112 protein-coding genes, 2 tRNA genes and 1 riboswitch (2 of these 115 running past the window's edge) are annotated in these 112,953 nt (G+C 73.9%); of the genes, 36 read left to right on the plus strand and 78 right to left on the minus strand.

Annotated features, from left to right (window positions below; genetic code table 11):
* The 5 genes in view from LN037_RS06230 to LN037_RS06250 are tightly spaced (at most 53 nt apart) and all read right to left on the minus strand, a layout consistent with a single transcriptional unit that may run on beyond the window.
* On the minus strand, positions 1 to 201 hold the 5' portion of the coding sequence (locus LN037_RS06230) for an AMP-binding protein (RefSeq protein ID WP_230750861.1). It extends 1,293 nt beyond the left edge of the window; only the first 201 of its 1,494 coding nucleotides appear in the window; it begins with the start codon at positions 199 to 201; its stop codon lies off the left edge, out of view.
* A complete protein-coding gene (locus tag LN037_RS06235) occupies positions 201 to 1,391 on the minus strand; it encodes an acyl-CoA dehydrogenase family protein (protein WP_230750863.1) in 1,191 nt (396 codons plus the stop codon). Before LN037_RS06235 ends, LN037_RS06230 begins: the two co-directional genes overlap by 1 nt.
* A gap of 53 nt (positions 1,392 to 1,444) precedes the next feature.
* Positions 1,445 to 2,284, minus strand: coding sequence for a 3-hydroxyacyl-CoA dehydrogenase family protein (locus tag LN037_RS06240; protein WP_230750865.1), 840 nt, complete (start codon positions 2,282 to 2,284; stop codon positions 1,445 to 1,447).
* Positions 2,281 to 3,267, minus strand: a complete 987-nt coding sequence (locus LN037_RS06245; RefSeq protein ID WP_230750867.1) for an alpha/beta hydrolase — start codon at positions 3,265 to 3,267, stop codon at positions 2,281 to 2,283. Before LN037_RS06245 ends, LN037_RS06240 begins: the two co-directional genes overlap by 4 nt.
* Positions 3,264 to 4,034: a nuclear transport factor 2 family protein gene (locus LN037_RS06250; protein WP_230750869.1), complete on the minus strand. Its 771-nt coding sequence runs from the start codon at positions 4,032 to 4,034 to the stop codon at positions 3,264 to 3,266. The genes LN037_RS06245 and LN037_RS06250 overlap by 4 nt, the downstream gene beginning before the upstream one ends.
* Before the next feature lie 64 nt (positions 4,035 to 4,098).
* Here LN037_RS06250 and LN037_RS06255 point away from each other — a divergent pair, with 64 nt between their 5' ends.
* Together LN037_RS06255 and LN037_RS06260 are read left to right on the plus strand one after the other, a co-directional pair.
* On the plus strand, positions 4,099 to 4,866 hold the full coding sequence (locus tag LN037_RS06255) for a crotonase/enoyl-CoA hydratase family protein (protein ID WP_230750871.1): 768 nt from the start codon (positions 4,099 to 4,101) through the stop codon (positions 4,864 to 4,866).
* A gap of 63 nt (positions 4,867 to 4,929) precedes the next feature.
* The gene (locus LN037_RS06260; protein WP_230750873.1) at positions 4,930 to 6,543 is read left to right on the plus strand and encodes a flavin-containing monooxygenase; all 1,614 of its coding nucleotides are present in this window, start codon (positions 4,930 to 4,932) and stop codon (positions 6,541 to 6,543) included.
* On the opposite strand, the gene LN037_RS06265 is transcribed toward LN037_RS06260, so the two are convergent.
* The 4 genes from LN037_RS06265 to LN037_RS06280 form a co-directional block, all read right to left on the minus strand.
* On the minus strand, positions 6,492 to 7,673 hold the full coding sequence (locus LN037_RS06265; RefSeq protein WP_230750875.1) for an MFS transporter: 1,182 nt from the start codon (positions 7,671 to 7,673) through the stop codon (positions 6,492 to 6,494). The two genes, LN037_RS06260 and LN037_RS06265, sit on opposite strands and share 52 nt — an antisense overlap.
* A gap of 98 nt (positions 7,674 to 7,771) precedes the next feature.
* Complete coding sequence (locus LN037_RS06270) at positions 7,772 to 8,236, minus strand: SRPBCC family protein (protein ID WP_230750877.1); 465 nt, start codon at positions 8,234 to 8,236, stop codon at positions 7,772 to 7,774.
* Between the two features lie 79 nt (positions 8,237 to 8,315).
* A complete protein-coding gene (locus LN037_RS06275) occupies positions 8,316 to 9,083 on the minus strand; it encodes an SDR family oxidoreductase (RefSeq protein WP_230750879.1) in 768 nt (255 codons plus the stop codon).
* 38 nt (positions 9,084 to 9,121) lie between these two features.
* Positions 9,122 to 10,276 (minus strand): amidohydrolase family protein, encoded by a 1,155-nt coding sequence (locus LN037_RS06280; RefSeq protein WP_230750881.1) that lies wholly within the window; start codon positions 10,274 to 10,276, stop codon positions 9,122 to 9,124.
* A 132-nt stretch (positions 10,277 to 10,408) separates the two neighbouring features.
* Between LN037_RS06280 and LN037_RS06285 the strand changes: the two genes are divergently transcribed.
* Complete coding sequence (locus LN037_RS06285) at positions 10,409 to 12,529, plus strand: MFS transporter (RefSeq protein ID WP_308286114.1); 2,121 nt, start codon at positions 10,409 to 10,411, stop codon at positions 12,527 to 12,529.
* 203 nt (positions 12,530 to 12,732) lie between these two features.
* Here LN037_RS06285 and LN037_RS06295 read toward each other — a convergent pair whose 3' ends face one another.
* The gene (locus LN037_RS06295; RefSeq protein WP_230750883.1) at positions 12,733 to 14,100 is read right to left on the minus strand and encodes an LLM class flavin-dependent oxidoreductase; all 1,368 of its coding nucleotides are present in this window, start codon (positions 14,098 to 14,100) and stop codon (positions 12,733 to 12,735) included.
* A gap of 126 nt (positions 14,101 to 14,226) precedes the next feature.
* Here LN037_RS06295 and LN037_RS34015 point away from each other — a divergent pair, with 126 nt between their 5' ends.
* Positions 14,227 to 14,325 (plus strand): putative leader peptide, encoded by a 99-nt coding sequence (locus tag LN037_RS34015; protein ID WP_372460393.1) that lies wholly within the window; start codon positions 14,227 to 14,229, stop codon positions 14,323 to 14,325.
* A 77-nt stretch (positions 14,326 to 14,402) separates the two neighbouring features.
* Positions 14,403 to 15,329, plus strand: coding sequence for a TauD/TfdA dioxygenase family protein (locus LN037_RS06300; protein ID WP_230750885.1), 927 nt, complete (start codon positions 14,403 to 14,405; stop codon positions 15,327 to 15,329).
* Here LN037_RS06300 and LN037_RS06305 read toward each other — a convergent pair.
* From LN037_RS06305 to LN037_RS06330, 6 genes are all read right to left on the minus strand, one after another.
* Positions 15,305 to 16,663 (minus strand): aminotransferase class V-fold PLP-dependent enzyme, encoded by a 1,359-nt coding sequence (locus LN037_RS06305; RefSeq protein ID WP_230750887.1) that lies wholly within the window; start codon positions 16,661 to 16,663, stop codon positions 15,305 to 15,307. The two genes, LN037_RS06300 and LN037_RS06305, sit on opposite strands and share 25 nt — an antisense overlap.
* Positions 16,664 to 16,798: 135 nt before the next feature.
* Positions 16,799 to 17,119 carry a hypothetical protein gene (locus LN037_RS06310; RefSeq protein ID WP_230750890.1) on the minus strand — a complete coding sequence of 107 codons (321 nt, stop codon included), beginning with the start codon at positions 17,117 to 17,119 and terminating at the stop codon, positions 16,799 to 16,801.
* A gap of 26 nt (positions 17,120 to 17,145) precedes the next feature.
* Positions 17,146 to 18,414, minus strand: coding sequence for a YeeE/YedE family protein (locus LN037_RS06315; RefSeq protein WP_230750892.1), 1,269 nt, complete (start codon positions 18,412 to 18,414; stop codon positions 17,146 to 17,148).
* A 19-nt stretch (positions 18,415 to 18,433) separates the two neighbouring features.
* Positions 18,434 to 20,392: a hypothetical protein gene (locus LN037_RS06320; RefSeq protein ID WP_230750893.1), complete on the minus strand. Its 1,959-nt coding sequence runs from the start codon at positions 20,390 to 20,392 to the stop codon at positions 18,434 to 18,436.
* 79 nt (positions 20,393 to 20,471) lie between these two features.
* Positions 20,472 to 22,217, minus strand: a complete 1,746-nt coding sequence (locus tag LN037_RS06325; protein ID WP_230751129.1) for a selenium-binding family protein — start codon at positions 22,215 to 22,217, stop codon at positions 20,472 to 20,474.
* A 110-nt stretch (positions 22,218 to 22,327) separates the two neighbouring features.
* Positions 22,328 to 22,705 carry a hypothetical protein gene (locus LN037_RS06330; protein ID WP_230750895.1) on the minus strand — a complete coding sequence of 126 codons (378 nt, stop codon included), beginning with the start codon at positions 22,703 to 22,705 and terminating at the stop codon, positions 22,328 to 22,330.
* Between the two features lie 697 nt (positions 22,706 to 23,402).
* Between LN037_RS06330 and LN037_RS06335 the strand changes: the two genes are divergently transcribed.
* Together LN037_RS06335 and LN037_RS06340 are read left to right on the plus strand one after the other, a co-directional pair.
* A complete protein-coding gene (locus LN037_RS06335) occupies positions 23,403 to 24,080 on the plus strand; it encodes a LuxR C-terminal-related transcriptional regulator (protein WP_372460396.1) in 678 nt (225 codons plus the stop codon).
* A 96-nt stretch (positions 24,081 to 24,176) separates the two neighbouring features.
* Positions 24,177 to 24,965 (plus strand): enoyl-CoA hydratase-related protein, encoded by a 789-nt coding sequence (locus LN037_RS06340; RefSeq protein ID WP_230750898.1) that lies wholly within the window; start codon positions 24,177 to 24,179, stop codon positions 24,963 to 24,965.
* A 118-nt stretch (positions 24,966 to 25,083) separates the two neighbouring features.
* Here LN037_RS06340 and LN037_RS06345 read toward each other — a convergent pair whose 3' ends face one another.
* A complete protein-coding gene (locus tag LN037_RS06345) occupies positions 25,084 to 25,287 on the minus strand; it encodes a hypothetical protein (RefSeq protein ID WP_230750900.1) in 204 nt (67 codons plus the stop codon).
* 87 nt (positions 25,288 to 25,374) lie between these two features.
* Here LN037_RS06345 and LN037_RS06350 point away from each other — a divergent pair, with 87 nt between their 5' ends.
* Both LN037_RS06350 and LN037_RS06355 read left to right on the plus strand, forming a co-directional pair.
* Positions 25,375 to 26,340, plus strand: coding sequence for a quinone oxidoreductase family protein (locus LN037_RS06350; protein WP_230750901.1), 966 nt, complete (start codon positions 25,375 to 25,377; stop codon positions 26,338 to 26,340).
* Positions 26,341 to 26,539: 199 nt separating this feature from the next.
* On the plus strand, positions 26,540 to 27,352 hold the full coding sequence (locus LN037_RS06355) for a SigB/SigF/SigG family RNA polymerase sigma factor (protein WP_230750903.1): 813 nt from the start codon (positions 26,540 to 26,542) through the stop codon (positions 27,350 to 27,352).
* Here LN037_RS06355 and LN037_RS06360 read toward each other — a convergent pair.
* The 3 genes from LN037_RS06360 to lepA all read right to left on the minus strand — a co-directional run bounded on the left by LN037_RS06360 (position 27,319) and on the right by lepA (position 33,268).
* Entirely contained in the window at positions 27,319 to 29,253 is a 1,935-nt protein-coding gene (locus tag LN037_RS06360) for an FAD/NAD(P)-binding protein (RefSeq protein ID WP_230750905.1), read from the minus strand. The genes LN037_RS06355 and LN037_RS06360 overlap by 34 nt on opposite strands.
* Positions 29,254 to 29,425: 172 nt before the next feature.
* Positions 29,426 to 31,240: a DEAD/DEAH box helicase gene (locus LN037_RS06365; RefSeq protein WP_230750907.1), complete on the minus strand. Its 1,815-nt coding sequence runs from the start codon at positions 31,238 to 31,240 to the stop codon at positions 29,426 to 29,428.
* 162 nt (positions 31,241 to 31,402) lie between these two features.
* On the minus strand, positions 31,403 to 33,268 hold the full coding sequence (gene lepA, locus LN037_RS06370) for a translation elongation factor 4 (RefSeq protein WP_230751130.1): 1,866 nt from the start codon (positions 33,266 to 33,268) through the stop codon (positions 31,403 to 31,405).
* Positions 33,269 to 33,495: 227 nt separating this feature from the next.
* On the opposite strand from lepA, the gene rpsT reads away from it, so the two are divergent.
* Positions 33,496 to 33,789: a 30S ribosomal protein S20 gene (gene rpsT, locus LN037_RS06375; RefSeq protein ID WP_230750909.1), complete on the plus strand. Its 294-nt coding sequence runs from the start codon at positions 33,496 to 33,498 to the stop codon at positions 33,787 to 33,789.
* Between the two features lie 133 nt (positions 33,790 to 33,922).
* Here rpsT and holA read toward each other — a convergent pair whose 3' ends face one another.
* Entirely contained in the window at positions 33,923 to 34,924 is a 1,002-nt protein-coding gene (gene holA / locus LN037_RS06380; protein ID WP_230750911.1) for a DNA polymerase III subunit delta, read from the minus strand.
* A gap of 131 nt (positions 34,925 to 35,055) precedes the next feature.
* A riboswitch (SAM riboswitch) is annotated at positions 35,056 to 35,171 on the plus strand.
* Positions 35,172 to 35,183: 12 nt separating this feature from the next.
* Here holA and thrC point away from each other — a divergent pair.
* Positions 35,184 to 36,446, plus strand: coding sequence for a threonine synthase (gene thrC, locus LN037_RS06385; protein WP_230750912.1), 1,263 nt, complete (start codon positions 35,184 to 35,186; stop codon positions 36,444 to 36,446).
* Here the strand turns inward: thrC and LN037_RS06390 are convergent.
* The 5 genes from LN037_RS06390 to rsfS are packed head-to-tail and all read right to left on the minus strand — an operon-like array spanning position 36,443 to position 41,421.
* Positions 36,443 to 38,806, minus strand: coding sequence for a ComEC/Rec2 family competence protein (locus tag LN037_RS06390; protein ID WP_230750914.1), 2,364 nt, complete (start codon positions 38,804 to 38,806; stop codon positions 36,443 to 36,445). The two genes, thrC and LN037_RS06390, sit on opposite strands and share 4 nt — an antisense overlap.
* Entirely contained in the window at positions 38,803 to 39,639 is an 837-nt protein-coding gene (locus tag LN037_RS06395; protein WP_230750916.1) for a ComEA family DNA-binding protein, read from the minus strand. The genes LN037_RS06390 and LN037_RS06395 overlap by 4 nt, the downstream gene beginning before the upstream one ends.
* Positions 39,640 to 39,649: 10 nt before the next feature.
* A complete protein-coding gene (gene octT, locus LN037_RS06400; RefSeq protein ID WP_230750917.1) occupies positions 39,650 to 40,435 on the minus strand; it encodes a diglucosylglycerate octanoyltransferase in 786 nt (261 codons plus the stop codon).
* Positions 40,432 to 41,031 carry a histidine phosphatase family protein gene (locus tag LN037_RS06405; protein ID WP_230750919.1) on the minus strand — a complete coding sequence of 200 codons (600 nt, stop codon included), beginning with the start codon at positions 41,029 to 41,031 and terminating at the stop codon, positions 40,432 to 40,434. The genes octT and LN037_RS06405 overlap by 4 nt, the downstream gene beginning before the upstream one ends.
* Before the next feature lie 6 nt (positions 41,032 to 41,037).
* Positions 41,038 to 41,421 (minus strand): ribosome silencing factor, encoded by a 384-nt coding sequence (gene rsfS / locus LN037_RS06410; protein ID WP_230750922.1) that lies wholly within the window; start codon positions 41,419 to 41,421, stop codon positions 41,038 to 41,040.
* A gap of 59 nt (positions 41,422 to 41,480) precedes the next feature.
* Here rsfS and LN037_RS06415 point away from each other — a divergent pair, with 59 nt between their 5' ends.
* Positions 41,481 to 42,689, plus strand: a complete 1,209-nt coding sequence (locus LN037_RS06415; protein ID WP_230750925.1) for an FIST signal transduction protein — start codon at positions 41,481 to 41,483, stop codon at positions 42,687 to 42,689.
* Here the strand turns inward: LN037_RS06415 and LN037_RS06420 are convergent.
* From LN037_RS06420 to LN037_RS06450, 7 genes are all read right to left on the minus strand, one after another.
* Positions 42,686 to 43,279 (minus strand): YdeI/OmpD-associated family protein, encoded by a 594-nt coding sequence (locus LN037_RS06420; RefSeq protein WP_230750927.1) that lies wholly within the window; start codon positions 43,277 to 43,279, stop codon positions 42,686 to 42,688. The genes LN037_RS06415 and LN037_RS06420 overlap by 4 nt on opposite strands.
* Before the next feature lie 76 nt (positions 43,280 to 43,355).
* Positions 43,356 to 43,967, minus strand: a complete 612-nt coding sequence (gene nadD, locus LN037_RS06425) for a nicotinate-nucleotide adenylyltransferase (RefSeq protein ID WP_230750929.1) — start codon at positions 43,965 to 43,967, stop codon at positions 43,356 to 43,358.
* 17 nt (positions 43,968 to 43,984) lie between these two features.
* Positions 43,985 to 45,439 carry a VWA domain-containing protein gene (locus LN037_RS06430; protein WP_230750931.1) on the minus strand — a complete coding sequence of 485 codons (1,455 nt, stop codon included), beginning with the start codon at positions 45,437 to 45,439 and terminating at the stop codon, positions 43,985 to 43,987.
* Entirely contained in the window at positions 45,439 to 46,320 is an 882-nt protein-coding gene (locus tag LN037_RS06435) for an AAA family ATPase (protein ID WP_230750933.1), read from the minus strand. The genes LN037_RS06430 and LN037_RS06435 overlap by 1 nt, the downstream gene beginning before the upstream one ends.
* Before the next feature lie 90 nt (positions 46,321 to 46,410).
* Positions 46,411 to 47,181, minus strand: coding sequence for a GNAT family N-acetyltransferase (locus LN037_RS06440; RefSeq protein ID WP_230750934.1), 771 nt, complete (start codon positions 47,179 to 47,181; stop codon positions 46,411 to 46,413).
* A gap of 28 nt (positions 47,182 to 47,209) precedes the next feature.
* Positions 47,210 to 48,217, minus strand: a complete 1,008-nt coding sequence (locus LN037_RS06445; RefSeq protein ID WP_230750936.1) for a 1-aminocyclopropane-1-carboxylate deaminase — start codon at positions 48,215 to 48,217, stop codon at positions 47,210 to 47,212.
* 9 nt (positions 48,218 to 48,226) lie between these two features.
* Positions 48,227 to 48,865: a GntR family transcriptional regulator gene (locus LN037_RS06450; RefSeq protein ID WP_230750938.1), complete on the minus strand. Its 639-nt coding sequence runs from the start codon at positions 48,863 to 48,865 to the stop codon at positions 48,227 to 48,229.
* 78 nt (positions 48,866 to 48,943) lie between these two features.
* Between LN037_RS06450 and LN037_RS06455 the strand changes: the two genes are divergently transcribed.
* Together LN037_RS06455 and LN037_RS06460 are read left to right on the plus strand one after the other, a co-directional pair.
* Positions 48,944 to 51,076: a RecQ family ATP-dependent DNA helicase gene (locus tag LN037_RS06455; RefSeq protein WP_230750940.1), complete on the plus strand. Its 2,133-nt coding sequence runs from the start codon at positions 48,944 to 48,946 to the stop codon at positions 51,074 to 51,076.
* Positions 51,077 to 51,107: 31 nt separating this feature from the next.
* The gene (locus LN037_RS06460) at positions 51,108 to 51,308 is read left to right on the plus strand and encodes a hypothetical protein (RefSeq protein ID WP_230750942.1); all 201 of its coding nucleotides are present in this window, start codon (positions 51,108 to 51,110) and stop codon (positions 51,306 to 51,308) included.
* 8 nt (positions 51,309 to 51,316) lie between these two features.
* Here the strand turns inward: LN037_RS06460 and rpmF are convergent, their stop codons facing one another.
* Positions 51,317 to 51,487 carry a 50S ribosomal protein L32 gene (gene rpmF, locus LN037_RS06465; RefSeq protein WP_230750944.1) on the minus strand — a complete coding sequence of 57 codons (171 nt, stop codon included), beginning with the start codon at positions 51,485 to 51,487 and terminating at the stop codon, positions 51,317 to 51,319.
* A gap of 189 nt (positions 51,488 to 51,676) precedes the next feature.
* Here rpmF and LN037_RS06470 point away from each other — a divergent pair, with 189 nt between their 5' ends.
* Genes LN037_RS06470 through wsfD form a run of 3 tightly spaced genes read left to right on the plus strand, consistent with a single transcriptional unit; the run spans position 51,677 to position 55,496 of the window.
* Complete coding sequence (locus LN037_RS06470; protein WP_230750946.1) at positions 51,677 to 53,191, plus strand: fatty acyl-CoA synthetase; 1,515 nt, start codon at positions 51,677 to 51,679, stop codon at positions 53,189 to 53,191.
* Positions 53,188 to 53,856, plus strand: a complete 669-nt coding sequence (locus LN037_RS33430) for a helix-hairpin-helix domain-containing protein (protein WP_230750948.1) — start codon at positions 53,188 to 53,190, stop codon at positions 53,854 to 53,856. The genes LN037_RS06470 and LN037_RS33430 overlap by 4 nt, the downstream gene beginning before the upstream one ends.
* A gap of 38 nt (positions 53,857 to 53,894) precedes the next feature.
* Positions 53,895 to 55,496, plus strand: coding sequence for a glycan biosynthesis hexose transferase WsfD (gene wsfD / locus LN037_RS06480; RefSeq protein WP_230750950.1), 1,602 nt, complete (start codon positions 53,895 to 53,897; stop codon positions 55,494 to 55,496).
* A gap of 4 nt (positions 55,497 to 55,500) precedes the next feature.
* On the opposite strand, the gene LN037_RS06485 is transcribed toward wsfD, so the two are convergent.
* The 10 genes from LN037_RS06485 to LN037_RS06530 form a co-directional block, all read right to left on the minus strand.
* A complete protein-coding gene (locus LN037_RS06485) occupies positions 55,501 to 56,436 on the minus strand; it encodes a hypothetical protein (RefSeq protein ID WP_230750952.1) in 936 nt (311 codons plus the stop codon).
* A gap of 217 nt (positions 56,437 to 56,653) precedes the next feature.
* A complete protein-coding gene (locus LN037_RS06490; RefSeq protein ID WP_230750954.1) occupies positions 56,654 to 57,967 on the minus strand; it encodes a dicarboxylate/amino acid:cation symporter in 1,314 nt (437 codons plus the stop codon).
* 164 nt (positions 57,968 to 58,131) lie between these two features.
* A complete protein-coding gene (locus LN037_RS06495; protein ID WP_230750956.1) occupies positions 58,132 to 59,385 on the minus strand; it encodes an aldehyde dehydrogenase family protein in 1,254 nt (417 codons plus the stop codon).
* Between the two features lie 128 nt (positions 59,386 to 59,513).
* Positions 59,514 to 60,686 carry a glutamate 5-kinase gene (gene proB, locus LN037_RS06500; protein WP_230750958.1) on the minus strand — a complete coding sequence of 391 codons (1,173 nt, stop codon included), beginning with the start codon at positions 60,684 to 60,686 and terminating at the stop codon, positions 59,514 to 59,516.
* Positions 60,683 to 62,209, minus strand: a complete 1,527-nt coding sequence (gene obgE, locus LN037_RS06505) for a GTPase ObgE (RefSeq protein ID WP_230750959.1) — start codon at positions 62,207 to 62,209, stop codon at positions 60,683 to 60,685. The genes proB and obgE overlap by 4 nt, the downstream gene beginning before the upstream one ends.
* Before the next feature lie 79 nt (positions 62,210 to 62,288).
* Positions 62,289 to 62,546 (minus strand): 50S ribosomal protein L27, encoded by a 258-nt coding sequence (rpmA, locus tag LN037_RS06510; RefSeq protein ID WP_230750960.1) that lies wholly within the window; start codon positions 62,544 to 62,546, stop codon positions 62,289 to 62,291.
* Between the two features lie 13 nt (positions 62,547 to 62,559).
* Complete coding sequence (gene rplU, locus LN037_RS06515; protein WP_230750962.1) at positions 62,560 to 62,859, minus strand: 50S ribosomal protein L21; 300 nt, start codon at positions 62,857 to 62,859, stop codon at positions 62,560 to 62,562.
* A gap of 168 nt (positions 62,860 to 63,027) precedes the next feature.
* Positions 63,028 to 66,411 carry a translation initiation factor IF-2 N-terminal domain-containing protein gene (locus LN037_RS06520; RefSeq protein ID WP_230750963.1) on the minus strand — a complete coding sequence of 1,128 codons (3,384 nt, stop codon included), beginning with the start codon at positions 66,409 to 66,411 and terminating at the stop codon, positions 63,028 to 63,030.
* Positions 66,412 to 66,546: 135 nt separating this feature from the next.
* Positions 66,547 to 67,473 carry a TIGR03936 family radical SAM-associated protein gene (locus LN037_RS06525; RefSeq protein ID WP_230750965.1) on the minus strand — a complete coding sequence of 309 codons (927 nt, stop codon included), beginning with the start codon at positions 67,471 to 67,473 and terminating at the stop codon, positions 66,547 to 66,549.
* A complete protein-coding gene (locus LN037_RS06530; RefSeq protein ID WP_230750967.1) occupies positions 67,470 to 69,494 on the minus strand; it encodes a TIGR03960 family B12-binding radical SAM protein in 2,025 nt (674 codons plus the stop codon). Before LN037_RS06530 ends, LN037_RS06525 begins: the two co-directional genes overlap by 4 nt.
* Before the next feature lie 59 nt (positions 69,495 to 69,553).
* On the opposite strand from LN037_RS06530, the gene LN037_RS06535 reads away from it, so the two are divergent.
* Positions 69,554 to 70,450, plus strand: a complete 897-nt coding sequence (locus LN037_RS06535) for an alpha/beta fold hydrolase (RefSeq protein ID WP_230750968.1) — start codon at positions 69,554 to 69,556, stop codon at positions 70,448 to 70,450.
* Here LN037_RS06535 and ndk read toward each other — a convergent pair.
* The 7 genes from ndk to LN037_RS06565 all read right to left on the minus strand — a co-directional run bounded on the left by ndk (position 70,431) and on the right by LN037_RS06565 (position 75,499).
* Complete coding sequence (ndk, locus tag LN037_RS06540; RefSeq protein ID WP_230750970.1) at positions 70,431 to 70,838, minus strand: nucleoside-diphosphate kinase; 408 nt, start codon at positions 70,836 to 70,838, stop codon at positions 70,431 to 70,433. The genes LN037_RS06535 and ndk overlap by 20 nt on opposite strands.
* 15 nt (positions 70,839 to 70,853) lie before the next feature.
* The gene (locus LN037_RS06545; RefSeq protein WP_230750972.1) at positions 70,854 to 71,774 is read right to left on the minus strand and encodes a hypothetical protein; all 921 of its coding nucleotides are present in this window, start codon (positions 71,772 to 71,774) and stop codon (positions 70,854 to 70,856) included.
* 103 nt (positions 71,775 to 71,877) lie between these two features.
* Positions 71,878 to 72,051, minus strand: coding sequence for a hypothetical protein (locus tag LN037_RS06550; RefSeq protein WP_230750974.1), 174 nt, complete (start codon positions 72,049 to 72,051; stop codon positions 71,878 to 71,880).
* A 17-nt stretch (positions 72,052 to 72,068) separates the two neighbouring features.
* A complete protein-coding gene (locus LN037_RS06555; RefSeq protein ID WP_230750975.1) occupies positions 72,069 to 72,461 on the minus strand; it encodes a DUF4233 domain-containing protein in 393 nt (130 codons plus the stop codon).
* The gene (folC, locus tag LN037_RS06560; RefSeq protein ID WP_305058215.1) at positions 72,458 to 74,008 is read right to left on the minus strand and encodes a bifunctional tetrahydrofolate synthase/dihydrofolate synthase; all 1,551 of its coding nucleotides are present in this window, start codon (positions 74,006 to 74,008) and stop codon (positions 72,458 to 72,460) included. The genes LN037_RS06555 and folC overlap by 4 nt, the downstream gene beginning before the upstream one ends.
* A gap of 22 nt (positions 74,009 to 74,030) precedes the next feature.
* Positions 74,031 to 74,147 (minus strand): MFS transporter small subunit, encoded by a 117-nt coding sequence (locus LN037_RS34115; RefSeq protein ID WP_433802385.1) that lies wholly within the window; start codon positions 74,145 to 74,147, stop codon positions 74,031 to 74,033.
* Positions 74,144 to 75,499: an OFA family MFS transporter gene (locus LN037_RS06565; protein ID WP_230750977.1), complete on the minus strand. Its 1,356-nt coding sequence runs from the start codon at positions 75,497 to 75,499 to the stop codon at positions 74,144 to 74,146. The genes LN037_RS34115 and LN037_RS06565 overlap by 4 nt, the downstream gene beginning before the upstream one ends.
* Positions 75,500 to 75,589: 90 nt before the next feature.
* On the opposite strand from LN037_RS06565, the gene fdhD reads away from it, so the two are divergent.
* Together fdhD and LN037_RS06575 are read left to right on the plus strand one after the other, a co-directional pair.
* The gene (fdhD, locus tag LN037_RS06570) at positions 75,590 to 76,432 is read left to right on the plus strand and encodes a formate dehydrogenase accessory sulfurtransferase FdhD (protein WP_230750978.1); all 843 of its coding nucleotides are present in this window, start codon (positions 75,590 to 75,592) and stop codon (positions 76,430 to 76,432) included.
* An 85-nt stretch (positions 76,433 to 76,517) separates the two neighbouring features.
* Positions 76,518 to 77,435, plus strand: a complete 918-nt coding sequence (locus LN037_RS06575; protein ID WP_230750980.1) for an alpha/beta hydrolase — start codon at positions 76,518 to 76,520, stop codon at positions 77,433 to 77,435.
* Between the two features lie 237 nt (positions 77,436 to 77,672).
* Here the strand turns inward: LN037_RS06575 and clpX are convergent, their stop codons facing one another.
* The 4 genes from clpX to tig form a co-directional block, all read right to left on the minus strand.
* Positions 77,673 to 78,959 (minus strand): ATP-dependent Clp protease ATP-binding subunit ClpX, encoded by a 1,287-nt coding sequence (clpX, locus tag LN037_RS06580; protein ID WP_230750982.1) that lies wholly within the window; start codon positions 78,957 to 78,959, stop codon positions 77,673 to 77,675.
* 198 nt (positions 78,960 to 79,157) lie between these two features.
* The gene (locus LN037_RS06585) at positions 79,158 to 79,811 is read right to left on the minus strand and encodes an ATP-dependent Clp protease proteolytic subunit (RefSeq protein WP_230750983.1); all 654 of its coding nucleotides are present in this window, start codon (positions 79,809 to 79,811) and stop codon (positions 79,158 to 79,160) included.
* A gap of 11 nt (positions 79,812 to 79,822) precedes the next feature.
* Positions 79,823 to 80,422 (minus strand): ATP-dependent Clp protease proteolytic subunit, encoded by a 600-nt coding sequence (locus LN037_RS06590; RefSeq protein ID WP_230751133.1) that lies wholly within the window; start codon positions 80,420 to 80,422, stop codon positions 79,823 to 79,825.
* A 168-nt stretch (positions 80,423 to 80,590) separates the two neighbouring features.
* Positions 80,591 to 82,033 (minus strand): trigger factor, encoded by a 1,443-nt coding sequence (gene tig / locus LN037_RS06595; protein ID WP_230750986.1) that lies wholly within the window; start codon positions 82,031 to 82,033, stop codon positions 80,591 to 80,593.
* Positions 82,034 to 82,229: 196 nt separating this feature from the next.
* On the opposite strand from tig, the gene LN037_RS06600 reads away from it, so the two are divergent.
* The 6 genes from LN037_RS06600 to LN037_RS06625 all read left to right on the plus strand — a co-directional run bounded on the left by LN037_RS06600 (position 82,230) and on the right by LN037_RS06625 (position 88,884).
* Positions 82,230 to 83,147 carry an aldo/keto reductase gene (locus LN037_RS06600; RefSeq protein ID WP_230750989.1) on the plus strand — a complete coding sequence of 306 codons (918 nt, stop codon included), beginning with the start codon at positions 82,230 to 82,232 and terminating at the stop codon, positions 83,145 to 83,147.
* 275 nt (positions 83,148 to 83,422) lie between these two features.
* Entirely contained in the window at positions 83,423 to 85,516 is a 2,094-nt protein-coding gene (locus LN037_RS06605; RefSeq protein ID WP_230750991.1) for an NAD(+) synthase, read from the plus strand.
* A gap of 75 nt (positions 85,517 to 85,591) precedes the next feature.
* On the plus strand, positions 85,592 to 86,068 hold the full coding sequence (locus tag LN037_RS06610) for an RDD family protein (RefSeq protein WP_230750993.1): 477 nt from the start codon (positions 85,592 to 85,594) through the stop codon (positions 86,066 to 86,068).
* A gap of 2 nt (positions 86,069 to 86,070) precedes the next feature.
* Positions 86,071 to 87,126, plus strand: a complete 1,056-nt coding sequence (locus tag LN037_RS06615; RefSeq protein ID WP_230750995.1) for a DUF418 domain-containing protein — start codon at positions 86,071 to 86,073, stop codon at positions 87,124 to 87,126.
* A complete protein-coding gene (locus tag LN037_RS06620) occupies positions 87,075 to 88,226 on the plus strand; it encodes a sensor histidine kinase (RefSeq protein ID WP_230750997.1) in 1,152 nt (383 codons plus the stop codon). The genes LN037_RS06615 and LN037_RS06620 overlap by 52 nt, the downstream gene beginning before the upstream one ends.
* Positions 88,227 to 88,239: 13 nt before the next feature.
* On the plus strand, positions 88,240 to 88,884 hold the full coding sequence (locus tag LN037_RS06625) for a response regulator (RefSeq protein WP_308286115.1): 645 nt from the start codon (positions 88,240 to 88,242) through the stop codon (positions 88,882 to 88,884).
* A 27-nt stretch (positions 88,885 to 88,911) separates the two neighbouring features.
* Here LN037_RS06625 and LN037_RS06630 read toward each other — a convergent pair whose 3' ends face one another.
* Positions 88,912 to 89,643 carry a hypothetical protein gene (locus LN037_RS06630; RefSeq protein ID WP_230750999.1) on the minus strand — a complete coding sequence of 244 codons (732 nt, stop codon included), beginning with the start codon at positions 89,641 to 89,643 and terminating at the stop codon, positions 88,912 to 88,914.
* 168 nt (positions 89,644 to 89,811) lie between these two features.
* On the opposite strand from LN037_RS06630, the gene LN037_RS06635 reads away from it, so the two are divergent.
* Positions 89,812 to 90,399 carry a DinB family protein gene (locus LN037_RS06635; RefSeq protein WP_230751001.1) on the plus strand — a complete coding sequence of 196 codons (588 nt, stop codon included), beginning with the start codon at positions 89,812 to 89,814 and terminating at the stop codon, positions 90,397 to 90,399.
* Here LN037_RS06635 and LN037_RS06640 read toward each other — a convergent pair.
* From LN037_RS06640 to LN037_RS06680, 9 genes are all read right to left on the minus strand, one after another.
* Positions 90,389 to 90,718: a DUF4180 domain-containing protein gene (locus tag LN037_RS06640; protein WP_230751002.1), complete on the minus strand. Its 330-nt coding sequence runs from the start codon at positions 90,716 to 90,718 to the stop codon at positions 90,389 to 90,391. The two genes, LN037_RS06635 and LN037_RS06640, sit on opposite strands and share 11 nt — an antisense overlap.
* A gap of 43 nt (positions 90,719 to 90,761) precedes the next feature.
* Complete coding sequence (locus LN037_RS06645; protein ID WP_230751004.1) at positions 90,762 to 91,766, minus strand: carbon-nitrogen hydrolase family protein; 1,005 nt, start codon at positions 91,764 to 91,766, stop codon at positions 90,762 to 90,764.
* A gap of 81 nt (positions 91,767 to 91,847) precedes the next feature.
* Complete coding sequence (locus LN037_RS06650; RefSeq protein WP_230751006.1) at positions 91,848 to 92,795, minus strand: AraC family transcriptional regulator; 948 nt, start codon at positions 92,793 to 92,795, stop codon at positions 91,848 to 91,850.
* Between the two features lie 152 nt (positions 92,796 to 92,947).
* Positions 92,948 to 93,526, minus strand: coding sequence for a methyltransferase family protein (locus LN037_RS06655; protein ID WP_230751009.1), 579 nt, complete (start codon positions 93,524 to 93,526; stop codon positions 92,948 to 92,950).
* A 274-nt stretch (positions 93,527 to 93,800) separates the two neighbouring features.
* Positions 93,801 to 94,001 (minus strand): hypothetical protein, encoded by a 201-nt coding sequence (locus LN037_RS06660; protein WP_230751012.1) that lies wholly within the window; start codon positions 93,999 to 94,001, stop codon positions 93,801 to 93,803.
* Positions 94,001 to 94,222, minus strand: coding sequence for a hypothetical protein (locus LN037_RS06665; protein ID WP_230751014.1), 222 nt, complete (start codon positions 94,220 to 94,222; stop codon positions 94,001 to 94,003). Before LN037_RS06665 ends, LN037_RS06660 begins: the two co-directional genes overlap by 1 nt.
* A gap of 134 nt (positions 94,223 to 94,356) precedes the next feature.
* A complete protein-coding gene (locus LN037_RS06670) occupies positions 94,357 to 94,659 on the minus strand; it encodes a three-helix bundle dimerization domain-containing protein (RefSeq protein ID WP_230751017.1) in 303 nt (100 codons plus the stop codon).
* 60 nt (positions 94,660 to 94,719) lie between these two features.
* Entirely contained in the window at positions 94,720 to 95,835 is a 1,116-nt protein-coding gene (gene arsB / locus LN037_RS06675; protein WP_308286116.1) for an ACR3 family arsenite efflux transporter, read from the minus strand.
* Positions 95,832 to 96,254: an ArsR/SmtB family transcription factor gene (locus LN037_RS06680; RefSeq protein WP_230751020.1), complete on the minus strand. Its 423-nt coding sequence runs from the start codon at positions 96,252 to 96,254 to the stop codon at positions 95,832 to 95,834. The genes arsB and LN037_RS06680 overlap by 4 nt, the downstream gene beginning before the upstream one ends.
* Positions 96,255 to 96,339: 85 nt before the next feature.
* Between LN037_RS06680 and LN037_RS06685 the strand changes: the two genes are divergently transcribed.
* Positions 96,340 to 96,816: an ArsI/CadI family heavy metal resistance metalloenzyme gene (locus LN037_RS06685; protein ID WP_230751022.1), complete on the plus strand. Its 477-nt coding sequence runs from the start codon at positions 96,340 to 96,342 to the stop codon at positions 96,814 to 96,816.
* Between the two features lie 599 nt (positions 96,817 to 97,415).
* Positions 97,416 to 97,619, plus strand: coding sequence for a hypothetical protein (locus tag LN037_RS06690; protein ID WP_230751025.1), 204 nt, complete (start codon positions 97,416 to 97,418; stop codon positions 97,617 to 97,619).
* Positions 97,620 to 97,692: 73 nt separating this feature from the next.
* Here the strand turns inward: LN037_RS06690 and LN037_RS06695 are convergent.
* Positions 97,693 to 97,769 (minus strand) — tRNA-Pro (locus LN037_RS06695).
* A gap of 646 nt (positions 97,770 to 98,415) precedes the next feature.
* Here LN037_RS06695 and LN037_RS06700 point away from each other — a divergent pair.
* Together LN037_RS06700 and LN037_RS06705 are read left to right on the plus strand one after the other, a co-directional pair.
* Positions 98,416 to 98,489, plus strand: a tRNA-Gly gene (locus LN037_RS06700).
* Between the two features lie 215 nt (positions 98,490 to 98,704).
* Positions 98,705 to 98,908 carry a cold-shock protein gene (locus LN037_RS06705; protein WP_018335397.1) on the plus strand — a complete coding sequence of 68 codons (204 nt, stop codon included), beginning with the start codon at positions 98,705 to 98,707 and terminating at the stop codon, positions 98,906 to 98,908.
* A 126-nt stretch (positions 98,909 to 99,034) separates the two neighbouring features.
* Here LN037_RS06705 and LN037_RS06710 read toward each other — a convergent pair whose 3' ends face one another.
* Genes LN037_RS06710 through LN037_RS06720 form a run of 3 tightly spaced genes read right to left on the minus strand, consistent with a single transcriptional unit; the run spans position 99,035 to position 100,788 of the window.
* Positions 99,035 to 99,952, minus strand: coding sequence for an alpha/beta hydrolase (locus LN037_RS06710; protein WP_230751027.1), 918 nt, complete (start codon positions 99,950 to 99,952; stop codon positions 99,035 to 99,037).
* Positions 99,953 to 99,994: 42 nt separating this feature from the next.
* Positions 99,995 to 100,474 (minus strand): SRPBCC family protein, encoded by a 480-nt coding sequence (locus LN037_RS06715; protein ID WP_230751029.1) that lies wholly within the window; start codon positions 100,472 to 100,474, stop codon positions 99,995 to 99,997.
* Complete coding sequence (locus tag LN037_RS06720; RefSeq protein ID WP_230751031.1) at positions 100,471 to 100,788, minus strand: ArsR/SmtB family transcription factor; 318 nt, start codon at positions 100,786 to 100,788, stop codon at positions 100,471 to 100,473. Before LN037_RS06720 ends, LN037_RS06715 begins: the two co-directional genes overlap by 4 nt.
* Positions 100,789 to 101,151: 363 nt before the next feature.
* Here LN037_RS06720 and LN037_RS06725 point away from each other — a divergent pair, with 363 nt between their 5' ends.
* Both LN037_RS06725 and LN037_RS06730 read left to right on the plus strand, forming a co-directional pair.
* Complete coding sequence (locus LN037_RS06725) at positions 101,152 to 101,445, plus strand: hypothetical protein (protein WP_230751032.1); 294 nt, start codon at positions 101,152 to 101,154, stop codon at positions 101,443 to 101,445.
* A 188-nt stretch (positions 101,446 to 101,633) separates the two neighbouring features.
* On the plus strand, positions 101,634 to 102,275 hold the full coding sequence (locus tag LN037_RS06730) for a TetR/AcrR family transcriptional regulator (protein WP_230751034.1): 642 nt from the start codon (positions 101,634 to 101,636) through the stop codon (positions 102,273 to 102,275).
* Here the strand turns inward: LN037_RS06730 and LN037_RS06735 are convergent.
* From LN037_RS06735 to LN037_RS06750, 4 genes are all read right to left on the minus strand, one after another.
* On the minus strand, positions 102,193 to 103,584 hold the full coding sequence (locus LN037_RS06735; protein WP_230751036.1) for a uracil-xanthine permease family protein: 1,392 nt from the start codon (positions 103,582 to 103,584) through the stop codon (positions 102,193 to 102,195). The genes LN037_RS06730 and LN037_RS06735 overlap by 83 nt on opposite strands.
* Complete coding sequence (locus LN037_RS06740; RefSeq protein ID WP_230751037.1) at positions 103,581 to 104,237, minus strand: TetR/AcrR family transcriptional regulator; 657 nt, start codon at positions 104,235 to 104,237, stop codon at positions 103,581 to 103,583. The genes LN037_RS06735 and LN037_RS06740 overlap by 4 nt, the downstream gene beginning before the upstream one ends.
* A 103-nt stretch (positions 104,238 to 104,340) precedes the next feature.
* Positions 104,341 to 104,535 (minus strand): ferredoxin, encoded by a 195-nt coding sequence (locus LN037_RS06745; protein ID WP_230751039.1) that lies wholly within the window; start codon positions 104,533 to 104,535, stop codon positions 104,341 to 104,343.
* Between the two features lie 37 nt (positions 104,536 to 104,572).
* Positions 104,573 to 105,739 (minus strand): cytochrome P450, encoded by a 1,167-nt coding sequence (locus LN037_RS06750; protein ID WP_230751041.1) that lies wholly within the window; start codon positions 105,737 to 105,739, stop codon positions 104,573 to 104,575.
* Between the two features lie 73 nt (positions 105,740 to 105,812).
* On the opposite strand from LN037_RS06750, the gene LN037_RS06755 reads away from it, so the two are divergent.
* On the plus strand, positions 105,813 to 106,487 hold the full coding sequence (locus LN037_RS06755; RefSeq protein WP_230751043.1) for an SDR family NAD(P)-dependent oxidoreductase: 675 nt from the start codon (positions 105,813 to 105,815) through the stop codon (positions 106,485 to 106,487).
* A 1-nt stretch (position 106,488) separates the two neighbouring features.
* On the opposite strand, the gene LN037_RS06760 is transcribed toward LN037_RS06755, so the two are convergent.
* Positions 106,489 to 107,382, minus strand: coding sequence for a LysR family transcriptional regulator (locus tag LN037_RS06760; protein WP_230751044.1), 894 nt, complete (start codon positions 107,380 to 107,382; stop codon positions 106,489 to 106,491).
* 173 nt (positions 107,383 to 107,555) lie between these two features.
* Here LN037_RS06760 and LN037_RS06765 point away from each other — a divergent pair, with 173 nt between their 5' ends.
* Positions 107,556 to 108,710, plus strand: coding sequence for an FAD-dependent oxidoreductase (locus LN037_RS06765; RefSeq protein ID WP_230751047.1), 1,155 nt, complete (start codon positions 107,556 to 107,558; stop codon positions 108,708 to 108,710).
* Positions 108,711 to 108,723: 13 nt separating this feature from the next.
* Here LN037_RS06765 and LN037_RS06770 read toward each other — a convergent pair whose 3' ends face one another.
* Positions 108,724 to 109,413 carry a PIG-L deacetylase family protein gene (locus tag LN037_RS06770; protein ID WP_230751049.1) on the minus strand — a complete coding sequence of 230 codons (690 nt, stop codon included), beginning with the start codon at positions 109,411 to 109,413 and terminating at the stop codon, positions 108,724 to 108,726.
* Between the two features lie 97 nt (positions 109,414 to 109,510).
* Between LN037_RS06770 and LN037_RS06775 the strand changes: the two genes are divergently transcribed.
* Positions 109,511 to 111,133 (plus strand): APC family permease, encoded by a 1,623-nt coding sequence (locus LN037_RS06775; RefSeq protein WP_230751051.1) that lies wholly within the window; start codon positions 109,511 to 109,513, stop codon positions 111,131 to 111,133.
* On the opposite strand, the gene LN037_RS06780 is transcribed toward LN037_RS06775, so the two are convergent.
* The 3 genes from LN037_RS06780 to LN037_RS06785 all read right to left on the minus strand — a co-directional run.
* Positions 111,117 to 111,482 carry an MmcQ/YjbR family DNA-binding protein gene (locus LN037_RS06780; protein ID WP_230751053.1) on the minus strand — a complete coding sequence of 122 codons (366 nt, stop codon included), beginning with the start codon at positions 111,480 to 111,482 and terminating at the stop codon, positions 111,117 to 111,119. The genes LN037_RS06775 and LN037_RS06780 overlap by 17 nt on opposite strands.
* Before the next feature lie 5 nt (positions 111,483 to 111,487).
* Positions 111,488 to 111,610 carry a hypothetical protein gene (locus tag LN037_RS32300; protein ID WP_255693307.1) on the minus strand — a complete coding sequence of 41 codons (123 nt, stop codon included), beginning with the start codon at positions 111,608 to 111,610 and terminating at the stop codon, positions 111,488 to 111,490.
* 90 nt (positions 111,611 to 111,700) lie between these two features.
* Positions 111,701 to 112,953, minus strand: the 3' portion of a protein-coding gene (locus tag LN037_RS06785) for a hypothetical protein (protein ID WP_230751054.1). The gene runs 358 nt beyond the window's last position; only the last 1,253 of its 1,611 coding nucleotides appear in the window; the start codon falls outside the window, past its right edge; it ends in the stop codon at positions 111,701 to 111,703.

Consider the following 112,953-nt stretch of genomic DNA (forward strand, 5'->3'; position numbering starts at 1 on the left):
GTTGCGGAGCAGCACCGCCATCCGGTTGCCGGGACGCAGGCCCTCGCGGACGAGCGCCTGCGCGACGCGGTGGGCGCGGCGGTCGAGCTCGCCGAAGGTGAGGGTGCGGTCGTCGAGGGTGATCGCCGGCCGGTCGACGCCCAGGGCGGTGACCCGGCTGAGCGTGTCGCCGAGGGTGGCGTCCATCAGCGCGGTCGTCATCAGTAGCTCTTGGGCAGGCCGAGGTTGTGCTGGGCGACGTGGTTGAGCACCATCTCGCGGCTCACGGGCGCCGTGCGGAACATGCGCGCGGCGAACCACAGGTCGGACAGGCCGTACTCGTTGGACAGCCCGTTCCCGCCGTGGGTCTGGATCGCCTGGTCGACCGCCGCGGCCGCGGCCTCGCCTGCGGCGTACTTCGCGACGGTGGACGCGCTGCCGGTCGCCGCCGGGTCCGCGCCCTCGTCGGTCAGCGTCGCCGCGTGCATCGTCATCAGCCGGGCGAGCTGGACCTCGACGAAGCACTTCGCGAGCGGGTGCGAGACGCCCTGGTGGGCGCCGATCGGGGTCGACCAGACGGTGCGGTCGGTGGCGTAGCGGGCCGCCCTCGCGAGCGCGAAGCGCGCGATGCCGTTGGCCTGCGCGGCGGCCGTGACGCGCTCGGGGTTGAGGCCCGCGAACACCTGGCGCAGGCCCGCACCCTCCTCGCCGATCAGGTCGTCGCGGGTGACCCGGACGTCGTCGAAGAAGGTCGTGAACTGGTTCTCCGGGATCTGCAACGCGGAGTCGATGGGCTGGAAGCTCAGGCCCTCGGCGTCGGTGGGGACCAGGAACATCGAGATCGGGTGACGACCCCGCGCGTCGGGCTCCGCACCGCGGGCCACGACGATGACGGCGTCGGCGTCGTCGATGCCCGAGGTCCAGTACTTCTGCCCGCGGATGCGCCACGCGTCGGGGCCGTCGGCGTGCGCGGTCGTCGTGATGTTGTGGGTGTTCGTCCCGGCGTCGGGCTCGGTGATCGCGAAGGCGATGCGCTTCGTGCCGTCGGCGACGCCCGGGAGCCACTGCTCCTTCTGGACCGGCGAGGCGTGTGCGGTGAGCAGCGAGCCCGCGATCGCCGGCGAGATGACCAGCATGAACAGCGGGCACCCCGCCGCCGAGGTCTCCTCGATGACGATCGCCAGGTCGGTCAGGCCCCCGCCCCCGCCGCCGTACTCCTCGGGCAGGTGGACCCCGAGATAACCCGCCTCGCCGAGGTCGCGCCACAGGTCGTCCGGACGGGCGCCCCGCTTCGTCACGTCCTGGAAGTAGCTCCGGCCGTAGCTGCCGACGAGCTTCGCCACGCTCTCGCGCAGCGCCCGGCGCTCGTCGGTGTCGAGGAGCAGGTCGTCCTTCACGATGCCGTCGGCCATGTCGCCTCCTGTTTCAACAGCACTGTTGACGGTAGACGCGGGTTCCGGACCGGTCAATCGGCCCAGCGGTAGAAGCCCTGTCCCGACTTCCGTCCGAGATGCCCCTGCGCGACGAGCCGTTCGAGGATCGCCGGTGCCGCGTAGCGCTCGCCGTAGACGCCGGACAGGTGCCGCGCGATGTCGAGCCGGACGTCCAGGCCCACGACGTCGGAGAGGCGCAGCGGGCCGATCGGATGGCCGTACGCGAGCACGGCCGCCTTGTCGATGTCCTCCGCCGTCGCGACCTCCTCCTCGACCATGCGCATCGCCTCGAACGCGGCGATGTTGTCGAGGCGGCTCGTGGCGAAGCCCGGGACGTCCCGGACGACGATGGACTCCTTGCCGATGGTCGTCGCGTGGTCCTGGGCGGCGATGATCGCCCGTTCGTCGCTGGCGCGGCCACGGACGACCTCGACCAGCGGGAGCGACCACACCGGGTTGAAGAAGTGCATGCCGAGGAAGGCGTGCGGGCGGGCGAGGTGCGTGGCGAGGGAGTCGATCGAGATCGAGCTGGTGTTGGAGGCGAGCAGACGCGGCCCGCGGGCCTCCGCCGCCGTCAGGACCTCGGCCTTGAGCTCCGGCAGCTCGGGGACGGACTCGACGACGAGGTCGAGGCCGGTGGAGAGGTCGCCCACGTCCGGCACCACGTCGAGGAGATCGGGCAGGCGGGCGGCGACGGCCGCGTCGAGCTTGCCGCGCTCGGCACCGGTCCGCGCCCGCGCTGCGAGCTCGCCGATCAACGCGCTCCCGCGACCCTCGTCCGGCTCGACGACCGTGGTGGGCAGACCGGCCGCGGCGAACACGTAGGCGATGCCGCGGCCCATCGTCCCGCCTCCGATGACGGCCACGCTCATGTCGTGCTCCTCCCGATCGCTGCGGCGACCCACGTGATCAGGCCGGCCGTCTGCGGCAGCTCGCCGGCCATGCCGAGGAAGCCGTGGATCATGTCCGGCCAGTCGCGCAGGTCGACGTCGACGCCGGCCTCGCGGAGCCGCGCGGCGTAGGCGAGGCCCTCGTCGTGCAGGGGGTCGAAGCCGGCGACGGCGATGCTCACGGGCGGGAGGCCCTCGACGTCCCGGCCCAGCAGGGGCGCGGCGTCGGGGGTGGGCGCCTGCCCGGCGAGGTAGTGGTCCCAGAACCAGACCATGTCGGCATGGGTGAGCAGGTGACCCTCGTTGTGCGCGGGGTAGCCGGCCGGTCCGGGCGGAGCGAGGGGCGGGTAGACGAGGACCTGCCGGGCGATGGCCGAGCGCAGCCGGCGACCGACCGCGGCGGCGAGGGTGCCGCCCGCGCTGTCGCCCGCGACGACGACGTGGAGCGGGTCCGCCCCGAGCTCGGCCGCATGGCCGATCACCCAGCTCGTGGCGGCCTCGGCGTCGTCGACCGGCCCGGGGAACGGCGTCTCGGGGGCGCGGCGGTACTCGACCGAGACGACGATGGACCGCGCCTGCCGCGCGATCGCCCGGCACGGCCGGTCGGCGTTCGCGACGCTGCCCGTGACCCAGCCGCCGCCGTGGAACCAGACCGTCACGGGCAACGTCGTGCCGGGGTCGGGGTGGTACACGCGGGCGGGGAGCCGGCCGGCGGCACCGTCGACGAGGAGGTCGGTGGTGGCGACGGCGACCTTCTCCCCCTGCATCCAGCGCGACGCCTCGACCGCGTGCCGGGCGGCGAGCACCCCGACCTCGGCGTAGGGCCGCAGGCCGAGCTCGGCGAGCCGGCGGAGCAGGTCGGCGGCCTCGGGGGCGAGCTCGGCGGTCAGCGGTGGCCCACCGCTGACGTCGGACGTGCGCGGTGGGCCACCGCTGACATCGCCGCTGACATCGGGCGCCGTCATCGGGTGAGCGCCCGGTGCACGCCGAGCCGGTCGCGGACGACGTGGCCGGTGAGCGTCCCGTCGGCGGCGACGTCGAGGAGGGCGGCGACGCCGAGCGTCACCTCCCGGGCGCTCGACCCGACGTCGGGAAGGCCTCCCGCATAGATTCCGCGGGCGACGCCGTGGACCGCGACCCGTCGTCCGGCGACGATCAGCGCGTCGACCTCGACGGACGGGTGATCGAGCAGGTCGGCGTGCGTGCGCCCGTCGTCGTACGTGATCCCCGGTCGGGTGGGCGCGCCGGCGTCGAGCCACGCGCGGACGGCCTTCCCGGCGTCGTCGTCGGGGTCGGCCGGCGGCTCGGTCCAGGGCGCGACCATGGGCGGGTCGACCGGGTCGGGGGTGCCGCCGAGCAGCTGGCGGCGCCGGCCGAGGTAGTCCTCCTCGGTGGCGTTGTGCACGAGGACGCCGTGCTCGGCGCGGAAGATCCCGATGCCGCGCCAGGCCGCGGCGCCGCCGCGCGCGGAGGCACCGTGCTCGGTGAAGCGCAGCGCGGCGCGGCCGTCGGTCGTGTAGAGCGCGTCGTGGACGGTGACGGTGAGACCGGGGAAGCGGGCGAGCTGCCCGGTGGTCGCCTCGAGATAGGCGTCGCGACCCGGCATCTGCACCCCGGCGATGTCGATGGCGTACTCCGGCGCCATGATCTGCGGGGGGACGGTCGGGTCCGCACGGTCGAGCCAGTCCACGACGAAGCTCCGCATCAGCGCGCCCATCGGGTGGATGTCCACGGATGACCTCCCTGTCGTCAACCGCAGTGTTGACGAGTGGTCGGGCGATGTCCAGGCTGGCGCGGTGGAGAGCACCGGGGTGCGCACGGAGCGGCCGTCCGACGGGGTCCTGCTGATCACCCTCGACCGACCGGAGCGGCGCAACGCCCTCGACGGGGCGACGAGCCGGTCGATCGCCGCGGCGCTGGACGCGCTCGACGCCGATCCGTCGCTGGCCGTCGGCGTGCTCACCGGGGCCGGCGGGACGTTCTGCAGCGGGATGGACCTGCGCGCCTTCCTCGACGGTGACGCCCCCGAGGTCCCCGGCCGTGGGTTCGGTGGACTCACCCAGGCGCCGCCCGCGAAACCGCTGATCGCCGCGGTCGAGGGGTTCGCCCTGGCCGGCGGGTGCGAGCTGGTGCTGGCGTGCGACCTCGTGGTGGCGGCCTCCGACGCCGTGTTCGGGTTGCCGGAGGTGGGCCTCGGCCTGATCGCCGGGTCCGGCGGGCTGCTGCGGCTCCCACACCGGGTCCCGCGCTCGGTCGCGACGGAGCTGACACTCACCGGGGACCGGTTCGGCGCCGCCGACGCCCACCGCTGGGGACTGGTGAACCGGCTCGTCGACCCCGGGACGGCCGCGGCGGCCGCCGTGGATCTCGCCACGCGGATCGCCCGGAACGCGCCGCTCGCCCTGGCCGCGACGAAGCGGGTGCTCGCAGCCGCCGATCTGCCCGTCGCCGAGGCGTGGGACCGCCAGGAATCGGAACTGGCCGCGATCAAGGCCACGGAGGACGCCCGGGAGGGGGCGCGGGCGTTCGCCGAGAAGCGCACGCCGCGGTGGTCCGGTCGTTGAGGTCCCGTGCGCGTCGTCAACACTTTCGTTGACGACGTCCGGGCACCGACCTAACCTCGGCCCATGCGCCAGGTCGACATGCTCGTGGTGGGCGCCGGCTTCGCCGGGCTCCGCACCCTGCACACCTTCCGGGAGCGCGGGCTCGACGTCGCGGTCGTGGAGGCCAACGACGGCCTGGGCGGCGTCTGGTACGTCAACCGCTATCCCGGAGCGCGCTGCGACGTCGAGAGCTACGACTACTCGCTGTCCTTCTCCCCGGACCTCGAGCAGGAGTGGCGCTGGAGCGAGCGCTACGCCACGCAGCCCGAGATCCTCCGCTACGTCGACCACGTGGCCGAGCGGTTCGACCTCCGCCGCGACGTCCACCTCTCCACCCGGATGACGCGGGCGACCTACGACGAGGACGCCCACCGCTGGCACGTGGAGACCGACCGGGGCGACTGGTCCGCCCGGTACCTCGTCATGGCCACGGGCCAGCTGTCGGTGACCAAGCAGCCCGAGCTCGAGGGCCAGGCGGACTTCCGCGGCCGCATCCTGCACACCGGGGCCTGGCCGCACGACGACGTCGACCTCTCGGGGCAGCGGGTCGGGGTCATCGGCACCGGGTCGTCGGGCACGCAGCTCATCCCCGTCCTCGCCCGCCAGGTCGACCACCTGACGGTCTTCCAGCGCACCCCGAACTTCTCCGTCCCCGCGAACAACGCGCCGATCTCCGACGAGCACGACGCCGAGGTGAAGGCCGGGTACCGCGACCGCCGTGAGCGGGCCCGCCGGTCGCCGTCGGGCCTGGGTTTCCGGCCCAACAAGCAGTCCGCGACCGAGGTCTCCGACCACGAGCGCCGCGCGTTCTACGAGGAGCAGTGGACGACGGCGGGCTTCGGGTTCCTGCTCGCCTACTACGACCTCATGCTCGACGAGGCCGCGAACGACACCGCCGCCGACTTCATCCGCGCGAAGATCGCCGAGAAGGTCGACGACCCGGCGACGGCGGAGCGCCTGATGCCGCGCGGCTACCCGTTCGGCGCGAAGCGCCCCCCGGTCGACTCGGGCTACTTCGAGACCTTCAACCGCGAGGACGTCGACCTGGTCGACCTGCGCGAGACCCCGCTGGACCGGATCACCGAGCGGGGCATCCGGACGACGGCGGGCGAGATCGAGCTGGACACCATCGTCTTCGCCACGGGGTTCGACGCCATGACCGGAGCGCTGCTCCGGCCCGAGATCGTGGGGCGCGGCGGTCGGACGCTGCGGGAGCACTGGAACGCGGGGCCGCGCACCTACCTGGGCGTCGGCGTCGACGGGTTCCCCAACCTGTTCGTCATCGCCGGCCCGGGCAGCCCGTCGCTGCTGTCGAACGTCCTGCTCTCCATCGAGGCGCACGTCGACTGGATCGCGGGGCTCGTCGACCGCGCGGCCGAGCGCGGCGCGGAGGAGGTCGAGGTGTCGGCGCGGGCGGAGGCCGACTGGGTCGACCACGTCAACGAGCGGGCGGCCGCGACCCTCTACCCGCGGGCCGCGTCGTACTACATGGGCGCCGAGGTCCCCGGGAAGCCGCGCGTGTTCATGCCCTACGTGGGCGGGGTGCGGGGCTACCGGCGCATCCTCGAGCAGGTCGCGGCGGACGACTACGAGGGCTTCGTGTTCTCCGGGACCCGGGAGGCCGTCCCCGCGGGCTGACCGACCCGGGCGACGACCGCCACCAGCAGACAGATCCCGACGGCGGCCAGCAGGGCCGCGGTCGGGGACACGCGGTCGATCAGCACGCCCGTCAGCGGTTGGGCGAGCGCGGCGCCGAGCATGATCGCCGAGCCGTGCAGGCCGGTCGCGACCCCGCGGGCGGCGTCCGGGGCGAGCCGCCCCACCGCCTCCGCGGAGGACGACAGGGCCGGCGCGCAGAACGCGCCCGCCGGGATCACGAGGAGCGTCACCAGCCACCACGGCCCGCCGAACGCGACCGGGACCGTCCCGACGGCGAGGGCGGCGAGCAACGTCGAGAGCGCCGGTGGGCGCGCGGCGACGCCGTAGACGAAGCCCCCGACCAGCGAGGCGAGGCACCACACGGTGTTGGCCAGGGCGAACCAGCCGGTCTCCCCGCGGGCCGTGAGCGCGGCGACGACGGCCAGCTCGGTGGCCGTCAGCAGCAGGACCGCGGCGACCGCGCCGGCCAGGGCGGTGACCATCGGTCCGCCGAGCCAGTGCCGCATCGACGGCGGGTCGGTGCGCTCCTCCTCGGCGCGGGTCGGCGGGTCGAGCCACCACAGCGCGGCCGTGGCCAGCACGAAGCCCGCCCCGACCGACCACAGGGCCGCGGTCGACGACAGCGCGAGCACGGCCCCGGTACCGAGCGCCGGGCCCACGATGAACGACACCTCCGCCGACATCGCGTCCAGCGCGAACGCCGGTCGGCGCCGGTCCTCGGGCACCACCGCGCCCAGCGACTGCCGGACGACGGGGAACGCGGGCAGGGCGAGGACGCCCGCGACGAAGGCCGTGGCCGCGAGGAGCCCGACGTCGAGCGCGGGCGCGACACCCCAGAAGACGGCCTCGGACACCCCGCACAGCAGCAGCACCGGGCGCAGGCCGACCCGGTCGATGAGCCGGCCGAGCAGCGGCGCTCCCAGCACCGTCCCGAACGTGACCGCGCCGCCGACCAGGCCCGCCGCGGCGAACCCGCGGTCGAGCCCGACGGCCACGTGGAGCGTGAGCACCACGCCGGTGGCGGTCAGGGGCAGCCGCGCGCCGAACCCCACCGCGTAGAGCGCACGCAGACCCGGCCGGGCGAGCACGTCGCGGTACGCGGTCGTCACGGTCTCCATGGTGGACCCGTTCCGGGAGCCCGCCGTCGTCGCGAAGGGCACACCCGGCCTCCCGGCGGCCCTGCCTCGTGTCCCCCTCGCGGTCGACGTCAGGCCGGCTGTTGCTCCACCGCCGCGGCGACCCGGTCCAGCGTCGCCGCCAGCCCGTCCGCATCGACCACGGGCAGGTAGGGCAGCAGCCGCTCCAGGGTCACGCCCGACCAGTCGTAGGTGTGCGTGACCCGCGTGCTCCCACCGCCGTTGCACGCCTCCAGCCGGTAGCCCCACACCTGCCCGCCGCGGTCGCCGCCGTGGGTCGCGGGCGCCCAGGCGATCTCGGCGTCGGGCTCGAAGGTCACGACGTGGTTGTCGACCACGTAGTCGCCCATGTCGCGGCCGTGCATGTCCATCTCGAAGACGTCGCCGACGCCCGTGACCGGACGGTGGGTCCGCGACCCGCGCACGGTGCCGGAGGCGTCGAGCTCGGAGTGCCGGTCGGGCGTCGTCAGGAGCGCGAAGACCTGGTCGGGACGGGCGTCGACGACGCGGGACGCTTCGAGGCGTGTGTCGGTCACGGCGCGGGGGTGCCTCCGGCCCGTCGGTACGAATCCGCGCGCGGGCACGGAAGTACCCACGGGAGCGGAGCCCACCTCCTCAGTGCGCCGCCCAGATGCCCCCGTCGACGGCGAGCACCGTCCCGGTGACGTACGCCGAGGCGCGCGAGGCGAGGAACACCGCCGCGCCCGCCATGTCGTCGGGCTGCCCGATCCGGCCGAGCACCGAGCGTGCCGCGATCTCGTCGCCGCGCTCCGCGAGCGTCTGGGCCATCATCTTCGACTCGAACGGTCCCGGGGCGATCGCGTTGACGCGGATGTTCCGCGCCCCGAGCTCGGCGGCGAGGACCCGGGTCAGCTGGTGGACGCCGGCCTTGGAGGCCGAGTACGGGTACGTCGGGAGGTCGGTGACCCGCAGGCCGTCGATGCTGCCGACGTTGATCACCGAGGCGGTCCACTCCGCGGAGCCGGAGGCCTCGAGGAGCGGGAGGAAGGCCCTCGTCAGGAAGAACGGAGCCTTGAGGTTGAGGTCGAGGACCTTGTCCCACGCCTCGGCCGGGAACTCCTCGAGCGGCGCGCCCCAGGTGGCGCCGGCGTTGTTGACCAGCACGTGCACGGCGGACTCCCGCTCCCCCACGAGCGCCGCGAGGTGCTTGCACTGCCCCTCGGTCGAGACGTCGGCGGGGATCGACACGACCTCGCCGTGCGGGGAGAGCTCGCGCACCGCGTCGTCGCCGGCGGCGGCCTTGCGCGAGCTGATGTACACGCGGGCCCCGGCGTCGAGCAGGCCGCGGGCGATCATCAGTCCGATGCCGCGGGTCCCGCCGGTCACCACGGCGACCTTGCCGGTCAGGTCGAACAGCTGCACTGGTTCTCCTCCGTCGGATCGACCTCGATGCGGGCGCATCATCCCCGGCGATCAGCGGGATGCACGAGCCGCAGGGACCGGAGCGCGGAGATGTCCGCCAGCGGGTCCCCGTCCACGACGATCACGTCCGCCGCGAGCCCCGGGACGAGACGTCCCGTGACGTCCCCGAGCCCGAGGCGGTCGGCCGAGCGGCACGTCGCGGCCGCGAGCACCTGCGCGGGCGTCCACCCGACCTCGACGTACCAGGTCATGGCCTCGTGGAGGTCGTCGAAGCGGCCCTGTCCCGCGCCGGCGTCGTTCCCGACCAGCACCGGGATGCCGTGCGCGTCGGCCCACCGCTGCCGCTCGCGCGCCTCCGCGCGGTCGGGCCACTCCGGCCAGCCGCGGAACTTCGTCGGGACCGTGACCGCGCCGCTCGCCGCGACCAGCTCCGCCACCGCGTCGTCGGGGTCGCGTCCCCCGCCGGGGGCGTACCAGCCGGCGTGCTCGATGGTGTCCGCGCCGGCGCGCGCGGCCATCGCGATCGACGCCGTGCCGTGCGCGTGCACCGCCACCGGCAGCCCGACCTCCCGGGCGGCCTCGACCACGCGCTGCAGAGTGGGCAGGTCGAACTGCGTGTCGGCGATGCCGGGGCCCGCGGGCGTCATCATCCCGCCGCTCGCCATCACCTTCACGACGTCGAGCCCTGCCGCGGCCCGGGCCGCGACGGCGGCGCGCACATCCTCGGGCTCGACCACGCCGTCCAGGAACCAGCAGTGCCCGCCCGGCGGGGTGAGCGGCGCACCCGCCGTCAGGACGCGCGGACCCGGCACCGCGCCCGTGGCGACGTCGTCGCGGAGCGCGGCGACGAGGCCGTCCCGGTCGCCGAGGTCGCGGACCGTGGTGATGCCCGCGGCGAGCACCGAGGCCGCGTTGGCCCGGATCGTCGCCCGCAGCGCGTCGTGGTCGCCGTCGCGCAGCGGCGGGACCGGGTCGCCGGTGACGTCGAAGGACAGGTGCACGTGGGCGTTGACCAGGCCCGGCAGCACCGTCGCGTCTCCGAACGCGCGGTGCCCGACGTCCGGGTGGGCGGCCACGAGCTCCGCGGTCGGGCCCACCGCGACGATCACGCCCCCGTCGACCAGGACCGCCGCGTGCTCCAGCGGTGGCCGCTCCGCGTCGACGATCACCCGGCGACCGCTGAGGAGCTCCACGTCGGGTCACCCTGCCGTGTCGGGTCGCGCGCATCGTCCGGGTCGGACGCAGGTCACAGATGCCGTCCCCGCTCGATAGGTGCACAATGCAACGGTTGTCGTTGCTCGCCCTAACGATCAGGGGTACGACCCATGACCTCGACCGCCCTCGAGCCGGTGCCCGCGTCCCGGGCCCATCTAGACCACCCCGGCTACAAGTGGCTCGCCCTGTCGAACACCACGCTCGGCGTGCTGATGGCGACGATGAACTCGTCGATCGTCCTCATCTCGCTGCCCGCGATCTTCCGGGGCATCGGCATCAACCCGCTCGAGCCCGGCAACATCAGCTACCTGCTGTGGATGATCATGGGCTACATGCTGGTCACCGCGGTGCTGGTGGTCACGCTGGGCCGGTTCGGCGACATGTACGGGCGCGCGAAGATCTACAACGCCGGCTTCGCGGTGTTCACGGTCGCCTCGATCGCCCTCGCGCTCGACCCCTTCTCCGGGGGCGCCGGCGCGCTGTGGCTGATCCTCATCCGCGTCCTGCAGGGCGTCGGCGGTGCGATGCTCATGGCGAACTCGACGGCGATCCTCACCGACGCCTTCCCCGCCGAGCGGCGCGGCTTCGCGATCGGCACCAACTCGGTCGCCGCGATCGGCGGCTCGTTCATCGGTCTGCTGGTCGGCGGCCTGCTCTCCGAGGTCGACTGGCGCCTGGTGTTCTGGGTCAGCGTCCCGTTCGGCGTGGTCGGCACGATCTGGGCGTACAAGACGCTGCGCGACCCGGCCGGGCGTCGTGAGCACCGGATCGACTGGTGGGGCAACCTGACGTTCGGTGTCGGGCTGATCCTGTTGCTCGTCGGCGTCATCTACGCGATCCAGCCCTACGGCGGGCACGCCGAGGGGTGGACCAACCCGTTCGTCCTCGGCTGCCTCATCGGCGGCGTCGTCGTGCTGGCGATCTTCTGCGTGGTCGAGACCAAGGTCGAGCAGCCGATGTTCCACCTGGAGCTGTTCCGGATCCGGGCGTTCACGTCGGGCCTGGTCGCGACGCTGATGAGCGCGCTCTCCCGCGGTGGCCTGCAGTTCATGCTCATCATCTGGCTGCAGGGCATCTGGCTCCCGCTGCACGGCTACGAGTACGAGCAGACCCCGCTCTGGTCGGCGATCTACATGCTCCCGCTGACGATCGGCTTCCTGATCTCCGCGCCGATCTCCGGCGTGCTCTCCGACCGGTTCGGCGCACGCCTGTTCGCCACCGGCGGCCTCGTCATCGTGGCCCTGACGTTCGTCGGCCTGCTCGTGCTGCCGACGGACTTCGACTACTGGTGGTTCGCGGTCATCCTCTTCGTCAACGGCGTCGGGTCGGGGCTGTTCATCTCCCCCAACATGACCGGGATCATGAACTCGCTGCCCGCCGACCAACGCGGTGCGGGCAGCGGCATGATGTCGACGCTGCAGAACTCCGGCATGGCGCTCTCCATCGGCATCTTCTTCTCGATGCTCATCGCCGGTCTGGCCTCGTCGATGCCCGCGGCCCTCTTCGGCGGGCTGACCGCACAAAACGTGCCGCTGCCCGTCGCCCAGCAGGTCGCGGCGCTGCCGCCGGTCGGCACCCTGTTCGCCGCGTTCCTCGGCTACAACCCGATGGCCGAGATCCTCGGACCGCAGGTGCTCGGGGCGCTGCCGCCGGGCAACGCCGCGACGCTGGTCGGCAAGCAGTTCTTCCCGAACCTCGTCACCGGCGCCTTCCACGACGGCCTCGTGGTCGTCTTCGCGGTCGCGATCGCGGTCTCGCTGGTCGGCGCGATCGCCTCGCTCTTCCGCGGCGGCAAGTACGTGCACGGGCAGGACGACGTGGCCGACCGGGTCGAGCCGGCCGAGGGCGACCCGGCCGGGCCGGCCCTCCCCGCGCCGACCGTGTCGCACGCCGATGACAGGAACGCGTCGTTGCCGGCGTCCAGTGACAGCAATGCGTCACTGCTTGCACCCAGTGCCAGCAACGGCGCACCGTCAGCAGCCGTCCTGACCGGCCGCGTCACCACCGCCGACGGCCGTCCGGTCGGCGCGACCCTGACCGCCACCGACGCGAGCGGCCACCAGATCGGGCGGGCCCGCACCGACTCGGAGGGCGCGTTCACCCTGCGCGCCCGCCCGGGGACGGCGCTGCTCATCTGCTCGGCGCCCGGCCACGCGCCGCGGGCGGAGACGCTCACGATCGGCCTGGGCGGCACGCGGCACGACGTGGTGCTCGAGGCGTCCGCCTGGTAGATCACCGGCGTGCGCTGCGGCGACGGCTCGCAGAGGTGCACCCCGTCGACGTCGAAGATCAGCGGTGGGCCACGGCTGACACCGGCGCCGCCCACGTCCATGATCAGATCGGCGGGGCGGCCATGGCCGATGTCGATCTCTGCGACAGCCACGGCCGTCCCACCGACGTGATCATGACGCGGACCCGCCGTCGGGAAGACCCCTCAGCGGCGCCGGTAGGACGCGCCCCGGTGCTCGTCGGGCAGCCGGTCGCCGCGGCCGAGGAGCTTGTGGCGCAGGGTCCCCGGCTCGTACGACGTCGGGTACACCCCGCGGCGCTGCAGCTCCGGCACCAGGTGGTCCACGACGTCGGAGAACGAGCCCGGCGTGATTGCGTAGGGCAGGTTGAACCCGTCGACGTCGGTCTCCTCGACCCAGCTCTGGAGCTCGTCGGCGACCTCGGCGGGCGACCCGACGACGCGCGGGCCCATGCCGCCGATGCCGCCCCAGCGGGCGATGTCGCGGACCGTCCACTCCTTGCCCGAGGGGTCGGCCTGCTGGAACGAGGCGACGGCGGACTGGATCGCGTTGGACTCGACGTCGCCGATGGGGTCGTCGAGGTCGTAGCGGGAGAGGTCCACGCCCATCCAGCCGGACATGAACACCAGGGCGCCCTCGTCGCTGGAGTACGCGGCGAGTTCGTCGTGCTTGGCGTGGGCCGCCTCCGAGGTCTCGTCGGTGACGACGGTGAGCATCGTGTAGATGCGCGCGCTGTACGGGTCGCGTCCCGCCTCGGCGAGCTGCTTGCGGATGTCGGAGACGGTGCGGGCGAGCACCTCCTTGGTGGGCGCCCCGGTGAAGATCGCCTCGGCGTTCTCCGCGGCGAAGCGCTGCCCGCGCGGCGAGGCGCCCGCCTGGTAGATCACCGGCGTGCGCTGCGGCGACGGCTCGCAGAGGTGCACCCCGTCGACGTCGAAGAACCGCCCGTGGTGGTGGACGTGGTGGATCTTGTCGGGGTCGGTGAACACCCCGCGCTCCGGGTCACGGACGACGGCGTCGTCCTCCCAGGAGCCCTCCCAGAGCTGGTAGAGGACCTCGAGGTACTCGTCCGCGTGGTCGTAGCGCTGGTCGTGGGGCAGCTGGTCGGCCTCCCCCATCGCGCGGGCGGCCGCCGGCAGGTAGCCGGTGACGACGTTCCAGCCGAACCGGCCGTCGGTGAGGTGGTCCAGCGTGGAGGCGCGCCGCGCGAAGGGGTACGGGTGCTCGAACCCGGTCGCGGCGGTGACGCCGAAGCCGAGGTGCTCGGTCACCGCGGCCATGGCCGAGACCAGCATCATCGGGTCGTTGACCGGGATCTGGGCGGCCTGCCGGACCGCGGCCGTGTCGGTGCCGCCGTAGACGTCGTAGGTGCCCAGGACGTCGGCGATGAAGATGCCGTCGAACACGCCACGCTCGAGCAGCTGCGCGAGGCCGGTCCAGTAGCGGATGTCCTTGTAGTCGGCCGACCGGTCGGCCGGGTGCCGCCACAGGCCGGGCGACTGGTGGGCGACACAATTCATGTCGAAGGCGTTGAAGCGGATTCTGCGGGGCACGTCGACGACCCCAGCAGCGGGTCGCGGAATGTGCAATCGCGGGTGGCGAGGGCCACCACTTGTCCGATGCCCGACGCTGTGCGAGATTCAGGGGGCCGAGCCGGCACCCACGGGAGGAGCAGCGTCGTGACCAGCCCCTCCGCCCGTCGTCACCTGCAGCCCGGCCTGGTCTCCCGCCGGCACGTGGACCTGCTGCGCCACGCGTCCGCACTCTGTCGTCGCTGAATTCGTACACGAATTCCCACGAGCGCCCTGCCGAATGGCACGAGCGTCGACGGCGGCTGCCCAGGAAACGGAACGACATGCACATCCGGCGAATCAACGGTGCGATCGGCGCGGAGATCACGGGCCTGCGCCTGCACCCCGATCTCGACGACGCCGACGTCGCGGCCCTGCGCGCCGCGCTGCTCGAGCACAAGGTCGTCTTCCTGCCCGACCAGGGTCATCTCGACGACGCCGCCCACGCGGGCACCGTGCGCCGGCTCGGTCCGCTGACCGGCGCCCACCCGACCATCACCGGGGGTCTGGACGAGGCCGCCGTGCTCCCGGTCGACTCCGGGCGCGGCACGAAGTCCAACGCGTGGCACACCGACGTGACCTTCGTCGACCGGCCGCCGGCCTTCACCACGCTCCGCGCGGTCACCCTGCCCCCGCACGGCGGCGACACCGTCTTCGCCAACACCGCCACCGCCTACGCCCGGCTCCCCGAGCCGCTGCGCGCCCTCGCCGACGACCTGTGGGCCGAGCACACCAACGACTACGACTACGCCACCGCGCACGCCGAGGTCGAGGTCGCCGACGCGTCGGCCGCCTACCACCAGGAGTTCCGGGCCACCGTGTACCGGACCCACCACCCCGTCGTCCGGGTGCACCCCGAGACGCACGAGCGCGTGTTCGTCCTCGGCCAGTTCGCCCAGAAGGTCCTCGGGTGCAACCCCACCGACGGCCGCGCCCTGATCGACCTCTTCCAGCGCCACATCACCCGGCTCGAGAACACCGTGCGCTGGCACTGGTCGCCCGGGGACGTGGCGCTGTGGGACAACCGGTCGACGCAGCACTACGCGGTCGACGACTACGACGACCGGCCGCGGCGCCTGCACCGCATCACGGTCGCCGGGGACGTGCCGGTGAGCGTCCACGGCCAGCCGAGCGTCGCGGTGGCCGGGGACGCCTGGCTCGCGCCCCGGGAGCAGCCGGTGGGCGGTCAGGCCCTGGCGTCCGGCACGTAGCACTCCTGCGCCGGCAGCGGCCGGTAGGACAGCCGCGGCCCGTCGACCGCGATCGCCGTCAGTCCGGCGACCAGGCGGTCGACGTCCGCGCGGGTGTTCTGCAGACCGAGGCTCGCGCGGACGACGCCGTAGCTCGCGAGCCGGTCCCCCGCCGCGATCGCCGCGACGACCCGGGCCTGCTCGGCGTCCTCCGCCCCCACCCACCGACGGACCAGCCGGTGGTTGCAGATCGTCCCGGCGCGCACCTCGACCCCGTGCTCGGCCTCGAGCACCGAGGCGACCAGCGCGTGGTGGCGGCCCTCGACGTGGAAGGGCACGGCCCCGATCCGGTCCTCGGTGCGGTACGACTCCTCCTCGACCGCGAGCCGCACCCCGGGCGTCCCCGCCAGCTGGTGCACCAGGTAGGCGGTGAGTGCGCGCTCGTGCGCCTCCACGGCCGGCCACCCGGTGTCGAGCAGGGCCGTCGCCGCCGCCCCGAGCGCGACGATCCCGGTCGCGTTCCAGGTCCCGGTCTGGTGCCGCTCCCCCGGCGGGGCCCACAGCACCGCGTCGTCGTCGAGCATGTCGATCGAGCCACCGCCCGGGTCGACCGGGGCGCGGTCGAGCAGGGTGCGCGGCAGCGCGAGCACGCCGAGCCCGAACGGCGCGTAGACCTTGTGCGCGGAGAACGCCAGCGCGTCCACGCCCGCGGCCGCCATGTCGATCGCGCGGTGCGGGGCGAGCTGCGCGGCGTCGACGAACAGCAGCGCCCCGGCGTCGTGCGCGAGGCTCGCGAGCGTGACGAGGTCGGGCCGGTGCCCGGTCAGGTTCGACGCCCCCGTCACCGCGACCAGCCGCACCCGCCCCCGCAGCCCGTGCAGGGTCTCGGCGAGGTGCCCCAGGTCGAGCGCCCCGGTGTCGTCGGCCCGCACCTCGACGACCCGCGCCGCGCTCTGCAGCCGCCACGGCAGGTTGTTCGAGGTGTGCTCGATCTCCGAGGTCACGACGACGTCGTCCGGCCCGAGCTCGAGCAGCCGCGCGAGCTGGTTGATCGCCGCGCTGGTGTTGGTGGTGAACAGCAGGTCGTGGTCGGCGGGGGCGCCGAGGAACCGGCGGATCGCCGCGGTCGCCTCCTCGACGAGCTCGACGGTCACCCGCGCCCGCGGTCCGGCCCCCCGGTGCAGCGCGCCGTAGGAGCCGAGCATCGCGGTGACGGCGTCGAGGACCGCCTGCAGCGGCGGGGTCGTCGCGGCGTTGTTGAGCTGCGCGACCGGCACCGACCGGCCGTCGGGAAGGCTTGCGGGACGCCCGGCGTCGTGGACGCGGGGCAGGACGGGGCGGGTCAGCACGGTCACGGGTGAGTCCTCGGGGGATGGCGAGCGTGGGGAGGGTCGGAGGTTCCCGACGGCGGGCCGGGGCGGGACGAGCCCCGCCCGGGTGGCCGGCGGGGGAATCCGGGGACCCGGGCGGGGCGTCGTCACGGCTCCGGCTCAGCCGTCCGCAGAGCCGGGGCCGGCCTGGGCGCCGGTCGGCCCCGCCTGCGACCCGCTCTCGCCGGAGACGTCGGCGAGCAGGGCCAGCGGGGTGACGACGACGCGCAGGACGTCGGGCACGCCGAGCGTCGGGTCGGGCAGGGGGGCCGCCACGCCCGGGAGGACGTAGGTGGCGGTGCCGCCGGGCTCCGGGGACAGGTGTCCCCCGGTGCCCTGCGGGTCGGTCGGGGTCGGGGCGGCCGAGGCGAGCCCGGTGCCGCTGACGGCGAGTGCGGCGGCACCGAGGGTGCCGGCGACGAGGCGGGATGCGGTGTTCACGAGAGGTCCTTCCGGGTCGGGGAGCGTCAGCAGCGCGAGTCGGACGGCGTGGGGTTGCCGAGCCCGAAGAGCGGGCGCAGGGCGAGGCCGGCGACGGTGCCGACGATCGCGGTGAGGCCCCAGAGCCAGCCGTGCAGGCTGAAGGAGGCGATGCCGGAGAAGTAGGCGCCGATGTTGCAGCCGCCGGCGAGGCGGGCGCCGTAGCCCATGAGGATGCCGCCGAGCAGGGCCGCGACGACCGTCCTCCACGGGATGGAGCGGTGCAGGACGAACGCGCCGCCGAGCGCGGAGGCGACGAGGGCGCCGGCCATGATGCCGACGTCGAGCACCGAGACGCGGTCGGCGAGGACCGGCCCGGCGAGCGACTTCGCGTTCGCCGGGACCTGGAAGTACGCCCACGAGGCCGGATTCGCGCCGAAGAGCTCGGCGATCTTCGAGCCCCACAGGCCGAAGGCCGACGTCACGCCCCAGGGCGCGCCGGACACGACGAGCACGGCGGCGTTGAGCCCGCCGAGCACGAGCGCGCCGACCCACAGCGGCCAGGAGCCGCGCAGGACGCGCCGCCAGCCGTGGTCGGTGGGCGGCGAGTCGACCGGCGGCGGGTTGCGCCGCCTCGCCACGACGTACGTCAGCGCGACGATGCCGGCCATGGCCAGCAACGACAGCGCGAGCGCACCCGGGAAGCCGAACACGGCGGCGAGGTCGACCGTCGGGCCCTGGGGCACGGTCCTCGTCCAGAACGTGAACGTCGCGATCGAGAGCATCGACCCGAGGACGAAGCCCACGAGCGTGTAGACGATCGAGGACTGGCCGGAGCCGACCGCGAACAGCGTGCCCGAGGCGCACGAGCCGCCGAGCTGCATCCCGACCCCGAACAGGAACGCGCCGACGAACAGCGGGATCCCGACGGGGTTGAGGAAGACGTTCGCCTGCCCGGTCAGGGTGAGGCCGAACGGCACGATGACCGCGAACAGCGTCGTCGCCGTGGCGAGCATGAGCATGTGCGCCCGCAGCGCCGCGCCCTGCCCCACGCCGACCAGCTGGCGCCACGCCCCGGTGAAGCCGAAGCGCGAGTGGAACAGCGTGAAGCCGAGCGCGAGACCGAGTCCGAGGACGCCGGCCATCCGCGGCCCGGCGACGGCCCAGACGGCGACGGCGAGCGCGACCCAGACGACCAGCCCGATCGCGACGACCCGCCGGTTCGCGGGCGGCGCCTCCGGGGCCGGGGTGAACGCGGGCGCGGTCTGGAAGCGCCCGAGGAGACGCCGTGGGGGCGCCTCGCCGAGGGTGGTCATGTCTCCTCCTGCACGGGGGTCACGAGAGCGGTCCGGACATCGGGACGAGCGCGCCGCCGGGCAGCCAGGCCCCGGCGCGGTCCCCGTGGTTCATCCCGGGCATGCCCGGCATGACGTCGATCGTCGCGGCCCCGAACAGGCGGACGTCGCCGTCGGGACGGCCCTGCTCCCGGGCCCACGCGAGGTAGCCCGAGGACGACGGGGCGGCGTCGTCGCTGATGGTGGTGAGCAGCGCGGCGTACCCACGCGGCTCCGCCTCCTGCGGGGTGAAGCCCAGCGGGAGCATCGTCGACGCCCCCGCGGAGAGCACCCCGGAGGTGAGCAGCCACGGCGCGAGGAACACGCCGCCGGTGAACGTCGGCGTCCGCGTCGCCTGCTCGGTGGTCCCGGTCAGCGTGCGCCGGGCCTGCGCCCAGCCGGACGTGACCAGGAGGCCGTCGTCGGGCGTCGGGGCGGCACTGACCGGCAGCCCGATCCGGGCCGCGGTGTCCCGCACGAGGGCGTCGGCGGCCCTCGACCGGGGCGAGTCATCGCCCACCAGGAACAGCGACGGCAGACCGCGACCGCGCAGGTCGGTGACGGCGAGCGTGAGGGCCCGCGCATCGGCCGGCGAGAGCGCCGTCGACGGGCAGGCGACCCCGCGGCCACCGCCGAGCAGGTCGCCGAGCAGCGCGTCCGCGCACTCCGGCCCGTCCGGCCCGGCCAGCACCGCGGGGTCGGCGGGCCCGGTCGGACCGATGACGACGGGGACGGTGGCCGTCCCGCCGGGACCGGTGAGCGTGAGCTCCCTCGTGTCGGCGGGGACGTCGAGCAGCGCCCACCGGCCGGGCGCCCCGTCCCGTGGCGCGAACGTGGCGTCCTGCCCGCCGGCGGCGATCGACCAGCCCGCCCCGGGCATGTCGTGCCCGCCGTGCATCCCGCCCATGGCGCCCATGCTGTGCGACGGCGGGCCGTCGGAGGGAGCCGAGGACAGTCGGATCAGCGTCGGTCCACCCGCCGTCGGCGCCACGAACAGCGCCATCGACTGGCCCGCGACGGTCACCGGCCGCACCAGCAGCCGGCCGGGCTCCGGCGACTGCGGAGAGGTCGGCAGGGCGCCCAGCACCGCGACGGCGGCGAGGCCCAGACCCAGGGCGCCCGCGGCCACGCGGACGAGTTCCCGACGACGGGTCGCGCGGCCCCGTGCCGGCAATGCGTCACTGCTGTCACCGGACGCCAGGGACACCACATCGTGGGTGGCCGGGGTCCCGCCGCCCGACGATGGGGCGCTGCTGTCACTGGGTGCCAGCAGTGACGCATTGCCGGCACCGGAGGTGTGCGCCGCCGCCAGGGACAGGGCGCCGGCCAGCAGGGGCAGCAGGAGCTGGGCCAGGACGACGGGCCCGCGGGCGGTGCCACCGAGCAGGTCGGACACCGTCCACGGCCCCTCGACGACGAGCAGCACGACCCCCAGCGCGGTCGCCGCCGCCGATGCGATCACGGCGTACCGCGAGGCCCGCACGGTGAGCCCGAGCGCGACGACCAGCACGACCGCGGCGAGCAGTTCGAGCACCATCGCCGCGCCCCAGCGCACGATCGCGATCTCGACCGCGACGGCCACCGTCAGCAGCACCGAGGCGACCCGACCCGCCGTCGGGAAGGAGCGCAGGACGAGCACCGCGCCGACGAGCGCGGCATGGGCGAGGGCGGCCCACCAGGCGGCGTCGCCGATCCCGGCGGTGACGGCGGCGGCCGTGATCGCGACGCCGGCGGCCGGCGCGACGACCCGGACGCGGGGCGCGCCCACGAGCACCGGGCCGGCCACGAGGGCCGAGGCGACGACGAGCAGGACGCGGGCGAGGACCGGCCCGACCCCGGCGGCGGAGCCGACGAAGGAGAGGACCACCGGGCTCACGGCGGGGGTGGCGGAGGTGGCGATCAGCCCGACGAGGGCGATCACGGTCGCGAGCCCGAGCAGGCCCGCGATCAGCAGGGTCACCCGGCGTCCCGGAAGGGTGGGCGCCGGGCCCGCTCCGACCCCGTCCTGCGACGGGGTCGGAGCGGGAGCCGAGAGGGTGCTACTTGATGTCACCGTCGGCCGTCACGAACAGCTGGGAGTGCGGCTTCGCGTTGCCGAACGGGCCGTGCGGCCAGTTCGCGCGGTTGAAGTCGACGCACGGCTCGCCCGTGACCTCGTCCTTGAAGTCCCGGTCCAGGCTCATGTCGCCGTCCTTCGCGATGTCCACCATGCAGACGCGGTGGTCGCCGTCGAGGCCGGTGCGGGCCACGAAGTAGTTCGCGGTGGACAGGCGGGTCGGGTTCTCGGTCTCACGGTAGAACCCGTCCTGGCCGAGCTCGAGGTTGTCCAGCGCGCCCCAGTGCGGGCCACCGGCGGTCTCGCCCGGGTTGATCGGCAGGGCGCTGCGCAACGTCGGGCAGCCGGGGCCCGGGTCGGTCTCCTGGGCCGTCGTCTCGATCGAGCAGGTGGCGTTCACGCCCGCGCCGACCAGCTTGGAGATGTCGAGGGCGATGACGCCGCCCGCCGTGCCCTTGTCGTCCTTGCCGAGCGAACCCGGCTGACGACCCATCACCGCGTGGTAGAGCGTCTTGTCGTCCGGGCTCGTCTGCAGCCAGCCACCGTTGAGGCCGGAACCGGTGTCCGCCTTCGGGTCGATCTGCTTGACCGCCGCGGTGAGGTCGTAGACCTCGCGCCACACCGGGTCCTTGGCCGTCATGTCGGCCGTGTAGTAGATCGCCCCGCCCTGCATGGTCATGGCGAACGCGCCCTTGTTGCCCGGCTGGTTGGTCACCGTGGTCTCCATGACCGCACGGTTCTCGTTGTGCAGCGGGTCCTCGGCGCCCGAGCGGGGGCCGACCGGCAGGTACTTCACCGACCTGACCTCGGGGTGGTCCGGGTCGGAGATGTCCCAGGTGCGGACCGTGGTGCGCCGCAGGTTGGGCGACGGCGCCTTGACCGGGTCGAGGATGATCGTCCGCGGCTCGGCGTAGTCACTGGTCACCATGGTCCTCAGGTCCTCGCGGACCTGGATCCCGTGCGGGTTCGCGCAGGTCGGGTTGGACAGCGCCGGCAGGTTGAGGCACTGCTTCGGGTCCTCCGGCGTGGTGGTGGCCGCCGGGGCCTCGACGATCTTCTTCCCGGTCGGGTCGAAGCGGACGACCTCGCCCGGGGCGCCCGCGAAGCCGTTGCCCGAGCGGACCTCGCCGTTCGTGTAGCGGCACGGGCCGGGCGCGATCGGACCGCCCATGTAGGTGCCGTAGGCGTTGCCGTCCTTGGTCACCCAGTAGGCGTCCGGGACCGAGCCGCACGCGGTCTGGGTGGGCAGGCTGATGCCCGACAGGCCCAGGGCCGGCAGCTTCGAGACGTCGAAGACGTAGGTCGCGGCCGTGAACAGGCCTCCCGCGAAGATCTTGTTGCCCTTGTGCCACGCGTACTGCATGTGGTGGGGCTCGTTCTCCACGAGGGGGCCGACGGTCGCGGTGTTGACGACCTTGCCGTAGGTCGGCGAGCCCTTCGTGGCGTCGATGACGGCCATGAAGTCCGGGCCCGGAGCGGCGTTGCGCACCGTGTCCAGGGGCTTGGCGAGCGAACCCGGCAGCTTCTTGACCTGCGGGACCGCGGTGTCGGCGACGTTCTCGTCACCGGCCCACACGACGAGGTACTCGGGGCGGGTGCCGATGCCCCGCGCCGCGTCCTGGGAGGCCTTCAGCGCCGACGGGTCGACGTGGTTCTCCACCCAGTAGTCCTTGCCGTCGGACCCCTGGATCGTCTGGCGCTGCGGGACGATGTCCGCGCTCGCGGTCATGGCGGTGGGGACGACGACGGCGCCGGCGATCACGGCGAGCGCGCCGACGACGGTGGCGATCTTCGCCCGGACCGAGAGCCGGTCCAGGAGGCGACGGTGCCGGCCGCCGCTCACGCGTAGTCCCCCGGTCCGGAGCCGGGGATGATCGCCGTCGAACGCTGCACCGAGTTCAGGAGGCCGTTCAGCGGGACGCCGAGCAGCACGGTCTCCGGCTTCGCCCCGTACTGCGCGCCGACCGGCACCGGCGTCGGGTCGTCGGGGGTGGTGGCGCTGTCGGAGCCGGGGATCGAGGAGAGCCCGCCACCGACGACGGCGGTGAGCGGGTCCGGCCCGAGACCGGCGCCCTCGGTGACGCCGTCGGTGGGCAGCGTGGTGGGGAGCGTCGGGAGCTCGGCGGCGGTGGCCAGGCCCGGGGTGGCGGCGAGGGCGGCGAGCGCCGCCAGTCCGCCGAGCGCGACACGGCGCGCCGCTGGTGTCTTCGGGGACACTGCGAGAACCTCTCTGATCGGGGAACGGGTCGAACACGCGGTGCTCGACGCCACGCCTGCCAGGGAGGACGTCGGGCACCACGGATCCACCCCGCACGCGGCGTCCCGCGTCCGCGTCGTCACACGCGGACGCGGGGCGCCGTTCTCCTGCGGGGAGGGGTCCGGCGGCCGCCGGGACGGGCGAGAGGGCCGCCGGGTCGGGCGTCGGCCGGGAAGAGGAGTCGGGGAACTCAGCCGGCCGACACGGCACACAGCGCGCTCGCCTGCAGACGCAGGTCGACGTGGCGTCGCATCGCGAATCGCCGGGCGGTGTGCATGGGGAGGACTTGACCATGACCTGACGAGCAGGTCAAAACACCGTGAGCACCCGAGCAGCGATCAAACGTTGCAGCCTCAGTGATCTCGGTCACGTCGGGAACCATCGACCTGGGCTGTCCGACATTCGCCCGACCGGCGGAATGTGGCACAGCTCTCACGGCCGTATCCACTCGTTCGAGTGACGTGGACGACCGCGTACGCGCAGGTGTCCGGGCGACTGCGGACCGAGCCCACGAAGATCCGTCGACGAAACCTCGACCGGTGGGGTCAAGCCCGATCGAGGGACGACCGATGGGGTGGTGTGTTCCCGCTCATCGACCACCAGTCCTTCGTCCGTCCGGAGGCTGCCGCTCCCTCGGGTGACACCCGACCGGCGATGATCCCGGCCGCACGCACCCCCTCCTCGGAGCGGGCGGTGCCGGGCTCGCTCTTCGCGCCGACCCAGCAGCGCTCCCCCGAGGCGCCCGGGCTCTCCGTGCTCGTCGTCGACGGCGACGAGCGTCGTCGCGACGCGCTCACCCGCTCCCTCGTCGAGGCCGGGGCCGGCACCGTCCTCGAGTCGTCCTCGGCCGAGGACGCCCGCCGCCGCGCCCGCTCCGGGCCGCCGTGCGAGCTCGCCGTCGTCGACCTGGGGCTCGTCGAGGGCGACGCCCTCGCCCTGATCGCCGAGCTGCGGGCCGACGGCTGGCGTGCGGTCGCGGTCGGCCCCGACGACCACACCGCCGCGCAGGCCGCGTTCGGGGTCGGGGCGCTCGCGTACCTGACGTCGGACTCCGGGGTCTGCCGCGTCGTCGAGCCCGACGCCCCGGTCCCCTCGCCGACCGGCACGGGCACCCGGATCGCGGCCGTCGACGGCGCCCCGCGCGAGCTCTCGCAGCGCGAGGTCCAGGTGCTCCAGCAGGTCGCGGACGGCCACTCCAACTCCGAGATCGGCTCGGAGCTCGGCCTCTCGGCGCTGACCGTCAAGTCCCACCTCTCGCGGATCGGGCGCAAGCTCGGCACCGGCGACCGCGCCCAGATGGTCGCGCTCGCCATGCGCGCCGGCGTGGTGCGCTGACGTCCACCGCCCTCGTGGCAGGACGGCGTCGAGGTCGCCGCGCGGCAGCGACGACGCTTTCCTGCCACCGGGGTGGGGCGGCTAGCGTGCCGCCCCGTGACCGAACTCGTGCACCTCGACGTCGCCGCCGGCCGGGCGACGATCACGCTGGACTCGCCGACCAACCGCAACGCGCTCTCCGCCCAGCTGCGCCGCGAACTGCGTGCGCACCTGGAGACCGCGCTGGCCGACGACGCCGTCCGGGTGGTGGTGCTGACCCACACCGGCACGGTGTTCTGCTCCGGCATGGACCTGCGGGAGTCCCGGGGAGCCGGGTCCGGCGACCAGGGCGTGCAGGAGTTCCCGGCGATCCTGCACCTGCTGTGGACCTCGCCGAAGCCCGTGGTGGCGCGTCTCGCCGGACCGGCGCGCGCCGGCGGGGTCGGCCTCGTCGCAGCGTGCGACATCGCCCTCGCCGCGCGTGCGGGTGACGGGTCGAAGGGCGCGACCTTCGCCTTCAGCGAGGTGCGCATCGGCGTGGTGCCCGCCGTCATCTCGGTCCCGGTGCTGCCGCGCCTGCTCCCCCGGGCCGCGCACGAACTCATGCTCACGGGCGAGGTCTTCGACGCCGACCGGGCGGCCGCCGTCGGGCTCCTCAACGCCGCGGTCGACGCGGACGCGCTGGACGCCGAGGTGGACCGCTACGTCGCGATGCTCGCCCTGGGCGCCCCGACGGCGCTGGCCGCGACCAAGGAGATGCTGCGCCGCACCCCGGAACAGGACATGGCCGCCGACTTCGACGCCATGCTCGCGCTCTCCGCGGAGTTCTTCGCCTCCGAGGAAGGGCAGGAGGGCATGGCGGCGTTCGCGGAGAAGCGTCCTCCCAGGTGGGCTGCGCCCTCGTGAGCACTAACGGTCGCTATAGCAGCCTTTAGTGCTCACGTGCGGAGCACATGGAGGACGAGCACCAGCAGGATCAGGGCGATGAGGGTGCCCGTGACCCACAGCCGGGCGTAGCGGCGGCTCACCGGTCGACGGGGCCGCTGCGGCGCTCGAGCGCCGCGAGGCGCCACGCCACGGTCCGCTCGACGAGGGTGTCCACCAGCGCGGCGAGCCCCCAGCACGCCGGGCCCACCACGCCGACGACGATGATCACCTGGAGCGTGAAGTCGAGCTGGGTGAGCCAGAGCTCGACCCCGTCCCACCAGGTCGCGACGGCGTGCAGCACGACGGCCACGGTACCGGGGCCCCGCGATCGGGCTCCGGGCCGCTCCGTCTCCCGGCGCCCCCGGGCGCGCCCCGATAGGTTCGGCGCATGTTCGCCGTCTACGCGTCCGAGCCCAACGCCGACGATCCGCTCGCCTCCCTCGTCGTGGGTGAGCGTCCCGACCCCGAGGTCCCTGAGGGCTGGGTCCGGGTCAAGGTGGAGGCCGCCAGCCTCAACATGCACGACCTCTGGACGCTGCGCGGCGTCGGCATCAAGCCCGAGCAGTTCCCCATGATCCTGGGCTGCGACGGCGCCGGCACCCTCGACGACGGCACCCCCGTCGTCCTGCACTCGCTCATGGGTGACCCGGACTGGAAGGGCGACGAGACCCTCGACCCGAAGCGCAAGATGCTCACCGAGTGGGCGCAGGGCAGCTTCGCCGACTACGTCGTCGTCCCGCAGCGCAACGCCGTCCCCCGCCCCGAGGGCATGTCGGCCGTCGCCGGCTCGGTCATGGGCACGGCCTGGCTGACCGCCTACCGCATGCTGTTCACCAAGTCCGGCCTGCGCGGCGGCCAGACGATGCTCGTCCAGGGCGCCTCCGGCGGCGTCTCCACCGCCCTGATCGCCCTCGGCCGCGCCGCGGGCATGCAGGTGTGGGTCACCGGACGCACCGAGGAGAAGCGCGAGCTCGCGCTGCGCCTCGGCGCCCACCAGGTGTTCGAGTCGAACGGCAAGCTCCCGGGCAAGGTCCAGGCCGTGTTCGAGACCGTCGGCGAGGCCACCTGGAAGCACTCGGTGCGCTCGCTGGTGCCCGGCGGCACGATCGTCTGCTCCGGCGCCACGTCGGGCAACCAGCCGCCCGCCGAGCTCGCGCAGATGTTCTTCCTGCAGAAGAACCTGGTCGGCTCGACCATGGGCACCCTCGACGAGCTGCGTGACCTGCTCGACTTCGTCGCCACCACCGGCATCACCCCGGAGGTCGGCCAGGAGCTGCCGATGACCGACGCCGAGGCCGGCTTCCGCTCCATGTTCGACGGCGAGACCGCCGGCAAGATCGTCTTCACCCGCTGAACCGCGTCCCGACGACGGGTCCCCCGCGACCCGTCGTCGGGAATGTTTGATCTTTCCGGGCTCCGGGAATGGCTATTACCCAGGGTTGAGCAACCAGTCTTGGTTCGGGCCTGCCGTCTCCGGTGGCCTGTTGCTCCCCCGTCGTGGTTCACACCGCAGCCAGGCGGACCGCATCCATGCGCGTCTGTGAGGTCTGCCCGTGTCCGAGCGCACCAGTGCCTACGACCAGTACGCCCCGCAGCTGGAGGAACTCGCCTCCCTGCCGGCGGACGACCCCCGACGCGACCGGCTCACCGCCGAACTCACCGACGCGTTCCGGCCGGTCGCCCGCAACATCGCGCGTCGCTTCTCGCGCCGCGGCGAGGCCGTCGACGACCTCGAGCAGGTCGCCGCGATCGGCCTGCTGCACGCCCTGCGACGGTTCGACCCGGACCAGGGCCGCGACTTCCTGTCCTACGCGGTCCCGACCATGATGGGCGAGGTCCGCCGCCACTTCCGCGACTCGGCCTGGGCCATCCGCACCCCGCGCGGGGTGAAGGACCGCTACCTGCAGGTCGGCACCGCGTCGACGACGCTCGGCCAGCAGCTCGGGCGCGCCCCCACGGCCACCGAGCTCGCCGAGCACCTCGGGATCGACCGCGAGGAGGTCATCGAGGCGATCTCGGCGCACCACTCGTACCGGCCGGACTCGCTCGACTCGACGCTCACGCAGGGCACCGACACGACGGTCGCCGACGTCCTCGGCCACGACGACCCGGACCTCGCGCACGTCGAGTCGCGGGCCCTCGTGCGGGACCTCGTCGGCACGCTGCCCGAGCGCGAGCGCACGATCCTCGTGCTGCGCTTCGTGCACGAGAAGACGCAGTCGGAGATCGCGGAGCGGCTCTCGATCTCCCAGATGCACGTCTCGCGGCTGCTCTCCCAGACCCTGGAGCGCCTCCGCGAGCGCGCCCGGGTCCGGGACGCGACCTCCGCCGGTCAGTCGTCCGCGGTGATCGCCAAGAGCGCCTGAGCGACCGCGTCGTTCGCGCGGAAGCTGAGGCTGTTCGTGTTCGGCCGGGTGAACGCACCCGGTAGCCGCACCGTGGTGTGCGGCCCGATCGCGAACAGCCGCGGGTGCGGCTCCTGCTCGGGGCCGGTGAGCACCCGGTGGTCGGCGGGGTCCACGGGGACGAGACCCGTGGAGTGCTCGACGACGCCGGAGTAGTCGTCGCCGCGCGAGCAGGCGTTCCAGCTCAGCGTCTCCTCGTCGACGAGTCCGGCCCGCATCAGCGAGCGCAGCATCGGGTCGGAGCTGCGGCGCACGCTGGGTGAGGCGAGCCGGGCGTCGACGAACGTCGTGGCCCGGGTCGGCGGCGCGTCCAGCGCCGCGCCGGTGGCCACGAACGACGGCGTGCTCTCGTCGATCTCCACCGACACGCCCGACCCCAGGAACGTCACGAACCCGGCCCGGTTGAGCGCGAGCAGCTGACGCAGCCGCGGCCCGGGCGGCCCGCTCGCGAGCGACGAGAACAGGTTCTGCCACCAGCCCAGGTCGCGGGCCCGCGACTTCGCGGTGAGCGCGCCACGGCTGGTGAGCTCGACCGACTGCATGTAGGCGCTCAGGATCGCCGTGAAGGCGCCCAGCTCCTCGGTGTGCGTCGGGTCGACGTGTCGCGCGAGGTCGTCGCTGATGTAGGTCCGCAGGAACTTATGCAGCGTGTCGGGGTCGGTCCGCAGCCCGTCGAGCGGCCGGTCGAGCTGCTCGAAGTCGAGCCGGTCGGCCTCGTCCGGCACGTGGTGCTCGACGAGCCGCTCCCGCTCCACCGAGTACCAGTCCACCTCGGCGTAGGCCGCGGCGAAGGTGTCCCAGTCGCCGACGACGCGGTCGGGGTGGCCGTGGAAGAGCTCGTGGTACCAGCCCCAGCCTGCCTCCTTGGCGATGAGCGGCCACGCGTCCTTGCGCAGGCTCACCCCGCCCTGCCGGGCCGCGAGCTCGTCGACCTGGTCCGGCCCGAAGAACCGCGGCAGCGGCGGGCGCGGTCCGATCAGCGTGTACTCGGTCTTCGCGTGGTACGGCACGCCCCGGCCGGAGCCGACGTGCAGCGACACCTCGCGGCCCGACGGGACGTAGACCAGGCGACCGCGCCCGGACCCGTCGTCGGGACCCTCCGGGTCCTCCTCGAAACGGCCGCCGCGACCCTCGAAGAGCAGGACCATGAGGTCGATGAACGCGAGGCCCATCCCGCGCGCGAGCACGGTCTCCCCCGGCGGGATCGTGTCCAGCTCCGAGTCCGACGTCTGCTCGGGCGCGAAGTAGCGCAGCCCGAGGCGCTGCGAGCAGCGCAGCAGGGCGGCCTCGTCGTCGGTCGGGGCGGCGTCGAGGTGGCCGGAGGCGAGGACGACGGCGTCCGCGTGGAGCACGTCACCGTCCTCGAGCCGGACCCGACGCAGGTCGCCGTCGACGAGGCCCGCCGCGCGCTGCTGGTGGACGTGGACGCGGACGCCGTCGGGGGCGGAGGCGAGGACGCGGTCGAGGACGTCCGCGAGGTAGTGGCTCTGCAGCTGCCGGGTGGGGAACGTGGCGCCGGTCAGCGACCGGATCTCCTCGCCGACGCGGCCCTCGGGCTCCGCGTGCGCGTCCCGGACCTCCTCGGCCCACTCGATGAGGCTCGGGCCGGGGACGATCGGGCCGGTGCACGTGACCGAGTCGTCGGTCCACATCGTCACGTCCGCCGCCATGGAGTTCATCCACAGCAGCTCGGACTGCGCCGTGCGCCAGATCCGGCCGGAGCCGGCGGGGTACGGGTCGACGAGGTGGACGTCGAGCGGATGCTCGGCGTCGACCCCCGCGCCGGGCGCGCCGGCGACGAGACGTTCCAGCACCCCGGTCCCGCGTGGTCCGCCACCGACGATCACGACCGAACGCGTCATGTCATCCGACGGTAGGCGCGGGACCGGGTCGCGGCCACCCGATGTGGCGCGGTCTCGTGGGCTGATGTCAGCCGTGGCCCACCGCTGACGCTCATCGTCAGGACGGCGCCACACCCGGGACGACGAAGAGCCCCGTCGCGATGTGCGACGGGGCCCTCCGGGTCGGTGCGGACTAGCGGGTCGGGCGGTCCCGACGCGGGCCGCGCTTCTCCGGACGCGGCGCGGGCGCCGATCCGCCGGCCTCGGAGGCACGGCGCAGGCCCATCGGACGCCCGGCGACGCGGGCCCGCTGGAGCTTCTTGACGACGGGTCCGGGCACGTCGGCGGGCAGCTCGACCAGCGTGTGGTCGGTGCGGATGTCGATGTGCCCGATGTGCGCGGAATCGAGCCCGGCCTCGTTGGCGATGGCCCCCACGATGGCGCCGGGCTTCACGCGCTGGTTGTGACCGACCTCGATGCGGTACGTGTCGGTCGCGGACCCGACGTTCCACGACGAGACCGTGGTCGGGCGCTTGCCCTGGCCCCGCCCCGGCTTGTCGTCACGACCACGCTTGTCCCCGCGGGCGGGGGGCGTGGGCAGCTCGTCGACCAGCAGCGGCTTGCCGCCCTGGACCATCTTGGCCAGCGCCGCGGCCAGCTCGACGGGGTCCACGTCGTGCTCGGCGACGTACTCGTCGATGACGCGACGGAACACCGCGATCGGGTCGCCGCCGTCGTCGTGGCCCGAGAGGGTCGCCGTGATCTTCTCGGCGAACCGGGCCCGCCGGCGGGCGTTGACCTCGTCGGTGCCCGGCACCGACATCTCCTCCGCCTTCTGGCGGGTGGTGTTCTCGATCGCCCGCATCAGCCGGATCTGGCCGCGGGTGACGAACGAGATCGCGTCGCCGGAACGACCCGCGCGCCCGGTGCGACCGATGCGGTGCACGTAGGACTCGGGGTCGGTCGGCAGGTCGTGGTTGACGACGAGGCTGATCCGCTCGACGTCGAGCCCGCGGGCGGCGACGTCGGTGGCGACCAGCACGTCGATCTTCCCGGAGCGCAGGTCGGCGATCGTCTTCTCGCGCTGGACCTGCGACAGGTCGCCCGAGATCGCGACCGACGAGAACCCACGGCGGTTCAGCGCCTCGGTCACGTCGGTGGTGTTCTGGCGGGTGCGCACGAAGACGAGGGCGGCGTCGAAGTCCTCGACCTGCAGGATGCGGGCGAGGGCGTCGGCCTTCTGCCGCTCCGGCACGACGACGTAGCGCTGCCGGGTGTTGGCCGCCGTGGTCGTCTTGCCCTTGATCGACACCTCGGCGGGCGCATTCAGGTGCTTGCGGCTGACCTCGCGGATCGCCGTCGGCATGGTGGCGGAGAACAGCGCCACCTGACGGTCGGCCGGGAGCAGGCCGAAGATGTTCTCGACCTCCTCGAGGAAGCCCATGTTGAGCATCTCGTCGGCCTCGTCGAGCACGAAGTACCCGACGTCGGTGAGGTCGAGGGTGCCCTTCTCGAGGTGGTCGGCGACGCGACCGGGCGTCCCCACGACGATCTGCGCACCCCGGCGCAGCGCCGAGAGCTGCGGGCCGTAGGGGGCGCCGCCGTAGAGCTGCACCACGTGGACGTGCGGCAGCGCCGCGGCGAACGACTCGATGGCCTCGGCCACCTGGATCGCGAGCTCACGGGTGGGGGTGAGGATCAGCGCCTGCGGGGCGCGCACGCTCGCGTCGAGGCGCGAGAGCAGCGGCAGCGCGAAGGCCGCCGTCTTGCCGGTGCCGGTCTGCGCCAGCCCGAGGACGTCGCGGCCCTCGAGGAGCAGCGGGATCGTCTCGGCCTGGATCGGCGTCGGCGTGTGGAAGCCGGACTCGACCAGGGTGGAGACCACCCGGTCGTCGAGGCCGAGGGTGACGAAGCCGTTCACGGCGTCGTCGGCCGACGAGTCGTCGGACTCGTCGAGGAAGGGGTCCAGCGGGAGGTCGGAGTCGGACAGGACAGCAGCGTGGGTCACAGATCTCTTTCAGGGAGGGGTTCGTCGGACGGTGAGAGCTGTCCGCGGACCCGTCACACGCGCGGTCCATCCCAGGCCGACAGCTCGGCACCTACATGACCATCGTACGCGAGCCGCCCCGACCCGCCGTCGGGAAGGGCCTTCCCGACGGCAGGTCGTACGTCACTTCTTGCCGGACTTGGCCTTGTCGACGGCGTTCTGGTCGGTGGACAGCGCGGCGACGAAGGCCTCCTGCGGGACGTCGACCCGCCCGATCGTCTTCATCCGCTTCTTGCCCTCCTTCTGCTTCTCCAGCAGCTTGCGCTTCCGCGTGATGTCGCCGCCGTAGCACTTGGAGAGCACGTCCTTGCGGATCGCGCGGATCGTCTCCCGGGCGATGATGCGTGAGCCGATCGCCGCCTGGATCGGCACCTCGAACTGCTGGCGCGGGATGAGCTCGCGCAGCTTCCCGGCCATCGAGTTGCCGTAGGCGTACGCGGCGTCCTTGTGCACGACCGCGGAGAACGCGTCCACCGGCTCGCCCTGCAGCAGGATGTCGACCTTGACCAGGTCGGCCGGCTGCTCCCCCGCGGGCTCGTAGTTCAGCGAGGCGTAGCCGCGGGTCTTGGACTTCAGCACGTCGAAGAAGTCGAAGATGATCTCGGCGAGCGGCATCGAGTAGCGCAGCTCGACCCGGCTGTCGGACAGGTAGTCCATGCCCTCGAGCGAGCCGCGCCGCGACTGGCAGAGCTCCATGATCGCGCCCACGAAGTCGGCCGGCGCGAGCACCGAGACCTTGGTGACCGGCTCGAAGACCGCCTTGACCTTGCCCTCCGGCCACTCGGCCGGGTTGGTCACCTCGACCTCGCCGCCGTCGTCGAGCTCGACCCGGTAGACGGTGTTCGGCGCGGTGGAGATGAGGTCGAGGCCGTACTCGCGCTCGAGCCGGTCGCGGGTGATCTCGAGGTGCAGCAGGCCGAGGAAGCCGCAGCGGAAGCCGAAGCCCAGCGCCGCCGACGTCTCGGGCTCGTAGGACAGGGCGGCGTCGTTGAGGCGCAGCTTGTCCAGCGCGTCGCGCAGCAGCGGGTAGTCGCTGCCGTCGATGGGATAGAGCCCGGAGAACACCATGGGCTGCGGGTCCTGGTAGCCGCCGAGCGACTCGCCGGCGCCCTTGCGCTCGGTGGTGACCGTGTCGCCGACGCGGGACTGGCGCACGTCCTTCACGCCGGTCATGAGGTAGCCGACCTCGCCGACCCCGAGGCCCTGCGAGGGCTTCTGGTCCGGCGAGATGATCCCGACCTCGAGCAGCTCGTGCACCGCGTTCGTGCTCATCATGCGGATGCGCTCGCGCGGGGTGATCTTGCCGTCGACGACGCGGATGTAGGTGACGACGCCGCGGTAGGTGTCGTAGACCGAGTCGAAGATCATCGCGCGGGCGGGGGCGTCGGCGTCGCCGACCGGGGCCGGGACCCGCCGCACGACCTCGTCGAGCACCGCCGCGACGCCGTCCCCGGTCTTCGCGCTGATGCGCAGCACGTCCTCGGGCTCGCAGCCGATGAGGTGCGCGATCTCGGCGGCGTACTTCTCGGGCTCCGCGGCCGGCAGGTCGATCTTGTTGAGGACCGGGATGATCTCCAGGTCGTGGTCGAGCGCGAGGTAGAGGTTCGCGAGCGTCTGCGCCTCGATGCCCTGCGCGGCGTCCACCAGCAGGATCGCGCCCTCGCAGGCGGCGAGCGAGCGGCTGACCTCGTAGGTGAAGTCGACGTGGCCCGGGGTGTCGATGAGGTGCAGCACGTGGTCGCGCAGCTCGCCGTCGGGACCGGCGGCGCACCACGGCAGGCGCACGTTCTGCGCCTTGATGGTGATGCCGCGCTCGCGCTCGATGTCCATGCGGTCGAGGTACTGCGCGCGGTACGCCCGGTCGCCCAGGACGCCCGTCAGCTGCAGCATCCGGTCGGCCAGCGTGGACTTCCCGTGGTCGATGTGCGCGATGATGCAGAAGTTGCGGATCCGGTCCGGGGGCGTGAACGTCTCGTCGGCGTAGCCCACGGTGCCCGGTCGGCCAGGGGTCTTGGTCGACTGCTGGGTGGTGGTCTCGGTCAACGAGGTCTCGCCTTTCGGTCTTCGGTCGGTCGAGCTCCATCGTCCCACGACACCCCGACGGTCATCGTCGGCGAGGGCCGTTGGTAACCTGGAACCCACTGCGCCGTGCGGGCTGGACGCCTGTTGCGCGCCCGCACGAAGACACCCCAGCGATCAAGAGGTTCGAAAGCCCCGTGGCGAACATCAAGCAGCAGGTCAAGCGTAACCGCAAGAACGAGGAAGCCCGCCAGCGCAACAAGGCGGTCAAGTCCGAGATCAAGACGGCCATCCGCCGCTACCGCGAGACCGTCGAGTCCGGCGACGCCACCGCCGCCGACGAGCGTCGCCGCCACGCCGCGCGCCTGCTCGACAAGGCCGTGAGCAAGGGCGTCATCCACAAGAACCAGGCCGCGAACAAGAAGTCGCGCATGGCGCACCGCGCGGCTGCCTTCACGGTCGACGCGAAGGCCGGCAAGACCCCGGCCTGAGGTCCTTCCCGACGACGGGCGTCCCCATCCCGGGGGCGCCCGTTTCGTCGTTCCGGGGCGACTTCGTCGTGAGTGGCACGTGACGCAGGTCAGCGAGTCTCCCGACCTGCCTGGCTGACCACTCGCGGCGGGGTCAGCGCCGGCGCGCCTGCCCGGCGAGTCCCGCGAGTTCGGACGTGGCGCGTTCGAGGGCGTACGACGCGTCGGCGGCGACCCCCTTGACGTCCGCGTTCACGTCCGCGACCAGCGCCATCGCGCGCGTCAGCCCGGGGGCGTCCCAGCCGCGCGCCTGCCCCATCGCCTTCTTCACCTTGAACGGCGGCATCTTCAGCCGGCTCGCCAGCGCGCCCGGGTCTCCCCGACCGGCGGCCGACACCCGGGCGATGGTGCGCACCGCGTCGGCGAGGGCGTCGGCGACGAGGACGTGGGGCACGCCCGTGTCCAGGGCGTACCGCAACGCCTCCAGCGCGCCCGCGCGGTCGCCCGACACCGCCTTCTCGGCCACCGCGAACCCCGTGACGTCGGCGCGCCCACGGTGGAAGCGCCGCACGGAGTCGGCGTCGACCTGCCCGCCCGAGTCGCTGACCAGCTGCGACGCGGCCGCGGCGAGCTCGCGCAGGTCGGCCCCGACCGCCTCCAGCAGCAGGCTCAGCGCCTCCCCCGTGATGCCGCCACCCGCCTGCCGGATCTCGTTGCGCACGAAGTCGGCCCGCCGGTCGTTCTCCCACGGCTTGAACTTCGCGGCCTCGCTGACGGCCGCGCCCGCCTTCTTCAACCCGTCGACGAGGGCCTTGCCCTTCGCGCCGCCGGGGTGCACGACGACGAGGGCGACCCCGTCCGTCGGCGCCTTCGCGTACCCGACCAGCACGGTGGTCACCTCGGCGTTCGCGTCCTGCGCCGCCTCGAGCACGACCACCCGCGACTCGGCGAACAGCGACGGGCTGACCAGCTCCGCCAGCACGCCCGCGGTGATCTCGTTGGCCCTCAGCGTGCGGACCTCGACGTCCGGGTCCTGACGGCGGGCCGCGGCGGTGGCGGCGGCCACGGCGCGTTCGACCAGCAGGCCCTCGTCGCCGACGACGAGACGCACCGGCACGAGCTCGTCGGCGGGCTTGCTCCGGGCGCGGGGTGGCACGCCCTCATCCTCGCACCGACCCCCGACAGCGTGGTGTGGGCAACGCGTGGAGCAGTGGCCGTCCGTGCTCCGGGTGCCGTAACGTGCCCGTAGCGCGACCGCGGGGCGGAGCCCGGCGGACAATCGAATACGGCTCATCCAGAGGGGTAGAGGGAACGGCCCGACGACACCCCGGCAACCGGCGGCGCCTCCACGTGCGCAAGACCGGTGCCAATTCCGACCCGCGGACCCGCGGGGAAGATGAGGAGATCACTCTTCCATGACCCTGACTGCGCCCGACCAGACGGCGACCGGCTACGACCTCGGCCCGGCCGCCGCCCTCTCGTGTCGCGCCTGCGGCCACCGCACCCCGCTCGCCCCGGAGTTCGCCTGTCCGCAGTGTTTCGGGCCCCTCGAGATCGCGTACGACTTCCCGTCGATCACCCGGGAGGAGATCGAGCGGGGCCCGAAGTCGATCTGGCGGTACAAGAAGCTGCTCCCCGTGCCGAGCACGGTCGAGGCGCACCCGAACATGGACCCCGGGTTCACGCGGCTCATCCGCGCCGACCGGCTGGGCGCCGAGCTCGGCATCCGGAACCTGTGGGTCAAGGACGACACCGGCAACCCGACGCACTCCTTCAAGGACCGTGTCGTGGCCGTGGCGCTCGCCGCCGCCCGTGAGCTCGGCTTCACCGTGCTGGCCTGCCCGTCGACCGGGAACCTCGCCAACGCCACCGCCGCCGCGGCCGCCCGCGCCGGGTGGGACTCCGTCGTGCTGATCCCCTCCTCGCTGGAGCGGGCCAAGGTCCTCATGACCGCGGTGTACGACACCAACCTGCTCGCCGTCGAGGGCAACTACGACGACGTCAACCGGCTCGCCACCGAGCTCGCGTTCGAGCAGGAGGACTGGGCGTTCGTCAACGTCAACGTCCGCCCCTACTACGCCGAGGGCTCCAAGAGCCTGGGCTACGAGATCTCCGAGCAGCTCGGGTGGCGCATCCCCGCGCAGACCGTGATCCCGGTGGCGTCCGGCTCGCAGCTCACGAAGATCGACAAGGCGTACGGCGAGCTGGTCTCCCTCGGGCTCGTCGACGAGGCGGACTGGCGGATCTTCGGGGCGCAGGCCGCCGGCTGCTCGCCGGTGTCGACCGCGTTCCGCGAGGGCACCGACGTCGTGAAGCCGCAGCGCCCCGACACGATCGCCCGCTCGCTCGCGATCGGGAACCCGGCCGACGGGCCCTACGTCCTCGACACCGTCCGCCGCACCGGCGGCGCAGTCACCGACGTGACCGACGACGAGGTCCGCGACGGGATCCGGCTGCTCGCCCGCACCGAGGGCATCTTCGCGGAGACCGCCGGCGGGGTGACCGTGGCGAACGCGAAGAAGCTCGTCGAGTCGGGACAGCTCGACCCCGACGCCGACACCGTCCTGCTCATCACCGGCGACGGCCTCAAGACCCTCGACGCCATCGAGCACCAGGTCGGTCCGAAGGCCACCGTCCCGGCCACGTCGAAGGCCGTGCGCGAGGCCCTCGGCATCTAGCGCCGCCGCGGGTCCGGCAGGGGGTCGCCGCGGGCGACCACCGCCGGACCCCGCGCACCGGGCACGAGCGCGAGGTCCCCGCTCTCGTCGGTCCGGCGCACGAGCGCGCCCGTCCCGGCGAGCAGGCCCACGATCGACGGGTTCGGGTGCCCGTAGGAGTTCCCGCGCCCCACGCTCACCAGCGCCAGCCGCGAGCCGGGCGCCACGAGGAACGCGGGCAGCGACGACCGCGACCCGTGGTGCGGCACCTTCAGCACCTCGGCGTGCAGGTCCGCCCCCGCGGCGAGCAGCGCGTCCTGCGACGCCCGTTCCGCGTCGCCCGGCAGCAGCACCCGCCCCAGCGGCGTGCTCGCGCGCAGCACCAGCGACGTGTCGTTCACCTGCGACCCGTCCTCGCCGTCGACGTGCACGCCCGGGTGCACCGGCCCGAGCACCTCCAGCACCAGCCCCGGCCACCGCAGCACCACGCCCCTCTCCATCCCGACGACGGGTGCTCCCGCCGCCCGCGCCCGCCCCGTCACCTGCGCGAGCGTCCCCGCCGGTTCCCGCACCGGACCGACGGCGACCGCCCCCGTCGACCGGCCCCGCAGCGCCCCCGCCAGCCCGCCGACGTGGTCGACGTGCAGGTGCGAGAGCACGACCAGCGCGAGCGAGTGCACCCCGAGCCGCGCGAGGCAGCGGTCGACCGGTCCCGCGTCGGGCCCGGCGTCGACCAGCACCGCCCGCCCCGGCTCCCCCGTCGCGAGGACGAGCGCGTCCCCCTGGCCGACGTCGCACGCCACCACCGCCCATCCCGGCGGCGGCCACCCGACGGGGACGACCCGGGTCGGCACGAGGACCAGCAGCAGCCCGATAGCCGCGGCCAGCGCGACCAGCCGGACCCGTTGCCACCGCAGCGCGACGGCGGTGAGCACCACCAGACCCGCGAGCACCAGGCCGCCGACGACGCCGCCCGGCCAGCTCACCGTCGCGCCGTCCACACCCGCGCACCGGCGCGCCACCCACACCAGCCACGACACCTCCGGGCCCGCCAGCCACACCGCGGCGTGGGCACCCCACGTCCACCACGGCGCGACGACGGCCGCGGTGACGCCGAGCACGGTCGCGGGGGCGACCACGGGCGCGGCCAGCAGGTTGGCCAGGACGGCCACGAGACTGACCTCGCCCGAGAGCCCGGCCACCACCGGCGCGGTGACCACGTGGGCCGCCACCGGAACCGCCAGCGCCTCCGCGACGCCCGGCGGGATCCGTCGGGCCCGCAGCCCGGTGACCAGCGGCGGCGCGAGCAGCACCAACGCGCCCGTGGCCAGGACCGAGAGGGCGAACCCCGCGTCGGTCGCCAGTCCGGGGTCGACGAGGAGCAGGCCGACCACGGTCGCCGCCAGGGCCGGCAGCACCGACCGCCGACGTCCCAGCGCCAGGGCGAGCAGCACCACCGCGCCCATGGCCGCGGCCCGCAGCACGCTCGGCGACGGCCGTGCGAGCACCACGAACCCGACCAGCGCCACCACTGCGAGCACGGCCGCCGCCCGGGGGCCGACCCGCGCCAGACGCACCAGCAGCAGCACCGCCCCGAGCACGAACGCCACGTTGGAACCGCTGACGGCGGTGAGGTGCGTCAGACCCGCCGTCCGGAAGTCGTCGACGAGGTCCGGCGCGACGCCCGAGGTGTCGCCCACGACCAGTCCGGGCAGCAGGCCCGCCGGGTCCTCGGCGAGGACCGCGCGGGCGGCGTCGCGCAGCCCGGCGCGCAGGTCGCCGGCCGCCACCTGCACCGCCGGCGGCGGCGCGACGTCCCGGGGCGGGCCGCGGGTGCGCAGCACCGCCACCGTGAGGTCGCCCCGCGACGACGCCCCGAGCGACCCGCTCGCGGTCAGCCGCTGCCCCGGGAGGAGCCCGGCCCAGCCCTCGGCGGGGGCGAGCACGACCACCTGCCCCTCCCCCGCCCACCGCCCGCCCCCGGTCTGCGCGGCGACGAGGTCGGCCCGGGCCACGACCCGGGGACCCCCGAGGCCGGACGAGCGCAGGGGCGCCGGGTCGTCGGTGAGGACCATCTCCAGCGTCGCCGCCGAGCCTGCGGCGGCCGCCGCCCGCACCGGGTGGTCCGCGACCTGCCAGGCCGCCGACGACGCCACCCCGCCGACCGCCGCCGCACACGCCCCCGCGGCGACCAGACCCGCCGCCCACCGCCGATCCCGCCGCACGACCCCGACGACGGCCGCGGCGAGCGCCGCGACCGTCACGACGGCGCCCGGCCCCCACCCGACACCGAGCGCCACCAGCGCCGCGCCCCAGGCCGCGAGTGCCGCGGGGACGAGCCGCGCGTCGAGACGGGGCCGCTCCCCGTCCGGCGCGCTCACACCCGCACCAGTTCGCGCAGCGTGCCGAACCGGGCCTCGCCGATGCCCGGGATCTCGCGGAGCTGCTCGACCGCGGAGAACCGGCCGTTCTGCGTCCGCCAGTCGAGGATCTTCTTCGCCGTCACCGGGCCGACCCCCGGCAGTCCGTCGAGCTGCTCGAGCGTCGCCGCGTTCAGGTCCACCTTCCCGTCGGCGGGCGAGGCCGGACCACCCGCCGGAGCTTGCCCCGGTGCCGGAGCGCCCGCCGGGGCCGTGGGCGCGGCAGCAGCGCCCACGACGATCTGCTGCCCGTCCACCACCCGGGCCGCGAGGTTCAGCGGCGTGAGGTCGACCTTCGGCAGCGCTCCGCCCGCTGCGTCGACCGCCTCCCCGACCCGGGCGCCGTCCCGCAGCGTCACCAGTCCCGGCCGCCGCACCTTCCCCGCCACGTGCACCACGACCGGCGCACCCGGCTGCGACGCGGGAACGGAGGCGGAGGCGGAGGCCGAGGGCGACGCCGCCACCACCGGCAGGCCCGGCACGGGTTCGGCCACCGGCCGACCACCCCACACCCCGAGCCCCGTGACGACCGCGGCGACCACGACCACCGCCGCCAACGCGAGCGCGCCCCAGCGACCCGGGTCCCACCGCGCCGCGGTCCACGACGCGGGCAACCAGCGGGCCGGCCCACGCGCCGGCGGATCCCACGCACTCGGCGGCACGGGGTCGGGGAGCGCCTCGTCGTAGACGAGCGACGCCCCGGGCGTCCCCGGGGGCGCCGTCGGCCAGCCCCGCCGCACCGACCCGTCGTCGGGAAGGGCGGCCTGCAGCCGGAGCCGGGGGTCCTGGGTCACCCGCCCGACGCTAGGACCGGTCGGCCGCGTCCTCCCAGGTCAGCGCCTCGGCCTGGGGATCACCGGGGTCCACGGTGCCGCTGTGGACAACCCGGTGGTCCGTCCGGAGCAGCTCGGCCACCGCCTCCCCGACGATCCGGTGCGCCGGCCAGCCCCAGTGGATGCCGTCGGGGTTGCCGTGCCCGCCGAGCACGTGCTCGACGACCAGCGGCGCCACCTCCAGCACCCGCACCTCCGCGTCCGCCGCCCACGCCCGCATCGCGGCGACGTGCGCGGTCCGACCCGTGTGCACCCCGCCGTAGAGCGGGGACCGGTGGACCGACGGCAGCAGCAGCACGACCGGGGCGTGCGGGCGCAGGGTGGTCACGGCGACCCGGATCCGCTCCAGACACCGCACCGTCTCCGCGGGCGGCAGCGCGGTGGGTCGCCCTCCGGTCAGCCGGACGAGCCGCGCGTGTCCGTGCCGGTACGCCCGTCGCGCCCGCGAGGACAGCCACGGCGGCCGCAGGACCGGCATGAGCTCCCGCACGGCCGTCGGGAGCGGCGAGGGCAGGGAGTCCATCCCACCGACCCCGAGCACCACGGCGTCGGCCGTGCGCACGGACGCCCACACCCGCGGATCGGTCCGTGTGGCGGTCCAGGCGTGCCGCGCCGTCCACCCGAGCCCGGCGTGCAGGTCGGCCCGCGTCCCGAGACACGACCCGGCGACCTGCGGCCACAGCCGTGGCTCGTCGACCGGGTGGGCGGTGCGGGGCCCGTGGAAGCTCAACGAGTCCCCGAGCACCAGCAGGCTCACGCCTCGGCGCCCCACCGGACGAGGCGCCAGCGGTCGACCCGGTGCTCCAGGACCGCGGTCCGGCAGTTGCCGAGCGGGGCGAGCGCGCCCCAGTGGTCGGTCGGCAGGCCGAGGAAGCCACAGGTCAGCGCGAGGATGACGCCGCCGTGGGCCACGAGCAGCGCGGTCCCGTCGAGGTCGGCGTCGAGCAGTTCCTGCACCACCGGGAGCGCCCGCTCGTACGCGTCGTGCCGGGACTCGCCCTCCGGCGGGCGGTAGTGCGGGTCGAGGCGCCAGGCGTCCAGCCCGCCGGGCCAGCCCGCGTCCACCTCGTCGTCGACGAGGCCCTGCCAGCGCCCGACGTCGGTCTCGCGCAGCCGCGGCTCCTTGCGGGGCTCGACGTCGAGCCCCTCGGTCGCGGCCGCCGCCGTCTGCCAGGCCCGGGTCTGGTCGGAGGCGACCACGACGACGGGTCCGAGCTCCCGGACGCCGGGTGCGGTCGCGTCGGCCTGCGCCTGCCCGGTCTCGTCGAGCGGCGGGTCGAGCCGCCCCTGCATGCGGCGCTCGGCGTTCCACGCGGTGCGCCCGTGCCGGAGCAGGACGATGCGGTTCAGCACCTCAGCTCACTCGGCGCTGCGCGGCAGCGAGACCTCGGCCGGCAGGTCGATGTGCGGGCAGTCCTTCCAGAGCCGCTCGAGGCCGTAGAAGTCGCGCTCGTCGGAGTGCAGCACGTGCACCACGACGTCGCCGAAGTCCAGGAGCACCCAACGCGCCTCCTGCGTGCCCTCGCGGCGCACGGGCTTGACGTCCTCGCCGCGCAGCTTCTCCTCGACGTTGTCGACGACCGCCTGCACCTGGCGCTCGTTGGGCGCGGAGGCGATGACGAAGCAGTCGGTGAGCGGGAGCCGTTCGGAGACGTCGATGGCGACGACGTCCTGGGCGAGCTTGTCGGCGGCGGCCAGGGCCGCGACCTCGGCCAGGCGGCGCGCGTGATCGGTGGCGGCCATCGCGGTGAGCTTACCGCCGCTGCGGTTTGACCGTCGGTGGTGGCGTTCATACTCCCGTCATGCAGGACGTCGCGAGCACGCAGACCTCGGCGTTCGGGGACGGGCTCGCCCAGGGCCCGGACCTCGAGGCCGCCGCCGAGACCGCCGTCGCCGCGGCCACCGCGCCGCTGCAGGGCCGGCGGCCCGACCTCATGTCGGTGTTCGTCTCGCACCCCGACCCCGACGTCGCGGCGGCGGTGGCACGCCAGGCCATGCAGATCGCCGGGGCCACCACCACGCTGGGCTGCCGCGCCTCCGGAGTGATCGGCGACGGTCGCGGCGTCGAGGACGCGCCCGCGGTCGCCGTGTGGGCGGCCGCGCTGCCCGGGGTGCGGGTCACGCCGTTCCACCTGCAGGCGGCCCGGCACGAGAGCGGCATCTCGGTCGGGGGCATGCCGGTCCCCGCGGAGGACGACGCGGTGGCCGTGCTGCTCGCCGACCCCTTCACGTTCCCCGCCCAGGGCTTCGTCGAGCAGTCGGGCCAGGCGCTGCCCGGGCTGCCCCTGGTCGGCGGCCTCGCCACCGCACCCGTCGGCAGCTCGGCGCTCGGCCCCGCGCGGCCCGGACCGGGCGGCGCGCGCCTCTTCCTCGACGGCGAGGTCCACGAGCGCGGCGCGGTCGGAGTGCTGCTCGGCGGCGACGTCGCGGTGCGCACGCTGGTCAGCCAGGGCTGCCGCCCGATCGGCCCGACGATGACCGTCACGGGCGCGCAGGGCTCGCAGCTCACCTCCCTCGCCGGGCAGCCGGCCTACCGCAAGCTCGAGGAGATCCTGCGCGAGCTCGGCGAGGAGGACTCGGCGCTGGCCATGCGCGGGCTGCACCTCGGCATCGCGATGGACGAGTACGCCGACGAGCACGGCCGCGGCGACTTCCTGGTCCGCGGCGTCGTCGGCGCCGACGAGGAGGCGGGGACGGTCGCCGTCGGGGACGTCGTGGAGGTCGGGCGCACCGTGCGCTTCCACGTCCGCGACGCGTCGACCGCCGGGGAGGACCTCGACGCCCTCATGGCCCTGACCGCCGACGACGCGCCCGCCGGAGGCGCCCTGCTGTTCTCCTGCACCGGTCGGGGACGGGTGATGTTCGGGGAGGACACCTCGCACGACGTCCGGGCGATCCGGCGCGGCCTCGCGCCCCGCGTGGCCGGGTTCTTCGCCGACGGCGAGATCGGGCCCGTCGCCGCGAAGAACCACCTCCACGGCTTCACCGCGTCGGTGCTCGCCTTCGGTTAGCGCTTCTGCGGGTAGATGGTCTCGCCGCGCTCGAGCATCGCCACGTACTCGGCGATGCGCCGGTCGCGGGTGCGGGTGGTCTTCAGCTGCCCGAGCCGGTGGGTGAGCGCGTACCGGTTCTGGCTGGTCAACGTCGCGAACATCGCCGAGGCCGCCGGCGAGGCCGCGATCGCGGCGGCCAGGTCGTCCGGCACGGTCGCGGTCGCCGGCCCCGCGTAGGCGGCGTCCCAACGACCGTCGGACTTCGCGCGCTCGACCTCGGCCAGGCCCGCCGCGTGCATCCGGCCCTCGTCGGTCAGGCGCAGGACGTGCCCCACGTTGCGGGCCGACCACGACGAGCGCGCCCGACGCGGGGTGAACCGCTGGAACGTCGTCCACTCGTCCCGACGGCGGGCCTGCCCGTCGATCCAGCCGAAGCACAGCGCCTCGTCGAGCGCCGTCGCGTGGGTCAGCCGCGTCGGGGGCTCCGGCAACGCCAGCGCCACCTTCTTCGCCAGGACGAGCCACACCCCGCTCGGATCGGTGTACTTCACCCCCAGCCAGGCGCGCCAGGCGTCGGCATCGGGGAGGAGGAGTTCCGGCTGTTCCACGGGTGACATTCTGACGATGCGGCGTCCCTGCCACTGGATGACAGCAACGACGCTTTCCTGCCACGAAGGCGGGGGGCTACCCCAGGTGCTCCAGCCGCGACGGCGAGCCGCCGTTGCGGTAGAGGCCACGCTTGGCGATGTACTGCACCACCCCGTCGGGCACCAGGTACCAGACCGGTTCGCCCTTGCCGACCCGCACGCGGCAGTCGGTCGACGAGATCGCCATCGCGGGCACCTCGATCAACGACACCGCACCCTTCGGCAGGTGGTCGGACACCAGCTCGAACCCGGGACGCGTGACGCCGACGAAGTGCGCGATCTCGAACATCTCGTCCGCGCGGTGCCAGGACAGGATCTGCTCGAGGGCGTCGGCACCGGTGATGAAGTAGAGCTCGTCGTCGGGGAAGACCTCGGCGAGGTCGCGCAGGGTGTCGACGGTGTAGGTGGGCCCGTCCCGGTCGACGTCCACGCGGCTGACCGTGAAGCGCGGGTTCGACGCGGTGGCCACGACCGTCATCAGGTAGCGGTCCTCGGCCGCCGTGACCTGCCCCTTCGACTTCTGCCACGGCTGCCCGGTGGGGACGAAGACCACCTCGTCGAGGTCGAAGCGCAGCGCCGCCTCGCTCGCGGCCACCAGGTGACCGTGGTGGATCGGGTCGAACGTCCCGCCCATCACCCCGACACGCATCAACGCCTCCGTGGAGCTCAGACCGGGAGCAGCCCGCCGACGACGCCGGCGAGCTGGGCCGCCGTGCGGCACTCGTGCATCGGCATGACCCGGCCGTACTCGATCGCCGCCGAGTCACCGGTCCCCCACTGCCGCTGCGGCTCGGGATTCAACCAGTGCGCGTGCCGGGCCCTCGCGACGACGGCGCGCAGGACCCCGAGCGCCGGGTCCTGGTGGTTGGTGCGGGCGTCGCCGAGGACGAGCAGCGCACTGCGGTCGGTCACGGCGTCGGGCCAGCGGTCGGCGAAGCGCTCGAACGCGCGGCCGTAGTCGGAGTGGCCGCTCCACGCGACGAGTCCGCGGCGGGAGTGGACCTCGGTGAGGATGTTCGCGAGGTCGGCCCCCGGGGTGAACAGGTCGGTCACCTCGACGCACCCGTCCACGAAGCAGAAGATCCGGATGCGGGAGAACTGCTCGCGCAGGGCCTGGACCAGCATCATCGTGAAGTGGCTGAAGCCGGCCACGGAACCGGAGACGTCGCAGAGCAGCACCAGCTCGGGGCGGCCCGGCCGCGGCCGGCGGTGCACCAGGTTCACCGGCACGCCGCCGGTCGACATCGAGCGGCGCAGGGTGCGGCGCATGTCGATCGGGCCGCGGTGCGCCCGACGCCGGCGGGCCGCGAGTCGCGTGGCGAGGTGGCGACCGAGCGGGGCGACCCGTCGTCGCAGGTCGGCAAGGGTGTCGGCGCCGGCGGAGAGGAAGTCGGTCTGCTCGGCCTGGCGCCGCACCCCGGTCCGGGCCGCCGCCTCCCGGCCGCGGATCTCGCTGCCGCGCCGGGTCGTCTCGCCCTGCACCATCCGGCGGAACTCGGCGATCCGCGCGCGGGTCTCGCGCCGTGCGACCTCCTCGGCGAACGGGCTGTCGGCGGCGTCGGCCTGACGGCGGCCGCGCAGCTCGGCGAGGACGCGCGCCAGCAGCGTCTCGGGCTTGACGCTGTTCAGCGCCTGGTAGGACGAGAAGCCCGACGGCGGGCCCTGGGCGCCGTCGCGCCCCTGTCCCCCGCTGCCGCCCGAGCCCGGACCGCGACCGGCGCCGAGGGTCCCCAGCCCGTCGACCACCGCGCGGGCGAGTTCGGAGAGGGCGGCCGTGTCGCCGTCGACGAGCAGCTCGGCGAGCAGGTCGCGCAGCGCGTCGATGTCGACCGAGCCGTCCTCGCTGTAGGGCAGCGCGACCTCGCCGAGCGCCGCGCCCTGCCCCAGCGGCCACCACAGCTCGAACAGCGCGTCGAAGGTCTGCCGCTGACCGCTGCGGCGCAGCAGGGCCGCGGCGAGCCCCTCCCGGAGCTGCTCGCGGCGCAGCAGGTCGATCTCCGCCATCACCGCGGCGGCGTCGACGGTCTCCCCGGGGCCGACGTCGACCTGGTGGCGGCGCAGGGCCTGCACGAAGTCGACGAGGTGGGCCGGGAGCCCGCGGTCCGGGGTCGTCGCGGTCATCAGTTCAGCCGCAGTTCCGAGGAGGCCTTGACCAGGTCCGCGCGGTGCTTGAGGACGACGCCGAGGCTCTGGCGGACCGCCTCGTCGTCGAGGGTGTCGAGGCCCAGCGCCACGAGCGTGCGCGCCCAGTCGATCGTCTCCGACACCGACGGCGCCTTGCGCAGCTCCAGCCCGCGCAGCACCCCGATGATGCGGACCAGCTCCTCGGCGAGCGCCTCCCCGAGCTGCGGGACGCGGGAGGCGACGATCCGGCGCTCGAGCTCGGCGTCCGGGAAGTCGAGGTGCAGGAACAGGCAGCGCCGCTTGAGGGCCTCGGACAGCTCGCGGGTGGCGTTCGAGGTGAGCAGCGTGAACGGCTTCTGCGTCGCGGTGATGGTGCCGAGCTCGGGGACGGTCACCTGGAAGTCGCCCAGCACCTCGAGCAGCAGGCCCTCGACCTCGACGTCGGCCTTGTCGGTCTCGTCGACGAGGAGCACCGTCGGCTCGTCGCGGCGGATGGCGGTGAGCAGCGGGCGGGTGAGGAGGAACTCCTCGGAGAACACGTCGTCGCGGGTGGCGTCCCAGTCCTGCCCCTGGCTGGCCTGGATGCGCAGCAGCTGCTTGGCGTGGTTCCACTCGTAGAGCGCGCGGGCCTCGTCGATGCCCTCGTAGCACTGCAGCCGCACGAGCCCCGCGTCGGTCGCCTCGGCCACCGCCCGCGCGAGCTCGGTCTTCCCGACGCCGGCCGGGCCCTCGACCAGCAACGGCTTGCCGAGCCGGTCGGCGAGGAAGACGGTCGTCGCGACGGCGTTCGAGGCGAGGTAGCCCACGTCGCCGAGGCGCGTGACGACGTCGTCGACGGAGTCGAAGAGAGTCGTCCGGCCGGTCGCGTCGCTGCCCACGGACCGCATCCTGCCCGGAGATCGACGAGTTGTCCCCCGCTGATCACGGGTCGCAGGCCACACCCGCCGTCGGGGACGGGCCGTCCGGGGTCACGACGGCGGGTGCTCCCACATCGTCGTGCGGAAGAGGTCGAGGTAGCCGAGCCGCCGGTAGACGCCGTGTCCGTCGTCGCTGGCGATCAGCACCGACGGCAGCTCCGGTGCCACGCCCGCGACCGCGGCGGTCAGGGCCGCGCCGTAGCCGCGGCGGCGCACGACGGAGGCCACCCAGTCCACCTCGACGACGCCGTGGTGGACCGCCGAGCCCGCCGTCGCGACCGGGCGGCCGTCGACGTAGCCGACACGCAGGTGCAGCAGGGACCCGGCGAGGGTGAGGTCGGCGATCGCCGGGGCGCCGACCTCCGCCAACCCGTACGCCTCGACGAGGACCGCCTCGAAGTCGGCGAGGGTCGTCGCGTCGCGCACCGGACGGATCTCCAGCCCGGAGGGCGCGGGCGGGAACGGCGCGGGGACCCGCAGCATGAGCGGCGGGTGACCGACGGGCACCAACCCGGCCAGACCCGGCGTCGGGAAGACGGAGAGCAGGACCCACCACCGGTCCGGCGGGTAGAACGCCCCCGCGGCGTCCAGCACCGCGGTCCACTCGTCGCCGAACAACGGGCGGGTGACGACGACGGCGTTGTCGTAGCCGAAGGGCGAGCGCAGGTCGACCATCCGCGCGCCCGCGGCCCACGCCTGCCGGCCGCCGGTGCGCTCGGCCATGGCCGTGATCCGGTCGGCGTAGGCGAGGACGAACCGGCGGGTGAGGCTGTCCTCCGCCGGCAGTCCGGACTCCCAGCCCGTCGTCAGGACCTCGCTCATCGCCCGAGTGTGGCCCAGGACACATCGATCAGGCGAACGCGCCCGAGTAGGCGTTGAGCGCCGGCTGCCCGCCGAGGTGGGCGTAGAGCACCGTCGAGCCACGGTCGATCTCCCCGCTCGTGACCAGGTCGACCAGCCCGGCCATTGACTTGCCCTCGTAGACCGGATCGAGGATCACGCCCTCCAGGCGGGCGGTGAGCTCGATCGCGGCGCGGGTGGAGTCGACCGGGATGCCGTAGCGCTCGCCGGCCCAGCCCTCGAGGACTGTGACCTCGTCCTCGCGCAGGTCGCGCTCGATGCCGATGAGCTTCGCGGTGTGGCGGGCGATGCGGTCGACCTGGTCGCGGGTCTTCGCGAGGGTCGCGGAGGCGTCGATGCCGATCACCCGGCGCGGCCGGTCGGTGTCCGCGAAGCCGGCGATCATCCCGGCGTGCGTCGAGCCGGTGACGGTGCAGACGACGATCGTGTCGAAGAAGACGCCGAGCGCCGCCTCCTGCTCCTCGACCTCGCGGGCCCACTGCGCGAACCCGAGGCCGCCCAGCGGGTGCTCCGAGGCCCCGGCGGGGATGCCGTAGGGGACGCCGCCCGCGTCGCGGACCTCCTGGAGCGCACGCTCGTAGGAGTCGCGCAGCCCGATGTCGAAGCCCGCCGGGTCCAGGCGGACGTCCGCGCCGAGGATGCGCGAGAGCAGGATGTTCCCGACCTTGTCGTTCACGCTGTCCGGCCAGTCGACCCAGCGCTCCTGGACGAGGCGGGCCTTCAGCCCGAGCTTCGCGGCGACCGCCGCGACCTGACGCGTGTGGTTGGACTGCACGCCGCCGATGGAGACGAGCGTGTCGGCGCCGCTCGCGAGCACGTCCGGGACGATGTACTCCAGCTTGCGGGTCTTGTTCCCGCCGTAGGCGAGGCCGGAGTTGACGTCCTCGCGCTTGGCCCAGACGTCCGCGCCTCCGAGGTGGGCGGTGAGCCGGTCGAGGCGGTGGACGGGGCTCGGACCGAAGAGCAGCGGGTGGCGGTCGAAGTCGTCGAGGGACACGGCGGTCTCCTAGGTGAGGGTGAGCCAGTTGGCGCGGGCCTCCCGGCCCGCCTCGTCGGCGTCGCCGGCCCGCAGGAGCTCGACGATCCGGGCGTGCTGGGCGACCGACGCGCGGCCGGTCAGGGACGCGAACCGCGTCCGCTCCATGCGGCGCAGCAGGGGCGTGACCTGGTCGAGGGTGTCGTGCAGCGCCCGGTTGGCGGCGACCTCGACGGGGACGCCGTGGAAGGCGTCGTCGGCGGCGACGGCGGCGTCGACGTCGTCGTCGTGCAGCGCCCGCTCGAACCGCTCGTTCGCGGCGGTCATGGCGCGCAGGTGCTCCTCGGTGAGGTGCGGGGCGGCGGACCGGGTGGCGAGCTCGTGCATCGCCGCGGCGACCTGGGCGGCGTCCCGCGCGGCCCGCTGGTCGAGCGGGCTGACGACGGTGGAACTGCCCGGCTTCACGACGACGAGGCCCGCGAGTTCCAGCCGGGCGATCGCCTCGCGGACGGGGGTGCGGCTGACGCCGAGCCACCGGCAGAGCTCGGCGTCGTGCAGGCGCTCCCCCGGTTCCAGCGTGCCCTCGACGATCGCGGCCCGCAGCCGGGCGAACACCTGGTCGCGCAGCGTGGTGCGTGCGGTCGCGGCGTCGGAGCTGGGTACCGGCATGCGATATATTGCATTCCAGATATGGCGGGATGTCAAGGACCGGCCCACGCTGTCGGACCCCTGTGCTTTCGTGGAGCCATGACCACCGCAGCCACCGATCTCCGGGCGGACGCCGAGGCCACCCTGCAGCGCCTGGCCGGGCCCGACGCCCGGCTGCGGGAGGACCAGTGGCGGGCGATCGAGGCGCTCGTCGCGCACGGGCGGCGGGCGCTGGTGGTGCAGCGCACCGGGTGGGGCAAGTCGGCGGTCTACTTCGTGGCCACGGCGCTGCTGCGGGCGCGCGGGAAGGGCCCGACGGTGATCGTCAGCCCGCTGCTCGCGCTGATGCGCAACCAGATCGAGGCGGCCGAGCGCGCGGGGATCCGGGCCGTGACGGTCAACTCGGCGAACACCGACGACTGGCAGGCCGTGTACGGCGAGGTCCGCGCCGGCGAGGTCGACGTGCTGCTCGTCAGCCCGGAACGGCTGAACAACCCGGAGTTCCGCGACCAGGTGCTCCCCGAGCTCTCGCGCACCGCGGGGCTGCTCGTGGTCGACGAGGCGCACTGCATCTCCGACTGGGGGCACGACTTCCGACCCGACTACCGGCGGCTCCGCACGTTGATCTCGGAGCTGCCCGACGGCGTGCCGGTCCTCGCCACCACGGCGACGGCGAACGACCGGGTCACCACCGACGTGGCCGACCAGCTCGGCGTCAGCGGCCAGGGCGACGGTGCGCTCGTGGTGCGCGGCGAGCTGGACCGCGAGTCGCTGCACCTCAACGTGCTGTCGCTGGCGAAGGGCGCCGACCGCTTCGCGTGGCTCGCGCAGCACCTCGACGAGCTCCCGGGCTCGGGGATCGTCTACACGCTCACGGTCAGCGCCGCCGACGAGCTCGCCGCGTTCCTGCGCGAGCGCGGCCACGCCGTCACCGCCTACACCGGGAAGACCGACCCGGCCGACCGCGAGCGCGCGGAGGACGACCTGCTGGCGAACCGGGTCAAGGCGCTCGTCGCCACGTCGGCGCTCGGGATGGGCTTCGACAAGCCCGACCTCGGCTTCGTCGTCCACCTCGGGGCACCGCAGTCGCCGGTCGCGTACTACCAGCAGATCGGCCGTGCCGGCCGTGGCGTGGAGCGCGCGGAGGTGCTCCTGCTGCCCGGGCCGGAGGACCGCGACATCTGGGCCTACTTCGCCTCGCTGGCCTTCCCCGGGGAGCCGCAGGTGCGGGTGGCGCTGTCGGTGCTCGGCGACGCGGGGCGCCCGCTGTCCACCGCCGCCCTGGAGCCGCGCGTCGAGCTGTCCCGCGGGCGCCTCGAGATGATGCTGAAGGTCCTCGACACCGACGGCGCGGTGAAGCGGGTGAAGGGTGGCTGGGAGGCCACCGGGCAGCCCTGGGAGTACGACGGCAAGCGCTACCTCGGCCTCGCGAAGGCGCGGCGCGCCGAGCAGCAGGCGATGCTCGACTACATCACCACCGACGGCTGCCGGATGGAGTTCCTGCGTCGCCAGCTCGACGACCCCGGCGCGCGCCCGTGCGGGCGGTGCGACAACTGCACCGGGAGGCACTACGACCCGTCGGTCGGCGAGGACGTCCGGGTGCAGGCCCAGGAGGTGCTCGACCGGCCGGGGGTGCCGCTCGCGCCCCGCAAGCAGTGGCCGAGCGGGATGGACGCCCTGGACGTCCCGCTCAAGGGGAAGATCAAGCCGGAGGAGGCCGCCGAGGAGGGCCGCGCCATCGGGCGGCTCACCGACGTCGGGTGGGGGCCGCGGCTGCGGCCGCTGCTGCGCGGCGACGACCTGGTGCCCGACGCGGTGGTGGACGCCGCCGTGGAGGTCCTCAAGGGGTGGGGCTGGTCGCAGCGGCCCAGCGGGATCGTGTGGCTGCCCAGCCGGGGCCGCCCGGCGCTCGTGGAGAGCTTCGCGCAGCGCATCGCGTCGATCGGCCGCCTGCCGCTGGTCGGGGCCCTCGCCGACGACGCGCCGCCGGTCTACTCCGACCCGGAGGACGACAGTGAGCCGGAGCCGCCGAACTCCGCCCAGCGCCTCGCCGAGGTGTACCGGCGGCTGTCCGTGCCCGACGGGCTCGACCCGGCCGCGCTGCAGGCGGGACCGGTGCTGCTGATCGACGACGTGTCCGACTCGGGCTGGACGCTCACCGTCGCGGCGATGCTGCTGCGCCGCGCGGGCGCCCCGGCGGTGCTGCCGCTGACCCTGGCGACGACGAACTGACGCGCCGGCGCCCGGTCTCTATCGTCAGCGCATGCGCGCCCGGACCCCGCTCCGCATCGTCGGCGTCGTCGCCGCCCTGCTCGGCCTGCTGTTCGCCCTGCAGGGCCTCGGCCTGGTCGGCGGCAGCTTCATGACCGGGCAGCGGCTCTGGCTGGTCATCGGGATCGTGCTCGTCGTCCTCGGGCTCCTCGTGGCGTCCGGCGGGCTGTTCCGCCGCGGCCCGCGCCGCTGAGGCGGCCCCTAGTCGTCCGGGCGCAGGATGCCGCGCTGGTAGGCCCGCACCAGCCGGCGCGGCACGCGGATCTCGCGCCCGTCGACCGTGATCGGCACGAGGTCCGGGGCCTCGGCCTTCCACTGCGAGCGGCGGGCGTGGGTGTTGGCGCGGGACATCCGACGCTTCGGGACAGCCATGCACGAGATGATAACCGTTACCAACAACGCCGGTCGGCGCGAGTGTCACGTGAGGCATGCCGAGCCACTCGCGAAGCTGCCCGGTGCACCGCTCGCGGCGGACGCAGACACCCCTCCCGGACACTGGACGGCACTCGATCATTCGGTGAGAGTGACCGGGCACCTGCACGGCCGGAGGAAAGGGACGACGTGGACACCCGCGCCAACACCGTGGACGGCGTCCTGCGCCGTAGCGCCCGCCGCACGCCCGACCGTCCGGCGCTGGTCTTCGACGACCGGACGTGGACCTACCGCGAGCTCGACGAGGCCACCACCCGCACGGCCGCCTGGCTGCGCGGGCTCGGCGTGGGCCAGGGCGACCGCGTCGCCACCTACGGCCGCAACTCCGACGCCTACGTGCTCAGCTTCCTCGGTGCCGCCCGCCTCGGCGCGGTGCACGTGCCCGTCAACTACGCGCTCACCGGCGAGGAGCTCGCGTACCTCGTCGACCAGTCCGGCTCGAAGGTCCTGATCGTCGACCCCGCGCTCGCCGGCCACGTCGACGCCCTCGACCGCCGGCCCGACCAGGTCGTCCCGATGCGGGACGCCCCCGGCAGCCTGCTCGACGCCGCGCGGACCGGGGCGGTGCCCGAGCTCGACGTCACCGTCGACGACGGCGACCTCGTCCAGCTGCTCTACACGAGCGGCACGACGTCGAAGCCCAAGGGCGCGATGATGACCCACCGCGGCCTCGTCCACCACTACGTCTCCTGCATCCACGCGCTGACGCTGGAGCAGGGCGACGACCCGCTGGTCTGCATGCCGATCTACCACTCGGCGGGCATGCACGTGTTCACGCTGCCCTACCTCGCGGTCGGCGCGACGGTGCGGATGATGGAGGCCCCGGACGTCCCGGAGATCCTCCGCCGCGTGGAGGCCGAGCGCATCGGGTCGCTGTTCCTCGCCCCCACGGTGTGGGTGCCGGCCGTGAACCACGCCGACTTCGCGACGCGGGACCTCTCCAGCCTCCGCAAGGCCCACTACGGCGCGTCGATCATGCCCGGCCCGATCCTCGCGCGGCTGCGCGAGCGACTGCCGGAGCTCGGCGTCTACAACTGCTTCGGCCAGTCCGAGATCGGACCGCTCGCCACCGTCCTGCAGCCCGAGGAGCACGACGAGCGCCCGGAGTCCTGCGGGCGGCCGGTCCTGTTCGTCGAGCTGCGGGTGATCGACGAGAACGGCGACGACGTCGCCCCCGGCGAGTCGGGCGAGGTCGTGTACCGCTCGCCCCAGCTCTGCGAGGGCTACTGGGACAAGCCCGAGGAGACCGCGGAGGCGTTCCGGGATGGCTGGTTCCACTCCGGCGACCTCGTCCGCATCGACGAGCAGGGCTTCATCACCGTCGTCGACCGGATCAAGGACGTCATCAACACCGGCGGCATCCTCGTCGCGTCCCGCGAGGTGGAGGACGCGCTCTACACCCACGAGGCGGTCGCCGAGGTCGCCGTGATCGGGACGCCCGACGACCGGTGGATCGAGGCGGTCACGGCGTTCGTCGTGCTGCGCCCCGAGCACGCCGACGGGTTCGAGCCGGCCGCCCTCGTCGAGCACGCACGGGGCCGGCTCGCGAAGTACAAGGTGCCGAAGTCCGTGCACCTGATCGAGGAACTGCCGCGCAACCAGTCGGGCAAGCTCCTCAAGCGGGTCCTGCGGGACACGGTGTGACGGCGCCCGCGGCCCGCCGCGGGAACTGGTTCACCCGTGGTGGCTGGTGGTTCCTCGTCCACGTGCTGAGCCTGGGCGTGCTGGCGGCGGTGCCCTTCACCCACGCCGCCACGGTCAGCCGCCGTCGGGCGCACGCCGCGCTCGCCGCCGCCGTCACCGTCGGCACGGTGCTCTGGATCGTGCTGGCCGCCTCGGCTCCGCGCGACAGCACGGGCCGCGCGTACGGCCCGGTCAACGCGATCGCGGCCCTGGTCTTCTTCCTCCTCCTGGTCGGCGGGGTCGCCGCTCTCATCGTGCTCCGACGGCAGGTCTACGGCGCGGGCGCACCGGCCACCGACCCCGCCCTCGCCCGGGCGCTCGCGGGACGGCAGCGCCGCACCGAGGCGCGGCGCCTGGTCGCCGAGGACCCCCTGCTCGCCCGCGAGCTACGCATCGGCCGCCCGGACCTGCCGCGCGAGTACGACGACGGCGGGCTCGTCGACCTCAACGCGGCCCCGGCCCCGGCCATCGCCGACGTCTGCGGACTCGACCCCACCCACGCGGGACGCATCGTGCAGGCCCGCCAGGCCGCGGGGCGGTTCGGGTCCGTCGAGGACGTCTTCTCCTGGACCGAGCTCCCCGTGGAGACGTGGGACCGCATACGTGATCGCGCCGTGACGCTCTGAGCGACACGCCGGTACCCGGGACCACGCGACCCGGATGAGTGACTCCTGAGAGCGTTTCGTACGGTCGGGGGATCGACCTCACGAGCCTCCCCGCCCGTCGTCGGGGAACCGGACTGCGCACGGCGGTCCTCGACCTGCGCGACGCCGCCACCGCGATCCCCCGGACCGTCGCCGTCCCGGTGGCGGTCGGGCTGTCGACGGCGCTCGCGACCGTGCTCGCCCTCGCCCTGCGGATCGGGCTGGTCACGCTGCCGGGGCTCGGCGGCGGGCTGATCGGCGCCGGGGACAACGGGGACGCGTTCCGGCTGTTCTGCACCGCGGGCCTCACCCCGGACACCCCGTCCCGGGTCTCGCTCTGGCGGGGCGTGGTGGTCACCGCCTTCACCTCCGGCGCCCAGCCCTGCACCGCCGCGCCGTCCTCGTCGGCGTTCCTGCTGGGCCTGGTGGTCCCGGGCGGTCCGGCGACGTGGTCCCTGACCGCCTACGCGTGGCTGCTCGCGGGCCTCGCCGCCGGCGTCGTCGGGATCGGGGCGGCGACCCTGGCCACGGTGCGCCCGTGGCGGGCGGTGCTCGTGGTGGTCCCGCTGGTCGGGCTGCTCGGCGTCTCGTGGTGGACGCGCTTCCTGGTCTCGCTCTACGCCGAGCCGACCGCGCTGGTGGCCGCCGTCGCGGTCCTCGTCGGGCTGCTCGTCGTCGCCGGGACCCGGCCCGAGCACCGGAACCAGCGCCTCGTCGCCCTCGCGCTGCTCGGGCTCGGGGGGCTCCTCGGGGCGACCTCGAAGCCCGGGTTCGTGCCGATCGGCCTGGTCGCCGCGGCCTGCGCCGCGCTGGTGGTCGTCCGGTCGCGGTCCCGACGGCAGGTGTGGCGGCTCGCCGGGCCGCTGGTCGCGGTGGCGCTGCTGGCCGGATCCGCGTACCCGGTGAGCGCCGCGATCGAGGGCCAGGAGCGCACGTACGCGCCGGTCAACGCCCACAACCTGATCTTCACCGCGGTCATGCCCGAGGTCGGGCCGGACGTCGTCGTCCCGGCCCTGGGCCTGCCTCCCGGCGCGGCCGCCCACTCCGGCGAGGGCTACTACTGGGCCGGCGGCCTCGGCATCCCGGGCTGGGCGACGGCCGTCGGCGACCGGCCCGACGAGGCCCGCGCCACCGCCCGCACGCTGCTGCTCGAGCACCCCGGGGCGTTCGCGACGATGGTCGGGCGCGGCCTCACCGCCACCCTGCGGCCCCAGCTGACCTACCTGCCGTCGGAACCCTTCGGCACCGCTCCCGAGCACTTCGAGGGCCGGACGGTCTACCCCGAGGCGGGCCCGCAGACGAGCCTGCTCGTCCGGTGGCTGGACGCCATCCCGCTCGGCTGGCTGCCGCTCGCCCTCGTCGTCACGGCGCTCGCGGCGGCCGCCGCGACGGTGCTCCCCCGGGTGCGGCGGGGCGACCCGCTGGTCGTCGGGCTGGTCCGCGTCGCCGGCGCGGCGGCGCTGCTCGGGCTCGGCATCGTCACCCTCGCGGTCGCCGGCGACGGCTACTACGAGCTCTCCAAGCACGTCTGGCTCGGCTCGTACCTGTTCCTGACGGCGGGTGTCACCGGTCTGGCTGCCGTGGTCGCCGCGGCGACGGCCCGGTTCCGCCGCCGCGCCTGACGCCTCAGGACCGGACGTAGGTCCGGGTCCCGATGATCGTCGTCCCGGCCGGCAACTGCGCCATCCCGGGGTTCGGCCCGTCGGGTCCGCCCTTGTCGATCTGGTACTGCAGCAGGGCGTTGCTGGCCGCGGCGTCGGCGAAGAACAGGTCGATGCGGTACGTCGCGGTGTCGGGGTCGAACTGGCGGCCGAGGTAGTACTGCCCGCAGTCGAAGGTCTCGTCGGTGCGGGTGACGCACGGCTTGTCCTGCGGGAAGAAACGCCCGGTGCCCGGGTCGAACGTGGTCGCCCACAGCAGGGTGCCCTCGGGCAGCCCGTTGTAGCTGCCGCCCGTGCGGAAGGTCTTCGGCACCGTGGTGGTGACGGGATCGAGGATCGTCGCGGAGGCCGGCTCCCGCGGCCCGGGCCACGTCGCCAGGGCCACCGCGCCCAGCGCCACACCGGCGCCGAGCAGCAGGGAGACCACGGCGACGAGCGCCACCGGCACCCGACGTCGGGAGGACGGTGCGGGCTGCGGCGCCGGAGCGGGCCGCTCGGGCGCGACGACGGCGCGCGGCGCCGCCTCGGCCGCCCAGGGCGGCGGGTCCGCGGTCACCGCCTCGCCGGCGCGACGACGGGTCTCGAGGTCGTGCAGGTGCGCCCAGTAGGCGCTCCACGACTCGACCTCGTCGTCGTCCGCCCCGGCCGCCCGCAGCACCGCCCGCACGAGCGGCAGGTCGGGGAACGTCTCCCCGCGCAGCGCCTTCGCGAGGGCCGAGCGGCTCAGTCGGACGTTCTCCGGGAACCGCGCGAGGATCGTGTCGAGCGTCGGTTCCCCGAGTTCGGTCAGTGCGGCGCGCAGCCAGTGCGCCAGCTCCCGGCGCGGTGTGCCGTCGCGTTCCACCCGTGTGGGCCGCCGTCCCGGTTCCCCCCGTCGCGGCCCCTCCCCCTGCTCCCCCATGGGTTGTCACTATGCCGCACGCGTGGGAGAGAAATACCTGGTCGGGCGGGCCTTCGTGTCGACCTTTTCGGCGCGGGTGGCGCGCGACCCGATCTTCTCGGTATCTCTGTGCGGGACGGCGCGAGGGGGGACGGGCCGTCAACCGTGGCCGGCTCCGGCCGGCCACGGCCGCTGGGGGGGAGCGGCCGGGCACCACGGTGCCCGGCCGTGGCCCGCGTCAGGCGGGCTGGGGCACCGCGTCCGACCCCGACTCCTCGGTGCGCTCCTCCAGCAGACCCTCCTGGGCGGCGACGAGCGTCGGCACCGTGATCTGCCCGGCGACGTTCGTGGCGGTCCGCATCATGTCCATGATCGGGTCGATCCCGATGATCACCGCGATGCCGGCCGCGATCACCGCGGGCGGCATGCCCACGGCGGCCAGGGTCAGCGTGAGCATGGTGAACCAGCCGGTGGTCCCCGCCGTCGCGAGGGCCCCGAAGACGGCCACCGCGGCGATCACCACGTACTGCCACACCGCGAGCGGCATCCCGGCGAGGTGCGCGATGAAGATGGTGGCGAGCGCCGGGTACACGGCGGCGCAGCCGTCCATCTTCGTGGTCGAGCCCAGCGGCACCGCGAAGCCCGCGTAGTTGCGCTCGACGCCGAGGTCGATCGCGGCCTGGCGGGAGAAGGGCAGCGAGGCGCCCGAGGAGCGGGAGACGAAGGCGAACTGCAGGGTCGGCCAGGTCACGCCGAAGAAGCGGCGCGGGCCGATGCCGGCGACGAGGCGCAGCAGCACCGGGTAGACGACGAACAGCACCAGTGCGCACCCGAGGTAGACGGTGCCGATCAGGCCGAAGAGCGAGCCGACCACGCCGCTGCCGTACGTCGCGAACGCGTTGCCGATGAGGCCGAGCACGCCGATGGGGGCGAGCACGATGATGCCGCGGATGACGGTCAGGACGATCTCGAAGGCCGACCGCGAGAACGCGACGAACGGCTCGGCCTTCTCCCCGAGGGCGTAGGCGGCCGCGCCCACGAGCAGCGCCGCCACGACCACCTGGAGGACGTTGTTCTCGGCGAACGCCGCGAGCGGATTGGCCGGCACGAGATCGGTGAGGAAGGCGCTCCAGGAGCCGGCCGTGCGGCCCTCGACCTTCGCGAGGTCGGCGGGGTCGGCGGTCAGCGACAGACCCTCGCCCGGGCGGAACACCAGGCCGATCGCGAGGCCGACGACCACGGCGATGAGCGACGTGCCGGCGAACCAGGCGACGGTGCGCCCGCCCAGCCGGGCCGCGGTGCGGCCGCCGCCGAGGTCCCGGAGGCTGACGATGCCCACGACGATCGCGAGGAACACCAGCGGCGCCACCGTGAACTGCAGCAGGTTCGTGAACACGGTGCCGATGGTGTCGAGCGTCGAGGCGAGCCAGTCGGCCCCGGAGACGCGGGCCACGATCCCGAGCAGGGCGCCGAGCACGAGCCCGGCGAGGGTGAGGAGGGCGAACACGCGGGGCGCCTTCCAGGCGCGTGCGGCTCGGACGACGAGGGACAACGGGGTTCCTTTGCGGACGACGGGTCGGGACGGGGTCAGGGGCGACAGCCGCTGACCACCCGACGGCCCAGGTCGATGACCCGCCGTCGCACCAGGTACGTACCTCTCCCGCGCACGAGCACCACAACGCCCGCGTCGCGCACGGTGTTCCTGCCGTGTGGCGACTACCTCAGCCCGACGGCCGTGGACGCCGGGACCACCACGAACTGCCGCAGCACGAGGTCGGTGAACACCACCGGGCCGCGCGGGCCGGGCACGTGGTCGACGTTGATGCCGGTCTCGGGCACGCGGCGCAGCTTGAACCCGTCGAGGAGGCGGGTGGTGGCGTTCCAGAAGGCGCCGGTGCCCGCGTAGGTGTCGAGGAACGTGCGCGCCGCCGCCTCGTCCGCGGAGACCACGGTGGCCGCCAGCCCCGAGGTCTCGCGGTTGGCGATCGCGGCGGCGTCGGCCGGTCCGGACGCGGGCGCCACCGTCACCGTCGCCTCGTGCCCGTCGTCGAGGGCCCACTCGTGCCCGAGGGCGTGCTCGTGCGGCGGCAGCGAGGCGGTGACCCCGGCGTCGGCGAGCAGCTTGACCAGGATCGGCGTCACCGTGTCCCACTGCGGGGCGTCCACGAGCAGCAGGTTCAGCCGGTTGCACACCCCGAGCCGGTCGACCGAATCCGTGACGAGCTTCGCCGCCAGGTCGGGATCGGCCGCCCGGTCGACGTAGAGGACCCCGCCACCGTCGGCGTGGGCGAGCGTCCGCACCCCGTGCTGCGCCGCCTCCAGGCCCAGCGACCGGGTGGTCTCCCCCGAGCCACGGAGGATCACCAGCGGGATCAGGCCCGGGCGGCGCACCAGTTCGACCGCGCACTCCCGGCTCGCGTCGCCGACCAGCGTCACCGCGTCCGCCGGCAGCCCGGCCGCCGCGAGGGCCGGCCCCACGACGTCCGCCATCAGCGCGCTCGCCGACGCCAGCGCCGCGCCGCCGGTGCGCAGCACGCCCGCGTTCCGCGACTTGACCAGCTGCGAGGCCACGTCGACCACCACGTTCGGGCGGGCCTCGAAGTTCGCGCCGATCACCCCGACCGGTCGGCGCCGCTCGATCAGCCGCAGCCCGTCCGGGCGCTCCTCGACCACCGTGTCCCGGGGCGGCACCGGCACGTCGGCGAGGATGCGCAGCGACTCGGCCATCGTCGCCAGCCGCCCCTCGTCGAGGCGCAGCCGGTCGAGCAGGGCGCCCGTCATCCCGGCGTCCTGCGCGGCGGCGAGGTCGGCGGCGTTCGCGACGGCGAGCGTGGGGGCCTTCGACACGAGCAGGTCGGCCATCCCCCGCAGCGCGGTGGCGATCTGCGCGTCGTCCGCGGCCGCCATCGCCGGTGCGGCGGCGGCCGCGCGCTCGCCGCAGTCGGTCACGATGTCGGCGGGAGTGCTCATCGGCCCAGTATGCCGATCTCGGCACGGCGGTTTCCCGACGGCGGGTCGGGTCGGGTGGGGCGTCAGCCGTGGGCCACGGCTGACACCTGACGTCAGCCGTGTGCCACCGCTGACATCCCGGGCCGCCCCTAGACCTGCGCCGCCGACTCCGGCACGTCCCGGCGCCCGACCGGCACCAGGTCGTCGGCGTGCACGACCTCGCGGCGGTGCTCCGGCGCCAGGTCGCGGGTCTTGCGACCGACGAGCTCCGGCATCTCCTCGGAGTCGAACGCCACGACCCCGCGGGCGACCGTCTCGCCCCGGGGCCCGACGAGGTCGACCACGTCCCCGGCCTCGAAGTCGCCGTCCGACCCGGTGATGCCCGCCGCGAGCAGGGAGCGCCGCCGCGCGGCCGGCCCGGACGTGATGGCCTGCACCGCCCCGTCGTCGAGATGCAGGCGCCCGTGCGAACCGGCCATGTGCCGCAGCCAGAAGCGGCGCGCGGACAGGCGCGGCCCGGTGGGGGCGAACACGGTGCCGACGTCGCCCGGCCCGAGGGCCGCGGCGGCGTGCGCGGCGCCCGCGACGAGGACCGGCACCCCGGCGCCGGAGGCGAGGTCGGCCGCCGCGAGCTTGGAGGCCATCCCGCCCGTGCCGACCGACGAGGCGCCCGGCTTCGCGACCCGCACCGCGGCGAGGTCGGCCATCCCGTGCACCTCGTCGATCATCACCGCGCCCGGGACGCGCGGGTCGTCGTCGTAGACGCCCTCGACGTCGGAGAGCAGTACGAGCGCGTCCGCCCCGACGATGTGCGCGACGAGCGCGGCGAGCCGGTCGTTGTCGCCGAACCGGATCTCGTCGGTGGCCACGGTGTCGTTCTCGTTGACCACCGGGACCACGCCGAGCCCGAGCAGCCGCTCGAACGTCCGCTGCGCGTTCCGGTACGGCGCGCGGCGGACCACGTCGTGGCTGGTCAGCAGGACCTGGCCGACCACCCGCTCGTGGCGCGCGAAGGCGTCCGCGTAGGCCCGGGTGAGGTGGAGCTGGCCGACCGAGGCGGCCGCCTGCTGGGTGGCGAGGTCACGGGGACGGCGGGCGAGCCCGAGCGGCGACAGCCCGGCCGCGATCGCGCCGGAGGACACGAGGATCACCTGGGTCCCGGTCGCCGCCCGCTCCGCGACCGCGTCGACGAGCGCGTCGAGCCGCGAGACGTCGAGCCCGCCGGAGACGCTGGTCAGCGACGACGAGCCGACCTTGACGACCAGCCGCCGCGCCTCCTGCACCACGGCGCGGGCGGAGCCGTTCCCCGTCGCTCCGCTCACTCCTCGTCCCACCCGTAGGAGTCTCCGCCGTCGGCCCACGACGCGACGCCGAGTTCGGTGTCGTCCCGGTGCCGGCGGCGCTCCGACCGGGCGGCCTTGCGCTCGGCCGCCGACGACCGCTCGGCCCGGCCGACGTTGTCCAGGCGCGCGTCGGTCCCGCGGTTGCCGGACTGCACCGGACCGCCGAGCGCCGCCACCCCGGCCGGTGTGGACGGCTCCCAGTCGAAGGTGTGCACCCCGATGGTGACCATGTCCCCCGCCGAGGCGCCGGCCTCCGCGAGGGCCTCCTCCACGCCCAGCTTGGCGAGCCGGTCCGCGAGGTAGCCGACGGCCTCGTCGTTGGCGAAGTCGGTCTGGCGCACCCAGCGCTCGGGCTTCTCGCCGCGCACCAGCCACGCCGGCCCCTCCACGGGGTCGACGGAGGTGTCGGCGACGACGGTGAATCCGGCGTCGTCGACCGCCTTCGGGCGCAGCACCACACGCGGCGGGACGGTGACGAGCGCGGTCCGGCGCGCCTCCTCGACGGCCCCCGCCATGAGGAAGGTGAGCTCCCGCAGGCCGGTGTGCGCGGCGGTCGAGATCTCGACGACGGGCCAGCCGAACGCCTCGACGTCCGGCCGCACCAGCTCGGCGAGGTCCGCCGCGTCGGGCACGTCCATCTTGTTCAGTGCGACGATCCGCGGCCGCTCCGAGAGGTCGGTGCCCAGCGCCGGGGTGTACGCGGCGAGCTCGGCCTCGAGCGCGCGGATGTCGGACACCGGGTCCCGGTCGGTCTCGAAGGTCGCGCAGTCGACGACGTGCACGAGCACCGAGCACCGCTCGATGTGCCGCAGGAAGTCCAGGCCGAGGCCCTTGCCGCCGGAGGCGCCGGGGATGAGGCCCGGCACGTCCGCGACGGTGAAGGTGGTGTCCCCGGCGCTGACGACGCCGAGGTGGGGCGTCAGCGTGGTGAACGGGTAGTCGGCGATCTTGGGCCGGGCGGCGGACAGCGCGGAGACCAGCGACGACTTGCCGGCGCTCGGGAAGCCCAGCAGCCCGACGTCGGCCATCGACCGCAGCTCGAGCACGAGGTCGCGGGAGTCCCCGGGCTCGCCGAGCAGCGCGAACCCGGGCGCCTTGCGGGTCGGGCCGGCGAGCGCGGCGTTGCCCAGGCCTCCACGGCCGCCCGCCACGGCCACGAAGCGCATGCCGGGGACGTTGAGGTCGCCCAGCACCTCACCGTCGGGCGACATCACGACGGTGCCCTCGGGCACGGCGAGCTCGACGTCCTCGGCGTTCGCGCCGTTGCGGAACGCGCCCATGCCGGGACGGCCGTTGCCGGCGACGGCGTGCGGCCGGTGGTGGAAGTCCAGGAGCGTGTGCACCCCCGGGTCCGCGACCAGCACGACGTCGCCGCCGCGCCCGCCGTTGCCCCCGTCCGGGCCGCCGAGCGGGACGAACTTCTCGCGGCGGATCGAGGCGCAGCCGTGCCCACCGGAACCGGCGGTCACGTGGAGCGTCACGCGGTCGACGAAACGAGCCATGATGCCTTCCTGACACAGACGAAGGGGCGGACCCGATTCGGGCCCGCCCCTCGCCTGGTGTGCTGCTGCTGGAAGAGGCTCAGGCCTCGACCGGCACGATGTTGACGTTCTTGCGCCCACCCTTGGTGCCGAAGGTGACGGCGCCCGGGATCAGGGCGAACAGCGTGTCGTCCCCGCCGCGGCCGACGCCGACGCCGGGGTGGAACTTGGTGCCGCGCTGGCGGACGAGGATCTCGCCGGCCTTGACGACCTGGCCGCCGAAGCGCTTGACCCCGAGCCGCTGGGCGTTGGAGTCGCGACCGTTGCGGGAGCTGGATGCACCCTTCTTGTGAGCCATGTGTTCCGCTCCCCTACTTCGAGATGCCGGTGATCTCGACCTGGCTGTAGCGCTGACGGTGGCCGACGCGCCGCTTGTAGCCGGTCTTGTTCTTGTACTTCATGATCTTGATCTTCGGGCCCTTGACCTCACCGCGGACGGTGCCGGTGATCGACACCTTCGCCAGGTCGTCGGCCGAGGACAGGACGGTCGAACCGTCGACGACGAGCACGGGCTGCAGGTCGACCGAGTCGCCGTCCAGCAGCTCCACGTCGAGGACGTCGCCGACCGCGACCTTGTACTGCTTGCCGCCGGTCTTCACGATCGCGTACATCTCGGACGCAGGCTCCTGTCGTACTGGACGTTCTGTCTGGGTCGGGAGGCCCGCCCTCCGGGGCGCCTCACCGTGTGCCGACGTGGTCCACCCCGGCACTGCTCGCTCCACGATACCCGCCCGGTCCGGCTCCCCCGTGGTCGGGGTCGCCGGACCGGCCTCGTGGGATCAGTTCCCGCCGACCGCCACGGGCGGCCCCGCGGGACGGGACGCGCCCCGCCGCCGCTGCCGCTTCGGGGCGGGCTCCGCGTTCCCGACGGCGGGTGCGGTCCCGTCGGGACCGCCGGCGGCGGCCTCGTCGGACTCGATCGACGCCACCGAGACGGTGGACGCCGACGACGTGGAGGCGTCGGCCTCCGCCGCCGCGGGCCGCGGCGGCGCCATGGCCCCGATCCGGCCGGTGATGAACGGCTCCTCCGGCTGGTCGGGCTCCTCCGACGCCGGGCCGGCGGCCACGACGGGCCCGACGGGCCCGGCGGGCTCGGCCGGCTCCACGGGCTCCCCGGAGCGCTCCGAGTCCCCGGCAGCGGCCTCGCCGGCCGGTTCCGGGGTGCCCGTCGACTCCTCGGCGAGGTCGGCCTCGAGCGCGACCTCCGGCTCCTCGGCCACGTCCTCGGTCGCCGCCGACGACGCCACGGTCACGCCGCCCGTGTCGGTCGTGTCGCCCGCGGTCCCGTCGGTCGCCGCCGACTCCTCGGCCAGGTCGGCCTCCAGGGCGACCTCGGGGGCGTCCGCGTCCTCGGCGGTCGCCTCCGCGTCCGGCGTCACCGCCGTGGTGGTCCCGGTGGTCTCCTCGACGGACCCGGTGGACTCCTCGGCGAGCTCGGCCTCGAGCTCCACCTCGGGCTCCTCCGCGTCGTCCGCCGCGGACGAGCGGCGGGCCGCCACGTCGGCGGGGCTCGGCACCGGGCCCTCGTGGCCGTTCGCGCTCGCGACGACGGTGTTCGGCGTCCCGCCCTCGGACGAGGCGCCGCGGCGACCCCGTCCCCGGCGGCGACCCGAGCCCGACCCGTTCGAGCCGTTCGCCCCGGCGGACCCGTTCGAGGTCCCGGCCTCGGGCGCCGGCGCCGCGGCGGCCTTCGTGGACTCGTGGGTGTGGCCGGTGCCGCTCACACCCGTGACCGGCTCGGTCTGCACGATCACACCGCGGCCCTTGCAGTGCTCGCAGACCGTGGAGAACTCGTCGAGCAGGCCCTGACCGACGCGCTTGCGGGTCATCTGCACCAGGCCGAGGGAGGTGACCTCGGCGACCTGGTGGCGGGTGCGGTCGCGGCCCAGGCACTCGGTGAGCCGGCGCAGCACCAGGTCGCGGTTCGACTCCAGGACCATGTCGATGAAGTCGATGACGATCATGCCGCCGATGTCGCGCAGCCGGAGCTGGCGCACGACCTCCTCGGCGGCCTCGAGGTTGTTGCGGGTCACCGTCTCCTCGAGGTTGCCCCCGGAGCCGGTGAACTTGCCGGTGTTGACGTCGACCACCGTCATGGCCTCGGTGCGGTCGATCACCAGCGTGCCGCCCGAGGGCAGCCAGACCTTGCGGTCGAGGGCCTTCATCAGCTGCTCGTCGATCCGGTAGGCGCTGAACACGTCCTCGGGTCCGATGTGGCGCGACAGGCGCGGCACCAGCTCGGGGGCGACGTGCGAGATGTAGCCCTCGAGGGTCTCCCAGGCCTGCTCGCCCGAGATGACCAGCGAGGAGAAGTCCTCGTTGAACATGTCGCGCACGACCCGGATCAGCAGGTCGGGCTCCTCGTGCACGAGCGAGGGCGCCTTCGGGCCGGACTTCTTGCCGTTCTTGCCCTTGCCCTCGGCCGCCTCCCGGCCGGTCTGCTCGATGACCTCCCACTGCGCCGCCAGGCGACGCACGTCGGCCTCGAGCTCGGCCTCCTCGATGCCCTCCGCGGCCGTGCGGATGATGACCCCGGCCTCGTCGGGGACGATCCGCTTGAGGATCTCCTTGAGGCGCTTGCGCTCCGGCTCGGGCAGCTTGCGGCTGATGCCGGTGGCGCCGCCGCCGGGGACGTAGACGAGGAAGCGGCCGGGCAGGCTGATCTGCGTCGTGAGGCGCGCGCCCTTGTGGCCGACCGGGTCCTTGGTCACCTGGACCAGCACCGCGTCGCCCGAGGAGAGGGCGTGCTCGATCTTGCGCTGCTTGCCGTCGAGCCCGGCGGCGTCCCAGTTGACCTCGCCCGCGTAGAGCACCGCGTTGCGCCCGCGGCCGATGTCGACGAACGCCGCCTCCATCGAGGGCAGCACGTTCTGCACGCGGCCGAGGTAGACGTTGCCGACCATCGAGTTCTGGCCGCTGCCCGCGACGAAGTGCTCGACGAGCACGCCGTCCTCGAGGACGCCGATCTGGTTCCGGTCGGCCTGCTGGCGCACGACCATGGTCCGCTCGACGGCCTCGCGACGGGCCAGGAACTCCGATTCCGAGAGGATCGAGGGGCGACGCCGCCCGGCCTCGCGGCCGTCGCGACGACGCTGCCGCTTGGCCTCGAGGCGGGTGGAGCCCTTGACGCCCTTGACCTCGTCGTCGCTGGAGCGGCGCGGCTCCTTGTCGGCCTTGTCGGCCTTGTCCGCCTTCTCCGCCTTCTCGCGGACGTGGGTGACGGTGTTCGGCGGGTCGTCGTTCGACGATGCGGCGTCCGACGAGTCGTCCGACCCGCGGCGGCGACGCCGACGACGACGGCGCGAGGAGCCCGACTCCGAGGAGTCGTCGGACGAGGTGTCGCCCTGGTCCTCGGCGTCGTCGGAGTCCTGGTCGTCGGTGTCCTCGCCGTCCTCGGAGTCCTCGGACTCGTCGGTCGCGTCGTCGTCGCCGTTCGCCTCGTCGCCACCCCGCCCGCGGCCACGACCACGGCGGCCGCGACGACGGCGGCGGCGCCCGGAGTCGTCGTCGGACTCGGAGTCGGTGCCGTCGGCGGCCGGGCCGGACCCGGTGGAGGTGTCCTCGTCGGTCGACTCGTCGGGCGTCGCGCGGTCCTCGCCCGGCTCGCCCTGACCCGGCGTCACGACCCCGGCGGACCGGCTGCCACGGCGCCGGCGACGGCCGCCGCCGGACTCGGCCTCGTCGGTGTCGCCGCCGCCCCGGGCGGGGGTGGCCGCGTCGGGCGCGAGGAAGAGCGCCGCCGGGGCCGCGGGGGCGGCCGTGATCGCCCCGGTGACCCGCGGCTCGGCGTCCGCCGCCGGGTCGTCGAGGGTCAGGTCGGCGGGGATGTCGGGGAGCGTCTCCGGCTGGACCGTGGCCTCGGAGGCCTCGGCGGCGTCCGCCACGGCCTCGGCGGGCGGCGGCTCGCTGGGGAAGAAGTACTCGACGACCTGGGAGACGGTCGCGCGGTCGACGCTGGACTGGGCGCTGCGCGCGGCGACCTCGAGCCGGGCGAGCAGCGCGAGCACCTCACGGCTCGACGAGCCGACCAGCCGCGCGAGGGCGTGGACCCGCAGCTTCTCGGGGAGCGCGGCGAGCGCCGCCTCGTCGGGTCGACCCGGACTGCCCGACGCGGTGTCGGCGGGCTGTGATGACGCCTCGGGGTGTGCGTCGTTCTCGGACATGCAACTCCTTCGGCCCCCGGGCGCGACCTCGCGGTCGCGGCCACACGAGGGCATCGCGTGGTCTCGCCTGGCGGCGGCCGTCCGACGGACGGGCGACCCCCGGGAATCTCCGGGACGTGTCCACCCGGGACGGGGTCAGCGACCGATCGGGTCGCGGTCCGCCTCGAGCGGGTCGAGCAGCGCTCCGTCGTCGTCGAGCCGGCCCTGCGCCGTCCTCGTCGACCTGACGGGGACGGGCGGCTCCAGCCCGGCGACGATACGCAGCGCGCTCACCACGTCGTCGGGTCGTACAGCCGGCGTGGTGTGCCGTACGACCGCCGACAGTGTCCCACACACCGCCGAGCGCGCATGCGTTCGGCGGTCGGTGTCCCGCGTTCCGCGCGTCGGCTCCGCTCCGCTGCGCACCGCCGTGTCCGCCGACGGGCGTGTCGTCCGCGTGTCGTCCCCTGTCGCTTCATCGTTCGGGTGACGCTCGTCGTGCGCGTCCGTGACGTCGTCGACGGCATCCCGCGACGGTTCCGCCGGCGGGTCCTCGACGACCAGCGACACGAGCGCCGAGCGGACGTCGAGGGTCCGCGGACCGTTCTTGGTCATCCGCTCGACCTCGACGACGTCGGAGTCCAGCAGCGCCGCCACGGCGTCACCGAGGTCGGCCGGGGCCACCCCGGGCAGCTCGATCCGCCAGGACGAGCCGTCGATCCGGTCGGCGAGGGCGCCCGGCCCGGACCGCACGACGTCCAGGACGACGAGGCCCTCCGGCAGCACCGCCCCGACCTCGCGGGCGACCGCCGCGGGGTCCAGGTCGACGGTCAGCCCGATCTCGACGAACTCGGCCTCGCTCGCCGCGCCCGTCGGCGACGCCCCGATCCACGACAGGCGCGGGTGCGGGCTGAACCCCTGGGACAGCGAGACGGGCACGCCCGCGCGGCGCAGCGCCCACTCCATCGCCCGGGCGACGTCGCGGTGGGAGCTGAACCGGGCGCGGCCGCGCTTCGCGAACCGCATCCGCACCTTCGCCACGGTCGGCGCCGATGGGTGCGCGGCCTCGCCCTTGTAGCTCATCGCGGGTCCTGCCCCGTCGCTCCGCCCGCCCCGGACAGCCTCGGGTTGTGCACCGGCGTCGAGGTCCGGGTCTCCACCGGCGTCAGCGGCAGCATCCGGCCCGGGGCCATCTCCCCCGCCGTCGGGCCGATCTGGATCTCGGTGCCCATCTGCGGGCAGACGCCGCAGTCGAAGCACGGCGTCCAGCGGCAGTCGTCCTGCTCCCGGGAGTCCAGCGCGTCCTGCCAGTCGTCCCAGAGCCAGCCCCGGTCCAGACCGGAGTCGAGGTGGTCCCAGGGCAGGACCTCGTGCTCGTCGCGCTCGCGGGTGGTGAACCAGAACAGGTCCACCCCCTGCGACGGGAGCTGCTGGGCGGCCGCGGTCTCCCAGCGCTCGAACGAGAAGTACTCGCTCCAGCCGTCGAAGTGCCCGCCGTCGCGCCAGACCGCCTCGATCACGCGCCCGACCCGGCGGTCGCCGCGGGAGAGCAGTCCCTCGATCAGCGAGGGCTGCCCGTCGTGGTAGCGCAGGCCGACGTTGCGGCCCAGCGACCGGTCGGAGTTGATCGCCTCGCGGAGCTTGCGCAGCCGGTCGTCGACGACCTCGGGCGCGGTCTGCGCCGCCCACTGGAACGGGGTGTGCGGCTTGGGCACGAAGGCGCCGATCGACACCGTGGCCCGCACGTCCCCGCGGCCGGCCGCCTTGCGCCCGGTGCGGACGACTTCGTGGGCCATGGCCGCGATCTGCAGCACGTCCTCGTCGGTCTCGGTGGGCAGACCGCACATGAAGTACAGCTTCACCTGGCGCCAGCCGTGCTCGTAGGCCGTCGCCACGGTGGCGATGAGCTCCTCTTCGGAGACCATCTTGTTGATCACCCGGCGGAGCCGCTCCGAGCCGCCCTCGGGCGCGAAGGTCAGCCCCGACCGCCGTCCGGAGCGGGTCAGCTCCTCGGCGAGGTCGACGTTGAAGGCGTCCACGCGGGTGGAGGGCAGCGAGAGGCCCGTGCCGGTGCCCTCGTAGCGGTCGGCGAGGCCCTTCGCGATCTCGCCGATCTCCGAGTGGTCGGCGCTGGACAGCGAGAGCAGGCCCACCTCGGAGTAGCCCGACGCGGCGAGCCCGGACTCGACCATCTCCGAGACGCCCTGCTTGGAGCGCTCGCGCACCGGCCGCGTGATCATCCCGGCCTGGCAGAACCGGCAGCCGCGCGTGCAGCCGCGGAAGATCTCCACGCTCATCCGCTCGTGGACGGTCTCCGCCATCGGGACGAGCGGCTTCTTCGGGTACGGCCAGTCGTCGAGGTCGCTGGTGGTGCGCTTGTGGATGCGCTCCGGCGCCGCCGGCGAGGTCGGTCGCACGGCGGCGATGGAGCCGTCGTCGTGGTAGTCGACGGCGTAGAGCGCGGGGACGTAGACGCCCGGGACGCCGGCGAGCCGCTCGAGCGTCTCGTGGCGCGAGAGGCCCTCCGCCTTCGCCGCCCGGACGACGTCGGTGATGTCCCCGACGACCTCCTCGCCGTCCCCGAGCGCGACGAGGTCGACGAAGTCGGCGATCGGCTCCGGGTTGAAGGCGGCGTGGCCGCCCGCGAGCACGAGCGGGTGCTCGGCGGACCGGTCGGCGGCGTGCAGGGGCACGCCGGCGAGGTCGAGGATCTCGAGCAGGTTCGTGTAGCCGAGCTCGGTCGCGAACGAGACGCCGAGGACGTCGAACGCCGCGACGGGGCGGTGCGCGTCCACCGTGAACTGCGGGACGCCGTGCTCGCGCATCAGCGCGGCGAGGTCCGGCCACACCGCGTACGTGCGCTCGGCCAGGGCGTCCGGGCGCTCGTTGAGGACCTCGTAGAGGATCATGAGGCCCTGGTTCGGGAGGCCGACCTCGTAGGCGTCGGGGTAGCAGAGCGCCCAGTGGACGTCGGCGTCCTCCCACGGCGTCACCGTCGCGTTGCGCTCACCGCCGACGTACTGCACGGGCTTGCGCACCCGGGGCAGCAGCGGCTCGAGCCGGTCGTACACCGACTCCGGCGCGGTCGACAGATCGAGGGACATGGTTCTCCAGGGTAAACGTGACCGTGAACCGCCCTGCGCGCGCGGGCGAACGATCTCCCGTGACCGGCACCGAGCGCGTCGTCCGCTCCGGCGACCTGCGGATCTGCACGACGACGACGGGCTCGCCCGACGATCCGGCCGTCCTGCTGATCATGGGCCTCGGGCTGAGCTACGACTGGTGGCGCGAGGACTTCTGCGCGGCGCTCGCCGCCCGCGGCCGGTACGTCGTCCGGTTCGACAACCGCGACGTCGGCCGCTCCTCCCACGTCACCGGGGCCGGCATCTCGCCGTGGGGCTTCCTGACGCGGCGCGCCCGCCCGGTCTACTCGCTGGGCGACATGGCCGACGACGCGGCGGCGGTGATCGCCGAGCTCGTGCCCGCCGGCCGGGCGCACGTCGTGGGGGCGTCCCTGGGCGCGATGGTGGCCCAGGAGGTCGCGATCCGGCACCCGGACCGGACCCTGTCCCTGACGTCGATCATGGGCCGCCCCGGCGACGGCCGGACCGGGAAGGTCTCGTGGCGCCGGGTCCCCGACTTCCTGCGGCCGCCCGCGTCCGACCCCGTCGAGGACATGGTCCGCACGTTCCGCCGCATCGGGTCCACGACCCGCACCGCGGAGGACGACGAGGACGTGCGCGTGACGATGCGCCGCGCCGCCGGCCGGGAGGCGACGGTGGCGCACGACGGGCAGGGCGGCGGTCGTCAGCTCGCCGCGTGCGTGGGCGAGCGCGACCGCACGGCCGACCTGCACGGACTGCGGATGCCCGCGCTCGTGATCCACGGGGCCGCGGACACGGTCATCCGTCCCGACGGTGGCCGGGCCACCGCCGCCGCCATCCCCGGCGCCGAGCTGCTCGAGCTGCCGGGGATGGGTCACGACCTCGCGCGGGCCTCGTGGCCCGCCGTCGTGGACGGGATCGTCCGGGTCTCCGGGATCAGCCGAACCAGAGCTTGATCTCGCGCTCGGCCGACTCCGGCGAGTCCGAACCGTGCACGATGTTCGAGCCGGTCTCGAGCGCCAGGTCCCCGCGCAGCGAGCCGGGCGTGGCCTTCTCCACCGGGTCGGTGCCGCCCGCGATCTGCCGGAACGCGGCGATCGCCCGCGGGCCCTCGACGACCATCGCGGCGACCGGACCGGAGGTGATGAACTCGATGAGCTCCCCGAAGAAGGGGCGCTCGGCGTGCTCGGCGTAGTGCTGCTCGGCCACCGACCGCTCGACGTTCTTCAGCTCCAGCGAGACCAGCCGCAGGCCCTTGCGCTCGATGCGCGAGACGACCTCACCGACCAGTCCGCGCTGCACGCCGTCCGGCTTCACCAGCACCAGGGTGCGCTCGTCGGACACGGCGCTCCTCTCTGTTCACTCTCGACTGTCCGCGACGAGCCTACTGAGACCGCCGTCGCACGTTCCGTCCGGCTCCGGCGGGGGCGGGAGCCGCAGGGGGCGCGGCATCCCCAGCCGTGGTTCCGGGTCCCATCGCTCGTAGGCACGCGAGACCCAGCGCACCACGTCGTCGGCGGCCACGCGGGCGCCGGGCCGGATCACCTCCCACCCGATCGCCCGTGCCCGCGCCCACCCGTCGCGGTCCCCGCCCAGCCCGACGCGGGCCTCCGGCCAGGCCAGGGCGAGACGCGCGACGAGGCCGCCGTCGGTGTCGAGCAGGCGCTGCTCGACCACCGGGACGGGCAGGCCACGCGCGAGGAGCCGCACCCGGCGTCGGGACGCCTCGTCGTCCGGGCTCCGCGGATCGACCCACGCGAGCACCGGTTCCACGGCCCGGACCTCGCGATCCCCGCGATGGGCGGCAGCGACGGCACGGACGTCGTCGGGAGCGAGGCCGGTGCGCCGGGTGAGCGCGTCGAGGGCGACGACCGCCTCGCCGCGCGGGAGCCATCGGGCGAGGTCGTAGGCGGCGCGCGCGGGGGTGGAGGAGCGGAGCCCCCCGCGGTGCTCGGTGAGCTCCTCCGGAGGCAGGTCGAGACGGTGCAGGCGCACGCCCGGGCAGGACCGCCGGCCACCCGGACCGACGGCGAGATCGACGGTGACGTCGAGCGGGTCGTCCGGGGAGCCCCACAGCGCCGCGGCCGCCGTCCCCAGGACCACCGCACGAGGGTGGAGGAGCGCCGCGCCCGCCGCACGCACCGCCATGGTGACGACGGTGTCGCGACCCACCGACACGCCCGGGAAGAGCGATGTGAAGCGGCCGTCGACGACGTGATGACGCGTGAACGCCCCGGAGGCGATCAGGTCGGCATGGCGGAAGGGTCTGCTGGTGTCCACACCGGCTCGGACTCCGCCGCGGGCGGCACGGTTCCACCCTGTTCGGGCTGCTAGGCAGTTGATCATGTCGAGCGCGACGTCGCGGATGTCGCACTCGGCATGATCATCTGCCTAGCGGGTCCGGCAGGGGATCCTCGGGGACGCGCTGCTCGACGTCGTCGAGGTCGAGCGCGTCGACATCGACCTCGACCTCGATCGCGGTCCGCCGGGCACGCCGGACCTCACGCGTCTTGTCCCGCGAGCGCTGGGCGCGACGGGCACGGTTGTCGGACCCCATCACCCCACCCTCGCAGGTCAACGGGACGCGAACCAGGCCTCCTGCCGACGGATCACCTCGCGGCGCATCCAGAGCATCAGGCCCCAGACCAGGCAGAAGATCAGCCCGAGGACGCCCAGCGAGGGTGAGAGCACCCAGCCCAGGAGCATCAGGACCTGCAGCCCGACGGCGAACGCCAGACCCCACGGCCTCAGGATCACCACGCAGCCGACCACCATGCCGACGGTCAGCACGATCACGAGCACGAGTTTCGCCGCGGTGATGCCGCCCTCGACGTAGTTCATCACCGGCAGCACGAGCGGCACCGCGATGGCCTCGAGGACCAGGCACGCCGACGCCGGCCCGCGGAAGGCCCGACGGGGGTCCGGCGGGCGCAGCGGCTCGTCCGGGGTCTCCTCCGGGGCGGTCATGCGGGCTCCCGTCCGAGCAGCGTGCGGGCCTCGCCGGCCGCGACCACGGAGCCGATGACGAGGACACCGCCGCCGGCGGTCGCCCCGTCGTCGGAGGTCTCCTCGGACATCGAGATCGCGGTCTCGAGGGCCGCGTCCATCCGGGTCTCGACGACGACGCGCTCGGACCCGAAGCGGGCGACCGCGAGCGCCCCCAGCCGGTCGGGGTCCATCGCCCGGGGCGAGGACATCCCGGTCACGACGATCTCGTCGAGGATCGGCTCCAGTGCGGCGAGGATCCCGTCGGCGTCCTTGTCCCCCATGATCGCGACGACGCCGACGAGGCGCCGGAAGGAGAACTCGGCCTTGACCGCGGCGGCCGCCGCGGCCGCGCCGTGCGGGTTGTGGGCCGCGTCCACGACCACGGTCGGCGCCGAGCGCAGCCGCTCCAGCCGGCCGGGCACGCGGACGGCGGCGAAGGCGTCCCGCACCGCCTCGAGGTCCAGGCGGCGCGAGGATCCGGCCCCGAAGAAGGCCTCGACCGCGGCCAGCGCGAGCGCGGCGTTGCCGGCCTGGTGCTCGCCGAACAGCGGCAGGTAGATGTCGTCGTACTCGCCGCCGAGGCCCTGCAGACGCAGCTGCTGGCCGCCGACCGCGACGGAGCGCTCCAGGACCCCGAACTCGATCCCCGAGCGCGCGACCTCGGCGTCGACCTCCACCGCCCGCTCGAGCAGCACCTGCGCGACCTCGGGCGTCTGCTGCGCGAGCAGCGCCACCGAGCCCGGCTTGATGATGCCCGCCTTCTCCCGGGCGATCCCGAGGATGTCCGAGCCGAGGTAGTCCTGGTGGTCGAGCCCGATCGGGGTGATCGCGGCGACGGCCGCGTCGGCGACGTTGGTGGCGTCCCAGGACCCGCCGAGGCCGGTCTCGATCACGCCGACGTCGACCGGCGCGTCCGCGAAGGCCGCGAACGCCATCGCGGTGAGCACCTCGAACTTCGAGCAGTGCACGCCGTCCACGCCGTCCCGGGCCCGGTCGACCACCCCGACGTACGGCGCGATCTCCTGCCACGTCTCGACGTAGCGCCGGGCGGAGATCGGGCGCCCGTCGAGGGCGATCCGCTCGGTGACCCGCTGCAGGTGGGGGCTGGTGTACCGGCCGGTCCGCGGACCGATCCGGGTCAGCAGCGCGTCGATCATGCGGGTCACGGACGACTTGCCGTTGGTGCCCGCGACGTGGACGACCGGGTAGGAGCGTTGCGGCTCGCCGAGGACGTCGCACAGCGCGCGGATCCGGTCGAGCGAGGGCGCGATCCGCGTCTCCGGCCATCGCTGGTCGAGCTGGGCCTCGACCTCGCGCAGCGCCGCGAGGTCCTCGGCGGTGTCGTGCTCGGCCGCGGGCACGGCGTCCGGGTCGGGCCCGGTGCGGACCATGGCGTCCGCCAGGGCGCCGCCGCCCGCCGTCGTGTCACCGCCCGCGGCGGCGAGGAGCTGGGCGATCTCGTCCGGGTCGGTGTCGCCCGCGGCGTCCGTGTCGTCGCCGCCGAAGGTGTGGGGCTCGTAGCGCATCGAACCCGATCCTACGGCGCGGTCAGAACAGGGCCGGAATCTTGATCACGAGCTGGTAGACCCCGTAGAGGAACGGGATCAGCACCCACAGCCAGGCCAGCACCATCAGCACCGACCGGGACCCCGTCGCCTGGCTCATCGCGCCGCCTCCTCGTGCACCCGGTCGTCGGTGCGGACGTAGTGCTTCGGGTCGACCGGCCGGATGAGCTCGTTCGAGATGAACCCGACGACCAGCAGACCGATCATGATCATGAAGGACACGCTGTACTTGCCCGGCCCGGGGACGTCGCCCTGGGCGTCGACGATCGCGTTGACCACCAGGGGCCCGAGCACCCCGGCCGCCGACCACGCCGTCAGGAGCCGGCCGTGGATCGCGCCGACCTGGTAGGTGCCGAAGAGGTCCTTCAGGTAGGCGGGCACCGTCGCGAACCCGGCGCCGTAGAAGGACAGGATGAGCAGCGAGGCGATGAGGAAGACGATCTTGTTGCCCTCGCCGATCGTCAGGATGACCAGGTAGAGCAGCGCGCCGACGCCGAGGTACATCCGGTAGATGTTCTTGCGGCCGATGACGTCCGAGGCCGACGACCACACGAACCGGCCGAGCATGTTGGCCAGCGACAGGATCGAGACGAACGCGCCCGCGGCCGCGGCGATCACCGTCGCCGGGCCGGTCTCGGCGAAGAAGTCCTGGTAGATCGGGTTGGCCCGCTCCAGCAGCCCGATGCCGGCCGTGACGTTGAAGCACAGCACGACCCAGAGGAACCAGAACTGCGGCAGCTTGATCGCCGTCGCCGCCGACACCGCGACCTCGTCGCTCGCCGCCTGCTTCGACTGCTGCGGCGGGTTCGGCGGCGTCCAGTCGTCGGCGGGCACGCGGACGAGCAGCCAGCCCACCGACATGAAGATCGCGTAGCCGATGCCCATGACGAGGAAGGTCGCGCCCAGTCCGCCGGGCGTGGTGCCGAACGCCGCGAGCAGGTTGGTCTCGATCGGCGCGGCGATGAGCGCGCCGCCGCCGAAGCCCATGATGGCGATGCCGGTGGCCATGCCGGGACGGTCCGCGAACCACTTCATCAGCGTGGAGACCGGCGAGATGTAGCCGATGCCGAGGCCGATGCCGCCGAAGAAGCCGTAGCCGATCACGACCAGCCAGAACTGGGACAGGAAGAGCCCGACGGCCGAGATGAGGAAGCCGGCCGAGAAGAAGCACATCGACACGAACATCGCCCAGCGCGGACCGCGCCGTTCGACGGTGGTGCCACCGAAGGCCGCCGACAGGCCGAGCATGACGATCGCGAGCTGGAAGGGCAGCGCCGTCGCCGTGCCGGAGAGGTCGAGCCCCTCACCCAGCCCGGTCTTCAGGTTGCTCCACGCGTAGGCCTGACCGATGGAGAGGTGCACGGCGAGGGCCGCGGGCGGGACGAGCCAGCGGCTCCACCCCGGCGGTGCGACGATGGCCGAGCGGTCCAGGAATCCCAACGCGACCTCCACTGTGCGCAACCGAGTGTGATCGGTGTGTGACCGCTGCACTATCGCACCGGTGGGGACAATCAGCCATTCGGGACGAAGGAGGTGGTTCCGGTGGGCAGGGTGACCGTCCGTCGACCCGTGGTCCGGGTCCGGGAGCGCGGGGTGTCCCGCCGTCCGGACGCGCTCGCGGCGGAGGAACCGCTCGAGATCCGCATCGAGGGGAAGCCGCTGGCGGTGACGATGCGGACGCCGGGGCACGACGTCGAGCTCGCCCACGGCTTCCTGCTGACCGAGGGCGTGATCACCTCGGCCGACGACATCGCCACGGCGCGCTACTGCGACTCGGTCGACGACACCGGCCGCAACACCTACAACGTGCTCGACCTCGCGCTCGCGCCCGGCGTCGCACCGCCGGACGACTCCGTCGAGCGCCGCTTCTACACGACCTCGAGCTGCGGGGTGTGCGGGAAGGCCTCGCTCGACGCGGTCCGCACCCGCACCGCCTTCTCCCCCGCCGACGACCCGGTGACGATCGACGCCGACGTGCTCTTCGGACTCCCCGACGCCCTGCGCGCCGCGCAGAAGGTCTTCGACTCCACGGGGGGCCTGCACGGGGCCGGGCTCTTCCGGGCCGACGGGACGCTGCTCGCGGTCCGGGAGGACGTGGGCCGGCACAACGCGGTGGACAAGGTCGTCGGGCACGCCCTGCTCTCCGGGGCCGTCCCCGCCGCCGGTACCGTGCTGATGGTCTCGGGGCGCGCGTCGTTCGAGCTGACCCAGAAGGCCGTCATGGCCGGCATCCCGGCCCTGGCCGCCGTGTCGGCACCGTCGTCGCTCGCCGCCGAGATGGCCGAGGACGCGGGCATGACCCTGGTCGGCTTCCTCCGTGGCCGCTCGATGAACATCTACGCCGGGGCGTCCCGGATCACGGGGATCGACGAGGATCCCCGGTAACGTCACCCGGCGCCACGATCGATACCGCGGACGAGCGGTGCCGAGACATGAACGGGGGCGCAGCGTGTCGGGGCAGGGACGCCGGGTGAGCCGTCGACGGCTCCTGCTCGGTGGTGGAGCGGTGGTCGGCGCCGGTGCGCTGGCCGCCGGCGCGGCGAGCCTCGCGGGGGTCGTCGAGACGCCAGCGCCGATCCCGCAGCGCGTCCCCGCCGTCCCGCGGCCCCCGCGCACGCCCGACGCCGCCACGACCGTCGAGTGGGTCACCTCGAGGGCACGGAACCGCTCGGTGCGCCTCGTCATCTCCTCCCCCGCGGGCGTCGACCGGCGGCGGCTGCCCGTCGCGGTCGGCCTGCACGGGCTCGGCGGCAACGCGCTCTGGTGGGGCGACCCCGGCATGCGTCGCGCCCTGGGCATCGCCTGGGCGTCCGGGGTGCCGCCGTTCGCGATCGCCGCCCTCGACGGCGGGGACAACTACTGGCACCCGTTCCGCGTCGGCGACGACCCGATGCGGATGCTGCTCGAGGAACTGCCGGCCTGGCTCGGGCAGCGCGGGATGTCGGGCGTGCCCGCCCTCGCCACCGGGGTCTCGATGGGCGGCGCCGGGTCGCTCATGTACGCGCGGGCCCGCGCCCGGATGCAGGCGCCGGTGAAAGCGGTCGCCGCGATGTCGCCGGGCCTGTTCACCGACTGGGCCGTCGCCGCGCGGCGGCCGTTCGCGGGCGTCGCCGACTGGGAGGCGAACGACCCGCTGCGCTTCTACCCGGAACTTGCCGGCACCCCGACCGGCATGTGGTGCGGCGACCGGGACTCGTTCGCCGACGCCGTCCGGCGCTACATCGCGCTGGCCCGTCCGCAGTACTCGCGGATCAGCCCCGGGGCGCACACCGGCTCGTACTACGCGACGATCCTGCCGCAGGTCATCGCGTTCCTGGGCCAGCACGTCGCGCCCTCGACCCTGCCGTTCGGCCCCGTCTCGTCGAACTCGGCCTACCCGCACCTGTAGCGCCCGACCGCCCGGCGCCGAGGTGCACACCAGGCAGGTTCCGGTGCCCTCCGGCATGCGTGGCTGACCACTGGCGCGAGCGGGCCCGGACCCGCCGCTCCCCGAGTGGTACACAGCGCAGGAATCCGGGGCCACGAACCTGCGTGGTGTACCAGTCGCGGAAGTGAGCCCGAGAACACGAACGGGCCGTCCGTCACCGACGAGCGTGACGGACGGCCCGTTCGTGGGCGTCGAGGATCAGGCCGACTTGTCGCGGCGCTCCCGGCGGGCCGGCTGACGGGGGACGATCGTCGGGTTGACGTTCTCCTTCACCGTCTGCTCGGTGACGACCACCTTCGCCACGTCGTCGCGGCTCGGGATGTCGTACATGACCGGGTTGAGGACCTCTTCCATGATCGCCCGCAGACCACGCGCGCCGGTACCGCGCAGGATGGCCTGGTCGGCGATCGCCTCGAGGGCCTCGGGATTGAACTCGAGCTCGACCCCGTCCATCTCGAACAGCTTCTGGTACTGCTTCACCAGCGCGTTGCGCGGCTCGGTGAGGATCTGCACCAGGCTGGGCTTGTCGAGGTTCGACACCGACGCCATCACCGGCACGCGACCGATGAACTCGGGGATCAGACCGAACTTGATGAGGTCCTCGGGCATGGTGTCGGCGAACGACTCGGCGGACTCCATCTCGGCCTTCGACCGGATGTCCGCCCCGAAGCCGAGGCCGCCGCGGCCGACCCGCTCGGCGATGATCTTCTCGAGACCGGCGAACGCCCCCGCCACGATGAACAGCACGTTCGTCGTGTCGATCTGGATGAACTCCTGGTGCGGGTGCTTGCGCCCGCCCTGCGGGGGCACGCTCGCCGTGGTGCCCTCGAGGATCTTCAGGAGCGCCTGCTGCACGCCCTCGCCGGAGACGTCGCGCGTGATCGACGGGTTCTCCGACTTCCGCGCGATCTTGTCGACCTCGTCGATGTAGATGATGCCGGTCTCGGCCCGCTTGACGTCGTAGTCCGCGGCCTGGATCAGCTTCAGCAGGATGTTCTCGACGTCCTCGCCCACGTAGCCGGCCTCGGTCAGCGCCGTGGCGTCGGCGATCGCGAACGGCACGTTCAGCAGCTTCGCGAGCGTCTGCGCGAGGTAGGTCTTGCCGCAGCCCGTGGGGCCGAGCATGAGGATGTTCGACTTCGCCAGCTCGACGGTGTCGTCGTTGCGGGAGTTCTCCCGGTTCTTCTCCCCCGCCTGCACCCGCTTGTAGTGGTTGTAGACGGCGACCGAGAGCGTCTTCTTCGTGTCGTCCTGACCGATGACGTACTGGTCGAGGAACTCGTGGATCTCGGTGGGCTTCGGGAGCTCGTCGAGCTTGACCTCACCGGCCTCGGCGAGCTCCTCCTCGATGATCTCGTTGCAGAGGTCGATGCACTCGTCGCAGATGTACACGCCGGGACCGGCGATGAGCTTCTTGACCTGCTTCTGGCTCTTCCCGCAGAACGAGCACTTCAGCAGGTCCCCGCCGTCACCGATGCGTGCCATCGCAGCAGACCCCGTGTCCCATCCGGCGCACCCGGACGGTGCGCGCTGTCGTGATTGACCGTACCCGTCCACTCCGCCACGGCGGGAGGCTTCGGGGTGCGGCGATCCTGCTGGTCGAGTGCGCGGGACGGGCGGCGACGCGCCGTCCCGGCCGGGCGACGCGGTGGGCGGTCCGTCGGGACCACCCACCGCGGAGCGCTACCGGTTCGCCGAGAGCTTCCGGCTCGCGACGACGTCGTCGATGATCCCGTACTCCTTGGCCTCGTCGGCCGTCAGGATCTTGTCGCGCTCGATGTCCGCGCGAACCTGCTCCGCGGTGCGGTTGGTGTGGTTCGCGAGGGTGGTCTCGAGCAGCCGGCGCATGCGGGTGATCTCGTTGGCCTGGATCTCCAGGTCGGAGGCCTGCCCGTAGAAGCCCTCGGTGGCCGGCTGGTGGATCATGACGCGCGCGTTCGGCACGGCCAGGCGCTTGCCCGGGGCACCGGCGGCGAGCACGACCGCCGCGGCCGACGCGGCCTGCCCGAGGCAGACCGTGGCGATGTCGGGCCGGACGTACTGCATGGTGTCGTAGATCGCCATGAGCGCGGTGAACGATCCGCCCGGCGAGTTGATGTACATGGTGATGTCGCGGTCCGGGTCGTTGGACTCCAGGAACAGCAACTGCGCCATGACGTCGTTCGCGGACGCGTCGTCGATCTGCACCCCGAGGAAGATGATGCGTTCCTCGAAGAGCTTGTTGTAGGGGTTGGACTCCTTGACGCCGTAGCTCGTCCGCTCGACGAACGACGGGAGGATGTAGCGGGCCTCCGGCGACGCCGAGGCACGCCCACCCGGAACGTGAAGCTCACTCATGGTGCGTCTCCTCAGGCGCTGGTGCCGTTGCCGTTCGAGCCCGCGTCGCTCGCCCGGGTGACCACGTGGTCGATGAAGCCGTACTCCTTGGCCTCGTACGGGTCGAACCAGCGGTCACGGTCGGAGTCGGCGGTGATCTGCTCGAAGGTCTGCCCGGTGTGCTCCGCGATCAGCTCGGCGAGCTGACGCTTGAGCTTGCGCAGCGACTCCGCACGGATCGTGATGTCGGTTTCCGTGCCGCCGAGGCCACCCGACGGCTGGTGCATCATGATCTGCGCGTGCGGGAGCGCGAAGCGCTTGCCCGGGGCACCGGCCGAGAGCAGGAACTGCCCCATGGAGGCCGCGAGGCCCATGGCCACGGTGGACACGTCGGGCTCGATCCACTGCATGGTGTCGTAGATCGCCATGCCCGCGGAGACCGAGCCGCCCGGCGAGTTGATGTACAGGCGGATGTCGGACTTGGGGTCCTCCGCCGACAGCAGGAGGAGCTGTGCGGAGATCTGGTTCGCGATCGCGTCGTTGACCTCCTGGCCGAGAACGACGATGCGCTCCCGGAGAAGGCGCTCGTAGACCGAGTCGTTGAGCGTCATCGACCCGCCGGCGGAACGCATGACCGCCCCGGACGGGTCGGAGAGGTGCTGGCTCACCTGTCCCTGCTTTCCTTGGGTTTGGGGTACTTGACGCAGCGCTGCCACCGACCCTAACGATCGAGAGGTCCCCGATCGTCCGTCACGGGCCCGTGTTCGCTGTGGGCACACGGACCCGCGACGACCGTGGTGTCAGCTCTTCGCGGGAGCGCCCTCGACGACCGCGTCCTCGTCCTGGTCGGACCCCGACGCGGCGGTGGCGGTCTCGTCGGCCACCTCGGCGGCGTCGGCGGCCTCGTCGCCCTCCTCGGGCGTCGACGTGCCGAACAGCTCCGAGAGGTCGACCGGCTCGCCGTCCGGGCCGAGCACGGTGGCGGCCTGGACCACGGAGGCCAGGGCCTTGCCGCGGCGCACGTCGGCGAAGATCGCGCCGAGCTGGTTGGCCTGCTGCGCCTGCTGGATGTACTGCTCGGGGCTGATGCCGAAGCGCTGGGCCTGCATGAAGATGCGCTCCATCAGCTCCTGCTGGTCGACCTGGATCTCGCCCTTCTCGGCGACCTCGTCCAGCAGCAGCTGCGTCCGCACGGCCTGCTCGGCCGCGGTGCGCAGCTCGGCGTCGAACTCCTCCCGGGTCTGCCCCTGGGACTCGACGTAGGCGGTGAGCTTGTCCTCGTCGTGGTCGAACTCGTGGACCGCCTCGTGCGCGCGGACCTCGACCTCGGAGGTGACGACGCCCTCGGGCGCCGGGATGTCGGCCGCCTCGAGCAGCGCCTCGAGCACCTTGTCCCGCGCCTGCCCGGCCTGCTCCATCTTCTTGACGCGGCCGTGGCGCTCGCGCAGGTCGGCCTTCAGCTCGTCGAGCGTGTCGAACTCGCTGGCGAGCTGGGCGAACTCGTCGTCGGCCTCGGGGAGCTGGCGCTCCTTGACCTGGGACACCGTGACGGTGACCTCGGCCTCCTCCCCGGCGTGGTCGCCGGCGACGAGCTTCGTCGTGAAGGTCTTGGTGTCCCCGGCGGACATGCCCTCGAGCGCGTCGTCGAGGCCCTCGATGAGCTGACCGGACCCGACCTGGTGGCTCATCCCGGAGGTCTGCGCCTCCTCGACGGCCTCGCCGTTCACGGTCGCGGCGAGGTCGATCACCACGAAGTCGTCCTTCGCGGCGGGGCGCTGGACGCCGGTGAGCGTGCCGAAGCGGGCCTGCAGGCCCTTCAGCTGGTCGTCCACGTCCTCGTCGGTGACCTCGGCGGCGTCGACCGACACCGAGATCGTCGAGAAGTCCGGCAGGGTGATCTCGGGCCGGACGTCGACCTCGGCGGTGAAGGCGATCTTGTCGCCGTCGTCGATCGAGGTGACCTCGATCTCCGGCTGCCCCAGCGGGTTGAGCTCCGCCTCGCCGACGGCCTCGCCGTACTTCTGCGGGACGGCCGTGTTCACGACCTCCTCGAGCACGACGCCGCGGCCGAGCCGCTGGTCGAGGATGCGGGCGGGAGCCTTGCCCGGGCGGAAGCCGGGCACGCGGACCTGCTGGGCGATCTTCTTGTACGCCTGGTCGAAGGTCGGCTTGAGCTCGTCGAACGGCACCTCGACGGCGAGACGGACGCGCGTCGGCGACAGGTGCTCGACGGTGGACTTCACAGCTCGTTCTCCTCCGGGCGGGACTTCTGAGATCGCGACCCGGGGGCGTACGACGGTGACCCGTACGGGCCTCGACGTCGACACCCGCCCGGGCGTTGTCCGCGAGTCTAGACGTGCCCCCCGACATCGCGGGGTGGCGGCCCTGACCAGCGCCGATGTCACCGCGCACGCGCGCGACGACCGATAGGGTGGCGCGGTGACCGAGTTCGCCCTGGGCCTGGCCGCGCTCGGCCGACCGACCTACGTCAACGTCGGTCGCGACGGGGTGCACCGCAGCGTCGACGAGCTGCGGGCGCTCGCGCACGCCACCCTCGACGCCGCGTGGGCGGCCGGGGTCCGGCGGGTCGACGCCGCGCGGTCCTACGGGCGCGCGGAGGAGTTCCTCGCCGGGTGGCTCGCGACCGACGCCGCCCGCCGTCGGGACTGCGTGGTCTCGAGCAAGTGGGGCTACCGCTACACCGCGGGCTGGGACCCGGACGCCAAGGTCCACGAGGTGAAGGAGCACACGCTCGCCCACCTCCGCTCCCAGTGGGCCGAGACCCGCGCGGTGCTCGGCGTCCCCGACCTCTACCAGGTGCACTCGCTCACCACGGACTCCCCGCTGTTCGACGACGGGCCGTTGCAGGCGGCGCTGGCCGAACTGCGCGACGACGGGGTCCGCCTCGGGTTCTCGACGTCGGGTCCGGACCAGCCGGACGCGGTCCGGCGCGGCCTGGCCCTCGAGGTGGGCGGCGCTCCCCTGTTCACCGCCGTGCAGTCGACGTGGAACCTGCTCGAGACCTCGGTCGGCCCGGCCCTGGCCGATGCGCACGACGCGGGCGCGCTGGTGCTCGTGAAGGAGGGCGTCGCGAACGGCCGGCTGGTGGTCGACCCGCCGGCGCCGCTCGGGCGGGTCGCCGCGACGCACGGCGTGGGCGCGGACGCGGTGGCGCTGGCCGCGATCGCCGCGCAGCCGTGGGCCGACGTCGTGCTGTGCGGGGCGGCCGGTCCCGGGCAGCTGCGGTCCAACCTCGCGCCGGTGTCGCTCACCGACGACGACCTCGCCGCCCTGGACGCGCTCGCGACGCCCGCCGGGGAGTACTGGACCGCGCGGCGCGCGATGGCCTGGGTCTGACCCCCGTCGGTCGCACACGGATCTCCTCTGCGACCGTCGGGGCCGCAACGGAGTCGTCCCCGGGAGAGGTGACATCGCGATGGGCAGGTTGCGACGGGCCGGACACGCGGTCGAGCGGGTGCTGACCGTGTTCGACGCGCTGGCGGGCTACGGCACGAAGCGCCGGCGGCCGGCGAGGCGCCGCTGAGCCACGGGCCGGGCGGGGCACACCCCGCCCGGTCCCCCGAGATCCCGGCGTCGATGTCGGTGGAGTCGGGCACACTCCCGGCGACCACGTGATCACCGGGGAGGGACCGACGGTGCCCGGCATCGGCTCGTACGACTTCAGGAACACCTACCGGCACGGGTTCGCGCGCGTCGCCGCCGCCACGCTGCGCACGTCGCTCGCCGACCCGCCCGCGAACGCCGAGGCGGTCGTCGCGATGGCCCGGACCTGTCACGACGACGGGGCGGCGCTGGTCGTCTTCCCGGAGCTGACGCTCTCCGGGTACTCGATCGAGGACCTGCTGCTGCAGGACACGCTGCTCGACGCGGTCGAGGACGCACTCGCGACGGTGGCCGAGCGGACCGCGGAGCTCGCCCCGGTGCTCGTCGTCGGCGCCCCGCTGCGCCACCGGCACCGGATGTACAACTGCGCGGTCGTGCTGCACCGCAGCCGCGTGCTCGGCGTCGCCCCCAAGTCCTTCCTGCCGACCTACCGCGAGTTCTACGAGCGTCGCCAGGCCGCCGCGGGCGACGACCAGCGCGGCACGATCCGGCTGCTCGGCGCCGACGTGCCCTTCGGGCCGGATCTGCTCTTCGCGGCGACCGACGTGCCGGGGTTCGTGCTGCACGCGGAGATCTGCGAGGACATGTTCGTCCCGGTGCCGCCGAGCGCCGAGGCCGCCCTCGCGGGCGCCACGGTGCTCGCGAACCTCAGCGGCAGCCCCATCACCGTCGGTCGCGCGGACGACCGTCAGCTGCTCGCCCGGTCCGCGTCCGCGCGGTGCGCCGCCGCGTACGTCTACGCCGCGGCGGGCGAGGGCGAGTCGACCACCGACCTCGCCTGGGACGGGCAGACCTCGATCCACGAGTTCGGGCGGCTGCTCGCCGAGACGCAGCGCTTCCCGCAGGGGCAGCAGCACGCGGTCGCCGACGTCGACCTCGACCTGCTGCGCTCCGAGCGCCTGCGCACGGGCACGTTCGACGACAACCGCCGCGCGCACGCGGACCGCCTCGCCGACTGGCGCACCGTCGAGTTCGCCCTCGAGCCCCGCGACGGCGACCTCGGCCTGCGGCGCGAGGTCGAGCGCTTCCCGTTCGTGCCCGCCGACCCGTCCCGGCTCGAGCAGGACTGCTACGAGGCCTACTCGATCCAGGTCTCCGGGCTCGAGCAGCGGCTGCGCGCGATCGGCGAGCCGAAGATCGTGATCGGCGTGTCCGGCGGGCTGGACTCGACCCACGCCCTGATCGTGGCCGCCCGCGCCCTCGACCGCGCCGGCCGGCCGCGCAGCGACATCCTCGCCTTCACGCTGCCCGGCTTCGCCACGGGCGAGCGCACGAAGGGCAACGCGCAGCGGCTGTGCGAGGCCCTGGGCGTCACGTTCGCCGAGATCGACATCACCGAGACCGCGCGGCTGATGCTCCGCAACCTCGACCACCCGTTCTCGCAGGGCGAGCCGGTCTACGACGTGACCTTCGAGAACGTGCAGGCCGGGCTGCGCACCGACTACCTGTTCCGGGCGGCCAACCAGCGCGGCGGCATCGTGCTCGGCACCGGGGACCTCTCCGAGATCGCGCTGGGATGGTCGACCTACGGCGTCGGCGACCAGATGTCGCACTACAACGTCAACGGCGGCGTGCCGAAGACGCTGATGCAGCACCTCATCCGGTGGGTGATCTCCTCGGGCCAGTTCTCCGACGAGGTCGGCGAGGTGCTGGCGTCGGTGCTCGACACCGAGATCACCCCCGAGCTGGTGCCCGCCACCGAGGACGCCCCGGTGCAGTCGAGCGAGCAGAAGATCGGCCCGTACAACCTGCAGGACTTCACGCTCTTCCAGATCCTGCGGCACGGGTCGCGGCCCTCGAAGGTCGCCTTCCTCGCCTGGCACGCCTGGCACGACGCCGCGCTCGGCGACTGGCCCGCCGGGTTCCCCGACGACGACCGCGTGGCCTACGACCTGCCCGAGATCCGCCACTGGCTCGAGGTCTTCGCGCAGCGCTTCTTCCAGTTCGCGCAGTTCAAGCGCTCCGCGGTGCCGAACGGTCCGAAGGTCTCCGCGGGCGGCGCACTCTCGCCGCGCGGCGACTGGCGCGCCCCCTCGGACTCGTCGGCCCGCATCTGGTCGGACGAGATCGCCCGGGAGGTCCCCGAGAACTGGCCCGGCTGAACCCGACTTTCGTCGGTGCCGCCGCCGACGGTCGGGGGCGGTGCGGAGGGGCCGGGGCCGGCCAGGCTCGACGGCATGACCGCAGAGCAGATCCCGCCCCGGACCGCCGCCGCGGCGTCACACGCCCCCGGCACCGACGTGGTCGGTCGCCGCATCGTCGGACTGATCGTCGACGTCGCCGTGCTCGGCGCCGTCGGCTACGTCCTCACGCAGGTGCTCGAGGCGGTGTTCACCGACCCGGCCTACGGCGGCATGTCCCCGGCCGGCCGCATCCTCGCGATCGTGCTGGGCATCGCGTTCTGGCTCGCGGCCTTCGTCGCGGTCCCGACGGCCACGGGCGGCAGCACCCTCGGGATGCGCCTCGCCGGCGTCCGGGCGGTCCGCGCCGTCGACGGCGGCGCCCCGAGCGCGGTGGCGCACCTCCTGCGGATGATCTGCCTGATCGTCGACGGCGCCGTGTCCGGTCTGGTCGGATTCGTCATCATCCTGAACTCGAGGAACCGCCGCCGCCTCGGTGACATGGTCGCCGGGACCCTGGTCGTCCGGAGCTGACCATGACCACCGACCCGACCGTGCCCCGGCAGCGCCCGCCGCGGGCCGACGAGCCGTCCACGATCACCACGCCGGGCACGCGCATCGAGTCGCTCGACGTGCTCCGCGGTGTCGCCCTCTGCGGGATCCTGGTGATCAACGTCTACCAGCAGCTGGTGTGGCTGCGCGGCGACCCCTCGGCGCGAGGCGTGTACCCCGTCGCGATCGACCTGATCTTCTACGAGCGGTTCCTGCCGATCTTCGCGCTGCTCTTCGGCGTCGGGTTCGGACTGTTCCTCGAGCGCGCTGCCCGCCGAACCGGCCGGCCGCGGGTGGTCCTCACCCGCCGGCTCGCGGTGCTGCTCGTCATCGGTGGTGTCCACCAGTTCTTCCACATCGGGGAGGCCCTCTTCCCCTACGCCCTGGTCGGGCTGGTGGTCCTGATCCCGCTGTCGTTCCTGTCGCCGCGGGCGTGCCTCGGCGCCGGGATCGTCCTGCTCGTCCTCCTCCCCCAGGTCCAGACCAGCTACGGCATGGTCGTCGGACTGCTGGCCGTCGGGTTCGGCCTGGCCCGGGTGGGGGCGCCGGAGGGCCTGGCGCGCCATCCGGGGCGGATCGCCGTCGCGTTCGTGATCAGCGCTGTCGTCGTGGGCGCCTGGACCGCCGCGAAGGTCGCCGGGGTCGCCCTGCCCGCGGTCAGCGTCCTCGGGGGCGCTCTCGGCGGGAACCTCCTGCAGGCCGCGGCCGCCGTGGCCGGCGCGATCGCGTACTCCTGCCTGGTGCTGCTCCTGCTGCGCACGCCCGTCGGCCCCGCGCTCGACGCCGTCTTCGCGCCGCTGGGACGCATGGCGTTGACGAACTACCTGTCCGCCACGGTCCTGTTCCTCGTCCTCGGACCGCTGCTGGGCATCGACTCCCTCGCCGACGCCCCGGCCATCGCCGGGCTGACGCTGGGCATCCTCGTCGTGCAGGTCGTCTGGAGCCGCCTCTGGCTGCGACGATTCGCCTACGGCCCGGTGGAGTGGGGGTGGCGGTGCCTGACCTGGGGACGGCGTGCGCCGCTGCGACGCGGGGCGTGAAGCCCGCCGACGTGGCCGTCGCGCTGGCGTTCGGACTCTGGAGCGTCGGCCTCGTCGTCCTGTTCCCCCCGCCCCGGCACCCGCTCGTGCCGTGGTCGGACGCCCTCGCGCTCGTCCTGACCGCCGTGCTGACGGTGGTGCTGGTGTTCCGCCGGGCCCGCCCGATGCTCGTCGCGGTCCTGACGGCGGGTCTCACGCTCGTCCTCACCGGGAACTGGTTCGTCTACGGCGCGATCTACGCCGCCGGCGCGCACCTGCACCGCCGGGCGCACCTGTGGTGGGTGGTGCCGATGCTGTTCGGCGCCTCCTTCGTCAGCGAGCAGGGGTGGATCGGGTTCCGCGTCAACGACCACGCGTTCCTGCTGTTCGCCTCGGTCCTCGTCGCCCTGGCCGGGCTGTACGTCGGCACGCGCCGGGAACTGATTGCGGCCGCGCACGAGCGCGCCGACCGCGCCGAGGAGACCGCCCGCGCCGAGGAGCGGGCCCGGCTCGCCGCCGAGATGCACGACGTCGTCACCCACCGGGTCAACCTCATGGTCCTGCAGGCCGGCGCGCTGCAGGCCACGACGACCGACCCCGTCGTCGGGCGGGCGGCCGAGGACCTGCGGCGCTCCGGGCGGGTGGCGCTGGCCGAGCTGCGCGACCTCGTCGGGGTCCTGCGCTCCGGCGGGCCGGCGACGTCGGGCTCCCCCACCGCGCCCGCGCAGGTCGACCACGACGCGGTCCGCACGCTCGTCGAGGAGTCCCGCGCGGTCGGGCTCGACGTCACCTGCACCGAGCACGGCGACCCGTCGTCGCTGACCCCCACCGTGGCGCGCACGCTGGTCCGGGTCGTGCAGGAGGCGCTGAGCAACGCGCGCAAGCACGCCCGGGGCGCGCGGGTGACGGTCGAGGTCTCCTACGACGACGGCGCGCGGGTGGCGGTGGTCGACGCCGGCGGGGAGCCCGACCCGGAGCTCGCGACGTCGGGCGGCGGCGCGGGGCTGGACGGGTTGCGACGCCGGGTCGCGATGGTCGGCGGCACGCTGCAGGCCGGTCCCGAGGCGTCCGGGTTCGCCGTGCGGGCCCGGCTCCCGGCCTACGTCCCGACCGGGGCGTGAGACGCTCCCGGACGTGCCGGTCCGGGTCCTCGTCGTCGATGACGAGCCGATGGTGTGCGCCCACCTGCGCACGATCCTCGACGCGTCGGACGAGATCGAGGTGGTGGGCACCGCCGCCGACGGCGCGGAGGCCGTGGACGAGGCGGTCCGGCACCGACCCGACGTCGTGCTGCTGGACCTGCGGATGCCCGGCGTCGACGGGTTCGCCGCGTTGCCGGAGCTCGTCGCGGCACGGGCGGCGGTGGTCGTCCTGACCACCTTCGACGCCGACGACGCCGTCCTGCGCGCGCTCGGTGCCGGCGCCTCGGGCTTCCTGCTCAAGTCGACCGAGCCGACCGACCTGGTGCGCCTCGTGCAGGTCGCCGCGGAGGGGCACTCGGTGCTCTCCCCCGAGGCGACCGCACGGCTGGTCCACGCCTCCGCCGCCCCGTCGCAGGCCCGTACCCGCGCGGCGGAGCGGCTGGCGGTGCTCTCCGAACGGGAGACCGAGGTGGTCGCGGCGATCGGGGCCGGGCTCTCGAACGCCGAGATCGGCGGCCGGCTCTTCCTGTCCGAGGCGACCGTCAAGGGCTACGTCTCGGCGGTGATGCGCAAGCTCGACTGCGACAACCGCACGCAGGTGGGGCTGCTCGCCTACGCCGCGGGCCTCACCGGGTAGGCCCCGCGGCGCAGGCGGTCGGCGGTGCTACTGGCGCTGGGCGAGGCCCTTGAGGCACCACGCGCCCTGCGCCTGGCCGAGCACGATCTCCGACGGCAGGGCCTGGCTCTGGCCCTGGAAGGTGAGCTCGAGGTCGACCGGCGTGCGGGCCTCGGTGTCGATCACCGTCGTGGTCGGGCCGGAGGGCCGGACGGAGCCGATGAGCTGCAGCACCTGCGGGGACAGCTGCGAAACGGAGTTGCCGTCGGGGCCCTTGCAGGAGACCTGCTCGAGGCCGGGCGCGTCCTTCGCCGCGAGGGCGGTGACGACCTGGTTCGCGGTGTCCTCGGGGTTCCCGGGGCCGCCGAGGTAGCCCGGGTAGACGAAGGCGCCGAGCAGCAGGGCGACGATCGCCCCCAGGACGAGACCACCCGCCGTCCCGAAGGCGAGGCCCTTGCGGAGCTCGCGCTTGTAGGCGCGGTCCTCGGCGTCGGCCCAGTCGTCGTCGGACCCCGTCGCGTCCTTCTCGGGCGCGCTGTGGCGGCCCTCGTCGGTCGCGTCCTCCCCGGTCGCGCCGTCGGTCGTCCCGCCGGGCAGCGTCGCGGCGGCCACGGTGTCGCCGGGCTGCGGCTCCCCGCCGTCGCCGTCCCCGGACGTCCCGACGGCGGGTGCGGTCGCGTCGTCGGCGTCGGTGCGCCCGGCGGGCGTGGTCTCCGACGTCGTCGAGGTGCGCTCGACCTCCGCGTCCGTCTCGCCGACGCTCGTGCGTCCCTCGGTCATCGCGGGTCCTGCTCCCCTGCTCGACGGTAGGCGGCACGGGCACGTGCCGTGACCCGACGATGCCTCATCGGCTCGCACGCACTCCCGGCGGGGCCGGTGCACCGCGCGCCCGTGGGTACCGTCCCGTGTCGGGACACGGACCAGTGCACACAGGGCGGAGCCACCTCCATGGACCCGAAGACGACGTTGCAGCGGTACCTGACGCAGGCGCGCGACGCCGTCGTCTGGAAGCTGGAGGGGCTGGGCGAGTACGACGTCCGCCGGCCGCTCACCCCCACCGGCACCAACCTGCTCGGGCTGGTCAAGCACCTCGCGATCGTCGAGTCGGGGTACCTCGGTGAGGTCTTCGACCGGCCGTTCGCCGAGACCGCCGGGTGGTTCGAGGCGCACCCGGAGCCGGAGGCGGACCTGTGGGCGCCGGCCGAGGAGTCCCGCGCGGACGTCCTCGGGCTCTACGCCCGCGCCGCGGCCCACTCCGACGCGACGATCGAGGCGCTGGACCTCGACGCCCCGGGCCGGGTCCCGCACTGGCCCGAGGAGCGGGCCACCGTCACGCTGCACCAGGTCCTGGTGCACCTGATCGCGGAGACGAACCGGCACGGAGGGCACGCCGACATCGTCCGCGAGCTCGTCGACGGGGCGGCCGGGCTGCGCCGCGACCAGGACAACCTCGGTGGCCTCGCCGCGGCGCAGCGCCTGGGCCACGTGGCCCGGCTCGAGCGCAGCGCGCGGCGGGCCGCCGGACTCACCGGCTGAGGCGCGCCTCGAGCTCGGCCGCGTCCGCGACGAACCACAGGTCGCGCCCCTGGTTGGCCTCGCGGGTCCAGTCCGCGACGGGCCCGGCCGTCGTCGTCGGCTCCCCGAGGACGACGAGCCGGACGCCGTACTGCACGAACTTCTGCGTGATCGCGCCCGCCACCCCCGTGCGCAGCACGAAGAAGTCGGGCGCGAGCCGCCCGACGGGCACGACCACGGTGTGCGCGCCCGCCCCGAACGCGTCGCCGAGGACGTCGAGCGCCGCGCGCTCGCCGTCGAGCAGCGGCCCGTCGTCGGGAAGGGTCAGCACGGTGTCCACGGGCGCCGATCCCAGCGGCGTCCGGCGCCCCCGGCAACCGATTTCAGCCCGAGGTGGCTTCGAGCTCCTCCGCGTCGACGAAGGCGGGCATCGTCGGGACGCTCCGGTCGACGACCACCGGGTTCGGCGCGCGGTTGATCAGCAGCCGCATGACGTCGGGCCGCGAGTAGTGACCGACCGGGTCGGCGGCCGACTTCGCGATCGCGATGAGCGAGAAGTCGAGGTCGGCGACGACCATGCCCTCCTCCGTCTCGGCCAGGTTCTCCCCCAGCGGCGAGCCCTCGGGGCCGAAGATGCGCGCGAACCCGCCGCCCTGCAGCAGGAGCTGCCGCTTGACCTCGGTGTCGCAGAAGAGGTCGTGCGCGGCCTGTCCGACCACGGCGCACGGAGCGACGACGAAGGTCTGCCCCTCCACCGCGTAGACCAGGCTCGCGGCGTTGTTGACCTCCGGGCCGAGCGCCTGCGCCGCGCCGCGGTAGACCGAGAAGCTCGGCCACGCGCCGACGTGGATCTGCTCGTTCATGCTGTACATCGCGTACTTGGTGAGCGGCTGGAAGTGCTCCCAGCAGTTCAGGGCGCCGACGCGGCCGAGGGCGGTGTCGTGGACCTGGATGTCGCTGCCGTCGCCCTCGCCGAACACGGAACGCTCGACGTGGGTCGGCTTGAGCTTGCGGCGCACGCTGACGACCTGGCCGGTGTCGGAGATCAGCGCCTGCGACATGTAGAGGCTGCCGCCGGCCCGCTCGGAGAACCCGAACACCACGTGGATCCCGTGCTGCTTCGCGGCGGCCGCGATGCGCGCCATGTGCTCGCCGTCGCGGGTCATCGAGTTCTCCGCGTAGCGCGGCACGAACGGCATGCCCATGGCGGGCGCGTCGAGCCAGATCCACCACGGGTAGCCGGGGATGAACGTCTCCGGGAACGTCACCAGCTGGGCGCCGCGCGCCGCGGCGTCCGCGATGTAGCTCGCCATGTGCTCGACACCGGCGTCCAGGTCCAGCCAGCGCGGCTCGGCCTGGACCGCGGCGGCACGTACCACGTGGGTCATGGGATCTCCTCGTCGTCTCGGGAGCGGCTCGTCCCCGGAGCGTGGCGGGGTCGGGCGGGCCCGGGATGACGATCCGTGCCGTCAGGTCTCGCGATCCGTGCCGTCCCGGTCGCGCCAGGCCGCGGGGCTCGTCCCGACGACCGCGCGGAAGGCCCGGTGGAACTGCGCCGGCCCCGCGAAACCGCACCGGTCGGCGACGACGGCGACGGGCGTCGGTCCTCCCCGCAGCAGCGCCTTCGCGCGCCGCACCCGCTCGTGGCGGACGAGCTCGGTCAGCGTCGTGCCCTCGGCGGCGAGCACGCGGAACAGGGTCCGCCGCGAGATGTGGCAGGCGGCGGCGACGCGGTCGGCGGTCGCGTCGGGGTCGAGGGCGACGCGGGCGACGACCGCGCGGACCCGCTCCCGCAACGCCGCGTCACCGGGCTCGGCGTGCCCGTCGGCGGCGAGCCCGAGCGCGAACTCGAGCAGCCCGAGGGCGTGCGGGGCGAGGCCCGCGACGGGGTGCCCGACGTCCTGCTGCCGGGCCAGCCCGACGAAGAAGTCGGTGACGAGCCGCGCGGGACCGACGCCGTCCAGGGCGCGGGCGGTGCAGCCGCGGGCCCGGCCCGACGGGATCGCCGACTTCGGCACCTGCACGACGAGCTGGCGGAAGGCCCCGTCGAAGTCGAGCGTGTAGGGCCGGGTGCTGTCGTAGAACGCCATCGCGCCCGGCTGCAGGGCGGCGATCCGCCCGTCCTGCCCGACGCGGCCGCACCCCTCGATCTGGATGCTGGCGAGCAGGTACTCCTCCTGGCTGCGCCGGACCAGCTCCCGGGTGCGGTCGACGCGCTGGGCGTCGGCGTCGACGGTGGAGAGCTCGACGTCGTCGAGGGCGTGGTGGGTGATCGCCCCGCGGAACGCGCCCCGGTGCCGCGGCCGGGCCGAGAGCTGGACGAAGGCGTCGCAGATCGAGTCGCGCCAGTAGTCGAAGGCCAGGTCCGGATCCACCGCGGCCGTGGACCACACGGCGTCGGCCGGGGTCGGACCCATGGCCGGGATCGAACAACGCTTCCGCGCGCGTGTCCAGCGTCACCGTGGCGACGACGGGTGCGTGCGCCGGGAGACGCGGGCTGCGCTGCTGAACCCCGCCGCCCGGCGCGACCCGACGTTCGGACCGCCCGGCGGAGCGGTTCGACCCGCCGTCAGTACGGGCGGGGCAGCAGCCGCGGGGTGGTCGCGGCGTACCCGGCGTAGCCCGGGAGGTCGCGGCGCAGCAGGGCGTCCTCCGCGTCCATCCGGTGGCGGTAGGCGGTGCCGACGGCGGCGAGGGTGAGCAGCGGGGCGAGCGCGTTGCGGGCACTCGTGGCGGCGCCGAGCCAGAGCAGGAGCACGCTCGCGTAGCCGGGGTGGCGCACGTGGCGGTACGGCCCGGTCCGGACGACGGGCTGGTCGGGGACGACCCGCAGCGCGTGCGCGTAGTGGCCGCGCAGGGCGCGCATCGCCCACACCCGCAGGCCGATGCCGCCGGCCTGGACGACGAGCCCCGCCGGGCCGCACCAGCGCGGCAGCCGCACCCCGTCGGCGAGCAGCGGGCTCGCGGCGATCACGCCGGCGGAGAAGACGTACGCCCGCGTGAGCTCGCCGATCCCCGCCTGGTGCTGCGGCTCGCCCCGGTCGTCACCGGTGACGGGCGGCCGGAGCCGCTCGACGGCCCACATGCCGCCGAAGGCGCCACCCACACCGAGCGCCGCCCAGAGGGTGTCGGTGACCGTGCGGTGCATGCGGCGGAGCCTAGGCACGCGACGCCGAGATCCGATCGAGCGGAGCGATGTGCTCGCTCAGCGATCACCTCGCTCGGCGGGTCCGGATCTTCTGGTCGTGCGTGGTCGGGATGGCGGGATTCGACCCCACGGCCCCTCGCTCCCGAAGTGCATGTTCCAGGCGTACATCAGTCCGAGACCGTCCGTCGAGCAGGGCAGGAGGAGCAGCCGGACCGGATCGCACGGCCCCGGTCGGTGCAGTTCTGGTGCACCTCGGGCGAGACGCCCGGCGGGATCAGCTCGCCTGGACGTTGGCGCGGCCGGCGAGCTCGGAGAGCAGACCGAGGAGGGCTTGCCGGTCGTGGCCGTCGACGCCGAGCGCCTCGGCCCGGTCCATGAACCGGTGGGTCACCTCGGGCAGCGGGGTGCTGCTCTGCTGGCTGACCCACAGCAGACACTCGAACGCACGCTCGGCGCTGACGTTGAAGGCCGCCATCAGCACACCGACCGCTTCGTCGTCACGAGTGGCGAAGGCCGACGAGCCCGGAGGTCGACGAGGCGCTCCTCGATGGCCTCGGCACGCTGCTGCGCCACCAGAGCCTCTTCGGCCCGCTCGGACGGCTCTCGGTTGATCGCCGCGGCGACCCACTCCACCGAGGGCTCGGCCTCTGGTCCGTCGAGGAAGTCGAGTAACGAGCACTCGGCGGGTTCGGTCACAGCGCAGTCTCCCTGTACGCGTGTGCGGTCGCAGGCACGCCTCCCGGACCTGCCGGGAGCGTCCGGACTCCGACCGTCCGGAAGGGAGTTTAGCAATACGCTTGTGCGCAATCGATGCGTCAGAAGGCGAAGCGTTATCGGCCGGCGTTGTGGACGCAGACGAAAAGGACCTCGGGGACCTCGGACACGAGTGCTCCTCGAGCTCGGGCAGCGGCGATCAGCCGCTCTCGGGCGAATCGTTCAGCCAGGACGGCCACGTGATCGTTGGTCTTCGCGGTGGCGGCGAGCAGGGGGCGGGACTCGACCAGGCAGGCCGCGACCGTCTCGTGGGAGAAGACCCCGGCGTACTGCTCGGTGAGGGCGTCATCGATTCGGGCCAGGTGGTGATCGGCGGACAGCAGGCTGAGGGCCTCGACGTCGCGGCGTGGCGGGAGCACGGGGCTCGTCGGGGCCGGGACTCGGTGACGGGTCGGGGAGGACGGGCTCGTGGCTCATCCTCATGGCCCTGTCCGGACCTGGTCACCTACGGGACGGGGCGGGAAGAGTCGTCGGCGCAGCCACAGCGAGACGTAGACGAGGGCGACGAGCACCGGGACCTCGATGAGCGGGCCGACCACCCCCGCGAGGGCCTGGCCGGAGGTGGCGCCGAAGGTCGCGATCGCCACGGCGATGGCCAGCTCGAAGTTGTTGCCCGCCGCGGTGAACGCCAGCGTGGTGGTCCGGCCGTAGCCCAGGCCGACGGCGCGCCCCAGGACGTAGGACCCGGCCCACATCACCGCGAAGTAGATCAGCAGCGGCAGCGCGATCCGGACGACGTCGAGCGGTCGGGAGGTGATGGCCTCACCCTGCAGCGCGAACAGGATGACGATGGTGAACAGCAGCCCGTAGAGCGCGAACGGCCCGATGCGGGGCAGGAACGTCGCCTCGTACCAGTCGCGGCCCTTGGCGCGTTCCCCGAGCCGACGGGTGAGGTAGCCGGCGAGCAGCGGGATGCCGAGGAAGATCAGCACGGAGCGGACGATCGCCCACGGGGAGACGTCCAGACCGGCCGTCGGGAGCCCGAGCCAGCCGGGGAGCACGGAGAGGTAGAACCAGCCCAGCGCGCCGAAGGCGAGGACCTGGAACACCGAGTTGAGGGCGACGAGGACGGCGGCGGCCTCGCGGTCGCCGCAGGCGAGGTCGTTCCAGATGATGACCATGGCGATGCAGCGGGCGAGCCCGACGATGATCAGCCCGGTGCGGTACTCGGGCAGGTCCGGGAGCAGCAGCCAGGCCAGGGCGAACATCAGGGCCGGGCCGATCAGCCAGTTCAGCACCAGCGAGGAGACCAGCAGGCGGCGGTCGCCGGTGACGGTGCCGAGGCGGTCGTAGCGGACCTTCGCGAGCACCGGGTACATCATCACGAGCAGGCCGAGGGCGATCGGCAGCGAGACCCCGTCGACCGCGACCGCGCCGAGAGCCTGCCCGAGCCCGGGGACCAGTCGCCCTGCGAGCAGCCCGACCGCCATCGCGGCGAGAATCCAGACCGGCAGGAACCGGTCGAGGGTGGAGAGCTTCCCGACGACCCCGGCCTCGGCCTGGTCGCTGGTCTCGGTGGCGTTGAACGCGCTCACGCCTCCACCACCGGCAGCACCGGACGCTCGCCCGGCGCGGCTGCACCAGCGGGGTCGGCGGGGACGAGGACGGTGGCGACCTGGGCGAGCAGCTCGGGCCGCACCCGGTAGTAGACCCAGGTGCCGCGGCGCTCACCGGTGATCAGACCCGCCTCGCGCAGCACCTTGAGGTGATGGGAGATCGTGGGGCCGGTCAGGTCGAAGACGTCGGTCAGGTCGCACACGCACGCCTCGCCGCCGACGTGGGAGGCGATCAGCGAGAGCAGCCGCAGACGCACCGGGTCGCCCATCGCCTTGAACACCCGCGCCAGTTCGGTGGACTGGTCGGCTGTCAACGGCTGCCGGGCCAGCGGTGAGCAGCATCCGACGACGTCGGCGAGCTGGGCGAGGACCCGCTCCCCCGCCTCTTGCTTTGACATGCGTCTACCTTGACGTCGGTCTACACAGCGCGCAAGGTCTGAATCGACAGCCATCGAGACAGCGGCAGGATCAGGAGAACAAGCGATGTCCCGCGTCCAGCTCGCCCTCCGCGTGTCCGACCTCGAGGGGTCGATCCGCTTCTACAGCCGGCTCTTCGGCGCCGAGCCGGCCAAGCGCCGCCCCGGCTACGCGAACTTCGCCATCACCGAGCCCCCGCTCAAGCTCGTCCTGCTCGAAGGCGACCCGGACCGCCCCACCGTGATGGATCACCTCGGCGTCGAGGTCGAGACCACCGCCGAGGTCGATGACGCCACCGCCCGCCTCGACGAGCTCGGCCTGTTCACCCAGGTCGAGGCCGACACCACCTGCTGCTACGCCCGCCAGGACAAGGTCTGGGTCCACGGCCCCGGCCACGAGCCCTGGGAGGTCTACACCGTCAAGGAGGACTCCCAGGACTACGGCCACGACGGCATCGTCACCCAGCCCATGGGCTCGGGCGCAACGGCCGACGGCCGGGCCGCGTGTTGCTCCGACGCGAGCGCGGCAACCGCCGCGTCCTGATCGTCGGGACGAGTCGGCGGCACCTCCGCAGGCCGTTGCGCGCGCCGCGGGCTCATCCCCGGCTGCACCTCCCGTGCTGCCTGTTCAGGAACGCCCCGGACCGGCCGCCGCTGCCGAACTCGCGCGAGAGCTTCTCGCTCCCCTGGGCGCTCGCTGGGCGCACACCCAGCACGTCTCCCGGAGGGCCGAGGAGCTGTCGCCCGCCGTGCCGGCCGAGGAGCGGGACCTCCTGGTTGTCGCCGCCTGGTGGCACGACCGCACCGGGCGGTCGAGAAGCAGTGCTGCTCCGTCGGGCGCTGCCGTGGCCGGCACCCGCGGTACGTCAGGTGCACGACGTCCACGCGGTGCTCCGCAACGCCCTCGGCCACGCATCGCGACTGGAGCTGGTGCCTCGCAACCGTCGCGAAGCTCGTCGAGGTCAGGACGCCTCGCGACGAGGTCGGCAAGGGACTGCCGGTGGAGCAGGCCCGCGCGTTCCTCGCCCGCCTACGTGGTCGCGGCGACGCTCGGGCTGTGCCGCGGTCAGGTGCTCGGGCTGCGCTGGTCGGACATCGACCCCGACGCCGCGACCCCTGACCGTCGAGCAGACCGTGCAGCGAGTGAAGGACCGCCTGACCATCGACGGCGCCGATGACGACAGCTCCGAAGCCACGATTCCGCGGCCCGAGGTCACCCGACGCGCCCTGCCCCGCACAGCGCAAGCGTCAGGCCGTGGAGCGGGCGGCAGCCGTGGAGTCCGGATGACCATGACGATGTCCGCGCACAAGAACCTCGACGCCATCGACCGGGACGCTGAGCAGTGAGCCGTTGCCGTACGACTGTCGTCAGCGAGGCCCTCGACGCCGGCCGACCGTCCGCGTCCGTGCTGGTCGTGCGTGGTCGGGGTGGCGGGATTCGAACCCACGGCCCCTCGCTCCCAAAGCGAGTGCGCTACCAAGCTGCGCCACACCCCGTCTGCGCCGAGTGTAGGGCGCCCGTGCGCCGCGCCTCACGCGAGTTCGACGACGCCGACTCCGGGGGGTCACCCCGGGGCGTCGGTCGGCGGTCGGTGGCGCCGCCGTGCGGGCGCCACCGGCTCCTCGACGGCCGGGCAGCGGTCGCCGCTCCGGCCGGAGTTCGTCGTGCTGGGTCGTGCTGGGTCGTGCTCGACGGGCCGTGCGGACGTCGTCGTCCGCACCCGTCGTCGTGCTGGGTCGTGCTCGGGTCAGTCGAGCCCGCGGACGATGTGGTCCTCGTCCATGTCGATGACCCTGGTGTCGCGCTCCGTGTCCATGCTCCGGTCCTTTCCGGTCGCTCTCATCGGCCTACGCGGCCATGGTTCACGCGTCGCCGGACCTACCGTGAAGTACCAGGTGAGCGTCACACATCAGCAACGTGTGCCGGCACCATCGCGTCCGTCGACCGCGCTTGTGTACCCGTTCACACTGCGTTCAGCCAAGGGCTAAACCGTGACAGAGCGTCTACTGAACGATCCAGTAACCCGAAGTTCACACCGGCGGGCAACCGCCTGGACGGAGCAGCGTCTCCGGGGTACGCCCGGCAGCGTGGCGCCGTTCGGGTATCGGCTACGGTGGTCACGGTCCGGGGTGCCGGACCGTCGCGGGCGTAGCTCAATGGTAGAGCCCCAGTCTTCCAAACTGGCTACGCGGGTTCGATTCCCGTCGCCCGCTCCAGGCCACCTCGCGGGGTCCGCGAACACGACTGCTGCGGACGTGTACCGTCGGTCGCGTTGCAGTCTCGTTTTCCTCGCCGTGCGCGGTGCCGTGGATCATGTGACAACGGCCCCGGTCAGCATCGCTGGAGGAACGTCTCCCGCGCGAGTGCGCCGGCGTCGGGCAATGCCCGCGGACAGATCGCCCGCGGGGAGCTCGACCCTGAAAGAGGATTCGTGGCTGAAGGAACGGTCAAGTGGTTCAACGCGGAGAAGGGCTTCGGCTTCATCGCGCCTGACGACGGTGGCAAGGACGTCTTCGTCCACTACTCGGCGATCACCGGCGGCGGCTTCCGCTCGCTCGACGAGAACCAGCGCGTGAGCTTCGAGTCCAGCCAGGGCGCGAAGGGCCCGCAGGCGGACCAGGTGCAGGCGCTCTAGCTCGCACCGACCCGGTCGGGCGCCGCCACACCCGGCGCCGCCGCCCGACCCGCCGGGGCTGTGGACCCACGCCTCATACCCGTGGGACCACAGCCCCTCCGTCGTCTCCGGAGGTCTCCGGAGGTCTCAGGCCTCCGACACGAACCGCCGGAACGCCCGCGCGGCCAGCTCGTCCGCGTGCTGCGTCGCCGCGATGTCCGGGAAGAACACGTCGAACCCGTGCGGGAGCCCCGGCAGCACGTGCAGCTCCGTGGGGACACCGGAGCGCAGCAGCCGCCAGGCGTAGTCGACCACCTCGTCGCGCAGCGGGTCGTTCTGCCCCACCAGGATCGCCGCCGGGCACAGGCCCGTCAGGTCCTCCGTGCGGTTGGGCACGATGTACGGCGTCGGCGGACCGAGGTTCGCCATCACCTGCGCGATCGCCTCCTCCGGGATCACCGGCAGGCCCTCGCGACGCGAGGCGTGCGCGGGCAGCACCCGGTCGTCGGTGTTCGGGTACAGCGCGAGCTGCAGGGCGGGCGCGGTGTCGCCGCGGTCGCGGGCCAGCTGCGCGAGCGCGAGCGTCAGCATCCCCCCGCCGCTCGAACCCGTGACGGCGAGCCGGCGCGGGTCGACGTCGTAGGCCTCGGGGTGCTCGGTCGTATGACGGAGGACCGAGTACGCGTCGTCGAGGATGGTCGCGGGCGGGTGGTCGGGCGCCATCCGGAAGTCGACGCTCACCCCGACGGCACCGGTGTCGCGCGTGAGCGCCACGCACCGGCGGTGCTCGGTGTTGAGACTCCCGAACGACAGCCCGCCGCCGTGGAACAGCACGTACCCCGGCCGGTTCGGATGCGGCTGCGCGGGCCGGTAGACGCGTACGCCGACCTCGTGGTCGCCCGCGGTGTTCGGCACCGTCGCGTGCGTCCAGTGGACGTCCGGCTCGGGCGCGGGGTCGGGTCCCGGGTCGCGCAGTACCGCGAGCACGGCCGGATCGGAGAGGTCGCCGCGCCCCGACGGGAACGCCGCCATCCGGTCACGCAGTTCCGGGTCCCACCACGTCATGCCCCGTGCCTTCCCCGACCGGCGGGGCGGCCACACCCGCCGTCAGGACGACAGCACCTCGTCGAGGCGCTCGTAGCCCTGGACGACGCCCTCCTCCATCCCGGAGGCGAGCATCGCGTCGCGCCCCTCGAACGATCCGCACAGCGAGAAGCCCTCGATGCGGCACCGGCCGCCGGGGAGCTCGGTGAACGTCATGGTCTCCAGCGCCACCTGGTCGGCGAACGGGACGTAGGCGAAGGTCTGGACGATGCGCTCGTCGAGACGGATCTCGTGGAACGAACCGAGGAAGTGGTGCTCGGTCCCGTCCTCCCCGACGTGGGTGTAGGCGTAGCCCCCGCCGGTCTGCGCGTCCCAGCGCTGCACGGTCATCGTCAGGCGCCGCGGGCCGAGCCACTGCACGACGAGCTCCGGGTCGACGTGGGCGCGGAAGACCGCGGACACGGAGGCGTCGAACTCGCGGGTGATGCGGATGGCCGGGACGGTGGGGTCGGCCTCGATGGTGGTGGCCAGGGTGGTGTTCACGGGTTCCTCCGGAGGACGTCGTCGAGCCGCTGGTACCGGAGCTCGGCCCGGCGGCGGTAGGTGTCGATCCAGCCCGTCAGCAGGTCGAACACGTCGACCTCGAGGTGCGCCCAGCGTTGCTGGCCGTCCCGTCGGCGGCTGATCAGGCCGGCCGTCTCGAGCACCCGCAGGTGCTTGGAGACGGCCTGCAGGCTCACGTCGTGGTGGGACGCGAGCTCCGTGACGGTCATGTCGTCGGCGGTGAGGCGGGCGACGATGTCCCGTCGGATCGGGTCGGCCAGGGCGGCGAACGCTCGGGAGAGCTCGTCGTCCACGCCCGGCTCCGGTCCTTGTATTCAACCTCTCGGTTGAGTACGAATTTAGGACCAACGAATGCGGTACGTCAACGACGAATCGTGCGAGATGCGGGAATCACGAATCGTTACGGAACTCGATCAACTTCACCCGAAGGAACCAGGCGTCACCTGGTCGAGCGCGTCGAGGGGCCGTTCGCCACACGTGAAGCCGCCGTCAGGCGGCATCCGAGGCACCGATCGGTTCACTGAGGGTCCGTTCATCGAACGCACCCGAGATGAGAGCTCTTCTCAGGTTCAGGAGAGAGTCCCGTCCGTACAACGACGGCCCGGGCGGAAGGACACGCACCGGACCGCCGTGCCACCCCACCGGAAGGAGCTCTCTTGAGCAGCAGGACCAGCAGGATCGCGGCCACCACGATGCTCGCGGGCGTCGGCGTCGCCGCCATGGCCGGGTCGGCCAACGCCACCGAGTCGCACTCCCACGGCTCCGAGCACGTCAGCGGGCACACGACCCAGCACCACGGCGGAGGCCTCGTCGGCGGGCTGGTCGGCGCGGGCGGCCAGCTGCTCGGCGGGGTCACCGACCTCGTCGGCGGCGTGGTCACCGGCGTGGACGGCGTGGCCGGTCCGCTCGTCGGCGGCGTGACCACCGGCCTGTTCGGCTCGGCGGGCTGACGACCCCCGGCCGACCCCCGGACGGCCGGACCCGTCGTCGGAGCTGGGGAGCACCGGCGACGCGATGACGGTGCGACCGCTGCGCGTCGGGGCGCGGAGGAGCACCGGTGACGCGGGGCGGGTGGGTGATGCTGGAACCATCACCCACCCGCTCCGCCGATCCTCCCGCACGGGGGAGACTGTCGGCCATGTCCGGCAGTCGGGCCGCCGCGAAGGCGCGCACCCACGAGAACCTCCTGGACGCGGCGGCGACGGTGTTCGCCGAGCGCGGCTACGGTGCCGCGTCGGTCGAGGAGATCGCCCGGACCGCCGGCACCTCCGTGGGTTCGGTGTACGCGCACTTCACCAGCAAGGAGAAGCTCTTCGTCGCCCTCATGGAGCGGCGCTCCGACCGCGAGTTCGCCGAGGCGCAGGCCGAGCTCGCCGAGGGCTTCGAGGCCGCCGTCCCGGCCCTGAACCGGCGGCTGCTCGCCGAGGCCGACTCCGACCACCTCGCCGAGCTGGGCGCCGAGGCCTGGCTCTACGCGCTGCGCTCCTCCGCGTTCGGCGCGGAGCTCGCCGCCCACCACGAGCGGGTGCACGGCGTCATCACCGCGATGGTCGCGCAGGAGCGCACGCGCCGCGGGACCACGTTCGCGCTGTCCGACGCCGAGGTCGGCACCGTCGCCTCGGCGCTGGCCCGGGGCCTCGTGCAGCACCGCCGCCTGAGCCCCGGCTCGGTGCCCGACGACCTGTTCGGGCGCACCCTCACCGCTCTGCTGGCGGGTCTGGAGGCTCCTGCGTCCGTGCCGGCATCGGGTCCGGACGGTCCGGCGTCAGCCGACGCATGAGGTGGCAGCCCGCGATCGTCACCACGGTGCCGAACGCGATGCCGCCGAACTGCCCGCCGGAGAACTCCATGGTCACGTCGCCGACCCCGATGACGATGCCCGCGGCCAGCGGGACGAGCACCTCGGGGCGGGAGAAGTCGACCCGGTTCTCCACCCAGATGCGGGCGCCGAGCAGCCCGATCATCCCGTAGAGCACCACCGTGATGCCGCCCAGCACACCGCCCGGGGTGGCCGCGACGACCGCGCCGAACTTGGGGCAGAAACCGATCAGCACGGCGACCACCGCCGCCACCCAGTAGGCCGCCGTCGAGTACACGCGGGTCGCGGCCATGACGCCGATGTTCTCCGCGTACGTGGTGGTCGGGGAGCCGCCCACCCCGCCCGCGACCGCGGTCGCGATGCCGTCCGCGGCGAGCGCCCGGCCCAGGTAGGGGTCCAGGTCCTCCCGCGTCATCGATGCGACCGCCTTGACGTGCCCGGTGTTCTCCGCGATCAGGGCGACGACCACCGGGACGACGAGCAGGATCGCCGAGGCGCTGAACGCGGGCAGGTGCAGCCCGGGCGCGTCGGGGGTGCCCAGCGGCAGCCCGATCCACGGGGCGTCGGCGACCTTCGAGAAGTCCAGCCGGAGGTGGGTGGACACCACCCCGGACGCGTCCGGCGCGGTGATCGGGCCCAGGACGGCGTCGAGGACCATCGACAGGACGTAGCCGACGACGAGGCCGACGAGCACGGCGAGGCGTCCCAGCATCCCGCGGGCGGCGACCGCCACCACCATGACGACGAGCATGGTCACCAGGGCCACGCCCTGGTCCTGCGGCCAGTACGTCCCCGCGACGACGGGGGCGAGGTTGAAGCCGATCAGCAGCACGACCGCGCCGGTGACGGCGGGCGGGAGGATCGCCGAGATGACGCGGGCGCCGCCGAGGTGCACCGCGAGCCCGACGAGCGCGAGGACCACGCCGGTCACGGCGATCGCACCGGTGACCTCGGCGCTCGTGCCCCCGTCCGCCCGGACCGCGGCGACCACGCCGACGAACGACGCGCTCGTCCCGAGGTAGCTCGGCACGCGCCCGCGCGTCATCAGCAGGAACAGCATCGTCGCGAGCCCGGAGAGCAGGATCGCGAGGTTCGGGTCCAGGCCCATGAGCACGGGGAAGACGAACGTCGCCCCGAACATGGCGAGGACGTGCTGCATCCCGAGCCCGACGGTGCGGCCCCAGCTCATCCGCTCGTCGGGCCGCACCACCTCCCCCGGCCCGGGGGCACGGCCGTCGCCGTGCACCGTCCAGCGCAGGGTTCTCGTCACGCGCCACTCCTGTCGGTGCGTCCGAGCCGCTCGGCGACGTCGGCGCGCGGCGGGGGTTCCAGTGGGGGCAGGACGGTGCGCTCGGCGTCGACGCCGAGCCCGTCCAGCAGGAACGCGCGGTAGCGGTCCCAGACCTGCGGGTCGACCTCGCTCGAGAAGGGCGCCGCGATCGCCGCGAGCATGTGCGCCACCGACGGGATGTCGCGCGCCTCCAGGTCGGAGCGCACGACGCCCTGCTCCTTGGCGCGCTCCACGAGGTCGTGCAGCCGGCCGACGAACTGCAGGACGATCTCCGGGGTGAACGCGCCCGCGTCCTTGGCCGCCCGCAGGATGCCCCGCCGGTGCACGAACGCGCGCGCGATGCCCTCCACGAGCTCCGCGATCCCCCGGGCCGGGTCCGTCTCGGCCTCGACGCGGGCGAACAGCGGCTCGACGGCCTCCGCGAAGTACTCCGCGAACACCGCCGTGACCAGCTCGTCGCGGCCGCCGAAGCGCCGGTAGAGCGTCGACGGTCCGACCCCCGCGCGCCGCGCGACCTCCTCGAGCGGCACGTCGGGGCCGACCTCCTCGAACGCCTCCCGCGCCGCGGCCACGATGGCGCGGTGGTTGCGGGCGGCGTCCGCGCGCAACGGTCGGGAGGACAGCTCGGTCACGGGCGGGGACGCTAGCAGCGCGACGTCGCGATCCGGACGTGTCGCACACGACCGGACCGCAGACGACTCCTCACTCCCGGCCCCGTGGTCGAGCTCCGCCGCGCTACGTCCCCTCGATCGACAGGGCGCCCGACGGGCACGACCCCACCGCGTTGCGGGCGGCTTCGGCGTCGGCGCCCTCCGGGGTCTCCTGCAGCACGACGACGATCGCGTCGTCGTCCTGGTCGAAGACGTTCTCGGCGGCGAGCACGCAGTTGCCCGCCCCGATGCAGACGTCGCGGTCGGCTCGGATCTTCATGGTTCCCCTCCGGTGGTGGACGAAAGGACGGCTGATCTCACCAGGAGACCGGCAGGTGCCGCAGCCCGTAGACCACGGCGGCCGACCGGAACTCCGGGTCCCCGGCCACGGCCAGCGACGGGAAGCGCCGCAGCAGGGCCGGGAAGGCGGTGGCCATCTCCATGCGCGCGAGCGGCGCCCCGAGACAGTGGTGCACGCCGTGGCCGAACGCCACGTGCGGTGCGGCGGCCCGCCCGACGTCGAGCCGCTCGGGGTCCTCCACGAGCGCGCGGTCGCGGTCGGCGGCGGGCAGCGAGACGACGACGAAGTCGCCCTCGGCCAGCGCGGTCCCCGCGACCTCGGTGTCGCGCGTCACCCGCCGCGGTACGCCCGAGTGCACCACCGACAGGTAGCGCATGAGCTCCTCGACGGCGGGCGCGGTGGCGGTGGGGTCCGCGCGGACGGCGGCGGCCTGCTCGGGGTGCTCGAGCAGGGCGAGGGTGCCGAGGGCGAGCATGTTCGCCGTGGTCTCGTGGCCGGCGATGAGCAGCAGCGACGCCACACCGACCAGCTCCGCGCGGCTGAACTCCGCGCCGTGCTCGCGCACGAGCATGCCGAGCATGTCCTCGCCCGGGTCGGCGCTCGCCCGGTCGACCAGCGTGCCCATGTAGGCCCGCGACTCGGCCGCCACCGCACCGCGCTCGGCGAGCGGGCGCGTCAGGTCGAGCTGGATCGCGGCGCGACGGTGGAACTCGCCGCGGTCGGCGTAGGGCACGCCGAGCAGCTCGCAGATCACCAGGCTCGGGATCGGGAGCGCGAACGCCTCGACGAGGTCGGCGGGCGACCCGGCCCGCTCCATCGCGTCGAGGTGCTCGTCGACGATCTGTTCGATCCGCGGCTGGAGCCGGCGGATCCGCCGCACGGTGAACTCGCCCGTGAGCATCCGGCGCAGGCGGGTGTGGTCCGGCGGGTCGAGGGTGAGCAGGTTGCCCGCGCGCTGGTCGTCGTCGGACCCCGGCAGGGCCGGCATCCCGGCGCTGGAGAACCGGGTCGCGTCGCCGAGGACCTCCCGCACGTCCTCGTAGCGTGTCGCGAGCCACGCGTGCAGACCCAGCGGCGTGGTGACGCGTTCGAGCCCGGGCTGCTCCCGCAGCTCCGCCATCCGCGACGGCGGGTCGTACCGGTCGCGCTGCATGTGGAGCGGGAGGGAGATCGCAGCGGCCATGCGCCCGACGTTAGCACCGGAAACGGTAGCCGCCTGTCAGATACGTCGGGGGTCCGGGCGGGCACCCCGACGCATGAGCCGCACCGTCCTCGTCACCGGCGCCTCCCGGGGCCTCGGCACCGAGATCGCCCGCCAGTTGGCCGCCGCCGGCTGCACCGTCGTCGCCGGCACCCGCGACCCCGCCGACGGCGAGCGGGTCGCCGCCGAACTCGGCGTGCGGTCCGTGCCCCTCGACGTCACCGACCCCACCTCGGTGACCGCCGCCGTGGACTGGATCCACGAGCACCTCGGCCGGCTCGACGCGCTGGTGAACAACGCCGCGGTCAACTTCGACTCCGGCGCCGACCCGCTCACCGAGGACCTGGACGTGGTCGACGGGGCGTGGCGCACCAACGTGCTCGCGGTCTGGCGGCTGATCCAGGCCGCCGCGCCGTTGCTGCGCGAGGGGACCGAACCCGTCGTCGTGAACGTGACGAGCGAGCTGGGGTCGCTGGCCCGGATGCGGGCGCACTCCCCCGCGTACTCGGTGTCCAAGGCCGCGCTCAACGCAACGACGCGGGTGTTCGCCGACGCGCTCGCACCCGTCGTCGTGCAGTCGGTCTCCCCCGGCTGGACCGCGACCGACATGGGCGGCCGCGGTGGCCGCCCGGTCTCCGACGGCGCCGCGGGCATCGTCGCCGCCGTCCTGCGGCCCACGGTGCACCCGAGCGGCTCCTTCCTCGCCGACGGGCGCACCGTGCCCTGGTGAGTCACCCGGCGACGGCGCACTCCTTCGCCGCGGCCACGAAGTGCGCGACCGCAGGCGAGTGGTCGCTACGCCGGTACGCCACCTGCAGCGCGACCTGCGGGACGTCGCCGTCCAGCGGCAGGAACACCACCCCCGGCGGACGCAGGTTCGCGTAGTAGGACGGCTGCAGCGACACCCCGAGGCCGGCGGCGACGAGCCCGAGCTGGGTCTCGATGTCGGCGCCCTCGGCGACGATGCGCGGGCTGAACCCGTGGCCGAGGCAGTAGCTGACGATGATGTCGAAGAACGCGCGGCCCAGCGGCCGTGGCCAGAGCACGAAGTCCTCGTCGGCGAGCCGGGCCGGGTCGACGGTCGGGCCGCCGGCGAGCCGGTGGTCCGAGGGGACCGCGCACAGCAGCGGCTCGGCGACGAGGTGCTCCACCGCGACCGCCTCGGTCGGCTGCGCGGCCCGCACCAGCCCGACGTCGAGACGGTGGTCGGCGATCGCCACGAGCTGCGCGGAGGTGTCGTGCTGGCTCACCTCGAGCTGCAGGTCGGGGAACCGGGCGCGCACCGACCGCAGGATCCGCGGCGCGATCGACGCGAGCGCGGTGCCCACCGACCCGACCGTCAGCAGCCCCACCGCCCCGCGCGCCGCCTGCGTCACCAGCGACTGCGCCCGCTCGGCCTCGTAGAGCACCCGGGGCGCCGCCTCGAAGAGCACCCGGCCGGCCGCGGTGAGCTCGGTGGCGCGGCTGGACCGGTCGAACAGCGCGGCCCCGAGGCTCTTCTCCAGCGCACGGATCTGCTGCGAGAGCGCCGGCTGGCTCACGTGCAGGCGTCGGGCGGCCCGACTGAAGTGCAGCTCCGAGGCCACCGCGAGGAAGGCCCGCAGTTGTCGGAGCTCGAGGTCCATGGCGTCGATGGTGCACGAGGCGAACCCGACACGGCGGCGCCGACGCGGCCGCACGGATCCATAAGTCGCGCCTTCTGACATGAGTCGGGTTGCCGATCGGACGACGCCACCACCGCCCGCGGTCGGCTTGCAGGGTGGGGGTCGGCCCGTTGCACCCGACCCGGGAGCGCCGCATGAGCTCCGAGTACCGCGTGATCGTCGTCGGGTGCGGTGGCCCGGGCAGCGCCGCGCTCTACTGGGCGGCCCGCGCCGCGGGCGGGCGCGACGGGGCGGTGCTCGGACTGGAGGCCGGTCGCGCCGGTGGCCCCGACCGCAGCCTCGTGCTCGGCCGCACCCAGGCGCTGGACGTGCACGCCGCCCTCGCGCCCGCGGCGCTCGACACCTGGCACGACGTGGAGCGGGTGTCCGGACAGCAGCTCGCGGCCTCCACCGGCGAGCTCGTCGTGGCCGACCCCGGCACCCGCTCGGACGCCGTGGACGTGCTCGACGGCTACCGCGCCGTCGCCGCCCGCCACGGCACCGCACTCGAGGAGCTCGACGCGCGCGCCGTGCACGCCCGATGGCCGCAGGTCCGCCTCGCGGGTGGCGAGCGCGCGATCCACCACCGCGACGCCGGCGTGCTCGACGCCCGTCGTGCCGCCGCCGTGCACCTGGCCCTCGCGCGCGGCCAGGGCGCGCGGTACCGGGAGAACACCCCGGTGCGCGCGATCCGCCCGGCCGGCGGCCACGTCGACGTGCTCACCGACGACGCGGTCCACCGCGCCGACCAGGTCGTCGTCACCGCCGACGCCCTCGCGGCCGACCTGCTCGCCGACCTCGGCCGCCCGCTCCCGCTCGTCGCCCGCCACGAGCAGGTCACGCGCTACGCCACGGCCGACCTGCTCGACCACTCCCCCGGTCCGTTCCCCGTGGTGCGCTGGCACGGCGCGGAGGACCTCGTGGCCTACCCGGTGCACGGCGCGATCGCGACGACGCTCGACCAGGAACTCGACGGCGCGCCCTCCTTCGAGGCGGACGCGCTGCACCGCAAGCGCCGCGAGGAGTTCCTCGCCGAGCACCTGCCGCGCTTCGGCGGCCCGGAGCTGTCCAGCACGCACGGCGCCTCCACGCTCGCCCCCGACGGCCACCTCGTCGTCGACACCGTGCCCGAGGCGCCCGCCGTGCACGTGGCGGTGGGCACCGGCCACGCGGCCGCCTACGCCTCGCTGCTGGGGCGGGTGCTCGCGGAGTTCGCGACGGCGGGTCGCTCCCGCTTCCCGGTCGACGCCTTCACCCTCGACCGGCCCGCCCTGCTCGACGCCGACTTCGAGCGCCGCTTCGGGTTCTGACCCCGGGTTCCGGTCAGGACAACAGCTCGAACGTCACGCGCGGCGCCGCCGGGTCGCCCGTCATCGCGTGCACCACCTCCCGCGCCTGGTCCTCGACGGGCGCGTCGGAGAGTGCCTCGAGGTAGCGCCGGTGGCACACCAGGGAGGCCACCGCGCGCTCGACGTGCCCGGTGACGTCGACCTCGTGGCTCGGGGCCGGCGACGCCGCGACCGCCACGTGACGCACCGCGTGCGCGGGCCCGTCGTCGGGAAAGATCCAGCGGGTCCCGGCGTCGGCGACGGCGTCGATCGCCGCCCGCCCCACGGCGCGGTGGTCGGCGGAGTTCCAGCCGCCGCCCCCGGGCCAGCGCTCGTGGTGGTTCATGGTCACGACGACGTCGGGCCGGACGTCGCGGACCACGCGGGCGATCTCGCGCCGGAGCGCGACGGACTCGACCACGGTGCCGTCCGCGTGGTCGAGGAACCGCACGTCGTGCACCCCCACCGCCGCGGCCGACGCCCGTTCCTCGGCCTCCCGGGCAGGGCCGGCCTCGGCGGGCGGCAGGGTCGCGATCCCCGCCTCCCCGCGGGTCACGAGCAGGTAGGTGACGGTGCGGCCGGCCGCGGTCCACGCGGCGATGGCGGCGGAGACGCCGTACTCGAGGTCGTCGGGGTGGGCCGCGACGGCGAGGGCGTGGGACCAGTCGTCGGGGAAGCTCTCCATGCCCCGGAGCCTGCACCCTGAACCACGGTCGAGGTCCAGACCGGACGTTTCGGACACGCTGCGTAACGATCTCCCTTCCCCGGGTAGTGGGTCCTCCATGACCGGGACCCGTGGGACGACACGCGCGGACACGGGCCTGCGCAAGGACCTCGGGTTCTGGTCGCTGCTCGCGGCCGGCCTGGGCAGCGTGATCGGATCCGGCTGGCTGTTCTCCTCGCTGTACGCCGCGCAGGACGCGGGGCCCGCGGCGATGCTCGCGTGGGTGATCGGCGGTGCGCTGATGCTGTGCGTCGCGCTCGTGTTCGCCGAGCTGGGGATGGCCAAGCCGGAGTCCGGCGGGCTCGTCCGCTACCCGATGTACAGCCACGGCGGGCTCGCGGCCGGGATCGTCGGGTGGGCGAACTGGGTCAGCTACGTCGGCAACCCGCCCACCGAGGCGGCGGGCGTGGTGCAGTACGCGGCCGCGTACCTGCCCGGGGTGTACGAGGGGGAGCAGCTCACCGGGGCGGGCGTGGCGCTGGCGGTCGTGCTCATGGCGGGCTTCGTCGCGCTGAACTGGTTCGGCGTCCGGCTCTTCGCCCGCTCCAACACGATCATCACGGCGATCAAGATCCTGATCCCGGTGACGACGGTGGTCCTGCTCGTCGCGAGCGGGTTCGACTCCTCGAACCTCACCGACCACGGGGGCTTCGCGCCCTACGGGTGGAGCGGGGCGCTGGGGTCGATCGCGACGGCGGGCATGGTCTTCGCCTACACCGGCTTCCGCAACGTCGTGGAGCTCTCCGGCGAGGCCCGCGACCCCCGCCGCACCGTCCCCCGGGCTCTCATCACGACGATCCTCGTGACGATCGTGCTCTACCTCGGCCTGCAGCTCGCCTTCCTCGGCGCCGTCCCCGCGCCGGCACTGCTCGGCGGTTGGCACGGGGTGAACTTCGACTCGCCCTTCGCCGACCTCGCGATGGTCCTCGGGCTGACGTGGCTGTCCTGGACGCTGATCGCCGACTCGATGATCTCGCCGTCCGGCTCGGGGATCGTGTTCACCGCCGCGAACGCCCGCAACGTCTTCGGCCTCGCGAAGAACGGGTTCTTCCCGTCCGCCCTGACCGCGCTGAACGCCCGTGGTGTGCCGGCGCGGGCGCTGGCGCTGAACTTCGTCGTCGGCCTGGCCTACCTGCTGCCGTTGCCGAGCTGGCACTCGATCATCTCGGTGACCGGCTCGATCGCCGCCTTCACCTTCCAGATCGGGTCGGTCTCATTGATCGCCTTCCGGCGCTCCGGGCTGACACGGCGCGACACACGGCTGCGCGGCATGACCGTCGTGGCTCCGGTCGCGTTCGTCGTCTCCTCGCTGATCATCTTCTGGGTGGCCTGGCCGAAGCTGCGCATCGCGATGGCCATCACCGTGATCGGCGTGCTCGTCTACGTGGTGGTGTGGCTGCGCTCCGGGCGCCCGGCCGGCCAGCTCGCGGGCGGCTGGTGGCTCGTGGTCTACCTGGCCGGGATCACGCTGCTCTCCGCGCTCGGGAGCTTCGACGGCGCCGGCCTGATCCCGGCGCCGTGGGACAGCGTGGTCGTCGCGGTGTTCGCGCTGGCGATCTACGCGTGGGGCGTGCGCAGCGGGGTGGCGCACATGCTCGCCCGGCCGGAGATGGTGCGGGACCTGCGCGCGGAGGCCGACGCCGACCGCGGTGACGCCCCCGAGGTCACAGCCGCGCGCTGAGGCTCGGCGGGGCGACGTGCCGGTACGCGTCGGTGACCAGCGCGCGCAGCTCGTCGTCGTCGAGGGCGTCCTCGCCGTCGAGGTCCAGCCGCAGCCCGACCCAGCCCCGGTGCCCGACGTAGGGCGGCCGGAAGAACCGGGTGGGCTCGTCGTCGATCAGCTGCGCGGCGACGCCGGGCGGGGCGGCGGCCCAGAGCGCGACGTGCGGGTCGCCGTGGTGGTGGTCGGCGAACATGACGAACGTCCTCTTCCCGCGCACGAACCAGCAGGGCGTGCCGTGGCTCGGCCGCTCGACCACCTCGGGCAGCGCGAGGCAGGCGGCCCGGACGCGCTCCAGCAGCGGCTCCATGCCCGCTAGAACAGCAGAGCACCCACCAGGAGCGACAGGATGAACGCACCCAGCACCACCATGGTGACGATCTTCGTCCACGGCGCGTGGGTCGTGGTGGTGGCGCCCTCGCGCTCGTCGTCCTGCACGGCCTGCTCCTCGACTCGCCCGTTTCGTCCGGTTCCGAGGCTACCGGGCCGTCGGACCGTTCCGCCTCCAGGTCGGCGAGTGCCGTGTGCCTAGCTCGCCCGACGCCGTCCCGGCTCGGCCACGGCGTGGCGGGCCGCGGCGCCGCGCGGCACCTCCACCGCGGGTGCGTCGGCGACCGCCGCGTGCCGCCCACCCGCGGGCTCGGGCACCGGGCCGCGCGGAGCGGGGGCCCACGACTCGGGGGCGGGTTCCGCGGGCACGACCCGGCCGCCGAAGGTCATGCCGCCGCCGAACGGCGCAGTCGCCTCGGTCGCGGAGGGCGCGGGGGCTTCTCGACGGCGGGTCGGTGCCGGCGGGTCCTCCGGGCGGCGGGTGGCGCGGTCCTCCGGGCGGCGCGTGGCGCGGTCCGCCCGCGCGACCGGCTCGTCCCCGCGCGTCGTGCCGGGACGCCCGGGCGGCCGCTCGGGCGTCGGCCGGCGCTCGGGAGCCGCAGGACGCTCGGGTGCGGCGGAGCGCTCGGGCGCCGCGGAGCGCTCGGGCGTCCGCTCGGTCGGCGCCGGGCGCTCGCGGTCCTCGGCCGCGGTGCGGCGCGCGTGGGCGGAGCGGCGGACGGAGGCGGCGGGCGTGGCGGTGGGCTCCCCGGCCGGGGCCTCGGCGGGGGCCGGGGCGGGGCGGGGCGCGCTCGTCGCCCGCTCGGCGGACCGTACGGGCCCCGCGGCCGGCGTCGGGGCCGGCCGCTCCTCGCTGGGGACCTGCCGCGGCGACGGGACGACGCTGCGCGGGGCGGGCGTCGGGGTGCGGGGCACGGCCGCAGCGCGCGACTCGTCCTCCAGCCGCCGGCCGCCGGCCCCGGCCGGCCGCGGGGTCGTCGGGGCCGGTTCGTCCGGCACGGACCGGTGGCTGCCGGTGGCGGCGCGGGCGGCCGAGCGGTGGCTCCCGGGACGGGTGGTGCCCTCGTCCCCGGCGGACCGGTCGCGGGCGTCCGGGCGGGGGCGGACACGGCCGTCGCGGATCGCGACCGTCTCCGCGGTCAGCGACGTGGCGCGGCGCTCGGCCGCGGCCACCGCACCGGGCGGCACGGCCACGGGACGGGAGGCCGAGTCGGCGAGGGCCACCGCGCGCACGGCGTGGCGGGAGGTGACCGCGACCGTGGTGGTGCGCTCCTCCGCAGCGCGCGACGGGCGCCACGAGGGGTCCGGCCGCGGAGCCGAGGCGATCCGCTCCCCCGTGGGCGTGGGCCGCGGCCGGTCCGCGGTCCGCCGCGGCGACGGGACCGGTGCGGCGACCGTGGTGGTGCGCTCCTCCGCCGTGGCGGCGGGCCGCGGCGTGAAGCTCGGCCGGA

Origin of the sequence: Actinomycetospora soli (genome assembly GCF_021026295.1) — a bacterium.
In the GTDB taxonomy this organism is placed as follows: Bacteria; Actinomycetota; Actinomycetes; order Mycobacteriales; family Pseudonocardiaceae; genus Actinomycetospora; species Actinomycetospora soli.

Coding starts and splice junctions, on each gene's coding strand:
- LN037_RS06235 (WP_230750863.1), bottom strand. CDS start 1,391: ATGGCCGACGGCATCGTGAAGGACGACCTGCTCCTCGACACCGACGAG.
- LN037_RS06240 (WP_230750865.1), bottom strand. CDS start 2,284: ATGAGCGTGGCCGTCATCGGAGGCGGGACGATGGGCCGCGGCATCGCC.
- LN037_RS06245 (WP_230750867.1), bottom strand. CDS start 3,267: ATGACGGCGCCCGATGTCAGCGGCGATGTCAGCGGTGGCCCACCGCGC.
- LN037_RS06260 (WP_230750873.1), top strand. CDS start 4,930: ATGCGCCAGGTCGACATGCTCGTGGTGGGCGCCGGCTTCGCCGGGCTC.
- LN037_RS06285 (WP_308286114.1), top strand. CDS start 10,409: ATGACCTCGACCGCCCTCGAGCCGGTGCCCGCGTCCCGGGCCCATCTA.
- LN037_RS06300 (WP_230750885.1), top strand. CDS start 14,403: ATGCACATCCGGCGAATCAACGGTGCGATCGGCGCGGAGATCACGGGC.
- LN037_RS06315 (WP_230750892.1), bottom strand. CDS start 18,414: ATGACCACCCTCGGCGAGGCGCCCCCACGGCGTCTCCTCGGGCGCTTC.
- LN037_RS06325 (WP_230751129.1), bottom strand. CDS start 22,217: ATGACCGCGAGCGCGGACATCGTCCCGCAGCGCCAGACGATCCAGGGG.
- LN037_RS06350 (WP_230750901.1), top strand. CDS start 25,375: ATGTTCGCCGTCTACGCGTCCGAGCCCAACGCCGACGATCCGCTCGCC.
- LN037_RS06360 (WP_230750905.1), bottom strand. CDS start 29,253: ATGACGCGTTCGGTCGTGATCGTCGGTGGCGGACCACGCGGGACCGGG.
- thrC (WP_230750912.1), top strand. CDS start 35,184: ATGACCCTGACTGCGCCCGACCAGACGGCGACCGGCTACGACCTCGGC.
- rsfS (WP_230750922.1), bottom strand. CDS start 41,421: ATGGCCGCCACCGATCACGCGCGCCGCCTGGCCGAGGTCGCGGCCCTG.
- LN037_RS06415 (WP_230750925.1), top strand. CDS start 41,481: ATGCAGGACGTCGCGAGCACGCAGACCTCGGCGTTCGGGGACGGGCTC.
- nadD (WP_230750929.1), bottom strand. CDS start 43,967: ATGCGTGTCGGGGTGATGGGCGGGACGTTCGACCCGATCCACCACGGT.
- LN037_RS06430 (WP_230750931.1), bottom strand. CDS start 45,439: ATGACCGCGACGACCCCGGACCGCGGGCTCCCGGCCCACCTCGTCGAC.
- LN037_RS06440 (WP_230750934.1), bottom strand. CDS start 47,181: ATGAGCGAGGTCCTGACGACGGGCTGGGAGTCCGGACTGCCGGCGGAG.
- LN037_RS06450 (WP_230750938.1), bottom strand. CDS start 48,865: ATGCCGGTACCCAGCTCCGACGCCGCGACCGCACGCACCACGCTGCGC.
- LN037_RS06455 (WP_230750940.1), top strand. CDS start 48,944: ATGACCACCGCAGCCACCGATCTCCGGGCGGACGCCGAGGCCACCCTG.
- LN037_RS06460 (WP_230750942.1), top strand. CDS start 51,108: ATGCGCGCCCGGACCCCGCTCCGCATCGTCGGCGTCGTCGCCGCCCTG.
- rpmF (WP_230750944.1), bottom strand. CDS start 51,487: ATGGCTGTCCCGAAGCGTCGGATGTCCCGCGCCAACACCCACGCCCGC.
- LN037_RS06485 (WP_230750952.1), bottom strand. CDS start 56,436: ATGGGGGAGCAGGGGGAGGGGCCGCGACGGGGGGAACCGGGACGGCGG.
- LN037_RS06495 (WP_230750956.1), bottom strand. CDS start 59,385: ATGAGCACTCCCGCCGACATCGTGACCGACTGCGGCGAGCGCGCGGCC.
- obgE (WP_230750959.1), bottom strand. CDS start 62,209: ATGGCTCGTTTCGTCGACCGCGTGACGCTCCACGTGACCGCCGGTTCC.
- rpmA (WP_230750960.1), bottom strand. CDS start 62,546: ATGGCTCACAAGAAGGGTGCATCCAGCTCCCGCAACGGTCGCGACTCC.
- rplU (WP_230750962.1), bottom strand. CDS start 62,859: ATGTACGCGATCGTGAAGACCGGCGGCAAGCAGTACAAGGTCGCGGTC.
- LN037_RS06520 (WP_230750963.1), bottom strand. CDS start 66,411: ATGTCCGAGAACGACGCACACCCCGAGGCGTCATCACAGCCCGCCGAC.
- LN037_RS06525 (WP_230750965.1), bottom strand. CDS start 67,473: ATGAGCTACAAGGGCGAGGCCGCGCACCCATCGGCGCCGACCGTGGCG.
- LN037_RS06530 (WP_230750967.1), bottom strand. CDS start 69,494: ATGTCCCTCGATCTGTCGACCGCGCCGGAGTCGGTGTACGACCGGCTC.
- LN037_RS06550 (WP_230750974.1), bottom strand. CDS start 72,051: ATGGGGTCCGACAACCGTGCCCGTCGCGCCCAGCGCTCGCGGGACAAG.
- LN037_RS06555 (WP_230750975.1), bottom strand. CDS start 72,461: ATGACCGCCCCGGAGGAGACCCCGGACGAGCCGCTGCGCCCGCCGGAC.
- folC (WP_305058215.1), bottom strand. CDS start 74,008: ATGCGCTACGAGCCCCACACCTTCGGCGGCGACGACACGGACGCCGCG.
- LN037_RS34115 (WP_433802385.1), bottom strand. CDS start 74,147: ATGAGCCAGGCGACGGGGTCCCGGTCGGTGCTGATGGTGCTGGCCTGG.
- clpX (WP_230750982.1), bottom strand. CDS start 78,959: ATGGCACGCATCGGTGACGGCGGGGACCTGCTGAAGTGCTCGTTCTGC.
- LN037_RS06585 (WP_230750983.1), bottom strand. CDS start 79,811: ATGAGTGAGCTTCACGTTCCGGGTGGGCGTGCCTCGGCGTCGCCGGAG.
- LN037_RS06590 (WP_230751133.1), bottom strand. CDS start 80,422: ATGCGTTCCGCCGGCGGGTCGATGACGCTCAACGACTCGGTCTACGAG.
- LN037_RS06610 (WP_230750993.1), top strand. CDS start 85,592: ATGACCGCAGAGCAGATCCCGCCCCGGACCGCCGCCGCGGCGTCACAC.
- LN037_RS06615 (WP_230750995.1), top strand. CDS start 86,071: ATGACCACCGACCCGACCGTGCCCCGGCAGCGCCCGCCGCGGGCCGAC.
- LN037_RS06630 (WP_230750999.1), bottom strand. CDS start 89,643: ATGACCGAGGGACGCACGAGCGTCGGCGAGACGGACGCGGAGGTCGAG.
- LN037_RS06635 (WP_230751001.1), top strand. CDS start 89,812: ATGGACCCGAAGACGACGTTGCAGCGGTACCTGACGCAGGCGCGCGAC.
- LN037_RS06645 (WP_230751004.1), bottom strand. CDS start 91,766: ATGACCCACGTGGTACGTGCCGCCGCGGTCCAGGCCGAGCCGCGCTGG.
- LN037_RS06650 (WP_230751006.1), bottom strand. CDS start 92,795: ATGGGTCCGACCCCGGCCGACGCCGTGTGGTCCACGGCCGCGGTGGAT.
- LN037_RS06655 (WP_230751009.1), bottom strand. CDS start 93,526: ATGCACCGCACGGTCACCGACACCCTCTGGGCGGCGCTCGGTGTGGGT.
- LN037_RS06660 (WP_230751012.1), bottom strand. CDS start 94,001: ATGGCGGCCTTCAACGTCAGCGCCGAGCGTGCGTTCGAGTGTCTGCTG.
- LN037_RS06680 (WP_230751020.1), bottom strand. CDS start 96,254: ATGTCAAAGCAAGAGGCGGGGGAGCGGGTCCTCGCCCAGCTCGCCGAC.
- LN037_RS06685 (WP_230751022.1), top strand. CDS start 96,340: ATGTCCCGCGTCCAGCTCGCCCTCCGCGTGTCCGACCTCGAGGGGTCG.
- LN037_RS06710 (WP_230751027.1), bottom strand. CDS start 99,952: ATGACGTGGTGGGACCCGGAACTGCGTGACCGGATGGCGGCGTTCCCG.
- LN037_RS06730 (WP_230751034.1), top strand. CDS start 101,634: ATGTCCGGCAGTCGGGCCGCCGCGAAGGCGCGCACCCACGAGAACCTC.
- LN037_RS06745 (WP_230751039.1), bottom strand. CDS start 104,535: ATGAAGATCCGAGCCGACCGCGACGTCTGCATCGGGGCGGGCAACTGC.
- LN037_RS06750 (WP_230751041.1), bottom strand. CDS start 105,739: ATGGCCGCTGCGATCTCCCTCCCGCTCCACATGCAGCGCGACCGGTAC.
- LN037_RS06755 (WP_230751043.1), top strand. CDS start 105,813: ATGAGCCGCACCGTCCTCGTCACCGGCGCCTCCCGGGGCCTCGGCACC.
- LN037_RS06760 (WP_230751044.1), bottom strand. CDS start 107,382: ATGGACCTCGAGCTCCGACAACTGCGGGCCTTCCTCGCGGTGGCCTCG.
- LN037_RS06765 (WP_230751047.1), top strand. CDS start 107,556: ATGAGCTCCGAGTACCGCGTGATCGTCGTCGGGTGCGGTGGCCCGGGC.
- LN037_RS06770 (WP_230751049.1), bottom strand. CDS start 109,413: ATGGAGAGCTTCCCCGACGACTGGTCCCACGCCCTCGCCGTCGCGGCC.
- LN037_RS06775 (WP_230751051.1), top strand. CDS start 109,511: ATGACCGGGACCCGTGGGACGACACGCGCGGACACGGGCCTGCGCAAG.
- LN037_RS06780 (WP_230751053.1), bottom strand. CDS start 111,482: ATGGAGCCGCTGCTGGAGCGCGTCCGGGCCGCCTGCCTCGCGCTGCCC.